Below are 113,879 nucleotides of genomic sequence, written 5' to 3'. Positions count from 1 at the left end.
TATTCGGCACGGAAGCGCCCGTCGCGCACCCACTGGTCGGCCCAGACCCACCCGTGGAAGCTGTACAGCCTGGCCAGCTCCTTGTAGGCGAGCAGCGGCGCGATCGCCGGATGCTCGAGCTGCTTGAGCTCCCACGACCGGGTGGTCTTGAGCGCGACGCCCGCCCCCTTGAACGCCTTGACCAGCTGCTGCACCGAGTCGGGATTGACCGGATGGCCGAACGCCGCCGACACCTCGTCGGCCAGCGCCTGGAGCTTGGCCGGCCGCATGCCGTGCACCGGGCGCGGGCCGAGCAGCTCGGTGAGCAGCGCGTCGTGTACGTCCCGGCGCCACGGCATGCCGTCGTGGCCCATCTCGGCGGCGATCAGCGCGCCCGCCGACTCGGCCGCCACCAGCAGCCGGAACCGGCCCGGCTCCGGCAGCGCCTCGATCCGGCGCAGCTGGTCGGCCAGCACCTCCGCCACCGCCTCCGCGCCGAGCGGCTCGGGCGCGAACAGCGTGTCGGGCACGCTGGGCCGATCGTCGGGCACCGGCAGGCCGTGCAGCCTGGCGTGGGCGGCCTTGGCCGAGCGCGGCTCACCGTATCGTCCCTCGTACGCGAGCAGCAGCCCCTCGGTGAGCGTCAGATCGTGGCAGCGCGAGACCCGCACACCCTTGGCCAGCAGGGACGGATAGACCTCGCGGGCGTCCGCCCAGACCCAGCGCGGCCGCTCGGCTTCGAGCTCGCGCACGGCCCGCGCCAGGTCATCGACCCGGCGAGCCGGACCACCGACCGGCAGGATCGTCCCGTCTGTCACCACTACGTGCACGCCGTCCAGAGTGCCAGGTGGCTACGACAAACTGATGTGCACCTCGTCCTCCATCGGCGGATCCACCTCCTGCGGCAGGCAGCCGGTGGCGGCGAAGCAGCGCACCGTGAGCAGGTCGGGTGTGACCGAAAGGTGCAGGAACTGCTTGAAGAACGGTGGTGTGTCCCAGTCGGACAGCTCGGAGAGGTAGCGGTGGAAGACCGTGCCCACGGGCAGCCGGAGCGGCATCGGCCAGGCCCCGAGCAGCCGGGCCGCCCACCTCATCCGCCGAGTGATCTTGACGGGGCTCTCGATGGGGCGGACCGGGGTGTTCTTGATCTGGTCCGCCATGATGCAGGCGGCCTCGGCCGGGGTGAGATAGATCCACTTCATCCGGAGTCGTTTCGCGTACAGCTGGCTGTAGAAGGACAGCGAGTCGCCGCGCAGGGGGTAGCACTTGAAGTCGTCCTCGTGCACGCCCGCCACGTCCACCCGGCGGGTGGTGTGGGTGGCGTGCATGAACGCGCCCCCGCCCCCGGAGACGATGTACTGGATCACCCGGTCGCCCACCCTGACGGGATAGCGCTGGTAGTTGTGCACGTCGCCGCCGATGGCGGCCACGTAACGGTGTTCGGGGGCGCGGATGATGTCGTCGATCGTGCCGCCGCCCTCCAGCGGGGACGGCTTGTAGTCGTTGCGCGTGTAGATCGGCTTGCCGGTGACCAGGATCTTCGGGCGCGGGTCCAGGGAGGTGCGCCGCAGCCATGCGGTCTGCTGGGCGTCGATCTCCCCCTGGATGCCGGTGTCGACGCCCACGATGAGCAGGCTGGGGGTCTCGATCGCCCAGTACGGTCCCGGCTGCGCGGCCCGCTGCGCCGGACGGTCCCTGAACGTGCGGGCCTCGGCCAGCAGCCGCTCGTCGATCGTCTCCGACCTGCGCCAGAGCAGGCCGCGTAACCCGGCGTCCCGCTTGGGCGGGAGCGCCGGGGCGTCGCAGAACACGCGCATGAAACCGCCGAGCCCGTCGTACCAGTCGTGGTTGCCGGGGATCGCGTAGATCGGCGCGTCATAGTCCTTGTACGGGCGGAAGAACTTGTTCTCGTACTCGTTGCCGGACCCGGCCGGATAGAGCACGTCGCTGGCGATGACCGCGAAGGAGGTGTCTTCGCCCACCTTGAGCAGGCCGGGCACGACCGCGTACTGGGAGGCGTCGCCCTCGCCCGTGTCGCCGAGCAGCAGGAAGCTGAAGCTCTCCCCCACCTCCGGCTTGACGCGGAAGTCCGGGTCGGCGCCACGGGCCTCCTGCTCGGCGACCCACCTGCGGCGCACCTTCCCGGACGGGTCGCCGAAGAGCCCGGCGACGATCTGGTTGCGCGAGTGCCACAGCGTGCGCGGGCTGAACCAGGTGAACCCCTTGTTGTCGGGTCTCAGGTCGTTGAACGTGCCGATCCGCTGACAGGCCCACCCCGCGCCTTCCTCCGACACCCGGGAGGAGAGCTGCTTTCCACGCTCAGCCGCGACTTCCACCATGACTCCATCTTTACGCGATCTTCCCGAAGCCGCATCCACTTCCCGAAGCGCGTCCGAACGCAGCGTGCCGTTGGGAACACAATCGGTTGGCGATGGTGTAGCCTCACGCCCCAAGCAAGCGGTTCGTCGCCGCGAAGGGGGCTGCCATGGCCCGGAACGGTTCGGACGACGCCACCCGGAGGGGCACCGCGGGGGTGGCCGCCGTAGAGGGGCTGCTGGCGTACGCCGGCAGACGGTCGCGCTGGGGTGGTGGGGCGCTCAACAGGGTCCACCAGGCGATCGGGCTCAGCCGGGAGCTGGCCGCCGTGGACCCCGGCGAGCACGGGGTGCTGCTCGCCCGCTGTTTGATGGCCGCCGCCAAGCTGCTGCTGAAGCGCGGCCGGGCCGCGGAGGCGCTGCCGCACGCCGAGGAGGCCGTCGAGCTCTGCCGTCCGGCGGGTGGCGCGCCGCTGGTCGTCGCGCTGGCCTGTCTGTCGGACGTGTACGAGGCCCAGCAGCGCTTTGGGGAAGCGGCGGCGGCCATGACGGAGGCCGCGTCGGTCGACCCACCGGACTGAGGTCGGTCAGGGGATCAGGATGCCCGGGTTCAGGATGCCCGAGGGGTCGAGCCGGGCCTTGACGGCGCGCAGGATGTCCACGCCCACGGGTCCCAGCTCGGCCGCGTACGCCTCGCGGTGGTCGCGGCCCACGCCGTGGTGGTGCGAGATCGTGCCGCCCGCCGCCACGATGGCCGCGCTGACCGCCTCCTTGGCCCGCTCCCACTGCGCCACCGGGTCCCCCTTCTGCGCGGTGACGACGGTGAAGTACAGCGAGGCCCCGGTCTCGTACACGTGCGAGATGTGGCACATGACCAGCGGCGACTCCAGCACCCCGAGCAGGGCCAGCCGCACCGCGTCGTACAGGCGCGGCAGCGCGGACCAGAATCCGGCCGTCTCGATGGTCTCCACCGTCGCGCCGGCGGCCAGCAGCGAGTCGCGCAGGTACGGCGCCGAGAACCGGCCGTGCTCCCACGCCTGTCCGGGATCGGTCCCGAGCGGCACCCCGCCCATCCGCGCCAGCACCGCCCCGGCCCCTGCCCCGCGCCCCTCGACCGACGTCGCCGGACTCTCAGTCTCTTCAGCCGGGCCCTCATAACCCGCGATCACCAGGCAGCCGCTGGAGCCGCCCCCGATGTCGTCCGGCCGGGCCAGCCCGATCATGGTCTCCGTCTCGTCCGAAAGCCGCAGCACCGTCGGCAGCGGCCCCTCCTGCGCCAGTACCCGCAGCGCGGCCGTCCCCTCCCGGAACGACCCGAACCGCCACCCTTCGTACACCCGCCGCCCAGGCACCCGCCGCACCCGCAGCCGCAGCGCCGTGATCACCCCGAACGCCCCCTCGGACCCCAGCAGGAGCTGCCGCAGATCGGGCCCCGCCGCCGATTTCGGCGCGCGGCCCAGGTCTAGGTCGCCGGAGGGAGTGGCGACGGTCAGACCCACCACCATGTCGTCGAAGCGCCCGTAACCGGCCGAGGCCTGCCCGCTGGACCGGGCCGCCGCGAATCCGCCGAGCGTGGCGTACTCATACGACTGCGGGAAATGCCCCAGCGTCAGCCCGTGCCGTTCGAGCAGCCGTTCGGCCTCGGGCGCCCGCAGTCCCGGCTCGGCGGTGACGATCATCGACTCGGTGTCGACCGAGACGAGCCGGTCGAGCCGGGCCAGGTCCAGCGCCACCACCCCGGCGAAGCCGGACCGGGACGCCGCCAGCCCGCCGACCACGGAGGTGCCGCCGCCGAAGGGCACCACCGCGATCCGCTCGGCGGCGCACAGCCGCAGCAGCGCGGCGACCTCCTCGTGCGAGCCGGGCAGCAGTACGGCGTCGGGCGCGGCCGAGCCGTCTCCCGCGCGTATCCGCAGCAGGTCGGGGGTTGATTTGCCGCGCGTGTGCCAGATCCGGGCCGTGCGCGAAGTGAGCACCTGTTCGTGACCCACGACATCGGCCAGAGCGGCCAGGCGCACGGGCGAGAGCGCGACGGGGGCCAGCCGTACGGACTCGAATGAGGCGGCGGGAGCGGCCGGCTCGCGCACGCCCAGCAGGTCGTGGAGCAGCTCGCGGATCTGCGGGGGCAGCTCGCGGGCCTTGGCGGGGTCGCCCCAGCCCGACCACAGCATCGGTTCGTTCAGCACGTCTACACTGTGACATATGACGTCGATTCGTCACAATGACGGCGTGCTGGACGCGGCCCGCGACTGCGTACTCGCCTACGGGGTGCGGCGCACCACGCTCACCGACGTGGCGCGGCGGGCGGGGGTGTCCCGGATGACGCTCTACCGCCGCTGGCCCGACGTGCGGAGCCTGGTCGCCGACGTGATGACGCGGGAGTGGGTGCTGGCCGTCACCGATCTCGACCTGTCGGACCCGGTCGCCGCCGTCGTCGAGGGGGTACGGCGACTGCGCGGCCATCCGCTCTGGCGCAAGATCGTGGCAGCGGACCCGGAGCTGCTGCTGCCGTACCTGCTGGATCGGCGCGGCGCCACCCACGAGGCGGTGCTCGGCGTGCTCGAAGCCGCCGTCGGCGACCGCCGCAAGGCCAGGGCGGTGCTGCTCGTGGCGCAGTCGTTCCTGCTGTCGGCGCCCACCATGCTCGACCCCGTGACGCTCGACGAACTCGACGCCGAACTCGCCACTCTGCTGGAGGCCTACCTTGGATAGCCCGCCGAACGCCGCGCGCCCCTCGGACAGCTCGCTGAACGCCGCGCGACGGGCTCGCGAGCTGGCCGTGGTCGCGGAGGAGACGGTCGATGTGCTGGTCGTGGGCCTGGGCGCGACAGGCGCGGGCGTGGCGCTCGACGCCGCTTCGCGCGGACTCAGCGTAGCGGCGATCGACGCGCACGACCTGGCCTTCGGCACGTCGAGGTTCAGTTCGAAGCTCATCCACGGCGGCCTCCGCTACCTCGCCAGGGGGCAGGTGGGCGTGGCCCGCGAGAGCGCGGTCGAGCGCGGCGTCCTGCTGCGGCGGACGGCTCCGCACCTGGTCAAGGCGCATCCGTACGTGCTGCCGCTGACGCCGGAGGTCTCCAGGTCCCGGGCGGAGCTGCTGATGACCGGCTACCGGCTCGGCGACGCGCTGCGCGCCTCGGCCGGAACGCCGCGCCGCCTGCTGCCCGGCCCGTCCCGGCTGACGGCCGCCCGGGCGCACACGCTCGCGCCCATGCTGAGCGAGCACGGCCTGCGGGGCGGCCTGCTGTCGTGGGACGGCCGCGTGTACGACGACGCCCGGCTGGTGCTGGCCATAGCCAGGACGGCGGCGGCGTACGGGGCCCGGATCCTGACCCGGTGCCGCGCCCTGGAGCTGACCGGCGCGGGCGCCAAGGTCCGTGACGAGCTGACCGGCGCGGAGTTCGGCATCCGGGCCAGGACGGTGATCAACGCAGCGGGCGTGTGGGCGGGCCTGCTGGACCCGCGGGTGAGCCTGCGCCCGTCACGCGGGACGCACCTCGTGCTCCGCCCCGGAACCCTGCCGGGCCTCCTGTCCGGACTGCACATTCCGATTCCCGGAGAGAGTAACCGATTCGCGCTCGTACTCCCCCAAGCCGACGGCCGCGTACACGTGGGCCTGACCGACGAGCCCCTCGACGGCCCCGTCCCCGACGTGCCCGAGGTCCCCGAGGAGGACATCAGGGCGCTCCTGAGCGTGCTCAACACGGTTCTGGCCGTACCGGTGGCCCGCGAGGCCGTCGCGGGCGCCTACGCGGGGCTCAGGCCGCTCCTGGCGGCGGACGGGCGGACGGCCGACGTCTCGCGCGGGCACGCCGTGTTCGTGGACGGAGCCGTAGCGAAAAGAGGGACCGCGAGCGGAGGGGTCATCACGGTCGTGGGCGGCAAGCTCACGACATACCGGCGGATGGCGGAGGACGCGGTGAATCGAGCGATCTCGGCGGGGAACCTCCCGGCGGGCCGGAGCCGTACCGGCTCGATCCCGCTCGTCGGAGCCGTCCGGGATCACGGCGCCTTGACCCCCCGAACCGGAGGGGGCGCGGGCCGGGGCCGCCCGCCCGAGCGGCTGGTCGCCCGCCACGGCGTCGAGGCGGCGGCCGTGCACGAGCTCGTCCGGGCGCACCCCGAGGAGGTCGGCCTCGGCATCACCATGGGCGAGCTGCTGTGGTCCGTCGCCCACGAGGGCGCGCTCGACGCGGACGACCTGCTCGACCGCCGGACCAGGATCGGCCTCGTCCCCGAGGACCGGGCGGCGGCGCTGCCGGCCGCCAGGGCGGCTTTCACTTGATAAGCCGTACATCCTTCTTACCGTTAGGTTAGTCTTACCTAATTCGCAAGAAGGGAGCAGGGCGTTGACCAGGGGTTGCGAGCATCCGGATGGCTGCCACACGGGCGGGGTGCCGAATTTGGCCAGCGCCACCGTGGGGGCCCGGCTGTGGCTACTCGTCGAGTACGACGGGCCGTGGCCGTCACATCTGGAAACCTTCGAGCTTCCTGAAAGAATCTCGAACCTCGTGCGCCGAGCCCAAGAACGTGGCATCAGACCCCAGCTCATCCGCCGTCCCGGCAAGCGGGTCCGCCCACAGGAGCAGGACTTGCGTGTGCTAGTGGGGTACGCCACGGGCCCCAACCCCTGGCTGGCCAGCGGAGTCATCGCAGGTACCGAGGATCTTGACCTGGACGCGCTGGTGGCCGGAGTGGTCCCGGAGTCCTGCATACTTGAAGACGAGCCGGTATTTCTGGTCTGCACGCACGCCAAGCGCAATGCGTGTTGCGCCCGCATTGGACTGCCCATCGCTCGAAGCCTGGCCGAAAACTGGCCGGACAGAGTATGGGAAACGTCACACGTTGGCGGCGATCGCTACGCCGCCAACCTCGTGTGCTTGCCACACGGAATTTTCTACGGCAGCATGTCTCAGGCTGCTGCGATCGCAGCGGCTAACGCGTACCGGTCGGGCGAGATCATTCTCGACCGTTACCGGGGACGCGCAGGCATCCCTGAGCCATTGCAAGCCGTCGAGCACTTCGCCCGAACCCATACGGGAGAGTGTTCTGTCGGCGCAGTGGCCGTGGAGTCCTCCAGGTCGGACGGCGACGTCACCGAAGCCATCGTGCGCTGCGGCGACGTCCGGTTCCAGGTTGTGGTTGAGCCATCGGTGTTCCAAACGCCGTGTGGTACGGCTTGCGCCGAGAAGATCACCACCTACCGGCTGGTTTCGCTGGACAGGCTCACGCCTGTGCGGTACGCCACGCCCGCCCTTACCTGATCACGGGAACACTACGGCCCACCTTTGCGTTGGAACAGTGACGCCGAAAACGTCCAATGCGGCTCAATTACTGAAATACCTCTCACGAAGGTGGTTTTCTCATGTCTCAGGTACGTCGGCAGCTCGCCCGCCCGCGCCCCAGCTGGGGTTGGCAGGATGATGCCGCGTGCCGGGGTGAGGACCTCGTGCTCTTCTTCGGCCCCGATGGGGAGCGGCAGCCCGAGCGTGACGTGCGCGAGCGGAAGGCCAAGGCGATCTGCGCCCAGTGCCCTGTCCGCAACGAGTGCCTGGACTACGCGCTGTCCCGTCCGGAGAAGTACGGCACGTGGGGTGGCCTGAACGAGGACGAGCGCGCTTCCGAGCGTCGCCGTCGCATGCGCCGCGCCGCCAGCGCCGGCATCTCCGCCGCCTGACTCCACCCGGCAGCGATCACCGCGTGATCATGCAGTTGCCCCGATGAACCGGAGCCTGGCCCGCCAAGTCCAGGCTCCGGCGAACCCGGTCGGGGCAACTGCTTGATCAGGCAAAGACCTCCGCCCCCAGCACGCGCTTCAGCCCGGCGTCATCCGTGACGCCGGGCTGAAGTGGTTTCCGGATGGATGCTTGCCGAGCTTCGGGGTTGGACCGCTCTGGGTCGGCGCTGCGCCTGGCTCCGGGTTCTTGGCTCAGACGATCAGATCGTCGAACTCGCCGTCCTTGGCGCCGAGCACGAACGCGGTGATCTCATCGCGCGTGTAGACCAGCGCGGGCCCCTCGGGGAAGCGCGAGTTACGCATCGCCACCTCCCCCGTGGGCAGGTCGGCCACCTCGACGCAGTTGCCGTTGGGGTTGCTCCGCCTGCTCTTGCGCCAGACGGCGGGAAGGCGACCGGCGGGCGTTCCGTTGCGGAACTCATGCATTGGGGAAGCTCCCTCGCGCGCTTACGGATGCACGTGCAGCCGTGGTTGCGAGATCACGTTACGGCATCGCCAAGATCACCATATACGGGACGACCAAAACCCCAATATGGGGTGGATCACACTGACAGAAGGCGCTCCAGGAAGCGTTTGGTCTGCTCAGGGGAGTCGGCCTGAACGCTCAATCGGTCCATGACCTGCATGTAATGCTCGGACTCAGCCGGCTTGTCCAGATAGAGGGCACTCGTGAGCTGCTCCAGGTACACGACGTCGGGCAGGTCACGCTCGGGGAAGCGCAGGATGCTGAACGGCCCGCCGGCGGCCGCGTGCCCGCCGCGCTCGAACGGTATGACCTGAACGGTGACGTTGGACCGTTTCATCATCTCCAGCAGGTGCTCGACCTGCCGGCGCATCACCTCACGGCCGCCGAGCGCGCGCCGCACCACGGCCTCGTCGATGACCGCCCACAGCTTGAGCGCCCGGCTCCCGGCCAGGCGCTCCTGCCGCCTGGTGCGCAGCGCCACGCGCCGGTCGAGCTCGGCCTCCGGCGTCGTCTCGTGCGCCAGCTTGATCACCGCCCTGGCGTACTCGGGCGTCTGGAGCAGGCCGGGGATGAACTGGTTCTCATATGTACGGATGACCGAGGCCGCGCCCTCCAGCCCGATGTAGACCTCGAACCAGCCGGGCAGCAGGTCACTGTACTTGTGCCACCAGCCGGGGGCGTTGGCCTGGCGGGCCAGCTCCAGCAACGGCGCCCGCTCGGCCTCGTCGGTGACGCCGTAGAGGGTGAGCAGATCGGCCACGTCGCGTTCCTTGAAGCTGACCTGCCCAAGCTCCAGGCGGCTGATCTTGGCGTGAGAAGCGCGAATCGCGTACCCCGCGTCCTCCCGCGAGATACGCTTCTCCGTGCGGAGCCTGCGCAGTTGCGTACCCAGCAGGATTCGCAGCACCGTCGGGCTTCCCGGCGAGTAGCCGACCACATTCCCTTCCGCACTCAGTGCGCTCACACTATCGCTCCCAGATCATCTGCACGTGCAGATGCTATTTGCATCTGTAAAACATGAAAAGTCTTGCATCGGTAAGCACACGCCGTAAAGATGGGCATTGGATCACCTAGACCGCGCTTCGGGGGCCAGGATGACGACTTTCGACGCTCGGCCGCAAGCCGCCACGTGTGCCCAGGCACCCGGATGGCTGCTGCCCATTCTGCTCGAAGGGCGGCGCGGTCCGTGTGACGAGGTCTTCCGCTTTCATGAGCTGAGCACGTTCGAGCCCGGCTGTGTGGCCTCTGCCAGGCGGTTCGTCGACCGGACGCTCACCTCGTGGGGTTCCGACGACATCGTCTTCGACGCCCAGCTGGTGGTCTCCGAGCTCGTCACCAACGCGATGCGGCACGGCGGCGGCGCCATCCAGCTCCGGCTGCTGAGCCGGCGGCCCGAGGTGGCGTGCGTGGTGAGCGACTACAGCCGGCACGCCCCGACCGCCCCGCCCACCACCGACGTCTTCGCCGAGTACGGCCGCGGCCTGCGCCTGGTCGAGGCCCTCACCACTGGCTGGGGCTGGCTCACCCCCGGCGCCCAGGGCAAACTCGTCTGGGCCGTACTCTCCAACTGACCCCGATCGCAACGGCCCGTCTCCTTCCTCACCCCCGCAGGGGTATCCCGCTCACGGGACCCCAGCCACGACGGACCGTCACAGGGATCGAGACGGTCGCGTGTCACTAGGCACCCGCCAGCAGTTCCAGCACGTCGGCGTCGCTGAGCTGGTCGAAGTGCTCGTACCACTGCCCCACCGCCCGGAAATCCGCCGGCACCCGCAGCACCACCACCTCGTCGGCCTCCTCGCGCATGGCCTCGACCGTGTCGCGGGCGCCCACCGGCACGGCCAGCGTCACCCGGCCCGGCTTGGCCGCGCCGACCGCCCGGAGCGCGACCCGCGCGGTGGCGCCGGTGGCCAGGCCGTCGTCGACCACGATCACCTCGCGTCCGGCGAGATCGGGCAGCGGGCGGTCACCCCGATAGACCTTGACCCGGCGGGCCAGCTCACGCCGCTCCTCGGCGACCACGTCCGCCACCGACTCGGGCCTCATCCCGAGCCTGCGCAGCAGCAGCAGGTCGAACACCGGCTCGCCGCCCTCGGCTATCGCGCCGACGCCCAGTTCGGGCGTCGGCGGATAGCCGATCTTCCGGGTCACCAGCACGTCCAGCCGGCCACCGACGCTGCGGTGGATCGGCACGGCCACCGCCACGCCACCACGCGGGAGCGCCAGCACCACCGGGTCCTGAGCGTCGAGCAGGCGCCCCGCCAGCATCGCCCCCGCTTGCGCGCGGTCCGCGAACAGCAGGTCCATGCAGTGGTGTTACCCGGTCACGGCCGGTTTCTGCCCGCGCGCCGCATTTCCTTGTGGATGACCTTCCACTTGTTCTGCTGCTCCTTGCGAAGCCGCGCGTCGGTGCGCGAGGCCATCCAGGCGGCCTCGCGCTGGAGCTTGCGCCAGCTGATCAGCCGCCGCTCGGGCAGATCGCCGCACTCCAGCGCGGCGAGCACCGCGCAACCGGGCTCGCTCTCGTGGCCGCAGTCGTCGAACCGGCAGGCGGTCGCCAACTCCTCTATGTCGGAGAAGACGAGGTCGACGCCCTCGCTCATCTCGTAGAGACCGACGCGGCGGATGCCCGGCGTGTCGATGACGAGGCCGCCGCCGGGCAGCGGGATCAGCTCCCGGTGCACGGTGGTGTGGCGGCCCCGGCCGTCGGCGGCGCGCACCTGCTGGGTGTCCATCGCCTCGCCCTCCGCCATGGCGTTGACGAGCGTGGACTTGCCGGCGCCCGACGGGCCGAGCACGACGGCCGTGCGCGAGCCTTCGAGGTAGCCGCGTACGAGCTCGACGCCGTCGCCGCGCACCGAGGAGACGGCGTGCACGTCGACGCCCGGCGCGGCGGTGCGCACGTCGGCGAGCAGGTCGTCGAGGCCGCGTTCGAACAGGTCGGACTTGGTGACGAGCACGACCGGCGTGCCGCCCGACTCCCAGGCCAGCGCGACGAGCCGTTCGATGCGGCCCAGGTCGGCGAAGTCCGTGGCGTGCATGGACGGCTCGGCGACGAAGACGACGTCGATGTTGGCCGCGAGCACCTGGCCCTGGCCATCGCCCGACAGGCCGCCGCGCGAGTCGCGGCTGACGCCGCCTCTGACGAAGGCGCTGCTTCTCGGCAGGACCGCGTCGAGCTCGTAGCGGCCCTCTGGGAGCTCCTTGAGCGCGACCCAGTCGCCGACACAGGGCAGCGCCACCGGGTCGTCAGCGGACGCCCTGCGGACGCGTGCGCCGTACTTGACGTGATGCTGCCCATCGGCGGCGATCACTTCGGCCGCGCCGCGATCGACCCGGGACACCCGGGCGGGCACGGTGTGCGGTGGTAGCTCGGCGACGCGGGATTCGGTCCAGCCGAGCGGGAAAAGCGTGGAGAACAACGGAGTGACACCTTTGTGGTCGAGAAGGACCCGGGTGACCTCTAAGCGGACACCCGGAGGATGACAGACGGCAAGGCGAACAGAACAGCCCGCATGGTCGTCACCTCCTCACTCGAGTTCTCGGTGCAGCTGAAGAGTGACTCTACGCATCCCTCCTGCGACTTCGCAACGACTTTCTTCCCGATCTATTGAACCGTGTCGGGGAATCTGTCCGTACTTCCTGCCGACTGCACTTTGAAAGGGGAATGATGCGAGTCAGCACGTGTCCCCCGCCCTCGGCCGAGGGAGCCGCCCCCATGGGCAAGCCACGCTCACGCCACCGGATGAGACGAGTACGTCCGGATGACGAAGTGGTCGTCTCCACGCTCTACCGGGAGTACCACCGGCCGCTGCTGGCCTTCGTGATCCGGCTGACGGCGGGCGATCGGCAATGGGCCGAGGACGTCGTGCAGGAGACCATGATCCGCGCCTGGCGTAGTTCCGAGCAGCTCGATCCGGACTCGGCTTCGCTCATGCCCTGGCTAGCCACCGTCGCACGCCGTATCGTGATCGATGACCGGCGGCGCAAGGAAGCCCGCCCGCCGGAATCAGGCGACGGCCCGCTGGAGAGCATGCCCGTGCCGGACGAGATGGAGGGACTGCTGCACCAGGTGGTCGTATCCGAGGCGCTGATGGCGTTATCCCCGGCCCACCGCGAGATCCTCAACGAGACGATCTTGCGAGACCGGTCGGTCAACGATGCTGCCATAGCGCTCGGCATTCCCGTTGGCACCGTTAAGTCCCGGGTTTACTACGCGGTCCGCGCGTTGCGCGTCGCACTGCAGGAGAGAGGGGTGACGGCGTGAACAGAGTCGAGCATACGGACGTGGGCGCCTACTCCCTCGGTCTGCTGGACGACGACGACAGATTAGCCTTCGAAGCGCACCTCTCTCTCTGCCCGTCGTGCCGGGCGGAGCTGTCAGAGCTGGCCGGAGTGGCCAGTGTGCTGACGGGGATCGGGCCGGTGCGAGAAGAGCCCCCTCCTCCCGATTACGGACAGGCCGATGTCATCGACCTGCTCCGGCGTAAGAAGGCGGAGGACCGGCGGTCGAGGCGGGGCACATTCGTGATCGGGCTGGCGGCCTCGGTCACACTGGTGGCCGGCGGGCTCGCGGTCGGCACCCAGCTCGGGGGCGGTGACGCGGCGCCGAGCGTGGCGGCGGGCCATCCCACGCAGCATCTGGGCCCGGCCGAGCAGTTCTACGCCGACGGCAAACCCATCGAGGGCGTCGGCGCCGACGGCGTGACCGGCGGGCTGGTGCTGGAGTCCAAGGGCTGGGGCACGCATGCCGCGCTCAAGCTCTCGGGCATCAAGGGCCCGCTCGAATGCGAGCTGATCTCGGTGTCCAAGACGGGCAAGCAGCGGATCATGACGGGCTGGTCGGTGCCGCCCGCCGGATACGGCGTGCCCGGGTCGCCCGATCCGCTCTACATGCACGGCGGCAGCCCGTGGAAGCTCGAGGACATCGATCATTTCGCGGTGGTCACCACGACTGGTAAGACTTTACTTACCGTCAGAGCCTGAATTCCTCGGGACGCACCTCCTAGAAGCCCTTCCACCGCAGGTGGGAGGGCTTTTTTGTGCTCGCCGCCGTATGTGTAATTTTACGGATTCAGCGGTTGAACCTCTTCGAGCCGGGTCGCGTACTGCTTGCCGTACCAACCCCAATGACAATCCTTGAAGAGGTTTCATCATGTCGATTCGTACGCTCGCCCTGTCCGGGGCGCTGCTCGCCACCGGCCTTCTCGCTCCGGTCACCGCTGCTCAGGCGACTGTCTCGGCCTCCGGTGACGACGTGTACCTCGCCGCCGGCCTGCGCGGCGCCAACGAGGTGGGCGTCAAGGGTGACGCCGATGGCCGCTCGACCGTCGTCATCAAGATCAGCGGTAACGAGGTCACTTTCGCGGCTCGCTGGAACAAGATCGACTCACCTACCGCCGGGCACATCCACCAGGCTGCCAAGGGCGCCAACGGCGACGTCAAGCTCGAGTTCTTCACCAAGCCGCTGCCCACGTCCGTACTCGGCGTGACCGGCACGGTCACCGCCGACCCGGCGCTGGTCAAGGCGCTGATCGACGACCCGGGCGGCTTCTACGCCAACCTGCACGACGCCGCCCACCCCAAGGGCGCGGTCCGCGGCCAGTTCCACCGGCTGAACAAGCCGATCGACCTCAACGGCGTCCTGCAGGGCAGCAACCAGGCCACGCTGTCCGCCCGCGCCGACGGCACCAAGGAAGTGCCGGCGAACGACGGCAAGAAGCGCGGCGACCAGGACGGCCAGGCCACCTGGTGGCTGCGCCCGAACGGCTCGGCCATCGGTTACACCGCCTTCTGGACCGGGCTTGCCCCGGTGACCAACGGCCACATCCACAAGGGCGCGAGCGGCAAGAACGGCGACGTGGTCGCCGACCTGTTCGCCGACGCCGCGGGCCTGCCGTCGAACCTGACGGGCGTCGCGGGCGAGGCCAAGGTCGCCGCGCCGATCGTCAAGCGCATCGCCGCCAACCCCGGCCGGTACTACACCAACCTGCACACCACGGAGTTCAACGGCGGCGCGGTGCGCGGCCAGCTGTCCGGCGACCCGTTCGACCACCCGCGCGCGGTCACCGCCGAGGTGCTGAAGGGCGCCCAGATCTACGCCTGCACCCAGCAGCCCGGCGCGGCCCCGGCCTTCACCCAGTTCGGCGTGGCGGCCAAGCTACGGCGCGGCATCGACCACTCCTTCGTGACCCCCGCCGCGGGACCGCCGCAGTGGATCGCTCCAGACGGCAGCGCGGTGCGCGGTGCGGTCGTCACCAAGACCCCCAACGGCGACGGCAACATCCCCGAGCTGGTCCTGGACGCCACCCAGTCCGGCAAGAACACCGGCCTGCTGGCCCACGCCGCCACGATCCTGCGCCTCAACACAGAGGGCGGCGTGGCCCCCGCGGGCACCTGCACGGTCGGCGCCCAGACCCGGGTCGACTACCAGGCCGACTACCTCTTCCTCGGCTGATCACCAACCGGAAGACCGTAAGTCCAACTGAAGAGCAGGTCCGCGCGGGCGATTCGGTCCCGCCCGCGAGGACCGCACCCGGCCGGTAGCGGCGCCACCCGCCACCGGCCACCGCCTCCGGGGACCTCCGGCCCGTCCCCGAAGGCACCCGACGCCCCGCCGTAACCCTCCGTACGGCGGGGCGTCCTCATGCCCGGCGCAGGGCCGAACGGCGGGGCGTCCTGATGCCCTGACCTCCCGATGCCCCGCCCTCAGCCCCGGTCGGCGGCGGCTTTGCCGCTTCAGGAGCTGGAGGCGGTACGCTCACGCGGCTACGCGATCGACGAGGAGGAGTATGAGGCGAACGTGCGCTGCGTCGGGTGCGGTGGTCCGCGATGCGAGTGGGACGGCAGTGGGCGCGGTGAGCGACGCGGGTCTCACGCTCAGCCTGAGTCAGGACGACATACCGCTGCTGGGACCGCTGGTGGCGGCCGCCACCGCCCGCGTGTCGGCGGCGATCGGGAGGAATGTATGACGGACGTGCTCGCGCGGGCCCGCGCCCTCGGGGAGTTCTCCGGCGCGGCCTGGGCCTACGGCAGGTCGAACGGCCCGCTCTCGCGTGGCCGGCTCGGCACGCTGGCGTGGAACGGCGACCCGGTCGGCGACGACACCCTGTGGGACCTGGCCTCGCTCACCAAACCGATCGTCGGGCTGGTCGTCATGGCGCTGGTCGAGTCGGGTGAGCTGACCCTGGACGATCCCATCGCGCTGCACCTGCCGGAGTACGCCTCGACCGACAAGTCCGGCATCACCGTTTTCGAGCTGCTGACACACACCTCGCGCATCCCCGGACGGCAGCCGCTCTACCGCGACCACCCGACCCGCGACGAGCTGCTCGCCGCGGCGGCCCGGCTGCCGCTGCGCCCCTCGCCCGGTGTCGAGTACAGCTCCCAGGGCTTCATGATCCTCGGCCTGATCGCCGAGCGGGCCGCCCGGACCCCGCTCGACCAGCTCGTACGGGAGCGGGTGACCGGGCCCGTCGGCATGGACGAGACCCGCTTCCTGCTGCCCGAGTCCGACCGAGGTCGCGCGGCCGCCACGGAGGACTGCCCGTGGCGCGGCCGGATCGTCCAGGGAACGGTGCACGACGAGAACGCCGAGGTACTGGGCGGGGTGGCCGGGCACGCTGGGTTGTTCGGCACGCTGGACGACCTGGCACGGCTGGGCCGGGCGCTGTGCCGGGGCGGCGGCTTTCTGGCTGCCCGGACGCTCGAGGTGATGACCCGGACGCGGACCGGCGGCCGGGCGCTGGCCTGGGAGGGGTGGGAGCGGCCCGGATGCAGCGGGGGCGATCTGCTGAGCCCGGCGGCTTTTGGGCACACCGGGTTCACAGGGACGAGCCTGTGGGTGGATCCGGAACTGGACGTGTTCGTGGTGCTGCTGACCAACCGGGTACACCCCAGCCGGGACTCGGACGCGATCAACCGAATCCGCCGCGCCTTCCACAACACGGCCGTGACGGAGGCGCTGGCATGACCGGCGGCGGGGGTGTGAGCGGCTCCGGGACCGGCGGTTTGGGGTTCGGCGACGCAGATGCGGGCGATGCCGGGATCGGCGACTCCGGGGTCGGCCGCGCGGGTGCGGACGGCTATGGGGTCGGCGGTGTGCTTCGGGTGGTCGGTTCGTCGGCGGCGGTGCGGCTGGTTCAGGGAGACAGCGGGCTGGTGCTGGAGCCGACACAGGAGCGGCCCGGGGATCTCTGGATCGGGCCTGGCTGGGTAGACCTGCACGCCCACGTCTACGACGGGATGACCGTGATCAGCGTGCCCGCCGACCGGGTCGGCCTGGACCAGGGCGTGCACGTGGTGGCCGACGCGGGCAGCGCGGGCGAGGCCACGATCGACGGGCTGGCGCGCTATGTCATCCCGGCCGCCGAGACCGAAGTACGCGCCTGGGTGAACATCGGCTCTCACGGCCTGGTTCACCTGCGCGAAACGGCCGACCCGAGTTTCATCAACGTGGACGCCACGCTGGCCGCCATCGACCGGCACCGGGACCTGGTGTGCGGCGTGAAGGTCCGCTCCAGCGGCGCGGTCGTGGGCGCGATGGGGCTGCAGCCGCTCCAGCTCGGCCGGCTCGTCGCCCGGCAGGCGGACCTGCCCCTGTTGGTGCACATCGGCGAGGTGCCGCCGCTGATCGAGGACGTGCTCGACCTGCTGGACGAGGGCGACGTGATCACCCACTGCTACCACGGCAAGACCGGCCATCCGTGGCGGCCCGACGGCACCCCTGTCCCGGCGCTGGCCCGCGCGCTCGACCGGGGCGTGCTGCTGGACGTGGGTCATGGCGCGGCCAGCTTCAGCTTCGAGGTCGCCGAACGCGCGATCGCCGCCGGTTACCCACCACACTCGATCAGCACCGACATCCACGTACGGAACATCGGCGGCCCCGTGCACGACCTGGCCACCACGATCACCAAGCTGATGGCCTGCGGCCTGCCGCTGGAGAACGCGATCACGGCGGTCACGGACGCACCCCGCCGCGTCCTCCGCATGGACTCACCAGACGCGAAATGGCTGGCGGACGACAGGACGATACGCCACGCCACGGTATTCCGGCTGGTCGGAGAGGCCACGGAGTTTCGGCTGGCTGGGGAGACGGAGCGGGTCTACGTGGATTCTCGCGGAACCCACCGCGAGCCCACTCACCACGTCCTCCCGGTGGCGACCATCCGGGAGGGACGCCTCCGGCCCACCGAACCGCGCCACCGGTCAAGAACGCGCACGTAACGGCGCCGAGCCCTGTGCGGGCTCAGCGGCCGTTTTCCTGGAGGCCCTCAGCCACGTATGGCGGGTGGCGGTGGGGGCGGCCGTGCCGTAACAGAAAACGTCTGTAAAGCAGCGCCGTCACAGAAAGGGGCCTGTAAAGCAGCGCCGCAACAGAAAGGGGTCTGTTAAGCAGCGCCGCAACAGAAAGGGGTCTGTCAGGAGAGGCCAGGCGCCGGGAACTGCGCGGTCAGCTCGCTCACCTCGTGATGCACCCGGCTGATGACGTGCTCGGCGTCGCCCTTGGCCAGGGCGGTGACGACCTCGTCCATCCACGCGCCGATCTGCCGCATCTCGCCCGGCCCCATCCCCCGGGAGGTGACCGAGGGGGTGCCGATGCGGATGCCGCTCGGGTCGAACGGCTTGCGGGTGTCGAACGGGACCGTGTTGTAGTTGGTCTCCAGGCCCGCGCGGTCGAGCGCCTGGGCGGCCGGCTTGCCGCCGATGCCCTTGGGCGTGAGGTCGAGCAGGATGAGGTGATTGTCGGTGCCGCCCGAGACCAGGTCGAAGCCGCGGCTCGACAGCTCCTCGGCCAGCGCCTTCGCGTTGGTCACCACCTGGTGCGCGTAGGCCTTGAAGTCGTCGGTGGACGCCTCGTGCAGGGCCACGGCGATGGCGGCGGTGGTGTGGTTGTGCGGGCCACCCTGCAGGCCGGGGAAGACGGCCTTGTTGAGCGCGGTCGCGTGCTCGTCGGTGGTGGCCATGAGCATGGCGCCGCGCGGGCCGCGCAGCGTCTTGTGCGTGGTCGTGGAGATCACGTCGGCGTGGCCCACCGGCGACGGGTGCGCGCCGCCCGCGACGAGGCCGGCGATGTGCGCGATGTCGGCGGCGAGTACGGCGCCCACCTCGCGGGCGATGGAGGCGAAGCCCTCGAAGTCGATCGTGCGCGGGATGGCGGTGCCACCGCAGAAGATCAGTTTCGGCCGGTGCTCCAGCGCCAGCGCCCTGACCTCGTCGAGGTCGATGCGGCCGGTGTCCTGGCGCACGCCGTAGCGGACCGGGTTGAACCACTTGCCGGTGGCCGAGACCGACCAGCCGTGCGTGAGGTGGCCGCCGAACGGCAGGCCCATGCCCATCACGGTGTCGCCCGGCTGCAGGAAGGCCATGTAGATGGCCAGGTTGGCGGGCGAGCCCGAGTAGGGCTGGACGTTGGCGTGGTTGACGCCGAACAGCGCCTTGGCCCGCTCGTTGGCGAGGGTCTCGACCTGGTCGATGACCTGCTGGCCCTCGTAGTAGCGCTTACCGGGGTAGCCCTCGGAGTATTTGTTGGTCAGGACGGTGCCCGTGGCCTCCAGAACGGCCTTGGACACGTAGTTCTCCGACGCGATGAGCTTGACGGTGTCGGCCTGACGGCGCTCCTCCGCCTTGATGAGCTCGGCGATCTGCGGGTCTACGCTTGTGAGAGAACTCATGACTCTCCTGTCATCGTTGACAATGTGCGAAGACCCAGGCGCACGGCCTTCTGCCCTTCCGCTCCCTGGTGGTTCGCCCCACCTAACGCGCCAGTCGCGACGTTCTAGACGATAGCGGATCGGGCAGGGGGGACCGGGCACGGATCAGGCGATCAGGCAGATGAGAGGGCTACGTTCTTGATCGTTCCGAGCGGTCCCAGGTTGACGTCGACGTGCTCCGCGTCCTGGGGCACGCCCTCGAAGACGGCCCAGAGCTGAAGCTGCATACCGCCCCCGAACGAGGCCGTGGGGACCTCGGCGCACTGACAGCAGGCGGGCCGTGGTGCCCTGGCGCACGAGGGAGTCGATCCGCACCTGGAAAGTGGTGTCCTCCGCGAGATAGACGAACCCCATGCCACCCTCGCCCGGCTTCCTGAGGAGCGTGTAGGGACCGACTCTCCGCTGTGCGTCCACTGGGGGGATCATTCCCTATTTGGGACGACTGGCGCCGGGCCAGAGCCGGTCGACCTCGGCGTTCAGGATGGCCCCGATCAGCACGGCGAGCGCGGTGATGTAGAGCCAGAGCAGCAGCGCGATGGGTGCGGCCAGCGAGCCGTAGACGGACACGGGCGAGAACCACGCCGCGAGCACGGCCCGCAGCACCGCGGCGCACACGATCCACAGGAACAGCGCCAGGATCGCCCCCGGCAGCTCCCGGTACCACTTCGTCCGGACCGGCACGCTCACGTGGTAGAGCACGGTCAGGAAGAGCACCGAGCCGATGACCACCACCGGCCAGTACAGCAGGTCGACCAGGACGCCGTACTCCCCCGGCAGCGCGTCCTTGAGCAGTGTCGGCCCGATGACCAGCACCGGCATCACGATGATCCCGATGACCAGCCCGATCACGTAGAGCCCGAACGACATCAGCCTGGTCCTGATGATGCCGCGTTCCTCGCCGAGCCCGTAGGAGACGGAGATGAGGTCCACGTAGACGTAAAGGGCCCGCGAACCCGACCAGAGCGACAGCAGGAAGCCCACCGAGATGATCGACACCTTGCTCGCGTCGTCGCTGAGGACGTCGGTGATGAGCGGGTTGACCACCTTGTGCACCGCGTCGTCGGTGAACAGCAGCCCGGCCTGGTCGATCACCCAGGTCTTCACCTGCACGACAACCTGGGGCCCCAGCCAGGTGCCGAGCTTGGCCAGTACCCCGATCAGTCCCAGCACGAACGGCGGGAGGGACAGCAGCGCGAAGAAGGCCGCCTCGCCCGCGAGGCCCGTGACGCGGTAAGTGACTCCCGCGTTCGTGGTCGCGCGGACGGTCGCCCACGAATTCGTGTCGAGCACCCAGTTCAGCCTGGCACGGGCGTTGGAGACGAGCCGCCTCCTCATCGACCGGCTAGGCGCATCGGTGGACGTCATGGCACCCAACGGTTATTAGCAGTGACTCTTCGGGACAGCTTACGTCCCCCGGGCACTGCCCTAGTCGACGTCGACGATGCGCGCACCCAGCGGGAGCAGCGAAACGGGGATGAGCTTCAGGTTCGCGATGCCCAGCGGAATGCCGATGACCGAGATGAACAACGGGATCGAGGTGAGCACGTGCCCGATCGCCAGCCAGATGCCCGCGAAGACGAGCCAGATGACGTTGCCGATCGTGGAGAGCGCCCCCGCGTCGGGGTCGCGCACGACGGTCCGGCCGAACGGCCAGAGCGCGTAGGCCGCGATCCTGAACGAGGCGATGCCGAACGGGATCGTCACGATCAGGATGCAGCAGATGACGCCGGCGATCGCGTAGCCGATGGCGAGCCAGACGCCCGCGAAGATCAGCCAGATGACGTTCAGGATGGTCCGCATGCTTACAGCATGTCACCGGGGCCGCCTCTCACATCATCGGGAATGCCCCTGGCCTTTCCCTGATCGACCCTTACCGGGTGGTCCGGCGAACGCCTGCGCGATCTCCGTCCAGGCGCGGGCGGTCTCGCCGGTGATCTCCAGGTCGGTGTCGTCCCGGTGGACGCGCTGGGTGACGAGCAGGCAGAAGTCCAGCATCGGCCCGCGGACCGTGTCGGCGGCCTCCTCGGGGCCCGCCGTCCACGGCGTCCCGTCGGGCATGGTCAGCTCCACGCGCACCGGCCGCGTCGGAAGGGGCAGATTCCGTACGGCGAAACCGAAGGGCATGGCCCTGAACCCGATCATCGCCACGTGCCGCAGCCGGGAGGTGGGCTCCCTGGTGACGCCGAGCGCGTCCGCCACGTCCTGGCCGTGCGCCCAGGTCTCCATCAGCCGGGCGGTGACGAAGGACGCGGCCGACATGTCGGGCCCGTACCAGGGCAGCCGGTCCCGGGCCGACAGCCCGCTGAACGCCTTGATGCTGCGGGCGCGCGCCGTACGGAACCATTCCAGCAGTTCGTCGGGGGCGAGCCCGCGGAACTCCGCGGCCAGGTCGTCGGTGGAGGTGAAGTGCGCCGCCGCCGCCCGGAAGACGTCGGGATCGGTCACGGCGGTGCGCGCGGCCTCGTCGAACCAGGCCAGGTGGCTCACCTGGTCACGCACCGCCCATCCCTCGGCGGGTGTGCCGAGCTCCCAGTCTCCGGCCTCCAGGGGCCGTAACAGCTCGTCGAGTGACGCGGTCTCCGCACGCAGGTCGCTCAGCAACTCGCCCATGAGGTCCACGGGCGTCAGCCTAACCGAACAAGGTTCTACGAGGAATAATGCGAGGGTGATCTGCGAGAAGTGCAAGGAAAAGCGCCACGAGGAGTGTCGCGGCGGTTCCTGGTGCGATTGCCAGCACCAGCAGGCGGAGGAGCCGGCCGAGTCGGACCTGGACTGGCCCCGTCAGGGGTGAAGAGCGTCCACAGTCTGGACCCAGTCTTGGACATACCGGATACCTAGCGTATCTTCGAACTATGCCAGCGGACCCCATGCTTGTCGGTCGACGACACGTCGATCTTCAGCGTGTCCGCAGTGCCATCTGTTGCGACGCCCGTTAACCCACCCGTTTTCTCCGTTGCGCGCGTCGCAAATCTCCTCCTTCACCCCTGCCCTCAATGATGAGGCGGGAGGAAGCCTGCGCGCGCCCATGAACCGAAGGACGCGCAATGAGCACCCCTGCCAGCCGGCATCACAAACGCCCGCGCGGCGAAGGCCAGTGGGCTCTCGGTTACCGGGAGCCGCTGAACAAGAATGAAGAGAACAAGAAGAACGACGACGGCCTCAACGTCCGCCAGCGCATCATCGACATCTACTCCAAGCGCGGTTTCGACTCGATCGACCCCGCTGACCTGCGGGGCCGGATGCGTTGGTACGGCCTCTACACCCAGCGCAAGCCCGGGATCGACGGCGGCAAGACCGCGATCCTGGAGCCGGAGGAGCTGGACGACCGCTACTTCATGCTGCGGGTGCGCATCGACGGCGGCCAGCTGAGCATCCCGCAGTTGCGGGTCATCGCCGAGATCTCCAACGAGTACGGCCGGGGCACCGCCGACCTGACGGACCGGCAGAACGTCCAGCTCCACTGGATCGAGATCGAGTCGGTGCCCGACATCTGGGCGCGGCTCGAAGCGGTCGGGCTGTCGACCACCGAGGCGTGTGGCGACACCCCGCGCGTCATCCTGGGCTGCCCGCTGGCCGGGATCGACACCGACGAGGTGCTGGACGCGACCGACGAGATCCAGCTGCTGAACGAGCGGTTCATCGGCGACCCGGCCTACTCCAACCTGCCGCGCAAGTTCAAGTCGGCGCTGAGCGGGTGCCCGTCACACTGCACCGTGCACGAGATCAACGACGTGGCGTTCGTGGGTGTCGAGCTGCCCGGCGGTGAGAAGGGCTACGACCTGTGGGTCGGCGGGGGGCTGTCCACCAATCCGATGTTCGCCAAGCGGCTCGGGGTGTTCGTCCGGCCGGAGCAGGTGGCGGACGTCTGGGCCGGTGTGATCGGGATATTTCGTGATTACGGGTATCGGCGGCTGCGGCACCGCGCCCGGATCAAGTTCCTGGTCAACGACTGGGGCGTGGAGAAGTTCCGGGAAGTCCTGGAGACCGAATACCTCAAGGAGGCGCTGCCCGACGGGCCCGCGCCCCAGGCGCCCCGTGGCTCCCGCCGCGACCACGTCGGGGTCTACCCGCAGAAGGACGGCAACTTCTACGTGGGCTTCGCGCCCAAGGTCGGCCGCCTCGACGGCGACAAGCTCCACGTGATCGCCGACGTCGCCGAGCGGCACGGCTCCGGCCGCGTCCGCACCACGGTCGAGCAGAAGATGGTCATCCTCGACGTCGCGCCCGACCGGGTCGACTCCCTGGTCGCCGAGCTGGAGGCCAACGACCTCCAGGTCAACCCGTCGACGTTCCGCCGCCAGACGATGGCCTGCACCGGCATCGAGTACTGCAAGCTGGCCATCGTCGAGACCAAGGCCACCGCCGCCAACCTCATCGACGAGCTGGAGCGGCGCCTGCCCGACTTCGCCGAGCCGCTCACCATCAACGTCAACGGCTGCCCCAACTCCTGCGCGCGCATCCAGGTCGCCGACATCGGCCTCAAGGGCCAGCTCGTCGTGGACGAGCACGGGGAGCAGGTCGAGGGCTACCAGATCCACCTGGGCGGCTCGATGGGCGTCAACCCCGGCTTCGGCAGGAAGGTACGCGGCCTCAAGACCACCGCCGAGGCGCTGCCCGACTACGTCGAGCGGGTCGTGACGCACTACGACGCCCAGAAGAAGGAAGGCGAGGCCTTCGCCGACTGGGTGCAGCGAGCGGACGAGGCGGACCTGCGATGACCACGCGAGCCGTCCCCTTCCACTGCCCCTACTGCGGCGACGAGGACCTCGAGCCCTACGAGGGCGATCCCGAAGCGCCCGACCCCGCGGCACACGGCGGCTGGTACTGCCGGTCCTGCGCCCGCGCCTTCAAGCTGAAGTTTCTTGGAATCGGAGTGAAGATATGACACTCGTCGACATCGAGGTCGGTTTAAGAGAGCAACGCGGCGCGCTCGACCTTCAGGACATCGTCGAGTCCGCCGCGGTCTTCCTGGAGGACGCGTCCGCCCGCGAGATCATCCGGTGGGCGGCGGCCACGTTCGGCGACCGGCTGTGCCTGACCTCCTCGATGAGCGACGCTCTGCTCATCGACCTGGTCAGCCGGGTCAAGCCCGGGGTGGACGTGTTGTTCATCGACACCGGGTTCCATTTCGCCGAGACGATCGGCACCCGTGACGCGGTCCAGCAGGTCTATGACGTCAATGTGATCAACGTGCAGCCGTCGCGCACGGTGGAGGAGCAGGAACGCGAGCTCGGGCCGCGCCTGTTCGGCCGCAATCCCGACCTGTGCTGCTACCTGCGCAAGGTGGAGCCGCTCAACCGGGCGCTCGAACCGTACCTGGCGTGGATCTCGGGCATCCGCCGCGACGAGGCGAGCACCCGCGCCGACACCAAGGTCGTGGAGTGGGACGCCAAGCGGCAGATGGTCAAGGTCAACCCGATCGCCAGGTGGACCCAGGACGAGGTCGACAACTACATGGCCGACAACGGGGTGCTGATCAACCCGTTGCACTATGACAACTACCCCTCGATCGGCTGCGCCCCCTGCACCCGCCAGGTCGCGGAGGGCGAGGACCCGCGCAGCGGCCGCTGGGCGGGGCTGGGGAAGGTCGAATGCGGCATTCACCTGTAACCCCCGGCATGTGGCCCGTCCCGTTGGCAGACGGGACGGGCCAGGACATCCCACTGGTCGCGGTGGCGCACGGGTCTCGCGATCCGCGCGCCGCCGCGACCGTGGAAGCCCTGCTCGACGAGGTACGGCTGGCCCGGCCCGGACTGCCGGTACGCACGGCGTACCTCGACCACGCGACCCCGTCCCTGGGGCAGGCGCTGAGCGGGCTGGACGCGGCCGTGGTGCTGCCGCTGCTGCTCACCGAGGCCTACCACAGCCGGGTGGACCTTCCCGCGGCGCTCAACGAGGCCCGGGCACGCGACCCTCGGCTGCGTGTGCGCTACGGCGCGACGCTGGGGCCGCACCCGCTGCTCCTGGCGACGCTCGAACGGCGGCTGGCGGAGGCCGGGGTGGCGCCGGGCGATCCGGACACGGCGGTCGTGCTCGTGGCGGCGGGTTCGAGTGATCCGCGGGCCAACGCGGTGATCGCCGGGATGGCGCGCTCCTGGTCACGGGCGACGGGCTTTCCGCGTGGGCTGCCCGCGGCCCCGCGTACCACCGGCGGGTGGTGGGCGGTGACGGCGGCGTACGCGTCGGCGGCCGAACCGACGCCCGCGCGGGCGGTGACGCTCCTCCGCGAGGCGGGCGCGCCCCGGGTGGCCGTGGCGCCGTACCTGCTGGCGCCCGGTTATTTCGCCGACAAGGTGCGGCGGAGCACCCTTGAGGCAGGCGCCGACGTGGTCGCCGACGTGCTCGGCCCGGCTCCCGAACTGGCCGAGGTCCTCCTGGAACGCTACGCCACCGCCGCCCGCGCCCCGGCCGGTGCGGCGGCCTCGTAGACGTCAGCGCGTCTCGCCCGCCAAGCTCTCGAAGCACGGCCGCAGGAGATCAATGATGTCGTCGGCGGGGGCGTCCGCCAGGGAGCTCAGCTTGAGCAGGTAACGATCGATCACCACCCCGTTGATGATCGCGCTGATCAGCGCCGCCCGCAGCTCGGCGTCGGCGGCCGGGATGGCCGCGCCCATCCGGTCGAGCCAGGTCGCCGCCGCCGCTCGGAACTCCCCCGACGCCTCCGCGTGCGTGAGCACGGAACGCAGCACGACGAGTGACGCGACCGGCTCGTCGTCGAGCCGCCGGCGCAGCGAGGTGAGCAGGGCCTCCGCCGGATGCCCCACCGGCAGTTCCTCGTCCGGCAGCTTGGCCGCGCGCGAGAACAGCTCCTCCTTGCTGCCGAAGTAGTGCATCACCAGCCCCGCGTTGACCCCTGCGGCGGACGCCACGTTCCGGATCGTCGTGCGCTCGTATCCGAGCTCGGCGAAGGTGGCACGGGCGGCGGCGAGAATGCGGGCCTCGGTCTCGCGGCGCTGCTCGGCCCGGGTGCGGCGCGGCTTCTCGGCGGACACCGATTCATTGTACGGGCGTTGACTGAATCACCGGCTTCGTTCTACGGTTGTTCAATGAACGCACGTTCAACGAATGAGGGGTGGCCGTGAACGCACGCGAGGTGGCCGAGCGGGTGCTGGAGACGAGCCTGTCGGCGGACATGGAGGGGTTGGTCGAGTTGATGGCTCCCGACGGGGTCATCGAGTGGCCCTACCGTCCCGAGGGCGTCCCGGAGACCCTCAACGGGCGGGACGAGATCCGGGCGTTCATGGCCACGGGTGGGCGGCTGATCGAGTTCGAGAGGCACGTCGACGTGGTGATCCACGAGACGGCCGACCCCGAGGTGGTCATCGTCGAGTACACCGTCCACGGCCACGTCGCCGCCACCGGCGCGCCGTTCACCCAGCGGGTCATCGCTGTGATCCGGGTGCGTGACGGATTTATCGTGCACTATCGCGACTACATCAACCCACTGCCGTTGATGGCGGCCATGGGGTCATGAGCGCGTCAGTAGCCCCGGCGCAGATCGCGGAGCATGTTGCGGTGGTCCTCACGGAGCTGCCTGTGCATGCTGCGCCACTCATCGCCGTGCAGCTTGCGCCACTGCTCACGCCACCCCGCCAGGCGGCGCTGCAGCGGCTGCGCCTTGGAGTCGCCGATCACCTTCACGTCGCCCATGATCGCGTACGCGTGCACCCGGATGACCGGTGCGTTGGTGCCCGGCGCCGCTTCCAGGACGTCTACCCGCTTGTCACCCATGATGGCCATGCCGTCGAGGTCCACGTTGACGCCGTCGGGGACGATGATCTTCACGTCGCCCATCACCGAGACGGCCATGATGTCGACCATGTTCGTGCGGACCTCGGCCTCACGCAGGTCGAGCACCACATCGCCCATCACGGCGACCGCGCCCAGCTCCTGGTCGATCCGCCAGGTGCCGCGCCGCTTGGAGTCGCCCATGACGCCGACGAACCAGCGCCGCTTGCGCGTGGGCCCTTCCTGGTGGACCGGCGGCAGGGGCGCGGCGCCCGAGGCGGGCAGGTCCTGGACGAGCATGGCCAGCTCGGCGTGCGTGGAGGCGGTGTAGGCGGCCTCTGTGCGGTCGGTCAGCTCGACGAGCGTCAGCCGCCCGTCGACCGAGGCCACGCGGAGCTGCTCCACGACGGCTTCACGTTCGGCGTCCGAGGCCCTAACCTCGCCAGGGTCAGTCATACTCGCAACATATCGCGTTTCGGGGTGATCGGGATCCTCCCGAAGAAGGAACAGTCATACTCCGAACCGCCTATCGCGCTCCCGAGGGGCTGACACGGCCGGAGCCCGATCCAAGCTAGGGTCCAGTCATGCATGAGGAACAGCTCTACCGGGCCGCGTTGAACGGCGAGTCGGAGAAGGTGAGCGAGCTGCTCGCCGGTGGCACCGACCCCAACCAGGTCAGCGCGGGCGAGGAAGACGGGTTGCCGCTCTGCGCGGCGGCCGCCTGGGACCGGGCCGAGGTCGCGGGCCTGCTGCTGGCCGCCGGGGCCGATGTGAACGGCCGGGAGAGCGGCGGCTGGACCGCGCTGCTCTGGGCCGCGGCCAAGGGGCACGCCGAGACGGCCGAGTTGCTCGTCGAGGCGGGAGCCGAGATCGACGCCGCCAACGACCTCGGCGACACCCCGCTCTCGCTGGCGGCCAGGCGCGGCGCCCTGGGCGTCGTACGGCTGCTGCTGGACAGCGGAGCCGACGCCGCCAAGTACGACGGAGACGGCGACACCCCGCTCGAGATCGCCGTCGACTGGGTGGGCGTGCATCTGGAGAGCGCGCTGCTCGACCAGATCGGCCAGGACGACTGGGAGTACGTCGTGGCGCGCCAGTTCGCCAAGGACGGCACCGAGCTCGTCACCGTGGCCGGGCGCTCCCCCGACGGCGAGCAGACCGAGCAGGTGCAGGCGCAGCGCGGCCACGCCGCCATCGCGACGCTGCTGGAGGACGTCACCGGCGTCTACACGCCGGCCGACCAGCTCGTGGCGCGGGCCCTGGCGCACCGCGACACCGACGAGGACGCCGAGACGTGGTGGATCGTCGCCGACTCGCTGGGCAAGCGGGCCGACGACGAGACGTACGAGGTGCTGGCCGGGCTGTGCGTGAGCGAGGACGCCAGGGAGCGGGAGTTCGGGGTCGACGCGATCGCCCAGTTCGGGTTCGCCGACGACGACAAGCCCTACCTTGAGCAGACGCTGCCGCTGCTGCAGAAGATGGCCACCACCGAGGGCAACGCGCAGGTCCTCCGCTCGGTGCTGGCGGCGCTCGGTCATCAGGGCGACCCCCGGGCGCTGCCGCAGGTGCTCGACATCATCGGCCGGCCGGATCACCGGCGCACCATGACCGACGCGATCGCGCTGGCCGACGTGCTGCCGCCGGACCACGAGGAGGGGCTGGAGCTGCTGATCGGCATGACGCGGGACGACGAGGCGGAGGTCCGCGACTGGGCCACGGCCGGGCTGGCCTCGCTCAAGGCCGACACGCCGCAGATCCGCGAGGCACTCGCCGACCGTCTCGACGACGCCGACTTCCGTACGGTGGCGGAGGCCACGCGCGGACTCGCCGAGCGGGGCGACCCGCGGGCCGAGCAGGGCGCCAAGCGGGTGCTGGCGGAGAGCGACGACGAGTACGCCAGGGACCTGGTCACCCAGGCTCAGCCGCGGTAGGGGCGTGACACGGACCCGGCCCTGACCGCCTGCGGAGAAGCGGGCGTCAGGGGCCCGAAAGGGCCGGGGCGGTGTTGAGGACGTCGTGGGCCAGGGCGAGGTCGCCTTGGAGCTCGGCGGGGAACGACCCCGGGTCACCCCGCCCGCCCAGCAGGAAGCAGAACTCCACCACGTCCGCCGTGATGTGCGCGTCCGGGGCGCCGCCGCCGTCGGCGGCGTCCGTCACGCCCAGCGGAACGTGCCACTCCCCGCCTCCCGGCCCCGTCAGCGTGAGCAGGAGCGTGCGCCCGCTGCCGTCCAGGCCGGACAGGAGCATCGTCCACGGCAGCAGCCGCGCGCACAGGTCGGCTGTCGGGTGGATGTGCTCGGGGACCGGGTCGGGGAGCCGCAGGCCGCCGGTGCGGGCGGCGTCGTCGGTGTGCACCCACGTCTCCAGGCACCGGGCCAGTACGTGGTCGGACACCGGCGCGTCGAGGCCGTCGAGGTTCGCGGCGGTGCCGGGGTCGAGGTCGGCCAGGTGACGGCAGAGGGCGTCGGCCTGGGCGCGCCAGTCGCGCCTGGTCTGTTCGGGGCTGCGGGCCCGCTCGTAGTTCTGGACGTCGGCGGTACGGCCGAGCGAGTCGTTCGCGCCGATGGCCGGGCCCAGTACGGGGGCGCCGACCGAGGCCGCCAGCAGGCCGTCCTTGGCGGCGAGGTGGGCGACGAGTTCCTGGAGCGTCCAGCCCTCGACGATGACCCGTGACCAGTCGTCCTCCACGGCGGAGGCGAGCAGCGCGTCCATGGCGGCGACGCGCCCGGCGTACGGCTGCGCCCAGGGGGCGGTGGGCGCGGCGGGCCGGCGCCGGGCCCTGGCTCCGGCCAGGAGCTGGGGCCGCAGGGAGCGTTCCGGTACGGCCGGGTCCTCCATCAGCGCGTCCAGGTAGAGACGCTCGACGGGCTCCATCACACCTCTTCCTCTGCCAGCGCGTCTGCCAGGCGGCGTAGCGCCAGCCGGATCCGCGACTTGGCCGTGCCCTCGGGCACGCCCAGCTCCTCGCCCACCTGGCGGTATGTCCGCCCACCGTAGTAGGCCAGTTCGACCGCTTCCCGCAGGCCGTCGGGTAACGCCATCACCGCCTGCCGTACCCGCTTGGCCTCGTCGGCCGCGAGCACGTTGTCCTCCAGCCTGGCGGGCTCGGGCTCGTACAGGCGGGGGCCCAGCGCGGAGACGCGCCTGCGCTCCTCGGCCCGTACGTGGTCGACCGCGCGGCGGTGGGCGATCGTGGCGAGCCACGCGCGCAGGGTGCCACGATCTGGGTCGTAGGCCAGCGGCCGTTCCCAGAAGACCAGGAACACCTCCTGCGTGATGTCCTCTGCGATCACCCGGTCCCTGGTGACACGCAGGGCGAGACCGAAGATCAGCGAGGAGAGCCGATCGTAGACCTCCCCGAGCGCGGCCTCGTCGCCGCCGACCACCCGCTGATGCAGCAGGCGGTCGTCGTACGGTGCCTCCACTGGCACCACACTCCCGTGATCCGGACCAAGGCGGCGGGTGCGCCGCGACCCGAGCATGTCATTAATTCGCCGGAAAAGTGCACACGGATGACCGAGCCGCAGAACTTTGTCGGGCGCGCGATAGGGTCGGAATTCCTACGATCAGAGGGAGCAACCACTATGGCCACCACTCGCACCGCCACCACTCAGTGGAAGGGCGCGCTGATGAACGGGTCGGGCACGGTGTCGCTGGACACCTCGGGCGTCGGCACGTTCGAGGTCACCTGGGCGTCCAGGTCCCAGGACGCCGGCGGCAAGACCTCGCCCGAGGAGCTCATCGCGGCCGCCCACTCCTCCTGCTTCTCGATGGCGCTCTCGCACGGCCTGGCCGGTGCCGGCACGCCCCCGGAGTCGCTGGAGACCAGCGCGGACGTGACGTTCCAGCCTGGTGAGGGCATCACCGGGATCGTTCTCACCGTGAAGGGGCAGGTGCCCGGGATCACGGCCGAGCAGTTCCAGGAGGCGGCGGAAACCGCGAAGGCCAATTGCCCGGTGAGTAAGGCGTTGACGGGCACGACGATCAGCCTCAACGCCGAACTCCTCTAGCGGGACCGCGATCGCGTGCGACAATTGGGTCACATGCGCGAGGTCTGGCCGGGCGAGCCCTATCCACTTGGCGGCACCTGGGACGGCGTGGGCACCAGCTTCTCGCTGTTCTCCGAGGTGGCCGAGCGAGTCGAGCTATGCCTCTTTCACGATGACGGCTCCGAAGAACGCGTGGATCTGCCGGAAGTCGATGGATTCGTCTGGCACGGTTACCTGCCGGGCATCGCGCCGGGACAGCGCTATGGATACCGCGTGCACGGCCCGTACGAGCCGTCGCACGGGCACCGGTGCAACCCGGCGAAGCTCCTCCTCGATCCCTACGCCAAGGCGATCGACGGTGATCTGACGTGGAACGAAGCGCTGTTCCCCTATCACTTCACCGATCCGACGCGGCTCAACTCGGCCGACAGCGCGCCCTTCATGCCGAAAAATGTGGTCATCAACCCGTTCTTCGAATGGGGAAACGACCGGTCACCGCACACTCCGTACCACGAGACCGTGATCTACGAGGCGCACGTGCGGGGGCTCACCATGCGCCACCCGGCGGTGCCCGAGGAGCAGCGCGGGACGTACGCGGGCGTAGGGCATCCGGCGATCATCGACCATCTGCTCTCGCTCGGGGTCACGGCGATCGAGCTGATGCCGGTGCACCAGTACATGCCCGAGCACTTCTTGGTGGCGCGGGGGCTGACCAACTACTGGGGCTACAACACGATGGCCTACCTGGCCCCCCACGGCCGTTACAGCAGCGCGGGCACGCGGGGCGAGCAGGTGCTGGAGTTCAAGGCCATGGTGCGGGCGCTGCACGAGGCGGGCATCGAGGTCATCCTCGACGTGGTCTACAACCACACGGCCGAGGGCGACCACATGGGGCCCACGCTCGGGTTCAGGGGGATCGACAACTCGGCCTACTACCGGCTGCACGACGGTGACCGGCGCTACTACCTCGACTACACCGGGTGCGGCAACTCGCTGAACGTCCGGTCGCCGCACGCGCTCCAGCTCATCATGGACTCCCTGCGTTACTGGGTGCTGGAGATGCACGTCGACGGGTTCCGGTTCGACCTGGCGTCGGCGCTGGCGCGGGAACTGCACGACGTCGACCGGCTGAGCGCCTTCTTCGATCTGATCCAGCAGGATCCGATCATCTCCCAGGTGAAGCTGATCGCGGAGCCGTGGGACGTCGGCCCCGGCGGCTACCAGGTCGGAAATTTCCCGCCATTGTGGACGGAGTGGAACGGGAAATACCGCGACATAGTGCGAGATTTCTGGCGCGGCACCCACTCGGCGCTGCCCGAGTTCGCCTCGCGCCTGACCGGCTCCGCCGACCTCTACGCCTCCTCGGGCCGCCGGCCCGTCGCCTCCATCAACTTCGTGACCTGCCATGACGGCTTCACCCTCACGGACCTGGTGTCGTACGACCGCAAGCACAACGAGGCCAACAGCGAGGACAACCGCGACGGCACCGACGACAACCGCTCCTGGAACAGCGGCGCGGAAGGCCCCGTCGAGGACCCCGAGATCGTCCGCCTCCGCCACCGCCAGCGCCGCAACCTCCTGACGACGCTGTTCCTGTCGCAGGGGGTGCCGATGCTCTCCCACGGCGACGAGCTCGGCCGCACGCAGCGAGGCAACAACAACGCCTACTGCCAGGACAACGAGCTCGCCTGGATCGACTGGTCGCAGATCCACACCGAGTCCGACCTGCTGGACTTCGTCCGGAAACTGTCGCGGCTGCGGCGCGAGCACCCGGTCTTCCAGCGCCGCCGCTTCTTCCACGGCCGCCACCCGGACGACGGCAAGCGCGACCTGGTGTGGCTCACGCCGGGCGGCACGGAGATGACGGCCGGAGACTGGCACATCGGCTACGCCAAGTCGATGATGGTCTACCTCAACGGCGAGGCGATCACGGAGCCGGGGACGCGCGGTGAGCGGATCGTGGATGATTCGTTCCTGTTGCTGATCAACGCTCATCATGAGGACATGACGTTCACGCTGCCGGGCGCGGAATTCGGCGACCACTGGCTGCCGATCCTGGACACCGACGACAAGGGGGTTTGTGATGGCGAATACGCCCCCTCCTCCCAGGCGACAGTGACCTCCCGCAGCATGCAGGTGCTCCAGCGTCCGCTTTCATAGGATTTCTTTTTACGGCAGGCACGGTGAGCCCCACCCGCCGTACGGGGTCGGCGTCTGTCCAGGGGGACGCTCCTCCGGTGGAGGTGGCGGGGCGCCGTGACGAGACGGTGAGACCAGGGCCTTCCCAACGTGCCTCACGCCGCCCGTAGAAGGCCCTTCGCGGCCGTTAGAGCGACCCTGGAAGCCCCGGCGGCGGCCCTGAAGCCCTATCGCGGCCCTGGAAAAAGCGCCAAGGCAGCGGCCTCAGCTTAGGCCCGCGACGCTCGCCCTCAGAGTAGGCCCGCGACACTCGCCGTGAGGATGACCAGGACGAATGTGGCCACGCCCGCCAAACCGTGTAGCAGCACCGCGAGGAGGGGGAAGCGTCGCTCCGCTCCCCGTGCGTGGCGGCCGGCGCCCAGCCAGCGGGTGAACATCACGAAGCCCAGCAGGGCCGCCGCCGCCAGGACCACGAACGCCGTCCACGCCAGCGTGCGGTTGCCCGTGAGCAGGAAGGCCACCCAGCAAACCAGCGCGGACACCCCCAGCACCGGATGGGAGAAGATCAGCGTCACCGGGAAGCGCGTGACCTTCGCCGCCTGTTGCCGCAGCCCACCCCCCGACAACCACAGGTAGAGCAGATAGATCCCCACGAGCGCGGTGAACAGCCATGTCACAGCGGTGACCAACCCCACTGGGCCCTCCCTCAAGTGCCCGATTCCCCTGCTGCCACGGTATGCGCGTCACGCTGCGTACGTCCCTAGATACGCCAAAGTGCTATCTGTGGCGGTGCATAACTGGTGATCGCGACGAGCCACTTTTGAACGCGTTCAGCCAGCCAGTTAGCCTTGTGCTAGGTGGGTAAGGGGAAGCCGGATGAAGATCGTGATACCCGGGGGAACCGGGCAGATAGGCACCATCCTCAGTCGCGCGCTGACCGCAGCGGGCCATGACGTTGTGGTTCTGACCAGGCACCCGATGCGTGATCACGACGTCCGCTGGGATGCCGAGGCGCTGGGCCCGTGGGCGAAGGAACTCGACGGCAGCGACGTAGTGATCAACCTGGCCGGGCGCAGCGTCAACTGTCGCTACACGCCTGACAATCTGCGGGCGATGATGGATTCGCGGGTGCATTCCACCCGGGTGGTGGGTGAGGCGGTCGCGGCCGCCGTACGGCCTCCCCGGGTCTGGTTGCAGATGAGCACCGCCACCGTCTACTCCCACCGCTTCGACGCCCCCAACGACGAGGTGACCGGCGCGCTCGGCGGCACCGAACCAGGCGTGCCAGGCTACTGGCGCTACAGCGTGGAGATCGCGAAAGCGTGGGAGCGGGCCCAGGAGCAAGCCGAAACCCCGCACACGCGCAAGGTCAGCATGCGCGCCGCCATGGTGATGAGCCCCGACCGCGGCGGCGTCTTCGATGTCATGCTGCGGCTCGCGCGCCTCGGCCTTGGCGGCCCGGTCGCCGGCGGCACGCAGTACATGTCGTGGATCCACGACCGCGACTTCGTCCGCGCCGTCGAGTTCCTGGCGGACCGGGAAGACCTCACCGGGCCGGTGAACCTTGCCGCTCCCGTCCCTTTACCGCAGCGCTCGTTCATGCGCGTGTTGCGCACCGCGTGGGGCGTTCCGGTGGGACTGCCCGCAACGAAGTGGATGGCCGAGTTCGGCGCGTTCGCGCTGCGCTCGGACACCGAACTCCTGTTGAAAAGCCGCCGCGTCGTCCCCGGCCGCCTGCTCGAAGCGGGCTTCGCCTTCGACTACCCGCAGTGGCCGGGGGCCGCCGACGACCTCGTGCGACGTCTGCGCGGCAGTCCTGGCTCATACCGGCTTCCGAGGAAACGCTGAGGAAACGCTCTCCTGCCTAGAACTGGAGCTCCGCATCGGAACTTCGATCTTCCAGAAGGAGCGCTTCATGGTTTCGCGTCAATCGGCAGCCGCCCACGTCATCTTGGCGGCATGCACGGCGTTGGCTCTGAGCGTGTCCACGCCCGCCGTCGCAACGGCGGACAACGCCGTCAAGGTAGGGGACGTGCAGAAGGCGATGGCTGCCTTGGTGAAGACAGGCCACGTGGTGGGCGCCATCGGCGAGGTGTACGTGAACGGCGAGCGGGCCAGGACGGGATCGGCCGGATCCCGGCTGCTCGACGGCAGGGGTGGCGCCATCCCCTCCACCGCCCGCTACCGGATCGGCTCACAGACCAAGAACATGACCGCCACCGTGGCCCTGCAACTCGTACAGAGCGGCAAGCTGAAGCTGGACGACACTCTCAGCGAGGTGCTCCCCGAGATGGCGGAGAAGGATCTGGTGGAACGGGCCGAAGAGATCACGGTACGCGACCTGATCCAGCTCACCTCGGGCATCCCCGACTTCCTCGGTCCCGACATCCGCGCGCTCGACCCCACGCTCACGTATCGCCCCGTCGACCTGGTGGCCGCCTCCCGCAAGCGGCAACGGCCGTCGCAGATCGGGACCTTCAACTACTCCAACACCAACTACATCCTGCTCGGCATGATCATCGAGAAGCTGACCGGGCGTTCGCTGGCGACCGAGCTCAACCGGAAGATCTTCACCCCGCTGGGCATGCGGGACACCTACCTTCCGGTCAAGGCCGGCGCGGGGATCAAAGGGCCGCATGGGCACGGCTATATGCCGGATGAGACGGGCAAGCTGCTCGATGTCGACATGCTCAACGCCACCACCATGCTGGGCGCCGGCGGCGTGATCTCCACCGCGCGAGACGTCAGCGCCTTCCAACGCGCCTTCGTTCAGGGCAAGCTGCTGCCGGACTCCCTGCGCAAGGTGATCACCGATCCGGTGCCCGGCCAGCAGCCGCCGCCGCAGGGCGGTCCGTGCGCGGGCAACCCCGACTTCCAGCCACGCGGCGGCAGCGCCCCCGGCTTCGTCGCCGCGACCTACACCTCCCCGGACGGGCGGCTGCAGTTCGCGGTCTCCGTGACGGTGGCCATGGATGACGGCGAGCGCGCCGCTGTGGCGAGACGCATCGACCAAGCCCTCACGTCGGTGTTCTGCCCCGCATCTGCCCCCAGCGGGAACCGCCGTCTATAGCCGGGGGCCGCACGCGAGGCCGACTACCGCTCCCAGATTGGCCATCTATCGTGCACAGCCTCACTATGCCCACTGTCGAGGGTCCTTCGTCGGCTGGTTGTCGGAGGCGTGTGCCAAGGTAGAGGAGTGCGTCGCATCCATCCCGACATTCAGGACGATCCAGATATTCAGCAGGCCTACGCCTACCCGGCGGATCGGCCGTGGCTGCGCCTCAACATGGTCGCCAGCGCCGACGGGGCCGCCTGGCTGAAGGGCCTGTCAGGCGGGCTGTCCAGCCAGGGTGACCGGCGGATCTTCCGGATCCTGCGCGGGCTGGCCGACGTGGTCATGGCGGGCGCGGCGACCGTACGCACCGAGGGATACGGCGCGGTCAAGCCACGCGACGCCTGGAAGGAGTTGCGAGGGGACCGGCCGCCGGCTCCGCCCCTCGCGGTGGTCACCCGACGGCTCGACCTCGATCTGGGCAGTCCGCTGTTCACCGAGGCCGTGAGCAAGACGATCGTCATCACCTGCGAGGCCGCGCCCGCCGAGCTCCGCGCCGAGGCCGCCCGGGTGGCCGACGTCGTCGTGGCGGGCGGCGACCGGGTCGACATGTCGGTGGCCGTGCGCGCGCTGCACGAGCGCGGCCTGACACGGATCCTGTGCGAGGGCGGCCCCCGGCTCAACGGGCAGCTCGCGACGGCCGACCTGATCGACGAGCTCTGCCTGTCGATCAGCCCGCTGCTGGTCGGGGGCGGGGCGGCGCGCATTCTCAACGGCGAGGCGGCACAGGTCGAGCTGCGGCTCAGCCAGGTGCTGGAGGAGGAGGGGGTCCTCTTCTGCAAGTACACGAGGGAGTCGACGACATGACCGAACCCACCCAGCCGCCCGCGCCCGCCAAGGCACCGACCGAGGCGACAGTCGGGAAGTCGGGCGAAGCGCCGGTTGACCCGCCCGTCGAGGCACCGGTAGACCCGCCGGGCGAGGCGCCAGCCCGCCGGCCGGTCAAGGCGCCGGTCGCCGAAGAGCCGGAGCCGGTGCCCAATCTGCCGGTGCGGCCGCCTGTGGCGCCGATGCTGGCCAAGCCGGTCAAGAAGATGCCCGCGCAGGACGGCACGCTGTTCTACGAGCCGAAGTGGGACGGGTTCCGGTGCATCGTGTTCCGCGACGGTGACGAGGTCTATCTGGGCAGCCGCAACGAGCGGCCGTTCACCCGCTACTTTCCGGAGCTGGTCGAGGCGGTCAGGGCGGAGTTGCCGGACAGGTGCGTGGTCGACGGCGAGATCGTGCTGCCGCAGGGGTCGCAGCTCGACTTCGACGCGCTGCAGCAGCGCATCCATCCGGCGAAGTCGCGGGTCACGATGCTGTCGGAGCGGACGCCCGCGTCGTTCGTGGCGTTCGACCTGCTGGCGCTGGGCGACGAGTCGCTGATGGAGGCGCCGTTCAGTGAGCGGCGGGCGCGGCTGGAGCAGATCTTCCCGGAGAAGGGCAGCTCCATCCGGCTGACCCCGGTCACGACCAACACCGAGCAGGCCGGCGAGTGGTTCGAGATGTTCGAGGGGGCGGGGCTCGACGGCATCATCGTCAAGCCCGGCGACCAGCCGTACATCCCCGACAAGCGCACGATGTTCAAGGTCAAGCACGAGCGCACCGCCGACGTGGTGGTGGCCGGTTACCGCGAGCACAAGACCGGGCCGATCGTGGGCTCGATCCTGCTCGGCCTCTACGGCGACGACGGCAGGCTGCATCACGTGGGCGTGGCGGCGTCGTTCCCGATGGCGCGCCGGGCCGAGCTGGTCGAGGAGCTCAAGCCGTACATCGCCGAGCTGGGCGAGCATCCCTGGGGTCACTGGGCCGAGCAGGCGGCGGCCACCGTCGGACAGCCGACGGCCGGACCCGCCACCGGCGGGCAACGGGTGCCCGGCGCGGTGTCGCGCTGGAACGCCAAGAAGGACCTGTCGTTCATCCCGCTCCGGCCGGAGCTGGTGATCGAGGTGGCCTATGACCAGATGGAAGGCGACAGGTTCCGGCACACCGCGCAGTGGCGGCGGTGGCGGCCGGACCGCACGCCGGAATCGTGTACGTACGAGCAATTGGAGAGGCCGGTCTCGTACAACCTTGACGATATCCTTGCCCGATAGCCCTTTATCCCGTTATATCTCGACATATGAGTACCGGTGATGAGCTGCGGGCGGCGGTGGGCGCCCGACGGGACCTCGGTCCCGATTTCGAGGATGCGATAGTCGAGTCGTTCCTCGACAAGATGGGGCAGGAGGTCGACCGACGGGTCGACGAGCGGCTCGCCGCCGCGGACCCCAAGGGTAAGAAGGCGGCCAAGCAGCAACAGCAGCGGCCGGCCGACGGTCAACGGCTGGCGCTGGCGATCGTCTCGATGGCTCTTGGCACGCTCCTGACATTGGCTGTGATCATGGGCCAGAAGGAGATGTGGGTGATCGCGCCGATCTGGTTCGCGATCATCGTGGTCAACGGCATCTTCTCCGGCAACGGCAAGGGCTGACCCAACCGTCCGGCCCATCTCAGGCGTAGGTCCCGCCCGGCCCTTCCCGGGGGTAGGTCTCGCCCGGCCCCGATCCCGAGCCGCCAGTCCGGGGGCGTAGGCCCCCGGGCGGGAGTGCAGGTCCTAGGGAGCGCGGGTTCCCGGGGGCGCAGGTTCCAGGGGGCGCAGGTTCCAGAGCGGGGTGCAGGTTCCAGGGAGTGCAGGGTTTGGTGGGCGCCGGTGGTCAGGCGAGCCAGATGAGGCCGGCGAAGCGGCCGCCTGGCTGCTCGCGCCGGTGGGAGTAGAGCTCCTGCGACTCGATCGTGCACCGGGCGTCGTGTCGTACGTCGGCGACGCCCGCCGTACGGAGCTGAGCCTCGATGCCCGCCCGCAGGTCCAGCGCGGGCGTGTCCCACGAGGTGGTCGACCAGGTTTCCGGCACTTGGGATGCGACCCGTTCGCGCAGGTCGGCGGGCACTTCGTAGCAGCGGCCGCATGCGCCGGGACCGATCAGCGCCACCATCCGCGCGGGTGCCGCGCCCTTGGCCGTCATCGCCTCGACCAGGGCGGTCGCGATGCCTGCCTCGGTGCCCGGACGGCCGGAGTGGGCGGCGGCCACCATGCCCGCGACCGGGTCGGCGACGAGCACGGCCGGGCAGTCGGCGCCCAGCGAGGCGAGCGCCAGCCGCGGCTCGGTGGTGAAGACGCCGTCTAGCGGCGGCGCGTCGTCGCCGAACGGCTCGCTGACGTAGGCGACGTCGGCGCTGTGGACCTGCCGCATGAACACGACGGCCCGCACACCCAGCTCGGCCGCGACACCCGCCCGGTTGGCTCGCACCGCCTCGGGGTCGTCACCGACCAGCCCGCCGAGATTGCGCGACGCGTATGGCGCGGCGCTCACGCCCCCGTGGCGATCGGTGATGGCGACGTGCACTCCGGGGGCCAGCTCCATAGTCCGATCTTAGGCCCCGGCCGCCGACGACCGGCCTCCTGACGGGCCCGCCCGCCGAGCCGATGGCACGGCCCGCCGAGGCTCCACCGCTGGTGTCCCGTCAGTGTCCCTGCCAGTAGGGTTTGTGTTTGGCCATTTCATGACGAATATCCCACCCCTGACGGAGACCACCACGCTGCACAGGCTCGTGGAGTACGCTGGCGCCTCGGGCGACTTCTACCAGAATGTGGGCCAGTGCTCCGGTGTTCACGCCGGGGGTGAAGGCTCATATGGGAGTGCCCGCCAGGGCGCGAGGGTGCCCTGATCTTTCAGGTTTGTCGGCAGTTTCACTCAGACAGGTTGTTTCTGCTGCTCGATGTATTCCGTGAGTATGGTGAGCGGCGCCCCGCCGACCGACCCGGCGAAATAGGCGCCAGACCAGAAATGTCCGAGCACGCTGTATTCCTTGCGAAGTATCCGGGCCGAGACCCCTTTCAGCGAATTGGCGAGTTTGGACAGGGCGACCTTGGTTGGGTGGTGGACCAGCAGGTGGACGCGGTCGTGCTCGCCGTTGAACTCGCGCAGTTCGACCTCGAAGTCGGCGCATACCTGGCGCATGAGTTGGTCGCCGCGGATCGGCATCTCGTCGGTGAACACCCCACGCCGGTACTTTGTCACGAGCACCACATGAGCATGGAGGTTATAGACGACATGTCGTCCCCTTCTCACCTCGGGGTTTGAATTTCATCGCGGTGACATAAACCAAACGATATGATCAGCACGTGGAGAAGGTGAAGCGGACTCGTGCGCACGTGGCGCGCTTGGCGTTGGACAAGCGGCAATCAGCCGTCTTGGACGGTCAAGCCCACACCGCGCGTGCCGTGTGGAACCTGCTGCATGAGTTCGCGACCTTCCGTCAGGGCCGGTTGGCGTCCTTGAAGGAGTGCGACGCGGCGATCCGGCAGGCCCGCCATGAGATCGGGTGGATGGGGCTGCTGCCCGCTCAGGCCGCGCAGGCCGTGCTGAAGATCTACCGGCAGGCGTGGGCGAACTTCTTCAACCCCGACCACCCGGCCGAACGCCCGACGTTCAAGGACCGCTTGCGGTCTCGGATGGCCGTGGACGTCCCCCAATCCCGCGACCTGCAGATCGCCAGGATCAACCGCAGGTGGGGCGCGGTGAACCTGCCCAAACTCGGGCGGGTGAAGTTCCGGTGGACCAAAGACCTGCCCGGCCTCACCAAGAGCGGCCCTCACGGCAGGATCACCGGGGCTCGCCTGGTGAAACAAGCCCACGGGTGGACCATCGCCTTCCGTACCGAACTGCTCGTCGCCGCCCCCGTGCCGCACACCGGGCCGAAGGCCGGCATGGACCGAGGCATCGCGGTCCCCCTGGCCCTGTCCACCGGAGAACACCTTCGGCACGGCCCGTGGCTGTCCAGTGGGCAGCGCGAGCGGCTGTTGCGTCTGGAGCGCAAAAGCGCCCGTCAGCGTGCCAGCCGCGGCAAAGGCGCCCCGGTCTCCAACCGGGAACGCCGCACCTACGACCAGATCGCCCGGCTCCGCGCGACAGCCAAGCGCCGAGCCGTCGACTGGCAGCATCAGAGCACGACCGACCTCGCGCGGCGGTTCAGCGCGATCGTGGTCGAAGACCTGAACATCACCACCATGATGGCCTCGGCGTCCGGGACCGTGCGGGAGCCGGGGGTCAACGTCGCCCAGAAGCGGGGCCTGAACCGCTCGATCGCGGGCCAGGCGTGGGGCCGGACGGTGGAGTTGCTGACCTACAAGGCCGCCGACCGCGGCGGCCTGGTCGCCAAGGTCGACCCGCGCGGCACCAGCCAGGAGTGCCACCGCTGCCACACCACCACGAAAGGATCACGCGAAACGCAGTCGCGGTTCGCGTGCAAGAACCCGGCGTGCGGATGGATCGGCAACGCTGATACCAACGCCGCCAGAAACCAGCTTCATTGGTACAACTCTGCCGCCGGACGGGCGGTCACAGGACGTGGAGACTCCGCGATGGCGGGGCCTGTGAAGCGTCAAGCATCCTGTCCCACAGTCTCGCCCGCACCCGCGCTGCGAGCTGCTGCGTAAGCAGCACAGGAACCCTCCATAATTTATGTGGAGGAGCACGTCAAGGCATGCACTACGACCTCGACTTCGCCCACGCGCTCGGCCACCCGGACCTGGCGGTCCACGGCCTGCTCAAGGCCGCCTACCTGGGCCGGCTGGTCACCCGATGGCTGGACGGGCGCGGACGCCTGACCGTACTGGAGGTCAGCTACCGGGGCATGGACTTCCGCGACCGCCCGCACACGTGCCACGGCCGGGTGGTCTCGACCGACGGCGAGCGGGCGGAGCTCGAACTGTGGGGCGAAGACGACCAGGGCCGCCGCACCACTCTCGGTCACGCCGAGATCATCCTTAAGGAGAGCCGATGACCACCCTTGCCGACCTGCACGCCCTGATGGCTCGCCTGGGGCATCCGGTGGTGACCGCCCCCGCCCCCTCCGTGGCCCGGTTCGCGGACGGCGCCCCGTACCGGTTCGAGATTCCCAGCGTGGAGGGGCCGGAGGTCCTGGAGGCCGTCGTCGCGGAGGGGGACCTCCTGAACGTACCCGTGCACCGGACCTCGCAGGGCAGCGGCGTGATGATGCTGTCGGACGCGGAGATCACCCGCATGGCGCGCATCGGCGCCGAGCGCGGCATCGAGATCAACCTGTTCCTCGGCCCGCGCGCCGCCTGGGACACCGGCGGCCAGGCCAAGGTGACCCAGGCGGTCGGCGCCGCGGCCAGGGGCAACGCGATGGTCGCCGCCTGCGTGGCCGACGCGCTGCGGGCCTGCGAGCTGGGCATCCGCAGCCTGCTCGTCGGCGATCTCGGCACGCTGGAGGTGCTCACCACGATGAAGGCCGACGGCGCGCTCCCGTCCTCCCTGGTGCTGAAGACCTCCGTACTCCTGCCGCTCACCAACGGCCCCACCGCCACGATCCTGGAACGGCTCGGGGCGAGCACGCTCAACGTCGGCACCGACCTGACCGTCCCGCACCTGGCCGAGATCCGCGCCGCCACCGGCCTGCCGATCGACCTGTATCTGGAGGTACCCGATGACCAGGGCGGGTTCGTCCGCTTCTACGAAGCGGTGGAGATCGTCCGGGCGACGGCACCGGTCTACCTGAAGATGGGCCTGCGGAACGCGCCGAACATCTACCCGTCCGGCGCCCACCTCGGCGCGGTGCCCCGCGAGCTGGGCCGGGAGCGCGTACGCCGGGCGGCCCTGGTCCAGCGACTGCTGGAACAACTCGACCCCGACCTCGCCAAGCACTCCACCTCAGCCCAGCACCCCTCGGACCTCGGCATCCCACAGCCGTAGCGAGCCGAACCTAGGAGCGGCGCTGGCCACCCTCATCGCCGTTCACCTGTGGAAACGCTCTTGGGTGCGGCCCGTTCCGATCCTGGGTAGCTACTTTCTGAGCATGTGTGAATACACAAAGTAGCTAGCGAGGGATCTATGGGACTTCCACAAGGACGGTTCTCCATCTACCGGGGCACGGAGCTGCACCCCCAGAGTCGGCTGGACTTCGCGTACGGCACACAGTCCGCCGTCGGCCACCCTTCGCACCTGGTGGACACCAAGTGGCTGTGCTGGGGCGCCGTCGAGTCCGCCCAGGCGCGCTTCCGCGCGGTAGACGGCCAGGAAGAGGACGACGGCTGGAGCTGCCGCATGCAAATCGACGACGGCCCCTACGCCGGCTACTGGCTGGACTCCAGCGACGGCTACGTCTGCGCCGTAGGCTCCTCCAGCCAGCGGTGGAGGTTCCTGGGCGGCGGCGACCAATGCGAATGGTGGCAAGACGGACGGCCGGTAGTGATCAGCGACCACAAGCCCGCCTCCAACGTGGGCAGCGGCCGGCAACTGCGCGCCCAGCTCGGCGCCACCCCGCAGATGTACACCATCAGCCGGATCGACGGCTGAGCGCCGGCCGCCATCGTGATCGCCGCGGCTTCTGCGATCACGATGGCGACCGGCCCACCGCGGTGCCCGCTAGCCGGTGCGAGACAAGCAAGCATATGCTTGGCCCCGTGGCTGACTATCGCAACTTGATCGGCGGCAAGCTCGTCCCGGCCGCCGACAGTAAGACCATGGACTCCGTCAACCCGGCGACCGGCGAGGTGTGGACCAGGATCCCGGCGAGCGGCGCCAGGGACGCCGAGGCGGCCGTGGCGGCGGCCCAGGAGGCGTTCCCCCGCTGGTCGGCCATGCCGGCGCTGGGCAGGGCGCACTTCCTGCGCAAGGTGTCCGAGCTCTTCGCCCAGCACGCCGAGGAGCTGGCCAGGCTGGAGACGCGCGACAACGGCAGGATCCTGCGCGACACGCTGAAGAAGGACCTGCCGGGCATGGCACACCTGTGGCAGCTCGCCGCGGGCCAGTGCCTGGACGCGGTCAAGGGCGACACCGTCATCCTGGGGCCCGACGCCCTGGGGCTGACGCGGCGCGAGCCGTACGGTGTGGCCGTCTGCATCATCCCGTGGAACTCCCCCATCTCGACGTTCTCCGCGAAGGCCGCTTTCGCCCTCGCGGCCGGCAACACGGTCATCGTCAAGCCCGCCGAGCAGGCGAGCGTGTCGGTGCTGCGGCTGGGCGAGCTGCTCGCGGAGGTGTTCCCGCCCGGGGTGCTGAACATCGTCAGCGGCTTGGGCGAGGAGGTGGGCGATGCCCTCGTACGGCACCGGGGCGTCGGCAAGATCAGCCTCACCGGTTCGACGGCCACCGGCCAGGCCATCACCCGGGCCTCCGCCGACTCGCTCAAGCCGATGACCTTCGAGCTAGGCGGTAAATCGCCAAATATCGTCTTTCCTGATGCTGATCTGGAGGCGGCCGCCCAGGGCATCACCGTGAACTCCATCTTCACCGGCAACGCCGGGCAGGTCTGCGTGGCCGGCTCGCGGATCCTGGTCCACCGGTCGGTCTGGGACGAGGTGCTGGAGCGCACCCGGCGGATCGCGGAGAGCCTCATCCTGGACGACCCGCTCGACCTGGCGACCACGATGGGCCCGATCGTGTCGGCCGGCCAGTACGAGCGCGTCGTCTCCTACCTGGAGGTGGCCGAGAAGGAGGGCGCGGAGCTGGTGTTCGGGGGCCGGGCGGGCGCCGAGGTGGTGCCGCATCTGCCCGGCGGCTACTGGGTGGCGCCCACCCTCTACACGACCGGTGACAACGCGCTGCGCATCTGCCAGGAGGAGATCTTCGGACCTGTGGCGGTGGCGATCCCGTTCGAGACGGACGAGGAGGCGCTGACGATCGCCAACGACTCGCCGTACGGGCTGGCGGCCGGTCTGTGGACGCGTGACCTGCGCCGCGCCCACCGGTTCATCCGCGATCTGCGGAGCGGGACGGTGTGGGTGAACACCTTCCGGCAGATGCCGCCGGGGCTGCCGTTCGGCGGCGTGAAGGACAGCGGCTACGGGCACGACTCGGTCCTCGAATACACCCGGGAAAAGGCGGCCATCATCCAGATTTAGTTAGATAGATTCCCATCATGAGCGAGGGGATCAACGAAAAGCCGGAGCTTTCCGAGGCTGCCGCACAGTCTCGGGCCTCGGTGCTGCGCAGCCGGGCCGAGTCGTACATCGCGCTGTCGAGACACGACGCCGCCATCGCCGATCTTACGGAGTCGATCGCGCTCGTGCCGGACAATGCCCGAGCCTGGCGGCTGCGGGGTGAGAGCCACCGGATCATCGAGCGCTACGAGGCCGCGCTGTCCGACTTCGACGAGGCACTGCGGCTGGAGCCGGACAGCGGGTACGCCCTGGGCTCGCGCGGCCAGGCGTACGCCTCGCTCGGCCGCTTCGAGGAGGCCATGGCCGACTTCGAGCACGCGCTCACCCTCTCGCCCGAATCGTTGTGGATCCTGGAGGCGAAGGCGGACACCCTCGCCGATCTCGGCCGCCTGGACGAGGCGCTGGAGGACCACGCGAAGATCATCGCCCTGAACGAAGAACTGGCGTACTCGTGGCTGGCCAGGGGCGAGCTCTACCAGCGCATGCACCTGTACACCGAGGCCATCGACGACTACACGCGGGCGCTGGAGGTGGAGCCCGAGTACGTACGGGCCTTCAGCAGGCGCGGCGAGGCGCTGCGCATGGTCGACCGCTACGACGAGGCCCTGTCCGACCTGAACCGGGCCATCGACCTCGACCCGGACAACGACCGGGCGCTGGGCAGCCGCGGGGCGGTGCTCAGCGAGATGGGCGACAACGAGGGCGCGGTGAAGGACCTGGACCGGGCGATCGAGCTGGACGAGGACTACATCTGGGCGTACCGGGTGCGGGGGGAGGTCCTGCAGGAGATGGAGCGGCACGAGGAGGCGGTCGCCGACTTCACCCGGGCGCTGGACCTGGAGTTCGGTGACTCCTGAAAGGCCCCTTATGACCTGGCCAGGTGCAGGGCGAGTTGGGTGCGGTCGCGTAGGCCCAGTTTGCGCAGCATGCTCGACACGTGATTCTTCACCGTCCCCTCGGTGATGAACAGCCGGGCGGCGATCTCCCGGTTGGCCGCGCCTACCGCGATCATCCTGGCCACCTCGAGTTCCCGGCTCGACAGGAGCTCCTGGCCGCGAAAGCGGCTCGGCTCGCGCGGCTGCCCGCGCAGCTCGGCCACGAGCCGGGCGGCCACGGGTCCGTCGAGCACGGTCTCGCCCTCGTACGCCTTGCGGATGCCGTCGATCAGCTCCTCGGGCGAGCAGTCCTTCAGCAGGTAACCGCAGGCTCCGGCGCGCAGCGCGCCGAAGATGTACGCGTCCTCCTCGAAGGTGCTGAGCACCAGCGCGGCGACGCTCGGATGCTCGGCGGCGAGCCGGGCGGTCAGCTCGACCCCGTCCATCCTCGGCATCCTGGCGTCGACGAGCACCACGTCGGGCGCGCAGCCCGGTATGGCGTCCAGCGCCTCCCGGCCGTCGGCGGCCTCGCCCACCACCTCGATCCCGTCCTCGATCTCCAGCAGTCTGCGCAGTCCGCGGCGCATGAGCTCCTGGTCGTCCACGAGCAGTACGCGGATCATGGCCGGGCCACCGGCACCTCGGCCCGCAGCTCGAACCCGCCGTCGCGGGCGTTGGCCGCCAGGAAGCTGCCGCCGACGGCCCGCACCCGCTCGGCCAGCGAGGACAGACCGAACCCGGCCGCGCGCGTCGCGCCCTTACCGTCATCGTCGATCGTCAGCACCACTCGATCCTCGCCGAAGTTCAGGCGGGCACGCACCCGGCGGGCTTCGGCGTGCCGCAGCGCGTTGGTGAGCCCTTCCTGGAGTACGCGGTAGAGGACCAGCTCGGAGTCGGGGTCGATGCGGCGTTCGAGCCCGTCGACCGTGAAGCCGACCTCGATGCCGGTGCCCTCGAAGGACCGGGCCAGCTGGCCGAGCGCGGCGCTGCCGAGCTGGCCGTCCAGCGCGAGGGGGCGCAGCGCGCGCACCCAGCGCCGCGCCTCGGCCAGCGCCCGCACGGTCATCTCCTTGGCCTGGCGTACCTCCTCCCAGATCAGTTCCGGACGCCGTTCCCGGTAGCGTTCGGCGTTCTCCAGGTTGATCTTGATCACGGTGAGCTGGTGCCCGATCGAGTCGTGCATGTCCCTGGCCATGCGGGCGCGTTCCTCGGCCACGGCCAGCTCCCTGATCCGCTCGATCAGGCGCTGCGCCGCCGCGCGCTGCCGCCCGGCCTCGAGCAGGGCGGAGGTCATGGCCAGGGAGAAGACGGCGAGCAGCGTCATCGGCATGACCTGGTCGAGCGCTTCGCGCCAGGTGGCGCCGAACAGCACCAGGATGGACGCGCCCACGGCGAGCAGGTAGATCGCCGTGATCACGATGGCGCGGCGCATGTCGTACACGAAGGCGAGGTTCACCATCGCGACGAACACCAGCGCGATGTGCCACCCGCTCAGGAACTGACCGACGAACAAGATCACCACCAGGAGCCCCGGGGCGGACAGCTTCCGCACGGTGCTCGCGTCGGGGCTCCACGGCATGATCAGCCAGAGCACCGCCACCAGCGCCATCAGCCCGGCGAAGAGCCCGAGGCGCGGCCATCCGGCCTCTGATCCAGCGACGGATCCAGCGGCGGATCCAGCGGCGGATTCGAGGGCGGATTCGAGGGCGGATTCGACGCCGCCGACCAGGACCGTCGCGAAGACCGACCAGAACACCACCGACAGCAAGGCAGGCCGACCTGGGTCGCGAAACATCACATCTGGGGACCCTACGCGGCTGCCTACCCCCGGACATCCCCCCAACGACACTGTTACTTCGGTCATGGCCGGATCTACCCCATGCTCGATGTGCTCACTGACGAGCGGGTTTTAGCGTGCCGCCATGCGAATCCTCGGTGCTGTCCTCTGGGCTGTCCTTGTCACGATCGCGATGCTGTTCGCGGCCACGTTCGGAGTCGTCGCGATCGGCAACGTCCTGTTCGACGGCTCCCGGGCCCTGGCGCCGTTGATCACGGTGCTGGTGCTCCTCCTCCTGTACGTCTATCGGCGCTTCGTGAGCCACCGCCCGTGGTCCGGCCTCGGGATGACCTTGACCTGGCGGGCCCTGCCCCAGGCGCTGCTCGGCATGGCGATGGGCCTGGCCGCCCTGCTCGCGGCCGACGCCGTCTCCGTCTGGGCGGGTGCGGCGACGTGGCAACCGCCGGCGATCGACTCGCCCCTCATGTTCCCTGTCGCCATCGCCCTGATCATGCTGAGAGCCTCCTTCCCGGAGGAGCTGCTGTTCCGCGGCCATCTGTACGACACGCTGTCCGACCGGCTCAGCCTCCGCGCCGTCCTGGCGATCACCACGCTGTCCTTCGGCGCGATCCACATCCTGTCGAGCAGCCCCGCCTCGGGGATCGCGGAGAAGATCCTCTATGTCGTGCAGGCCACCGCGCTCGGGCTGCTGTGCGGGGCGGCCCGGGCGCGAACGGGAGCGGTGTGGATGGCTGTGGGCGTACATACCTCGATCTACCTGAGCAGCGGCGCGTTCCCCACCCAAGAGATCAACTATGGGGTGCAGCTCGCCCTCCAGACCGCCGCTCTCGTCCTGACCGCCGTATTGGTGCTCACATTCCCGGCTGGCCGCGGCCGGGTGTCCGGTCCCGCGCGCGGTTCCGGACGCTTGCTCGACCCATCGGGCTGATCAAGCAACGGATGTCGCCTAGCCGCACCTGTACCCGCGGTCGTCCCAGCAGGAGTCAGCCGCGGCCACGCTGACCGACAAGCCCTCTCGTTGGCCTTCTGGAGAAGTGTCAGCGATCTCTTCGAAGGCGATCCCGATGAGCCGCCGGCCCACCTGGTCGACAAGCTGAAATTCCGTACAGCTTGGAGCGCAGGCCTGCGAGGCGGGCGACCACCCCGCCTCGACGAACGCCTTCCACAGCGCATCACGTCGAAGTTCCGGGCTCACCAGAACGGACAGGGCGGCACCGTTGTTGGCGGAGTCGCATCCGTTCCATTCGTCAACACTCACACGCTTGCCCGATGGCAGAACGGCCCCGATCGCCTTCAGATACAGAGCGTTCTCCCGGTTCGCCCGGTCTACGCATACCTGGCCGCCACCGTACATGCCCTCATAACCGGGGCTGCAGCCGATCAGGCCGCATGCCAAGACCATCAAGGCGCTCGCCGCGCAGAGCCTCCTGGATGGCCGAATCGAGCGACGCAACCCCATGGGGCAAAGTAGATCATCTGTCGAGGAGGCTGGCAAAGCGCTGCGCCCCGCGCCGATTCGCCGCACCAGGAAGAACTCGAAGAACGCTCGGGCGTCAGCGTGTCCACGATCCGCACGCCGCCGCGCACGCGGGCAGGCCGGAGAGGCGGGCATGATCACGGGTGACCGTGATCGTTGAGGTGGTCGTGGCCTGGGTGGCGTCGGGCCAGGGTACGTGCGCGGGCGGTGATCTCCTCGGCGGACACGGTGCCTAGGCCGACGAGCACATCCTGCAGTGCATCCAGCCAGTGCTGGTAGTAGTTCCAGTGCTCGTCCTTCTCCCAGGCTGAGATGCGGGCGATCAGAGCGGCCCGGAACTGCGGCCAGGTGAACACGCCCGCCTCGTACAGGGTGACGGCCATGCCGTATATCCCTACATAACGGGACATATACCCAAGCGGTCAGTGGGAGATGTGAAAGGTGAGCCGCCTTTCGGTCTCTCCGGCGGGAACGGTGTGAACGTAGCCGTGGGCTGTGCGGTAAGCGCCCGCGCCGCCGGTGATGGGGATGTCGATCGCGGGAGCGGGGGGCAGGTGGAGCAGGGCTTGTCCGGCGATCTGCCCGCGGGGCAGCGCGAAGGTGCCCACGCACTGGAGCTGGCTGGGGTCGATGTGGACATAGACGCACACGACGCTGTGGTCACCGATCTTCTTGCCGCCCTGGTACAGGTCTTCGGCGATGATGCGCTCGTCACCCAGACCGAGTCCCTTCTCGCCCAGGTCGAGGGATTGGGACTGGGTCTGCTTGGCGACCAACTGGATGATCTCCTGAGCGTCTCGCACGTTGTCGCCAAGGGCCGATGCCGATGCCAGCGGGGCGGTGGCCAGGCCGGCGGCCGCGATCAGGCAGCGTATGTAGATCTTGCGCATGGTGCGTCTCCTGACGCTGTTTCTGAGTGGATTTCCTTTTGCGCGGCGGCCGGTGATCGTTTGGTCGGCGCCCGGTTGAGCCCCTCGAACCACAGCCGTACCCGCGCACGGCTGTTGTTCACCGATGCGGCGGCCGGCGTAGCACGACGCCGACTGTGCGTGATCCGTTGCCTCTGACCTCTGGAGATCGACACACGGGGCTTCTAGATTCGGTCGCATGGGGATCGGGCTGACCGAGGAACACCGGGCGCTGGCCGCCTCCGTACGCGGGCAGGCCGAGCGGGACACCAGCCACCGGGCGCTGGCCGAGCAGGGAGTGCTCGGGCTGCACCTGCCCGAGGAGTACGGCGGTCAGGGCTACGGGCTACTGGAGCTGGCCGTGGCGCTGGAGGTGCTCGGTGAGCGGCGCGTGCCCGGCGCCTACCTGCCGACCGTGCTCGCCTCGGCGGTGCTGGCGCGGTCCCGGGGGCCGAAGGACCTGCTCGGCGGCCTCGCCGACGGGTCGCTCAGCGCGGCGGTGGCCCTGCACGGTACGGCCGACGGCGACGCGCTGCTCGCCCTGGGCTCCCCCGAGGCCGACGTCTTCCTGCTGCCGGTCGGGGACGGGGAGTGGTCGCTGTTCGAGTGGCAGGACGTCACCGCCGAGCCGTTCGAGAGCGTGGACCTCGATCGGGCCGTGTGCTCGATCGTGGGGTTCACCGGGACGCGGAAGCGGCCGCTCGGTGTCGTACCGGTGCGCGAGGTGGCCGCCGTGCTGCTGGGCGCGGACTCGTGCGGGGTGGCGGCGTGGGCCGTGGCGACGGCCGCCGAGTACGCCAAGGTGCGCGAGCAGTTCGGGCGGCCGATCGGGCAGTTCCAGGGGGTCAAGCACCGGGTGGCGGCGGCGCTGGTGGCGCTGGAGCAGGCACGCGCCGCCGTCTGGGACGCGGCCAGGGCCCTGGACGAGACGATCCCCGCCGCACCGGTCCTTGGTCGTAAGCGGGCCGCGAGCCGTACCGGACCGTGGATGGTCGACGATGAGGCGCGGCTGACGGTCGGGGTGGCGGCGGTCCTGGGGCCCGATGCGGCCGTACGGTGCGCCGCCGACGCGATCCAGATCCTCGGCGGCATCGGCTACACCTACGAGCACGACGCGCATCGCTACTACCGCCGGGCCCTGTCCGACAGGATGCTGGCCAACGATCCGGGCGTGTGGGCCGAGAAGGTGGCCGAGCTCGCCGCCGCGGGGGTGCGGCGGCGCATGGAGCCCGATCTGCCCGAGGAGGCGGCGAAGGTACGCGACACGATTTGGGCGGAGGCGGCGTCCCTGCGGGCGTTGGAGCGGGAAGCCAGGCTGGGGAGGTTCGCCCGGGAAGGGTGGATCATGCCCTACCTCCCGAAGCCGTGGGGCCGGGCGGCGTCACCGTTGGAGCAGGTGATCATCCACCAGGAGTTCCGCGACCTCGGCCGCCCGAACCTCGGCATAGCGGCGTGGGCCGTGCCGTCCATCGTCAAGTACGGCACCCCCGAGCAGGCCGAACGCTTCCTGCCCAGGACGCTCGCCGGCGAGATCGTGTGGTGCCAGCTCTTCAGCGAGCCGGGCGCGGGTTCCGACCTGGCCGGCCTGTCGACGAAGGCGACCCGGGTGGAGGGCGGCTGGTCCCTGACAGGCCAGAAGATCTGGACATCCATCGCCCAGTACGCACATTTCGGGATTTGTCTGGCTAGGACATCGCCCTCAAAACCCAAGCATGAGGGCATCACCTACTTCCTCGTGGACATGGCCACGCCGGGCATCACCATCCGGCCGCTCAAGGAGATCAACGGCGAGGAGATCTTCAACGAGGTGTTCCTGGAGGACGTGTTCGTACCCGATGACCTGGTGGTCGGCGACGTCGACGGCGGCTGGCGCGTGGCCCGCGACACGCTCTCCCACGAACGGGTGGCGCTCGGCGACTCCTGGGGCCCCGGCTCCCAGCACACCGACATGATCGAACTCGTCGGCAAGCTGCCCGACCTCCGGCAGTCCCAGCGCGAACAGGCGGGCCGCCTCTGGGCGGAGGGCCAGGCCATCTCGGCGCTCGGCCTGCGCGTGACACTCTCCCAGCTCTCGGGCACAGACGCGGGTACGGCCTCCAGCGTGCGCAAACTCCTCGGCATGCGCCACGCCCAAGCCGTCTCCGAGTACTGCTGGTCGCTCGACCCGTCGAACGCCCGCTGGTCACGGACGATCCTGACCACCAGGGCGTTCACCATCGGCGGCGGCACCGCCGAGGTCCAGCTGAACATCATCGCCGAACGCGCCCTGGGTCTACCCCGCGATCCCTAGCTTTTCGGATAGTACGGCGCCGCCAGGTGGGCGAACACGATGGTGTTGTCGCGATAGCTGTGGGCCTGCCGGTCAAAGGTCCCCCCGCAGGTCACCAGCCGCAGCCCGGGATAGTCGATCTTCCCGTACACCTTCTTGGCAGGGAAGCTCTTCTTCGGCGTGTGCTCGACCCGGTCCACCACGAACACGGCCACGGACCGGTCGGCCCGCAGCACCTGCACCTGCTCGCCGCGCTTGACGTCCTTGAGTCTCGCGAACACGGCCGGGCCGCTCTTGGTGTCGAGATGACCGGTGATCACGGCGGCGCCGCGCCCGCCGGGGACGGCGCCGTAGCGGTACCAGCCGGCCAGGTTCGGCGGGTCGAAGGGCGGGTTCTGGATCGCCCCGCCGGCGTCGAGGCCGAGCTCCATCAGCGGCGCCGACACGCCGATCGAGGGGATGTAGACGGCCGTGGGCCGCGCGGCCTTCATCGGTTTGGCGACCTTGTCGAGCGGCACGTCCAGGGACGGCAGGCTCGTGGCCTTGAGCGAATGGGGCACCTGGGGTCCGGCGGCCGCCACGGATTCGGGCACGCCGTCGCCGAGCATGCCGTTGATCCCGAACCCGATCAGCAGCACCCCGGCCAGCGACACCACACCCGCCCCGGCCCAGATCAGCTTCGAGCCAGCCACCGTCTCACCGCCCCGCTTCCCATGCCATCGGCCGCTTCAGCGTTGGGCGGCCCGCGCCATCCCCTCCACGCCCGTGTCACCGATGGGCGGCCTGCGCGATCCCTTCCGCGTCCGTGTCGCCCTTGCCGCGCCGCACGGCGAACCCGGTCAGCCCGGCCCCGGCCAGCAGTGCGACGCCACCCGCCGCGAACGGCCACACCGGCGGCTCAGGAACCAGCCCGCCGGCACCCGTCTCGGGATGGCCCTGCGGCATCCGGTGCTCTTCTTCGTCGGCCGGCTTCCACGGCCGGTCGGGCTTTTTCGAGGGCTCCGGCTCACCGGGCGGCGGCGACCACGAGTCGTCCGCCGTGGGCGCACTGGACCAGCTGTCGAGCGGGTTGGGAATGGGCAGGTCGGGCACTGCGAGCGACGGCTGGACCTCGCACGGCAGGATGGGCAGCAGGCACGTGGCACCCGCGTTCGGCTCGTCCTGCGTGGTGGCCGAAGCGGTTCCGATGCCCGCCGCCATGCTCACGCCCCCGACCACGAAGGCCACCAAGGCTCCGGCGGCTGCGAGACGTCGCGCTCTTGTCATTACAAGGCTCCCGAATCGGTTGTCACGCCCCGAGATTGAAAGAGAGCCTTGCGAATTATTAGACCAAGAGTCAAGTAATGTGACCGAAGTGAAATCAGTCACTTACTCTGTGTTGTCACGCGCCCAGAAAACCGCAGGAGCGACGTACAGGCAGTGACCGCAGCCCGAACGGGACCACGACCGCGCCCATCGCGCACATACCCGACCTCCGGCGGACAGGCGCCACTCATATCCGCCGGGTCAGTGAGCGGAAGCGGCTTCGCGATTGGTACTTGACGCACGATAGCAAGTACTTGCTATCGTGCGTCAAGTGAGTACGGGCGAGCACGTCGCGTTGGCCGGTGAGCTGGTCGGACTGATCGAGCGGAGGATCGTCGATCCGTTGGAGATCCTGTTCGGCTCGGACGAACAGGTGGGTCCGGTCAGGGGTCGATTGCGGATCGAGGCCGAAGTGTGGGCCGCGCAGTTGCTGGGACCCGACGACCGGCTCGCGGTTCATATGGCAGCGCGGCTGATCGCGGCGGTCTTTCCCGGAGACGGTCCGTTCGATCCACCCGACGACTGGTGGCGCACGGCCTTCGGCCGGACGGTGGCCAGACGTGTGGGCCACCCGGGCAAGACCGCGGTGCCGTTCGCCACGGCGGGGGCGATGCTGGGCATCACCCGACAGGGCGTTCACGACCTCGTCAAACGCGCGAAGCTCGACCGGCATCCCGACGGCGGGGTGACCACAGAATCCATCCACGAACGGCTGAACCAACCTCAGGAGCGTTATGCCGCACGACGTGACCATCACTGAACACGAAATACCCCTCGCCGCGCGGGACTTAGGCGGGGACGGCGCACCCGTGCTTCTTCTCCACGGGCTCGGCGGCACCCTGGAGGCCTGGGACGCGCTGGAACTTGGAGACCACCGGGCCGTCGCCATGGATCTGCGGGGCCACGGCCTGTCCGGCGATGGGCCATGGGAGTGGGAAAGAGTTCTGGACGACATCGAGGTCGTGGTGCGGCGTTTCGACCTCGGCAACCCGGCAATAGTCGGGCACTCGCTGGGCGGAATGCTCGCCGTACTTTGGGCCCGGCGCCATCCCGGATGCCCGGGCATCGTCAACCTGGACGGACTGCGATCCGCCGAGAACGACCCGGACAACTATCCGGGGATGGATCCGGCCGCGAGGGACCAGGAACTGGCGAAGCTCAAGGCCATGTTCGACGCGCAGGCCGCGAACATGGGCCAACCGCTGTCCGCCGAGTTCCAGGCGATGTTCCCCGCGAGGGCTCTCACCGAGAAGGACGGGCAAACCTACGCCCGGCCCAGCGCGGCACTCCTCGAAGCGGTGCGATACACGCCGGAGTTCCGCGACACGATTCCGCTGCTGCGTCAGGTCACCTGTGCCGCGCTGGTGGTGATCCCGACCCAGGACCCGCCGGGGCTGTCGGGCGGGGAATTGATGGAAGCCTTCCGAAGAGGGGTGCGCCGGGACCTCGCTGACGTGCCGTCCAATATTCAGGTCAAAGAGCTGGATGCCAGCCACAATATGCTCGCCGAGCAGCCGAAGGCGGTCGCCGCGCTCGTGACCGATTTCCTCACGGCCGATAGTCCGGGCAGCGCGTCGCGAGCGTGAATCCGCGGGCCTCCGGGAAGGCCGCCGTCTCGGGGGTGTCGACAGATCAGTCTTGCTCGCTGTCCCTGGCCTTGCTCGGCTGCACGCGCTTGGGCTCACCGGGCATCTTCGGGTAGTTGGGGGGATAGGGCATGTCGCCGCGTTCGTCGCTTTCGTAGCGGTCGAGCAGGGCTTCGAGCGAGTACGCCTGGTCGTCGATGGCGGCGTGGACGTCGCCCAGTTTGGCGAAGCGGGCCGGGACGGTGCGGATGTCGAAGTCGCGCGGGTCGGCGTCCGCCAGCTCGTCCCAGGTGAGCGGGGTGGAGACGGTGGCGTCCGGCCTGGCTCTGACGGAGTAGGCGCTGGCTATGGTGCGGTCGCGGGCGTTCTGGTTGAAGTCGATGAAGACCCGTTCGCCGCGCTCCTCCTTCCACCAGGCGGTCGTGACCAGGCCGGGGTCCCGCGCCTCGACGGCCCTGGCCAGGGCGATGCCCGCGTACCGTACCTGGACGAAGTCCCAGCGCGGCTCGATCCGCACGGCGATGTGTATGCCGCGATTGCCGGAGGTCTTCACGAACCCGGTCATCCCCAGCTCGTCCAGCACCTCGCGGGTCAGGAACGCGGCCTTCCGCGCGGCGTCGAACTCCAGGCCGGGCTGCGGATCGAGGTCGATGCGCAGCTCGTCGGGGTGCTCGGTGTCGGCGGCGCGCACCTGCCAGGGGTGGAAGTCGATGGTGCCGAGGTTGGCGCAGTAGGCGATGGCGGCCACCTCGGTGACGCGCAGGGAATCGGCCTTGCGCCCGCTGGGGAACGTGACGCTCACGGTCTCGAGCCAGTCGGGATGCTTGGGCGGCATCCGCTTCTGGTAGATCGCCGGGCTGTGCACCCCGTCGGGGTGACGTTTCAGGTTGGTCGGCCGATCCTTGAGCGCCCGCAAGGCGCCGTCGCCGACGCTCACGTAGTACTCGACCAGCTCGCGCTTGGTCGCCCCGATCTCCGGGAAGTACACCTTGTCGGGATTTGTGACCTTAACGGTCCGCTCCCCCACCTCAATCTCAACAAACGGTGACGCCATGCCCCCAACCTAACGCGCCTCCGCTGGAGATCGCCTGCGCGCCGTACCTCATTCTCTAGACGATCTTGTACGGCAAGCACGGTGAGCCCCACCCACCGCACGGGGCCGGCGCCTGTCCAGGGAAACGCTCCTCCGGTGGAAGTGGCCGACCGCCGTGACGTGACGGCACGACCACCCGCGTGGAATCCCCCTCAGCCCGCCATGGACGACGGAAGCAGACCTTCCGGGCTGCTCGACTTGATGGCGTCCAGCATGGTGTTCCACTCATCAGTTGAGAAGACGAGCACAGGGCTGGACGGATCCTTCGAGTCACGAACGCCTATGCGCCCATCGGCGAAATCAGCAACCTCTACGCAATTGCCGTTGAAGTTGCTGTACGTGCTCTTGACCCAGTGCGGGGCGCTCACTTTGGACGTCATTTCTTTCCTTATATGTATTTCGGAGGGCCGGTGGCCCGTCTGGCTAGTCGGCGAGCTTGGCCGCGGCTTCGCGGATCAGCCGGATCGACTCCTCTGGCCCGAGAGATGCTTGAATCAGATGTTGCATCATGCGGTTGTGCTGATGAGTCTCATCTTCCGCATAGATGAATGACCCACCAAGGAGCGACTCCGCGTACGTGACCTCCGGATGTACGAGACCACCTAATGATTCGTCGGGGCCGAAGCGGAGCTGTGTCAGAGATGCGGCCCCCAGGAGTGGATAGGGTTTGCTGAGCTCCAAAACTTGGATCGTGACATTGGGCAGTTTGGCCATTTTCACCAGATGGTCCAACTGAGACCGCATAAGAGCAGGTCCCCCCACGGGCCGAAGCAGGACCGCTTCATCGAAAATGGCGATGAGCTCTAATGGGTCGGGGCCGGTCAGTAGCTCCTGGCGTTGCGATCGAACCTGGCGCCGCAATCTTAATGCGCCCGGCGGGAGCGCGAAATGCTCTAGGCCGACGCTGTTAACGGCATCCATATAGGCATCAACTTGCAGCAATCCCGGCATGACCCCCATCTCCCAGTTCACCACGCTCTTGGCTTCGTGTTCGAGGCCGATGTACTGGATATAGGAATCGGGCAGCGCTTTGACGTGCTGATCCCACCAGTTGCGCTGCGTCGCTTGCCTGGCGAGCTGGATGAACGTGCCCTGCTCAGAACTTGGCACGCCGTAGTAATCGATCAGGGCCTGCACATCAGATGGGGACGGCCTGATCAGGGCCGATTCCATCCGAGAGAACTTCGCCGTGGACCACCCCAGGTCCTTCGCGACCGTGGGGCCGGTCAGTGCGGCGTCGGCCCGCAGGCGGCGAAGCTCTCCTGCCAGCAGTCGATGTCGCACTACGTTACTGATCCGATTCACAAAGCGGCCCTTCCCCGCCGATGGGCTTGGCAATCCTCTCCGAATGACTCGAGTTAACTTCCCCTGAACATGCCGGATGTACTTCCTGTGGAAATTGCACAGAGCTCCTCTGCGGAGCATCCTCAGAGTATCTCAGGGACCAGCCGGCACGCGGGAGGCAGCCAAGACAAAGCTCCGGAGTTTGTGCAGGCGCCCCCGCGCCGCAGTGACCAGCGGTTACACGATCAAGGCCGAGTCGGCGGATGCCCCCGCCAACCCGGCCTCACGGCAGATCCCACCCGGTACGAGACAGGACGTGCTCTGTGAGCGAGCCTAACAAACGCCCCTCCAAGAAGCTCAGCGCTTTACTCGACCGCCTGCTCTGGCGAAACGCCGACGCGTCCGCCAGTTCCGCAGGCCTGCGAATCGCGGAGGCGAGATGGTACAGACGGGTGTACCGCGACCCCCGCTTCGATCGGCTCCCCAGCCAACGCGCCATGGACCCACCTGACATCCCCGTTCCCGGCGGGCGCGTCCCGGCCCAACTGCCCTTTCGGCTCGGGTGAGGGCGGGCATCCCCGTAACCATCCGCATATTCCGGCGGCGACGGGATGGCGGGCGGTAGCGGGGCGGATCTGGCGCTGGCGGATGGAACTCGCCGCATCCGGGACCGCTGCCGTGGCCATCGACCTGCTCTCCGTAGCTCTGGGCTGGGGAACGACCATATGGGTGGTCACTGGAGCGGTCGCCGCGTGCCTGGGCACGCCGCCCATCCGCCTCGATCTCCTGCGCCGTGCCAGGTCACTTCTGGTCCGGCACCGCTTTCAAGGGCTCTGTCTGAGAACCTCGCTGCGCACGACCCACGGCCGGCTTCCGCTCGTCCTTCACACCACGCGTGCCGGAGCCGACGTGCTCATGCTCATCTGGTGCCGATCGGGGATGACCCTGGAGCTGTTCGAGAGCTACCGCGAAGAGATCAAGGTCGCCTGCTACGCCAAGGACGTCGGCATCACGGCCCATGCGCGATGGAGCCATGTCCTGGTTCTGGAGATCTTGTTCTGAGGGTCGGCATGCGGGCTTCCACGCGGGTGGCTGTGCCGTCACGTCACGGTGGCCGGCCACCTCCACCGGAGGAGCGTTCCCCTGGACAGGGCCCAGCCCCGTGCGGCGACTGGGGCCCACCGGGCTTGCCGTAAAGAAAAAATAGTCATGGGGTGAGGTGGTCCGGCCCGGAGCGGGCGCGGTGGCGGGACCGGCGCTCGACGGGACGGACCGAAAGATCACTCGCCACCGTTCCGGGCGCTGGCGCGCCACCCGGCCGGTCTTCGGATCGCCGGCGGCGCCAGCACGGGCGTGGGCTGTGCCGCGCAGGCGATCCGGCGAGTGACCTCACCTCTGGGCAGGAGGTGATGACACCCCCTTGTCGTCAAAGACGCAAATTGGCCCCAGAAGGGATGCTTCACCCGACGGAGATCTCTTTTTGCCGGATCTCGTACGCTGGAAGCATGGAAAAGGTGGTCAAGAGCGATGCCGAGTGGCGGATCCAGCTCTCTCCCGATGAGTTCCACGTGCTCAGGGAGGCGGGCACCGAGCGCCCGTTTACCGGCGAGTACGTCGACACCAAGACCGAGGGCGTCTACTCCTGCCGGGCGTGCGGGGCCGAGTTGTTCCGGTCGGACACGAAGTTCGAGTCGCACTGCGGGTGGCCGAGCTTCTTCCAGCCGTCGGAATCGGACGCGGTGCGGCTGATCGAGGACGCCAGCCACGGCATGGTGCGGACCGAGGTGCGTTGCGCGCGGTGCGACTCTCATCTGGGGCACGTCTTCCACGGCGAGGGGTACGCCACGCCCACGGACGACCGTTATTGCATCAATTCTGTGTCCTTGCGGCTCGAACCCAGCGCGTGAACGACCGGCGACACCGCGTATCGAGCGCGTGGAGCGGGTAAGTACTCCGCTGTGAATCTTGTTCATCTTCGTCACCGCTGGCACACGATCGAGGCCATCGGCCGCGTCGTGACCCAGCGGTGCGAAGTGTGCTTCAAGACCCGCACGCGCGTGCGCTAGCTCTCCCGGCGGCCAGGGACGAGCACGAGTTCGGTCACGTCCACGACTCGGGCGATCATGTCTATGACACGGCGAGGCGAGCGGTCATGTTCACGACGCTTCGAGGCGGGCGGTCATATCCACGACGTGGCGACGCGGGCGGTCAGGTCCAAAGCGCGGCGACGCGAGCGACGAGGGCGGCGCCCTGGGCGTAGCCGGCCTCGGCGCTGGCGCCCCGCACATCGGGGTCGAGAGGGTCGGCGCCGACCGCCGCCACGGACGCCTCGTCGGGCTCGATCACCTCGACCTTTCCGCCCGTCACCGCGGACTCGGAGCCGAGCTCGGGCATCGGGGCGAGGATGAGGATCCGGTCGTAACCGGAGGCGAGGTCGGCGTTGGTGATCGAGCGCATGCCGCCGTCGATGTACCGCACGCCGTCGATCGTCACCGGCGGCCAGACGCCCGGGATCGCGCAGCTCGCCGCGACAGCGTCGACCAGCGCCACGCCCGAACCGGGCCCGAACAGGGCGGGCTCGCCCGTGACCGCGTCCACGGCCACGATGACGAGGTCGCGCTCCGGCCAGGTGTGGACGGGCAGGCGCGCCTCGATCACCCGGCGGCGTTCGGGCTCACCGACGGTGTCCGCGGCCAGGGCCAGCGCGCCGAACCTGCGCCGCTGCTCGGCCGGGTCCTCCGTGCTCTCGTAGACCCCCTGCATGGTCGCCCACAGCTGGTCCATGGGGACGCCGCTCTGGAGCTCGGGAGCCTGGAGAGCGGGGTTGGTCTGGCGTTCGAGGAGGTCAGGCAGCGGCAGGCCGCTGGTGACCTGCGCGGCGACGGCGGATCCCGCCGAGGTGCCGATGACCTTGTCGGCGGAGGCGGCCACGTCCACTCCCCCGGCGGCCAGGCCGGCCAGCACGCCGGTGGTCCACGCGATCCCGGCGACCCCGCCGCCGCCCATCACCAGTGCCCGCTTGATCTCGCTCATATGAAGGCCTCTCGCTCGCTACCGAAGATGACGTAAGCCCCAACGAGCCGCGAGCCGATCGTCTTCCTGGTGGAGGTAGCCGGGCTACCCCAGGGGCTTCGTCACGCGACCGTCTCAATCCCTGCGGCGGTCTGTGGTGGCTGGGGCCCCACTTGAATCGGGTGCGGAGCCAGATGATCAGGGCGGCCAGGGTGACGGTGCCGAGGAAGATGTAGGCGCGTTTGATGCCCCTATGGATGTCAAGCGGCTGAAGCGGCGGCTTTGGTGCGTTGTGGGTTGCGGATCATCCGGTAGATGTCGCGGGCGATGTAGCGTTTGAGGCAGCGGATCGCTTCGCGGCGAGCCGGCCGGCCTTCTCGGCGAGCGTCCGTTCCTCGCGCGGCAGCTCGGTGACCGGCAGATGGGGAGCGCGGTGGTCCTCCGCCGATGTGGTCAATGCTGGTCCTTCCGTCGAGGAGAACTTGTGCGGTGCGAGGGGCGCGGGCGGCGTGCGGAAAGACATAGGACGCGCAGAGGCGACCGACAACCTGCCTCGCGCGTGTGCAACGTTCTACTCCGCACTTTAGGAAGCGCACCAAATCGGTGTCAACCGGGCTCCGCCAGTCGCGCGGACAACGCGTTGGGGGCGTCTCTGTAGCATGTGCCGCGTGGAGAACCATTCCGAGATCCGCAGGGTGACGATCCAGGATGTCGCCAGGGAGACAGGGGTCTCGGTCTCGGCCGTCTCCAAGGTGGTGCGTGACGCCTACGGTGTGAGCCCGCAGATGCGCGAGAAGGTCTCCGAGGCGATCGAGAGGCTGGGCTATCGGCCGCACACAGGGGCGCGCGCCATGCGGGGCCGCTCCTACACGATCGGGGTCATGGTCGCGGAGCTGTCGGCGCCCTTCCAGCCGGAGATCGTCGAGGGTATCAGCGAAGAACTGGAGAGCACCCCATACCAGGAGGTCCTCGTCACCGGCCTGGCCCCCGACCGTCAGCTTCGCAGGATCGAGGCGCTCATCGACCGGCAGGTCGATGGGCTCATCCTCATCACGCCCTGGATGAGCACGCCCTGGCTGGAGGCACTCGGGGCCAAGCTGCCCACCGTGGTGATCGCCCGCCACGGCGGCGCGGACAACTTCGACACCATCGTGGACGACGACCATCTGGGCGCGCGTCTGATGGTCGATCACCTGGTCGGCCTGGGTCATCGGCGGATCGTGCACGTCAGCCACCCATCGGGCGGTCTGACCCGGCCGCACGTGCTCTCGCACACCGCACGCTGCGACGGCTACGCCGAGGCCATGAAGCGCCATGGGCTGGAGCCCGACATCATCGAGACCGCCTACTCCGAACCGGGCGGATACGACGCGGCGGTGCAGGCCCTCACCAGGCCCGAGCCGCCGACCGCGATCTTCGCGGGCGCGGATATCGCGGCGCTGGGCGTCCTGCGCGCTGCCGAGGAGCGGAATCTCCAGGTCCCGCAGGATCTCACGGTCACCGGGTACGACAACATCTACGTCTCCACCATCGGCCGGGTCTCGCTCACGACGGTCGACCAGTCGGGCCGGCTCACCGGGGCGAAAAGCGCGAGGATGCTGCTCGAAAGACTGGAAGGCCGCACCAGGCCCGTGCACTACGTCATCGTGCCGCGCCTCGTTCCGCGCGGCACCAGCGCGCCCCCGCCTGTCAGGCCTTGAGCCAAGGATTTGACACGTCTTGGTGGACGATTCTACGCTCCGGCGTAGAACGTTACACATCGGTACCAGACCGGTCCTGGGCGGGCCCCGGATGATTCGGCATCGGGCCGCGCCATCCACTTGAGGAAGACCAGGAATGTCCGCCTTCCGGGACCTGTTTCGCGTGCCGTCGTTCGCATGGCTGTTCGGCACCTCCATCATCGGCCGTTTCCCTCAGGGCATGGTCGGGCTCGCGCTGATGATGCTCATCACCCAGACGTCGAGCTATGCGGTCTTCAGCGCGGTTTCGGCGGCCACGACAGCCGGGGCGTTCATCGCGGGTCCCGCGCTGAGCCGGCTGGCCGACGCCAGAGGGCATCGCCGGGTGCTGCAGATCAGCGCGGTTCTCCACGCCGGCGGGACGTGCGCCCTTGCGCTGGTGCCGCACGACCCGCCGCTGCTCATCGCGGTCGCCTTCCTGGTCGGAGTGTCGGCACCGCCCTTGACCGCCTCGCTCCGAGCCGTGCTGCCCGTCCTGGTCGGCCCGGACAGGCGACGGAGCGCCTACGCGATGGAGGCGACGGCGCAGGAGATCACGTTCGTCCTCGGCCCTCCCGTCGCGGCGCTCGCCTCCTCCCTGGGAGGCCCCCGCCTGGCCATCTTCGTGGCAGCGGCGTTCGTCCTCGCCGGAACCGTCGGCTATGCCCGGGATCGCAACGCCGAGCTGTCCCGGCCGCCCGCCGACAGGCCGCGAGAGGAACGGGCCGGGTTGGGCGCGGTCCTGCGAATACCGGGTCTGGCCAGGCTGCTGGGCGGCACCGCGCTGCTGACCTGCGCGCTGGCCGCACAGGTCCTGGGGGTCGCCGCGCTGGTCAGCGGGGCGAGCGTCTCAGCCGACGCGGGCCTCGTCATGGCCGTCGGCAGTCTCGGATCGCTGGTGGGTGGACTGCTCTACGGGTCGGTTCGCCGCCGCGCGATCCAACCGCGACACCTGCTGCTGCTCGTGTCGACGGGCCTCTTCGTCCTGGCCTTGGCGCCTGACACGGGCGTGCTCAGCGTGGTGCTGTTTCTCTGGGGCGGCACCGTCGCGCCGACCATGTCCAGACTGTTCGAACGGCTGTCGGAGCTCGTTCCCGCCGGATCCGCCACGGAGGCGTTCGGCTGGATGGGCAGCGCACTGGCGATCGGAAACGCCGTGGGGACCTTGTTCGCGGGGCTGCTGGTCGACGGCTTCGGTTCGCATGCCGCCCTGCCGGCCGCCGCCGTCATCGCACTCCTGGGCGCGCTCGTCGTGCCTCCTGGCGGAGAACGGCCGGCGTGACGGCAACGTCCAACCCTGCCGGAGAGAACGTTCTACGCTCGGGTAGGCTCCCTTCGTGACCCAACCCGAGACCCGGCGTGTGACGATCCAGGATGTCGCGAAAGCGGCCGGGGTCTCCATGTCCGCCGTCTCGAAGGTACTCCGCCAGGCCTACGGGGTCAGTCCACAGATGCGGCAGAAGGTCACCGAGGCCATCGAGAGGCTCGGCTACCGCCCGCACGCGGGGGCGCGGGCGATGCGGGGGCGCTCTTTCACGATCGGCGTGCTGATCGCGGACCTGGGCTCCCCTTTTCAGCTGGAGATCTCCGCGGGGATCGGGGCGGAGTTGGAGCCCAGCCCCTATCAGGAGATCCTCATCGGAGCGAGCCCATCCGAGGCACGACAGCGCGGCAGCGTGGAGGCGCTCATCGACCGGCAGGTCGATGGCCTCATCCTGGTCGCCCCTTGGGTGGAGACCTCCTGGCTGGAGGCCTTAGGTGCGAAGATCCCCACGGTCGTCATCGCCCGGCACGGCGGCGGGGACAACTTCGACACCATCGTGGACGACGACTACGAGGGCGCGCGGCTGATGGTCAACCATCTCGTGGGGCTCGGTCACCGCCGGATCGTCCATACCGGTCACTCCGCTCTCGGCCTGACGCCGCCGCACGTGCTGGCGCACACTGCACGACGCGAAGGCTATGTCGCCGCGATGAGGAGACACGGGCTCGTCCCGGACGTGATCGAGACCTCCTATTCCGAGGAGGGCGGCCACGAGGCGGCACTGCTGGCGCTGGCCGGGCCGGAACCGCCCACGGCGGTGTTCGCCGGCGCGGACATCGCAGCGCTCGGCGTCCTGCGTGCCGCCGAGGAGCGAGGTCTGACCGTGCCGGACCGACTTTCGGTGACCGGATATGACAACACCTTCATCTCCACGATCGGTCGTGTCGCTCTGACGACCATCGATCAGTCGGGGCGCCATACCGGTTCGATCAGCGCCCGTCTTCTGCTGGAGCGCATCGACGGCCGCCCTAGGCCGGTGCACTACATCATCGCGCCGAGGCTCATCCCCCGCGCCACCAGCGGTCCCGCTCCCGCCGAGCGCTGATCGTCCACGCTCGTCTGGCAAGAGAATTTGAGGCAACGTTCTACGAGAAGTCGCCTCTGTCTTTTCTTAATAGTTACTACCAGGTTTCATGCGCACTCTTGACGGGCTGCAAGGCGGCTCCCTACAGTCCTCGGCGTAGAACGTTGCACATGCCGAAGCATTCAAGTCCTCTTGATCGCCTCCTGCTCCCGCAGACCGAGTGCCCACTTCGGCGGCAGCCTGAAGGAGTCCCCCTATGCGACGTAACAAGCCAGCACTCATCGCCTCGGCATCGGCACTCGCCGTCCTGCTGGCCGGGTGCACCGGAGAGTCGGCGACAAGCACCGGCCCTGCCGGCGGCGGCACCACCAAGACGGCCAAGGACACGCTCACGCTGGGCATGTCGGCCGACATCCAGGGCTGGGACCCGTCGAACCAGCCGAGTTACCAGGGCTGGGCGGGGGAGGCCGCGTGGGACACCCTCGTCAAGTGTGACGCCTTCGGCAAGCCCGAGGCCGACATCGCCGACAAGTGGTCGATCACTGAGGACAACAAGTCGTTCACGGCGCACATCCGGGAGGGCATGAAGTTCTCCGACGGGACGCCGGTCGACTCCGCCGCCGTCGAGGCCACATTCAAGTACATAAGCGCTCACGGCGGAGCCCAGGCCGACTATGAGGGCATCAAGTTCGACACCCCCGATCCGCAGAACATCACGATCACCTGGCCGGAGCCGCAGCCGATGATCGTCACCCGGGTCTGCAACCCGAAGGTCACGACCAAGGCGATCCTGGACTCCGGGAAGGTGAATGACACCCCGGTCGGCTCGGGCCCCTACGTCCTCGACACGGCCGGCACCACGCGCGGCTCGGTGTACGCGTTCACCAAGAACGACCAGCACTGGAACGCGGCCAATTACCCGTACAAGAAGCTCGTCGTCAAGGTCATCGAGAGCGAGACCGCCACCGTCAGCGCGCTCAAGACCAAGCAGATCGACGGGGCTCTGATCACCCCGCAGAGCTACAACGAGATCACGGCATCGGGCCTGAAGGTGCAGATGATGCAGGGTCAGACGACCCGCCTGCTGCTCACCGACCATCTGGGCAAGAAGATCCCGGCTCTCGGCGACGTGCGGGTGCGCCGGGCGATCAACATGGTGTTCGACCGCGAGGCCATGGTGAAGAACCTCTACCAAGGCCACGGCAAGCCGTCGTACCAGATCTTCCGCCCGGGCAGCGACGCCTACATCGAGGGCTTGCAGGACCCCTACCCGTTCGACGTCGCCAAGGCCAAAGCGCTCATGGCCGAGGCCGGCTACGAGAAGGGCTTCGCGCTGGAGCTGCCGACGATGGCGGGCCAGAACCACGAGAAGCTGATGCCGTACGTGACGCAGCAGCTCGCCCAGCTCAACATCACCGTCAAGCAGGTTCCGCTGTCCGGCGCGAACGCGATCGGCGACCTGCTCAGCGGCACCTACCCGGTGGTGTTCTGGCAGCTCGGCAACCTCGGCCAGTCGCTGCAGGACATCGACGTCGTGGTCCGCTCGTCCGGCTACTGGAACCTCATGCACCAGCCCGACGCCACCGTGGACAAGCACTGGAAGCAGATCGTCACCGGCGACGCGGCCCAGAAGAAGGCCGCCCAGCAGGAGATCAACCGGTACATCATCGACCAGGCCTGGTTCGCCCCGATGGTCAACCCGGACGGCTTCTACGCGCACAGCCCCGACGTCACCGTCGACAAGGTCTCCGACGTCGAGGCGCTGACCCCGAAGCTGCGCGACTTCAAGTAGCCGGGAGAACACACAGATGGCACTCACGCTGCTCAAGAACCTCGTACGCTCGCTCGCCGTACTGCTGGTGGTCACCTTCGCCACCTTCTCTCTCACGTTCGGCAACGGACCGGGTATCGCGCGGGCGGTGCTCGGGATGAACGCCAGACCCGAGGACGTCCAGCGTGAGGTCATCGCCCTGGGACTCGACCAGCCGCTCCTCGTTCAGTACGGGAACTGGCTGAAGGGGGCACTCTCCGGTGACCTCGGCGCGTCGTTCTACACGGGGCAGACCGTGACGAACGCCCTCTCGTCCAGGGTGCCGGTGACGCTCGCCATCGTGGTCATCACCCTCGTCCTGACGGCCGCGCTCAGCGTGCTCCTCGGTGTCACCGCGGCCGTCAAGGGCGGATGGGTGGACCGGGTGCTGCAGTTCCTGTCGGTGCTGGGCACCGCCGTGCCGGCGTTCATCGTGGCCATCGTCCTGGTCTTCGCCTTCGCCATCGCCTGGCGGGTGCTGCCGGCCACCGGATATGTCTCGCCCGAGATCAGCCTCTCCGGCTGGCTGGCGTCCGTGACGCTGCCGGTCGTCGCGCTGCTGATCGGGTCGATGGCCAGCGCCGCCGCGCAGTTCCGCACGGCGGTGCTGGACACGCTGAGCCGCGACTACGTCCGCACGCTGCGGGCGCGCGGCATCAGCGAGCGGCACGTCATCTTCCGGCACGTGCTGCGCAACTCGGCCGCTCCCGGTCTGACGGTGCTCAGCCTGACGACCTTCAGCCTGCTGGGCGGCGCGGTCTTCATCGAGCAGGTGTTCGCCCTGCCGGGCATGGGCCAGCTCGCCAACCAGTCGGCCCAGATCAACGACGTGCCCATGGTCATGGGCACCGTACTCGTCACCATCGTGATCGTCCTGGTCGTCAATTTTCTCGGCGATCTGGCTACGACGGTCCTGAACCCGAAGGCGAGGACCCGATGACCGAGAACCCCCGGCGCGGAGTGCTCGTCCGCCTTCTGCGCAACCCGCAGGGCGCCATCTGCCTGGTCTACCTGCTGCTCGTCGTCCTGGTCGCCGTCACGAGCCCGTGGCTGGCCCCGACGGGCCCGTCGGTCACCGAGCTCGACGCCACCAGCGCCCCGCCGTTCACCGCCGGACACCTGCTCGGCGGCGACGGCGCGGGCCGCGACATCCTGTCCCGGCTGATGTGGGGCTCACGCCAGACCGTGCTCGCCTGCCTCATCATCCTGGCGGTGTCGGTGGTGACCGGTGTCCTCTCCGGCCTGGCGGCGGGCTTCTACCGGGGGCGCTTCGAGGCGGGCGCGAGTTTCGTGGCCGACGTGATCATGTCGCTGCCGGGCGTCGTCCTGCTGATCGCCCTCTACGCCCTCACCGGCCCGAACATCCCGGTCGCCATGGCCGCGTTCGGGCTGATCCTCGCGCCCACGTACTACCGCCTCGTCCGCAGCGTCGTGCTGGGGGTTCGCAACGAGCTGTACGTGGACGCGGCGCGCGTGGTCGGCTTGCCCGACCTGCGCATCGTCGGCCGGCACGTGCTGTGGGCGGTGCGCGCGCCGGTGATCATCCAGAGCTCGTTCGTGCTCGCGTCCGGCATCGGGATCGAGGCCGGGATCTCGTTCCTCGGGCTCGGCGACCCCGCCGCGGCGTCGTGGGGCATCGTGCTGCAGGAGTCGTTCAACGGCATCTACAACAATCCCACGGCCGTCGTGTGGCCCGCGCTCGTCATCAGCCTCACCATCCTGGCGCTGGTCCTGCTCGGCAACGCGCTCAGCGACGTCCTGCAGGCCTCGGCCCGCAGCAAGCCGCTGTCTCCGCGGGCCCGGCGCGCGGTGCTGAAGGCGGCGCGGCGCGAGGAGGTGGAGGAGGACTCCATCCTGGTGGGCAGCTCCGACGACGTCGTGCTGTCCATCCGCGCCCTGCGGGTCGCCTACCCGGTGGGCGGCGAGATCCGCGAGGTCGTCCACGGTGTCGATCTGGACGTGCGGCGCGGGGAGATCCACGGCCTGGTCGGCGAGTCGGGGTCGGGCAAGTCCCAGGTCGCCTTCTCCACGCTCGGCATCCTGCCGCGCGAGGCGCTCATCCTTGGCGGCAGCGTGCTGCTCGGCGGCGACGACCTGCTGGAGGACGGGGTGAAGATGCGCGCGGCCCGCGGGCGGCGCATCGCGTACGTCCCGCAGGAGCCCATGTCGAATCTGGACCCGTCATTCACCATCGGCAAGCAGCTCGCCTACGGCCTGCGGGCGGTGACCTCGCTGAGTGCGCAGCAGGCGCGGGAGCGGCTCGTGGAGCTGCTCACCCGCGTCGGCATCAACGATCCGGGGCGCGTCATGGGTCTGTACCCGCACGAGATCTCGGGCGGCATGGCGCAGCGAGTGCTCATCTGCGGTGCCGTCGCCGCCGACCCGGACGTCATCGTCGCCGACGAGCCCACCACCGCCCTCGACGTCACGGTTCAGGCGGAGGTCCTGGAGCTGCTGCGCGAGCTCAGCCGCGAGCGTGGCCTGGCCATGATCCTGGTGACGCACAATCTCGGGGTCGTGGCCGACCTGTGTGACGTCGTGAGCGTGATGAAGGAAGGCCGCATCGTCGAGCGGGCCGATGTCGAGACGCTCTTCGAGTCGCCGCGGGAGGCGTACACGAAGGAGCTGCTGTCCTCCTCGCGCAGTGTCGAGCTGATGGAGATCCAACCATGACGCAACCCCTGCTGCAGGTCCGTGACCTGGTGGTCCGATTCGGCGGGCGCGGCAAGAGCGCGACCACCGTCATCGACGGTGTCTCCTTCGACCTGGCGTCCGGGGAGACGCTCAGCCTCGTTGGCGAGTCCGGGTCCGGCAAGACCACGATCGGCCGCGCCATTCTGGGCCTCGCCCCGGTCACCTCGGGGAGCATCGGCTTTCGCGGGCAGACCATCAGCGGTGTGTCCCGGGCGCGCCGCCGCGAGCTGGCCCGCGACCTTCAGGTGGTCTTCCAGGACCCCTACTCCTCGCTCAACCCGTCCATGACGGTCGGGGACATCCTGGTCGAGCCGCTCGCCGCCGCCGGCGTCGCGGGCGGTCGTGCCCGGGTCCGGGAGTTGCTGGACGCGGTCGGTCTGCCCACGGATGCCGCCGCCAGGTATCCGCGAGAGTTCTCCGGCGGGCAACGACAGCGGGTGGCCATTGCCCGCGCGCTCGCCCTCGACCCGGCGGTGATCGTCTGCGACGAGCCGACGAGCGCGCTGGACGTCACCACCCAGGCTCGTGTCCTGCGGCTGTTCAAGGACATCCAGCAGGCGACCGGTGTGGCCTACCTGTTCATCAGTCATGACCTGGGCGTGGTCAACCAGATCAGCGACCGGATCGCGGTCCTGCACCACGGGAAGATCGTGGAAATCGGTGACGCGCGCCAGGTGGCCACCGCACCGCGGCACGAGTACACGCGCCGGTTGCACATGGCCGCGCCGGTCGCCGACCCGGCCAAGCAGCGCGAACGGCGCGAGCTGCGCCAAGCCCTGCCGGCTGAGGGCCGGTCCTGACGCTTCACGTACATTATGGAGTTTTGCATGACTTTGTCCGCTGCACCCAGCGCGCCGCGCTTCGAGCACCGCACCGAGCCCGGGCCGGCGCTCGGGATGGGCACGCCGGTCCCTCGATTGTCCTGGACCGTCCCGCACGCCGGCGAGGGCTGGGAGCAGACGGCGTATGAGGTGGAGATCACCCGAGGAAGAACTCGCGAGCCCCATCTGGTGCAGAGCCGGGAGCAGGTACTGGTCCCGTGGCCGGCGCCGCCGCTCGCCTCCCGTGAGGCCGCCGAGGCCAGGGTGCGGGTGGCGCACGGGGAGGACTGGAGCCCTTGGAGCGAGCCTGCCACCGTCGAAGCGGGCCTGCTGCACCCGTCCGATTGGACGGCCCGCTTCATCAGCCCCGCCGAGATCGGCGCCATGGACGGCAGGGCTCCCCTCCTGTACGGCCTGGTGGACGTGCCGGGCCCGGTGCGCAGTGCCCGGCTGTACGCCACCGCCCACGGCATCTACTCGCCGTCGATCAACGGGCGCCGCGTGGACGACACGGTCCTCGCCCCGGGCTGGACGTCGTACCGGCACCGGCTGCGCTACCACGTCTACGACGTCACCGACCTGGTCCGGCCCGGCGAGAACGTGCTGGAGGTGCTGCTCGGCAACGGCTGGTATCGCGGCCGGCTCGGCTACCTCAACGATCGCGCCGTCTACGGCGACCGGCTCGCCCTGCTCGCCCAGCTCGAGATCACCACCACCGACGGTGCCGTGCACGTCCTGGCGACGGATGGCGCCTGGCGCGCCCGCGAGAGCGAGGTCCTGGCCGACGACCTGTACGACGGGCAGTCCACCGACCTGCGCCTGCGCGGCGCGCCCGGCCCGGTGAGCGGCGTGGAGGTGATCGAGGCGGACCTGTCGACGCTCGTCGCCCCCGACGGCCCGCCCATCCGGCCGACCGGTGTACTGCCGGCACAGCGGGTGTGGACCTCACCGTCCGGCATGACGCTCGTCGACTTCGGGCAGAACGCGGTCGGCTGGGTCCGGCTCCGCACGCGCGGCCTGACGGAGGGCACCACGGTCGTGATCCGGCACGCCGAGGTGCTGGAGGACGACGAGTTGGGCACGCGCCCGCTGCGCACGGCCCGCGCCACCGACATGTGGGTGCTGTCCGGCCGCGACGAGGTGCTCGAACCGTCGCTGACGCTGCACGGCTTCCGCTACGCCGAGGTCACCGGCGTGCCGGACCTGCGCGCCGAAGACCTCGAACTGGTCGTCGTCGGCTCGGATCTGCGTCGCACCGGATGGTTCTCCTCCTCACACGAGGAACTCGACCAGTTGCACGAGAACGTGGTGTGGAGCACCCGCGGCAACTTCGTCGATCTGCCCACGGACTGCCCGCAACGCGACGAGCGCCTCGGCTGGACCGGCGACATCCAGGTGTTCGGCCCTACCGCGACCTTTCTCTACAACGCCACCGGCCTGCTGCGCTCGTGGCTGGCCGACCTCGCCGCCGAGCAGCGCCCGGACGGTTCGGTGCCGCACGTCGTCCCAGGTTTCAGGGACGACGCGGCGTCAGCGGTGCCGGCGGCCGCCTGGGGTGACGCCGCCACGATCCTGCCCTGGACGCTCTACCAGCGCACCGGAGACCTCGAACTCCTGGAACGTCAACTGCCGAGCATGCGCGCCTGGGTCGACAAGGTCACGGCACTGGCCGGCCCGGGCCGGATCTGGCGGGGCGGCTTCCAGTTCGGCGACTGGCTCGACCCCACCGCGCCCCCAGAGGAGCCGGGCCGCGCCAAGGCTGACCCCGACGTGGTGGCGACCGCCCATTTCGCCCGCTCCTCATGGATCGTCGCCGAAACGGCGCGGCTGCTCGGACGCGCGGACGAAGCGGACAAGTATCAGGCTCTCACCCAGGAGGTGCGCGACGCCTTCGCCCGGACGTTCGTGACACCGGCGGGGCGGGTGCTGTCCGATGCCCAGACCGTGTACGCGCTGGCCATCGAGTGGGACCTGCTGCCCACGCAGGCCCAGCGCGAGGAGGCCGGTCGCCGGCTGGCCGACCTCGTGCGGGCCGGCGGTTTCCGGATCGCCACAGGCTTCGTCGGCACTCCGCTGGTATGCGACGCGCTCACCAGCACCGGCCATCTCGACCTCGCCTACCGGCTGCTCCTTCAGACGCAGTGCCCGTCCTGGCTGTACCCCGTCACCATGGGCGCGACCACGATCTGGGAGCGCTGGGACAGCATGCGGCCCGACGGCGGCATCAACCCGGGCGAGATGACCTCCTTCAACCACTACGCCCTGGGCGCCGTGGCCGACTGGCTGCACCGCACCGTCGCCGGTCTCGCGCCCGCGTCCCCGGGCTACCGGCGGCTGCTCATCCGGCCCCGGCCGACCGCGGCGCTCACCCGCGCCGCCGCCCGCCACGCCACCCCTTACGGGGAGGCGTCGGTGTCGTGGGAACGCTCCGGCGGCAGCATTCGCCTCACGGTCGCCGTCCCCGCCGGAGCATCCGCCGAGGTCCACGTCCCAGGGGCGGACGCTCCCGTGCACGTCGGCCACGGCGAGCACCACTGGACGGTCGCCGATCCCATCACGGACGAGGATCGCCACTGGACCGGCGCGACGGTCAGGGACCTGCTCGACGACCCGCGGACCTGGGCCGCGGTGGCCCAAGCCGCCGTCACCGCGGGCATCACCCCCAGGGGCGACGCCCAGGCCGCCGAAAAGCTGGCCGCCTACCTCGACTCCCCCGCGACGCGGGTGGCCCACGCCCTGGCACCTGAAGATCACCTGCCGCGGGCGCGGGAGCTGCACCTCCGCATCGCGGACATTCTCGGCGACACGAAAGACCGACGATGACCTCTCAGGGACACCTCGACCCGACGCTGCCGGCCGACGACCGGTGGCTGGAAGGCTCCTTCGACGTCGGAGGCGAGGCACGCACGCTGAAGAGCGCCGAGCGGTCGTTCCTGTCCGAGGTGACCCTCGGGTGAAGGGCTCCACCACGCCGATCGTTGCGGGCTTCTACCCCGACCCGACCGTGTGCCGCGTCGGCGACGACTATTACCTGGCGCATTCGAGCTTCGAGTACTTCCCCGGCGTGCCGATCTGGCACAGCCGCGATCTGCTGCGCTGGACGCAGCTCGGCCACGTCCTGACCCGCCGCAGCCAGTTCGCCCGCGGTGACGGGCGCTCGTCCGGCGGGATCTACGCGGGCACGCTGCGCCATCACGGCGGGCGCTTCTGGTACGTCACCACGAACGTCGGCGACCACGACGGCGGCCAGCTCATCATTCAGGCCGACGACCCCGCCGGGCCGTGGAGCGACCCGGTGCGCGTCCCCCAGGCCATCGGCATCGACCCGGACCTGGCCTGGGACGACGCCGGGCAGTGCTACCTGACGTGGAAGGCGCTGAGCTTCAGCGAGGGCGAGGGCGGCATCATGCAGGCCCGCCTCGACCTCGCCACCGGCCGGCTCCACGAACCGGCCTACCCGGTGTGGCAGGGCAGCGGGCTGAGCGCCGCCGAAGGCCCGCACCTGTACGAGGTGGACGGCCTCTGGTACCTGCTCCTCGCAGAGGGCGGCACCGAGCGGGGGCACGCCGTCACGGTCGCCCGCGGCCCGCACCCCTCCGGCCCCTTCGAGGGCTGCCCGGCCAACCCGATCCTCAGCCACCGCAGCACGATCCACCCGACGCAGAACACCGGCCACGCCGATCTGGTGCGCGCGCCGGACGGCGGCTGGGCGGCCGTCTACCTGGGCGCCCGGCCGCGCGGCTCGACGCCCGGCTTCCACGTGCTGGGTCGAGAGACGTTCCTCGCGGGCGTGAACTGGGTGGGCGGCTGGCCGGTGTTCGACGAGGACCGCTACGACGTCCCTTCGGCGAACACCGCGTTCACCGACCGCTTCGACCGTCCCGCGCTCGACCCGCGCTGGGTGGTGCCGGGCGGCGAACCAGCCGTGACCGTCACCGCCGACGGCCTGCGCATCGCCGAGGGATTGTTGTGCACCCGGGTCCGGGACCTGCGCTGGTCGGCCGAGGCGACGCTGGAGGGCTCGGGCCGATTCCTGCTGCGCCTGGATCACCGGCACCGCTATGGGCTGGCCCGCTACGGTGATCGCGTCGAGGCCAGTGCCCGCGTGGGCGACCTCGACGTCGTGCTCGCGACAGCCTTCGTCCCGGACGGCCCCGTCGTGCTACGCATCGAGGCGGCGCCGCCGGCATCGCCCACCGTACCCCTCGGTGACGCGGGCCCGGACGAGATCGTGCTCTCCGTCGGCCGGCCGGACGGCGTGCGGGATCTCGCCTGGTTGGACGGGCGCTACCTGTCCACCGAGGTCGCCTCCGGGTTCACCGGACGCATGCTCGCTCTGGGCTCCACCACCGTCCCGGCGCACGTGCGCTCGGTGACCTACCGCCCGCAGGCGTAGGAGCCCGCCAGCCCACCCCCCAAGGAGTTCGCATGACCCTGCGTTTCGTGGCCACCGGCCTCGTCCTCGCCTTGAGCCCGGTCCTCGTCCCCGCACAGCCCGCCATCGCAGCGGCGGACTGCGCCGCTTCCCAGCCAGGAGGGCCGATCCAAGTGACGCCGGACTGCGTGGACCCGCTCTACGCCAAGCCCATGATCGACGCCGAGCGGGACCTCACCACCCCCGTGGCACACCGCCGGGTGTCGGGGCACTTCGAGGGCACGGACGTGAAGTTCACGATCTACCTGCCGCCGGCCGCCCAGTGGCAGGGCCGCTTCTTCCAGTACACCTATCCCCTGTCGGACGAGAACGCCCTGGACCGCGTCATCTCCTTCGGCGCCGCCAGCGGCGGGTACACCGTCGCGACCAGCGGGACCCAGGGGTACCGACATGCCGCCGCCGCGGCGAAATTCGCCGAGACCGTGGCCGCCGCCTACTACCGCTCCGGCTCCCGGCGCATCTACGGCTACCTCTATGGCCCGTCCGGCGGTTCCTTCCAGACCGTCGGCGCGATCGAGAACACCACGGGCGTCTGGGACGGCGCAGTCCCGATCGTCCTGGGCGTCCCCATGTCCATCCCGGCCAACTTCTTCATCCGCGCGCAGGCCCGCATGGTGCTGCGGGATGTGGCCGACCGAATCGCGGACGCGGTCCACCCCGGCGGCTCCGGCGACCCGTACGCCGGGCTGACGGCGGTTCAGGCGGCGATGCTGCGCGAGGTGACAAGCCTCGGCGTCCCGCTGCAGGCGTGGGAGGACCCGGACTACGTGCTGGGGCTGTCCACCGCGGACGGGCTGCTCGGCTTCGGTGCCGTGATCCGCCGGTTCGACCCGTCCTACGTCACCGACTTCTGGTCCAAGCCCGGCTATCTGGGCACCGAGCAGTCGCCGCTCGGCGACCTCGTCCGCGCCGAACTGATCGACGCCACACCGGCCATCACCCAAGTGCGAGCCACCGCCGACGGGACACCCACCGCCGTCACGCTGTCCGGCCTGCCCACCCTGACCGGCACCCTCGGGCTGGACTTCACCGTCCCGGGAATCGGCGGCTTGATCGGCACCCTCGATCCCTCCACCGGCGTCCTGACTCTGAGCAGCGGGAACTCCGCCGCGGTGCTCGCGGCGCTCAAGACCGACGTGCAGATCCGCGTCGACAACCGCTGGTTCGTCGCGCTGCCGTCGTACTACCGCCACCAGGTCCCGCCCGCCGGCCAGGGCTACACCATCTACGACGTGCTTCGTGGCCCTGACGGGCAGCCGCTCTACCCGCAGCGGCCCATGCTCATCGGCCCGATGATCGCGCAGAGCACCGCCGGCGGCGGCACCTTCACCGGCAAGATCAACACCAAGGTCATCGTGGTGGACAACCTCGTCGACACCGACGCCTACCCGTGGCACGCGGACTGGTACGCCAAGCAGGTGCGCACGGCGCTCGGTGACCAGGCGTTCGACGGCGCCTTCCGGCTCTACTACAACGACAACGCCGACCACCTCGAAGGCCCGGTCACCGGCACCAAGGCGAACCGGATCGTCTCCTACGACCCGATCGTCGAGCAGGCGCTGCGCGACGTGGCCGCATGGGCCGAGCGCGGTGTGACCCCACCTCGTTCCACCCGGCACGACATCACCGGCGGGCAGGTCACCATCCCGGCGCGGGCGTCGGACAGGCGCGGCATTCAGCCCGTCGTCGACCTGACCGTCCGCCTGGCCGGTCGCAAGGCGACCTTCTCCGCAAAAGCACAGACTCCCCCGGACGCCGGGACGATCGTCTCGGCCGCGTGGGACTTCACCGGCTCCGGCACCTACACGCCCATCACCATCGGCAAGCCCGGCTCCACACTGACCCTCACCGGCAGCCATCGGTACACCAAGCCCGGCACGTACTACGTCTCGCTCAAGGTCGCCTCCTCCCGGCCGGGCCAGGCAGGCCCGTTCGCCCAGGTCGAGAACCTCGGCCGGGTCCGCGTGGTCGTGAAGCCCTGATTCACGAGACGTAAGGAGAACGAACCCATGCTCACACCCCTCGTCACGCTCGGCCAGGTCCTCGACGCGCCGGGCGGCCACGCCCTGCTGGAGCGGCATCTGCCAAAAGCCGTGCTCGACCAGCCGGGCCTGCGTGTGCTCCTCATCGGCGCGTTCCTACGGGTGGCGCCCGGCCTGCGCGACGACGAGGCGGCGAGAGAGCTTTTCTGGAACGAGATCGACAAGGTGATGGCCCCGATCCTGCTCCACGAGCACGCGCCCGCCGTCACGCCCCTTCGTGGACGTCGAGCTGTCCGCGGAGTTCCGCTGCGGGGAGCGCACCTGGACGGTGGGCGGCTTCTACGACGGCGACGGCGTCCACCGGCTGCGTGCCCTCGCGGAGGAGGAGGGCACCTGGCGGTTCGTCACCACCTCCAACTCGCCCGCGCTCGACGGGATCAAAGGTGAGGTCGTCGTCGATCCCGCCGCGCCCGGCGCTCACGGACCCGTGCGGGTGGACGGCTTCCACTTCGCCTACGCGGACGGCACCCGCTACCGCCCCTGGGGCACCACCGCCTACGCCTGGAACCACCAGGACGAGCAGACGCGGACCACCACCCTGGAGACGCTGGCCGGGTCCCCCTTCACCAAGCTGTGCATGTGCCTGTTCCCCAAGCACTTCATCTACAACTCCGGCGAGCCCGAGCGGTTCCCGTTCGTGCGGAAAGACGACGGCTCCTTCGACCACACCCGCTTCGACACCGGATTCTTCGCCCGGCTCGACGAGCAGGTGCGGCGCCTCGGCGCGCTGGGCGTGCAGGCGGACCTCATCCTCTTCCACCCCTACGACCGCTGGGACTTCGCCGACCTTGGCCCGGCCGTGGACGACCGCGTGGTCCGCTATGTGGTCCGCCGCCTGTCGGGCTACGCGAACGTCTGGTTCTCGCTGGCCAACGAGCACGACCTGATGCCCGGCAAGTCGACCGCCGACTGGGACCGCATCGGCGAGCTCGTCACCGCCGAGGACCCGCACGGGCATCCGTTGTCGATCCACAACTTCTCCCAGCACTTCGACCACACCCGGCCCTGGATCACCCACGCCAGCGTCCAGCGCGACGAGCCCTACCGGACGGCCGAGAACACCAGCGCCTGGCGGGAACGCTGGGGCAAGCCGGTGGTCGTCGACGAGTGCGGTTACGAAGGCGACCTCGAGTACGACTGGGGCAACATCAGCGGCCAGGAGATGATCCGCCGCTTCTGGGAGGGCGCGGTACGGCCCGGCCGGTGGCACGTAGACGTGCTCGACACCTGGGAGTGCACCATCGACCGGCTGCCCGGCACGTACGAGACGTTCGTGCTGGTGCCCCTACCGTCCAAGCCGCATCAGGCCGTGCGGCTGGTGGCGGCCTGACCAGTTTCAGTTCGCCTGTCCCCATAGAAAGAGGTCACTGTGGCACGCATCTCGTTCAACGCCGACTGGACGGTGAAACCGAAGGTCAGCAGCTTCTCCGATCTCGTCGCCGCAGATGCCGCCGGCCAGGCTGTCGTGCTCCCCCACGACGCCATGCAGTCGCTCAAGCGTTCGGCCACGGACAGCGAAGGACCTTCCACCGGTTACTACCCCGGTGGTGTGGTCGAGTACAACAAGACGCTGTTCGTGCCCGAGGAGTGGCGTCACAAGCGTGTCGCGATCGAGTTCGAGGCCGTCTACCGGGACGCCATGGTCTTCGTGAACGGCTCTTTCGCCGGGCAGCGCCGCAACGGTTACACCGGATTCCGGGTACCCCTGGACGCCTACCTGCACTACGGGCAGACAAACACCATCCGGGTCGAGGCACGGGCGCACCAGGACTCCCGCTGGTACTCGGGCCTGGGCATTCACCGCGACACGTATCTGCACGTGCTGGACCTCGTCCACCTCGCCCCCGACGGCGTATTGGTCACCACGCCGGACGTGGACGACGAGCGAGCGGTGGTCGAGGTCGCCGCGACCATCCAGAACGAGGGCCTGACCACGCGCACCGTGGCCGTGCAGGTGGAGCTGCGCGACCAGCAAGGCGCACTCGTCGCGACCGAGGCCACGCCCGTCACCATCACCCCTGGCACGACCACGGTGTCGCGCAACCGGCTCTACGTGGCCGGCCACCGCCGATGGAGCGTCGACGACCCCTACCTGTACCAGGCGACGATCAGGCTGCAGGACGGGGACGTCGAGTCCGACTCGGCCTCGCTGAACATCGGCATCCGCACACTCCAACTGGATCCGATGCACGGCCTGCGGATCAACGGCCAGGCGGTGAAGCTGCGCGGGGCGTGCATCCATCACGACAACGGTCCGCTCGGAGCGGCGGCGATCGCGCGGGCGGAGGAGCGCCGCATCGAGATCCTCAAGGCCGCCGGGTTCAACGCCATCCGCAGCTCCCACAACCCGGCGAGCCCCGCCTTGCTGGAAGCGTGCGACCGGCTCGGGATGCTCGTCTTGGACGAGGCGTTCGACATGTGGTTGGAGGCCATGAAGCCCTTCGACTACTCCCTGGACTTTCCCGAGTGGTGGGAGCGCGACATCGAGGCCATGGTGGCCAAGAGCCGCAACCACCCGAGCGTCATCATGTACTCGATCGGCAACGAGGTCCCCGAGGCCGGTTCCGGGCACGGCGGCGCATGGGGACGCCGGCTGGCCGAGAAGGTCCGCAGCCTGGACGGCACCCGCTTCGTGACCAACGCGATCAGCAGTTTCTGGGCCGTCAGCGCCGAGATCCTCGACGACTTCAAGCAGGAGGTCTCGGCCCTGCATGCCCGCGGCGTCAACGACGTCATGACCGCGATGTCGGACATCTTCGACCGCATCACCACCTCCGACCTCGTCACCGAGCGCACAGCGGAGTCACACGCGGCCGTCGACGTGGCGGGCCTGAACTACGCCGAGCAGCGCTACGTCTCCGACAGGCAGCGGTTCCCCAACCGGGTCGTCCTGGGCACGGAGACCAATCCGCGCAACATCGCGCGGATCTGGCCACTGATGGAGGAACTACCGCACGTGATCGGCGACTTCACCTGGACCGGGTGGGACTACCTGGGCGAGGTGGGGCTCGGACGCACCGACTACGCCGACGATCCGGCAGGGAGTGGCGGCGGTGACCCGGATTACCCCTGGCTGCTCGCCTGGTGCGGAGACATCGACATCACCGGCCATCGCCGCCCGGCCTCCTATTACCGGGAGATCGTGTTCGGGCTGCGGCACGAGCCGTATATCGCCGTGTTCCGTCCTCAGCACCATGGCAGGCGACGCCTGGAGATGCAGTGGGCGTGGACCGACACGGTCGCCGGGTGGTCCTGGAACGTGGCACCGGGATCACCTGTCGAGGTCGAGGTGTACAGCGACGCCGACGAAGTCGAACTGCTCCTGAACGGCACAGCGGTGGGCCGGGCCCCGGCCGGCCGCCACCATGAGTACCGGGCGCGCTTCGACCTGCGGTACCACCCCGGCGAGCTCACGGCGGTCGCGTACAGCGCCGGCCGCGAACAGTCACGAGTGCGCCTTCGGACGGCTGCGGAGCCCCGCCTCAGCGTCGAGACCGATCGTCACCTGCTGCGCGCCGACCATCGCGATCTGGCCTACGTCACCATCGAGCTCCGTGACGCCGACGGCAACCTGGCACACGACGACGATCGCCAAGTGGCGGTCCAGGTGAGCGGTGCAGGAGTCCTTCAGGCGCTGGGCAGCGCGCGGCCCATGACCGAGGAAAGCTTCGACGCGACACGGCGCACCACGTTCGACGGCCGGGCCCTCGCCGTTATCCGCCCGACCGGCCCGGGCCCCATCCACGTGCGGGTCACCAGTGACGGACTTGCCCCGGTCACCGTGGAGCTCAAGGTCGCCGCCGACGGCTGAAGAACTTCCGAGCCATCGCGACCCACTACGGCAAACGCGCCTACATCTTCCTCGGCACCGTCACCCTGGCCGCCCTGATCATCTGGCTCCGCACCTGATTCGAGAAACAGCTCTTAGTCGGGTTCGGGGTAGGTGACGCGGCAGGTCTTGTCGGTCGGGCCGAGGATGTTGGCCAGGACCGGGTTGCCGTTCTCGCCGAACTTGGCCTGGACGAAGATGATCGGGTTCGTCTCGCCGCTTTCCCTCAGGTATTGCAGGCCGCGTTCGCACAGGGTGATGGCTTGGCTGGAGTTGCCGGCCGACTCCGGGAGGTCGGTGTATAGGCGGAGATATCCGCCTACGCTGCGGATGTCCTTGAGGCGTTTGGACGTCTTGTCGTCCGAGGGCCAGTGCGTGCGGAAGTATTCGGCCGCCTGCTGGTCGGTGTGCATCGAGGGACCGTCCGCCTTGTAGTCGGACCCGTCATCCCCGGTCGACAACTCTCCGGTCAACGCGTCGACGGTCGACGGATCCACGGTGCCGCTGTCCGCGGGCGCTTCGGCCTGGGGGTCGCTCCCTGTCACGGAGCCCGGTGTGGCGCCGGCCGGAGGGCCCTTCGAGGCCGGGGTGTCGTGCGTCGAACCGCCCGAGCGCTGGGCGCCCCCGCCCAGTGGGGTGGGGGTGATGCTCATCGGGATGCGGGTCGCGCTGCCCTCCGCGAGGGCCTGGCCATGCTTTCCCGCACCGCTGTGGACGCCCGAGCTCGTACCCTCGCGCAGGCTCGGGTCCGCGGCCGCGCGGGTGTCCGCGCCACCGCTCGCATCCGATCGGGCCGTCAGCCCGCCGGCCAGCGGCCCGACGAGCGGGCCGTCCGTGCCCAGCAGCCCCAACGTCGCGCCCGCCAGCACCAGCGCCCCCGCCGTCAACCCCAAGGCCCACGGCCGCCGATCCTTCGTACGACGCCGCCGCCCCGCCCGCCGCGCCCCCCGCGACGACCCACGACCGAGCGCCTGCCGGGTCCCCCCACGACACTCCGGGCGGCCCGGCGAAAACGGGTCGGACCGCTCCTGTCCGGGCGGAAGCACGTCGGACCGCCCCTGTCCCGGCGCAGGCACGTCAAACCACTCTCGTCCCGGCGGAAGCGCATCGGACCGCCCCCCTCCCGGCGCAGGCGCCTCGAACGGCTCCCGCCACAGCGGAGGCGCGTCGGACCTCTCCCGGCCCAGCCCGCCCCGGAGATCAGCGTGGTCCGCCGCGTGTCGCCCAGAGGTATGCCCTTCCGACCGCCGCACCGGCCCGCCCCCTTGGAACGTGACACCCTCGCACCGCACAGGCAAGGGATTCCCACGATTGTGACAAGGAGCGGTAGATCAATTCAGTTGGATCCCCTAACTTGGGGCGCCAGTGAACAGGGTTACGGAAGCGCCGCGATGAGCTCCTGAACGGGTTTGCGAACACCTGTGTAGAAGGGCACCTCGATGCGCGTGTGCTCGCGGGCCTTGGCGCCCCGCAGGTGACGCATCAGGTCGACGATCCGGTGCAGCTCGTCGGCCTCGAAGGCGAGCATCCACTCGTAGTCGTTCAGGGCGAAGCAGGACACCGTGTTGGCCCGGACGTCCGGGTAGTCACGCGCCATGTGACCGTGCTCGGCCAGCATCGAGCGCCGCTCGGCGTCGTCGAGGAGGTACCACTCCAGCGAGCGGACGAACGGGTAGACGCTGACGTAGGCGCGCGGCTCCTCCTCGGCCAGGAAGGCCGGGATGTGGGACTTGTTGAACTCGGCCGGCCGGTGCAACGCCATCGCCGACCAGACCGGTGCGCTGTGGCGGCCGAGCGCGGTGCGGCGGAAACGGGAGTAGACGTCCTGGAGGTCCTCGGCCGTCGGCGCGTGCCACCAGAACATGTAGTCGGCGTCGGCCCGGAACCCCGCCACGTCATAGAGGCCGCGGGTCACGACGTCTTTCAGCGCCGCCTGTTCGAGCAGCTCGGCGACCTCGCCGGTCATGCTCTCGCGGTTGGCGGGGCAGGGGTCGGTGGCCTTGAAGACCGACCACATCGTGTAGCGGATCACCTGGTTCAGATCGCGGGCCTTCGGCCGCGGTGCGCCCTCAGTCATGGGTCTATTGTCCTTCCGGCGAGAGGTGGTCCAGAATCCGGGCCGCCGCCGTACGGGCGGTGGAGACGCACGCGGGGATGCCGAGCCCGTCGTAGGCCGCCCCGCACACCGCCAGGCCGGGCTGCACGGCGACCGCCGCGCGGATGCGGGCCACCCGGTCGAGATGGCCGACGTCGTACTGCGGCAGCGCACCGCCCCAGCGCGAGACCCGGGTGTCGACCGGCAGCCCGCGTACGCTCATGACGTCGCCCATCTCGGCCGTGGCCAGGGAGACGAGTTCGGAGTCGTCGCGCTGGAGCAGGTGTTCCTCGCCGATCCGGCCGATGGAGCAGCGCACCACCACCAGGTCGCCGACCAGGTGCGGCCACTTGACCGAGCTGAACGTCACCGCCTTGACCGGCCGTCCCTCGACCGGCGGGACGAGGTAGCCGCTGCCCGTGGGCGGTGTGGGGAAGGCGTCGACGGCGTAGGCGAGGGTGACGATGGCCATGCTGGCGTAGTCGATCCGGTCCAGCTCGGTGGCCGCCTTGGGCGCCTCGGCCCGCAGCAGCCTGGCGGCGGCGGGTCCCGGCGTGGCGACGATCACCGCGTCGGCCTCGATGACCTCGGGGCGCGGCACGGGGCCGGTCACGAGCCGCCAGCCGTGCTCGGTCCGGTGCAGCTCGCGTACGGTGACGCCGGTCCTGATGTCGGCGCCCGACGCCTTGGCCACCGCTTCCGGCAGGCTGCCGAGCCCGGTCCTGAGCGAGGTGAAGACGGGTCCCGCGTCGCGGGGCGCCTCCTCCACGATCTTCCTGGCCGCCGCGAGCAGCGAACGCTCGGAGCGCGCGACCGCGGCGATCGCCGGCATCGTGGCCTCCAGCGACAGCCGGTCGGCCCGGCCCGCGTAGACGCCGCCGAGCAGCGGTTCGACCAGCCGCTCGAGCACCTCGCCGCCCATCCTGGCCCTGACGTAGGAGGCGACGGAGACGTCGGTGCGTACCAGGGTGGGGGGCAGGATCTGGTCCAGCGGTACGCGCGCCAGCCCGCCGGGCGACACGATGCCGGACTTGACCAGCTCCATCAGGTCGGCGGGCACCCCCATGACCTGCCCCTTGGGCATCGGCCGCAGCGCGCCCCTGCTGTAGACGGCGGCGCGGGTGGTGCCGGGGTCCACCAGATCGTCGCCGAGCCCGACGGCCTTGGCCAGCTCCTTGCCCTCGGGCCGCCTGGCCAGCATGGCCTCCGCGCCGGCGTCGACGTCGATGCCCGCGACCTCGGAGACGAGCAGCTTGCCGCCGATGCGCGGACTGCCCTCCAGCACGGTCACCTTCACGCGCTCGCCCGCGCCCTGTCTGAGGTGCCACGCCGCGGCCAGACCGGAGATCCCGCCCCCGATGACGACCACGTGCGCTTGTTTCCCTGCCACGCCTCCCGACGCTACCGTCTTGGGAGCGCGGCCAGCCGCTCGGGGCCGCACACTTGGGGATCATGCTGGAGGCATGTGACCTGACCGTGACGCCTGTGATCAAACCCGCCGGAGCCACCACCCGTCTTAGGTACATGGAGAGATTCCGGTACGGCGTCGCGTTATCAGCCGCCTGCGCGATCCTGGTCCTGTCCGGCTGCGGCGGTAGCCAGTCGAACATCATGTCCGACCAGTCCGTGGCCCCGGCGGCGGCGCCCGAAGCGGCGTCCGGACAGACAGAGTCGAAGGCCGCCCAGGACAGCGCTTCCACCCCGCAACGAAAAGCCCCCCAGTCCGCCGAGAACATCGCCTCGAAGGTCAAGGTCACCCAGCAGGACCGCCAGGTCATCTACACGGCGAGCATGACCGTACGGGCCAAGGAGGTCACGGGGGCCGCGCTCCAGGCCAAGCAGATCGTCACCACGGCCGGCGGCTACCTGTCGAAGGAGGAGTCGAACTCGGCCGAGGGCAGCGAGGCCAGCGCCCTGCTGGAGTTCAAGATCCCGCCCGCCCGCTACGGCGAGGTGCTCGCCGCGCTCGGCAAGAACCTGGGCAAGCAGCTGTCGGTCCAGCAAGGAACTCAGGACGTCACGCTGCAGGTGGCCGACGTCAACAGCCGGTTGAAGTCGGCGCAGCAGGCGCTCGACTCGCTGCGTACGCTGCTGAAGAAGGCCGACACGATCGGCCAGGTCCTGCAGGTCGAGCGGGAGGTCTCCGACCGCGAGGCCGACCTGGAGTCGCTGCAGTCCCAGCAGAAGGAGCTGGCCACCCAGGTCGGCATGGCCACGCTCACGCTCCGGCTGATCGGCCCCGTCGCGGTCGTGAACGAGCCGTCAGAGGAGCCCGCCGGCTTCCTCGGCGGCCTGAAGTCGGGCTGGAGGGGGCTGGTCGGGGTCGTGAAGGTCGCGCTGACGGTCCTCGGGGTGCTGGTGCCCTGGCTGATCGTGGCCGTGCCGGTGATCGTTCTGACGGTCGTCCTGGTACGGCGGCGCCGCCCGGCCCGCCCGGCGACGACCACGGTGGAGACTCAGGCCTCGTGAACCAGGTCGGTCAGGCGCATGAGCTGGTCGGGGTCGGTCGAGGGAAGTACGCCGTGGCCGAGGTTGAACACGTGGCCCTCGGCCGCCTCGCCCCGGCGCAGCACCTCGCGCGCCTTGCGCTCGACGACCTCCCACGGAGCCAGCAGGAGGGCGGGATCGAGGTTGCCCTGCAACGCCTTGCCCGGCCCCACGCGACGGGCGGCCTCGTCCAGCGGCACCCGCCAGTCGACGCCCACCACGTCGGCCCCGGCCTCGCCGAGCAGGCTCAGCAGCTCGCCGGTGCCCACGCCGAAGTGGATGCGCGGCACGTCGAGGTCGGCCAGGCCGTCGAAGATGCGGCGGGTGTAGGGCAGGACGAACTCGCGGTAGTCCTCGGGGGCCACCGCGCCCACCCACGAGTCGAACAGCTGGACGGCCGACGCCCCGGCCCGGACCTGGACGCGCAGGTGCGCAAGGACGATGGCGCTGAGCCGGTCCATCAACGCGTGCCACAGGACGGGCTCGCCGTACATCATGGCCTTGGTGCGGTCGTGGTTCTTGGACGGCCCGCCCTCGATGAGGTAGGCGCCGAGCGTGAACGGCGCGCCCGCGAAGCCGATCAGCGGCGTGGCGCCCAGCTCGCCGGTCAGCGCCTCGATCGCCTCGCTCACGTAGGGGACGTCGCCGGGCTCCAGCGGGCGCAGCGCCTCGAGCCCGGCGGCGTCGCGGATCGGGTCGGCCACGACCGGGCCGACTCCCGGCTTGATGTCGAGGTCGATGCCGATGGCCTTGAGCGGCACGACGATGTCGCTGAAGAAGATGGCCGCGTCGACGCCGTAGCGGCGGACGGGTTGCAGGGTGAGCTCGACGATGAGGTCGGGTGTCGCGCACGCGGTCAGCATGGGCACGCCCTCGCGAACCTTCAGGTATTCGGGCAGTGATCGCCCGGCCATCCGCATGTACCAGACCGGGGTGTGGGGAACGGGCTGACGGCGGCAGGCGCGAAGGAACGCTGAGTCGGCGAGATTCACCCCTCAAGGGTCCCATGACCTCGTGCCGGTCCGTTCACCGGCGCGACGTGTCGGAAAAGTATGCATTGAATGACCAAAATCATGATCAGATAGCCAGATGGATGTTTACCGGTCAGCTCGGCATCGGCGCCCCACACGGGTCGAACACACCCCATGGGCGACCAGAAAGCCGGTCTCGTCTGGACCAAAAGTTGGCCAAGCCACCGCGCGGCATCGATTCAGCATCCACTTTCGGGACACGCCGAGCGCGTTGCGGCGAATTGTCAGCGTGCCGTGCCAACGTCGGAGCGACGACCCGAAGAAAGGCTCCGGTGCGATGACCGCGTTGTGGGGTTCCCCAGAACACCGCAGTGAGCAATGCGCTCCCTGCGCCGGCGAACGGCTGTTCCAGCAGCCTCCGTGTCTCGACGGACACGAGCCGGGAGAGTGTCCGGAGTGGGCCTGTGTCGACTGCGGCCACGCGATCATCCTCGGCGGGATCACCCTGCCGGTCCGTCAGCTGGCTATGGCATCGGTTTGATCGCGAACTATGAGCACCCCCGTGGTCCCCTTCCGCCCGTCTTCGACCTACGCTTCGGCTATGACCCTCGGTGAGCAGCCACCGGCCCCCGCCTCCTTCAGGCGTGCGGTCGAGAGCCTGCGCCAGGCCGAGGTCAGGCCGGAGATCGAGCTCGAAGACCTGCCCGCCCCCCAGCGGCTGGCCCCCTTCTCGGCCGCGATCGGCGCCTCGGTCTACCGCGAGGACGACGAACTCGCGGTCGGCAGGCTGATCCTGCTCTTCGACCCCGACGGCCAGCGCGGCTGGGAGGGTCCCTTCCGGCTGGTCGCCTATGTCAGGGCCGACATGGAGCCGGAGATCACCTCCGACCCCCTGCTCGGCCCCGTCGCGTGGAGCTGGCTCACCGAAGCGCTCGAGGCTCATCAGGCCGACTACTCCGCCGCTGGCGGTACCGTGACTAGAGCCGTGTCCGAGGGCTTCGGCAACAAGGCCGAAGACCCGGTCACCACCGAGCTAGAGCTGAGGGCGTCCTGGTCGCCCGCGCATGAGGATCTCTCCGGCCATGTCGCAGCCTGGTGCGATCTCATGTGTCTGGCGGCCGGGATCCCGCCGCTCCCTCCCGACGTGGCCGCCATGCCACGCCGACGTGAAGATCCGAGAGAGTGACCGTACGAAGTGAGGGCACCAGTCAATACCGCACAAGCGTCATGAGAACGGTGATCTCATGACAGAAGAACGAACCGTCGTCCCACTGCTGGAGCCACGCGAGGGCATCCCGGCGGTCGTCGAAGACGGCGCCTCTTTGGCGCGCGTCGTCGCGGCCTTCCGGGCGGGCACCGGTCCCGTGGCCGTCGACGCCGAGCGGGCCTCCGGCTACCGCTATGGCAACCGCGCGTACCTGGTGCAGTTGCGCCGGGCGGGCGCGGGCAGCGCGCTGATCGACCCGATCGCCTGCCCCGACCTGTCGGAGCTGGACGAGGCCGTCTCGGGCGCGGAGATCGTGCTGCACGCCGCGTCGCAGGACCTGGCGTGCCTGCTGGAGGTCGGGTTCAGGCCGCGTGACATGTTCGACACCGAGCTGGCTGGCCGGTTGCTCGGCTACGAGCGGGTGGGGCTCGGCACGATGGTCGAGACCGTGCTGGGTCTGCGGCTGGAGAAGGGCCACTCGGCGGCCGACTGGTCGACCAGGCCGCTGCCCGAAGACTGGCTGCGCTACGCCGCGCTCGACGTCGAGGTGCTGGTCGAGCTCCGCGACGTGCTCCACGGCGAGCTGGTGGAGAGCGGCAAGCTGGAGTGGGCGCGCGAGGAGTTCGCCGCCGTGCTCAACACGCCGCCGCCGGTCCCCCGCTCCGATCCGTGGCGCCGTACGTCGGGCATCCACAAGGTGCGCAACATGCGGGCGCTGGCGATCGTGCGGGAGCTGTGGACCATGCGCGACCGCATCGCCCAGGAGAGCGACCTGGCGCCCGGCCGGGTGCTGCCCGACTCGGCGATCGTCATGGCCGCGCTGGAGGTGCCGCGCACCAAGAAGGCGCTCACCGAGATCTCGGCGTTCACCGGGCGCAGCGCGCGCCGGCACATGACCGACTGGCTGGCCGCGGTGAGCAGGGCGCGCGGGTTGCCCGAGTCCCAGCTGCCGCAGCCGAGCACGCCAGGCGACGGGCCGCCCCCGGCCAACCGCTGGGCCGACCGCGATCCGGCGGCGGCCAAGCGGCTCGCCGCGGCGCGCGCCGTCGTGGCCGCGCTCGCCGACGAGCATCGGATGCCGACGGAGAACCTTCTGCAGCCCGACGCGGTCCGCCGGCTCACCTGGGAGCCGCCGGTGGAGATCACCGACGACACCGTGACCGACCGGCTGCGCGGGCTCGGCGCCCGCGAATGGCAGCTCTCCCTCACCGCCCATCCGCTCGCCAAGGCGCTGGCCCGGCTGGAAAGCAAGGGCGAGCTCTAGGTACGGCCCACTTGACGCCCCCACGGGGGCGGCCTTACCGTTCGGGAAAGCGCTTTCCGCGAAAGGATCCTCATGAGCGTGCGCACCATCGGCGTCGTGATGAACGGCGTCACCGGCCGGATGGGTTACCGCCAGCATCTGGTCCGATCGGTCCTGGCCATCAACGAGCAGGGCGGAGTCGTCCTCTCCGACGGCAGCCGGGTCAAGCTCAGGCCGGTCCTGGTGGGCAGGAGCGCGGACAAGCTTTCCCGGATCGCCGCCGAGCACCACATCTCCCGCTACACCACGGACCTCGACGCGGCTCTGTCCGACGACGACAACCTCATCTACTTCGACGCCCAGGTCACCAGCGCCAGGGTGAAGGCGGTCCTCAAGGCCATCGAAGCGGGCAAGCACATCTACGCCGAGAAGCCCACGGCCGAGTCCGTCCAGGAGGCGGTCGCGCTGGCGGAGGCGGCCAAGGCCAAGGGCATCAAGAACGGCGTGGTGCAGGACAAGCTGTTCCTGCCGGGCCTGCTCAAGCTGAAGCGGCTCATCGACAGCGGCTTCTTCGGCCAGATCCTCTCGGTGCGGGGCGAGTTCGGCTACTGGGTGTTCGAGGGCGACTGGCAGGAGGCCCAGCGGCCGTCGTGGAACTACCGGGCCGAGGACGGCGGCGGCATCGTGCTCGACATGTTCCCGCACTGGCACTACGTGATGGAGAACCTGTTCGGCCGCGTCGAGTCCGTCTACGCCAAGGCCGTGACGCACGTTCCCCAGCGGGTCGACGAGCAGGGCAAGGCCTACGCGGCCACCGCCGACGACGCCGCGTACGGCATCTTCGAGCTGGCCGGCGGCGTGATCGCCCAGATCAACTCCTCCTGGACCGTCCGCGTCAACCGCGACGAACTGGTGGAGTTCCAGGTGGACGGCACGCACGGCAGCGCGGTCGCGGGCCTGCGCAACTGCCGCTTCCAGCACCGCGCCGCCACCCCCAAGCCGGTCTGGAACCCCGACCTGCCCGCCACGGCCCGCTTCCGCGAGGGCTGGCAGGACGTGCCGGACAACGCCGACTTCGACAACGGCTTCAAGATCCAGTGGGAGGGGTTCGTCCGCCACGTGTGCGAGGACGCGCCGTTCCCGAACGACTTCGCCTCGGGCGCGCGCGGCGTGCAGCTGGCCGAGCTGGGCCTGCGCTCCTCGGCCGAGGGCCGCCGGATCGAGGTGCCGCACCTGTGATCATCGACATGCCCGGCGGCGCGTACACGCTGCGTGAGCCCGTGACCTGGCCCGTCGTCGACGCTCCGGCGTCGAGCCGGGTCGTGTACGCGGCCGCGCACGTGGTGGCCGACCCGCTCGGCGACAACACGCCCGGCTCCCCCGCCGCCGTCGACTGGGACGCCACGCTCCGGTTCCGCAGGCACCTGTGGTCGTACGGACTGCGCGTCGCCGACGCCATGGACACCGCCCAGCGCAACATGGGCCTGGACTGGGCCGCCACCAAGGAGCTCATCCGGCGCAGCGCCGCCGAGGCCCGCTCGTTCGGCGACCCCGCCGCGCTGGTGGCCTGCGGCGCCGGCACCGACCACGCCCCTGACGCCGCCGACCTGCGCGCGATCACCGCCGCCTATACCGAGCAGCTGGAGACCGTGCAGGCCGCCGGCGCCGGGGTGATCATCATGGCCTCGCGGCAGCTCGCGCGGGTGGCGAGCGGGCCCAAGGACTACCACCAGGTGTACGGGGAGTTGCTCGGGCTGGCCGAGCGGCCGGTGATCCTGCACTGGCTGGGCGAGATGTTCGATCCGCAGCTGGCCGGTTACTGGGGCTCGGCGGATGTGGCGGCGGCCACGGAGTCGTTCCTGGAGCTGATCCACGCGCACCCCTCGAAGGTGGACGGGGTGAAGGTGTCGCTGCTCGACGAGGAGCACGAGGTGGGGCTGCGGGCCGCCTTGCCCGCCGGAGTCAGGCTCTACACCGGCGACGACTTCAACTACCCGTCGTTGATCAAATCGGGGTCGCACGCGCTGCTGGGCATCTTCGACGCGATCGCTCCGGCGGCCGCCGCGGCCCTGCGGGCGTTGGACGCCGCCGAACAGGGCACGGATCCCGCCCGAAATTTCGCACTTTACGATGAGATCCTGGCGCCGACCGTGCCGCTGTCCCGGAAGATCTTCGAGACGCCGACGTACAACTACAAGACCGGCATCGTCTTCCTGGCCTGGCTGAACGGCCACCAGGACGCGTTCGCCATGGTGAACGGCGCCCAGTCCGCCCGCTCGCTGGTCCATCTGTCAGAAGTCTTCCGCCTGGCCGACCAGGCCGGGCTGCTGGCCGACCAGGAGCTGGCCGTACGGAAGATGAAGGCGCTGCTGGAGGTGAACGGGCTGTGAGCCTCTCCCTGAACCAGCGGACGACCAAACGGTGGTCGGTGGCGGAGGCCGTCGAGGGCTGCGTACGGCATGGCCTGGAGGCCGTGGGGCTGTGGCGTGAGGAGGTCGCGGAGCAGGGGCTGGCCGAGAGCGTCAAGCTGGTCCGCGACGCCGGGCTGCGCGTGTCGTCGCTCTGCCGTGGCGGCTTCCTGACGACCCCCGCCGAACCGGCTCCCGGCACGAGCGGGACCAGCGGGACGGCTCGTCGGGAGGCGCTCGACGACAACCGGCGGGCCATCGACGAGGCCGCCGAGCTGGGGGCGGCCTGCCTGGTCATGGTCGTCGGCGGCCTGCCGGGCGTGCGGCCGGGCGAACCGCTGCCTGGCGCACCGCTGCCGGTCGTGCGGCCGGGTGAACCACTGCCGCCCGGCCCCGACGGTGCGGGGCGGCCGTTCTCGCGTGATCTGGCCGGGGCCCGTGAGCAGGTGGCCGAGGCGCTGGAGGTGCTGGCTCCGTACGCCGGTGAGCGGGGCGTCAAGCTGGCGCTGGAGCCGCTGCATCCGGTCTACTGCGCCGACCGGGCCGTCCTGTCGACGCTGGCCCAGGCGGTCGACCTGTGCCTGCCGTATCCGGAGGAGCAGGTGGGGGTGGTGGTCGACACCTTCCACGTGTGGTGGGACCCGCGGCTGTTCGAGGAGATCGCCAGGGCCGGCAGCCGGATCGCGTCATACCAGGTGTGCGACTTCCTGCAGCCGCTTCCGGCGGACGTACTGCTGGGGCGGGGGATGATGGGCGACGGGGTGATCGACTTCCCGCCGATCACCCGCGCCGTGGCCGCGGCCGGTTACACCGGGGACGTCGAGGTGGAGATCTTCAACGCCGACGTCTGGGCCGCCGACCCGGACGAGATCGTGGCCACCATGAAGCACCGCTACGCCCAGGTGGTATCCCCATAACCGGAGGGGGTCGCCCCCTAACCCCGGCCGGGTCGTCTCGCGCCGCCTCTCCTGACCCCGGCCGGGTCGTCTCGCGCCGCCTCTCCTGACCCCGACCGGGTCAGGCCGGGCTCGCGGCTGGTTCGTCCCGTGCCGTGTCTTCGTCCTCCGAGTCCGGCGCATCGGCTTCGATGATCGTCACCGTGCCGGCGGCCCCGTTCACGGTGATCTCCTGGCCGGTGACGATGCGGTGGGTGGCGTCCGGGACGCCGGCCACCGCCGGGATGCCGTACTCGCGGGCCACCACCGCGCCGTGCGACATGGCGCCGCCCATCTCCATCACCAGCCCGCCCGCCGTGAGGAACAGCGGCGTCCAGCCGGGGTCGGTCGACGGGCAGACCAGGATCTCGCCCGGCTCCAGGTGCGCCCCTACCGGGTCGAGCACCACCCTGGCGCGGCCGGTGACCGTGCCGGCGGAGGCGGCGCTGCCGATCAGCGCGCCCTCCGTGGCGGGGGCCGCCAGAGCCTCGGGCTCGGTGCCGTCCGACAGCACGATCCTCGGTACGTGCCTGCGGCGTGACTCCCGCTCGTAGGCCGCCCGCCGCTCGATCACCGTCGCACGCAGATCGCCCCCGTCCAGGGCCGACCGCGCCTCCTCGATCCGCAGGTAGAACACGTCGTCCGCCGCGTCCAGGACGCCGGTGGTCACCAGGTGCTCGCCGACGACCAGAAGGCTCCGCCGGACCGCGGCCAGGGTCTTCACCAGGTAGAACTTCGGCATCTCGCGTACGCCGGCGAACATCCGGGTCCGCCGCAGCCCGAACCGGGCGACGGCCCCACGGAGCGCGCCCTTGCGGCGGGCCGCCGCCACGATCCGGGCGACGGCCGCCTCGGCCTCGGCCGCTCCCCTGGCGAACAGCGCGTCGGGCGCGAGATCGGCGCCGCCCTCCATCCGCAGGTAGTTGGCCAGGACGCCCAGGATGTGCGTCGGGTCCTCCGACCAGCGCGCGACGCCCAGGTCGATCTCGGCGATGCCGCGATGCCCGTACTTATCAAGAAAAGCAGTGATCCCCCGCTGGGCCTTCGGGGGCAGTTCGCCGGCCTTGAAGCGGCGTACGAGCTCGCTCACCGGCTCGTTCCTGAACGGCTCCGGCTCGATGCGCGTCGCCAGCGCCCAGAGTTCGAGGTCCATCTCGGTGGTCGGGTTGTTGGGGACGCTGCGCAGCACGTCCTGCATGTCGCTCATGGACAGGCCGGAGAGCTTCGAGGCCAGCGCGAACAGCCCATAGCCGGCGATCGCGATCGGCATGAGCGAGACGATCACCGGGAACGCCCCGCTGAGCACCCGCTCCGCGTGGTCGAGCCGCTGGACGGGCGTGGCGGAGCCGGGCACCCGCAGCCGCCGGTCCAGCTCGTCGCCCATCCGCTTGGTGTAGCCGATCGCCCGATCGGGCCGGGTCAGCGCCTGGAACAACCGCTTCGGGGCGTGTACGCGGCGGGCGAAGTGCGCCACCGCGCGGAAGAACGGGCGGCGCGAGGTGTGGATCACCGAGAACCGGGGCTCCTCGAACAGGTCCGTCAGCACCGCCCCGGCCCTGGCCTCACCCATCAGCAGGGCGCGCGGCATGATCGCCCGGCCCATCCGGCTGCGCATGGCCGTGGTGACGTCCAGCCAGACGCGCTCCCCCGCCTCGAACATGAACGCCGCCCCATCACGCGCCCTGGCCGGGCCATAGCCGAACACTCCGGCGGCACCCGAGCTGAGCAGCCGGAACGCGGACAGCCCCATCGGGGTCAGCGGGCCCATGACGCCCTGGGCGACGTTGATGGAGAAGTAGACCCGCAGGCCCTGCCTGGTGGTCTCGGGCAGCGGGTAGAGCGTGGTGATCGGCCTGGCCTGGGTGAGCCAGAGCTTTCCGTCGGCGTCGATGGCCCACTCGGTGTCCTGCGGCGCGCCGTAGTGGTCCTCGACGCGGGTGCCGAGCGCGGCCAGGTCGCGTACCTGCTCGTCGGTCAGGCAGAAGCCGTCGTGGGCGGACTCGACGCGTTCCGTACCGCCGCCGGGCAGGGCGCGGATGGTCAGCCGCTTGTCGCCCGCGTGCCGGTCGAGGATCTCACCGCTCGCCGCGTCGACGACGAACCGGTCGGGGTTGACGGCGCCGGAGACCACGGCCTCGCCCAGGCCGGGGTTCGCGTCGATGACGGCCTCGTGCCTGCGTCCGGTGAGCGGGTTCGCGGTGAACAGTACGCCGGCCGTCCGCGCGTCGACCATGACCTGGACGACCACCGCCAGTCGTACGGAGGCGTGGTCGATGCCGTTGGAGTCGCGGTAGGCGACGGCGCGGTCGGTCCACAGCGAGGCCCAGCAGCGGCGTACGGCGTCGAGCACGTCGTCGGCGCCGACGACGTTGAGGTAGGTGTCCTGCTGACCGGCGAAACTGGCGAACGGCAGGTCCTCCGCCGTGGCCGAGGACCGCACCGCGACCGGCGCCGCGTCCTGGTGCGCGGTCTTGCTCAGGGTGGTGTACGCCTCGCGGATCGACCGCGCGACGGCCTCGGGGATCGGGGCCGCCAGCAGCCGGGTCCTGGCGGCCTCCGCGAGCCCCGGTCCGCCGGTCGCGATGACGTCGTCCAGGCCCGCCGCCCGCGCCACCTCGTGGTAGGCCTCGGTGGTGAGCGCCCAGCCGGGCGGGACGGGGAGCCCGGCCCGGGTCAGCTCACCGAGGTTGGCCGCCTTGCCACCGACTTCGGCCAGCATGCCGCCGTCGATGTCGGAAAAGTCCAGTGCCGTCTTCATGGGGCGTACTCCCGCCGTTCAGCGTCTCGTTACGAGTTTCACGCTTTACGGCAAAGAATTCAACACTTGATGAACAGTGGCGTCGCTCACACCTCCAACGGCACGCCATCGAGGCCCCAGGCGGGGTCGCACTCGATACCGAGCAGAGCCAGGGCGGTCGGGCCAACGTCCACCAGCCTGGGGCCACCAAGGTCGGCACCACCGAGGTTGGAGGCACGCAAGCCCGCGCCACCCAGGTCCGCTCCACCCAGGTCCGCGCCACCCGGGTCCGCGCCTAGGCGGGCGGCGATGACGAAGACCGTTCGCTCCTCGTTGGAGGTGCCGCCGTGGCCGCCCTCGTCGACGTGGCCGTGGTCGGTGGTGACGAGCACGGTCCAGCGCTCGTCGGCGAACGTCGGTCTGCCCCGGATCGCGTCGAGGAAGCGGCCGAGGTAGGCGTCCTGGGTGTGCAGCGCCGCGGTGTAGTCGGGGCAGTGGGGGCCGAGGTCATGGGCCACCTCGTCGGTCTCGCCCAGGTAGACGAAGGTGAGGTCGGCGCCGGTGCTCGCGAGGTGATTCTCGGCGGCGGCGGCGACCTGCTTGTCGGCGGTCGGCCAGGTGATCGCGTAGCCGTCCAGAGCCAAGCGGGTGCCGATGGCCGGGCCGAACGCGCCGTACTCCGCCAGCGCCGCCCAGGAGAAGAACGCCGCGGTGGTCAGGTCGGGACGGGCCGCGTTGGCGCGAGTCAAGAAGTCCGGATATTTCGCGAATTGTGGGGCGGTGAACGCGTTGTCCACAACGCCGTGCTTGTCGGGCCACACCCCGGTGGCGATGGACGACCATCCCGGCCCAGAATCGGTGCGGGACCTGATGACCCGGCCGGAGGAGCTTCCGCTCGAGACGGCGGTGCCCTCACCCGAAACGCCGGCGCCCTCACCCGAGGCGGCGCCCTCGCCTGAAGCGGCGGTGCCCTCGGGGACGATCTCGCCGGGGGACTCGGTGCGGGGGGCGGCGGCCTCGCCGTACGGGAGCAGGCTCGTCCCGTACGCGCCCGCCGACATCAGCCCGCTCAGCACCGGCGGTTCCAGCGCGGCCAACCGGTCGAAGCGCAGGCCGTCCATGCCGACCACCAGCACCTTGTTCCTCACTGGGCCCCAAGCTGGGTCGTTCGCCGGCTCCCTCACCGAGTCGCTCGTCACGCGCTACTCCCTCCTGAAACGCCGCACCCACTCCGCGGCCCCAGGCAGTATCTCCTCCACCGGTGCGACCTGGGGATACCAGGTCCGCTCCCACTCGAGCGAAACCCACCCGGAGTAGCCCCACGAGCGCAGCAGCTCACCGGACTCGTCCAGCGGCACCGTGCCGGTCCACATCGGCACGGGCGTGGTGTCCTGGGCGGAGATCGCGTCCTTGACCTGGACGTAGGCGAGGCGCGGGCCGAGAAGAGCCAGGGTGTCGGCCGGGGACTCGCCGTGCCGCCATGGGTGGAGCAGGTCCCAGAGCGCGCCGGTGGTGTCGGGGCAGGCCGCCTCGTCGAGCAGTCGCGCGACCGCCGCGCCGGTGGCCATCTGGTCGTGCGTCTCGACGAGCACCCGCAGGCCGAGTCCGGCGGCCGTGGCGGAGACCGCCTTGAGCCTGCGCGCTCCGATCGAAGGGTCGTCGCCGCGCGGGAACACCCGGACGCCCGGAGCGCCGAGGTCGGCCGCGAGCGTCAGGTCCGCGACGAGCGCCTCGACGACGGGCTCGTCGGGGCCCGGCTCGCATACGCCGACATATCCGGCGAGCGCCGATATTTCCAGACCTGCGGCTTCGACCCGCTGCCGCACCGACGACCGCTCGTCCGCCGACAGACCCCGGTGTACGCCGGTATCGGGGTGCAACCGCAGCTCCAGGCCCTGGCAACCCTGCGCGGTCGCCACCTCGATCGCCCTGTCGAGCCCGTCGCCCGGCATCCCTAGCGTGCTGACCGCCAGTTTCATCGTGCGCCCTCCCGAGCGACCGTCCCGCCTGTGCGACGCGTCCCCTTCGGATGCGCCACCTGTCCACGCCCTGTACGGCGCCTCCCTTTCGGAAGCGCCCCCCGGGCCCCGCGCTGTGCGGCGCCTCCCTTTCGGAAGCGCCCCCCGGGCCACGCGCTCTGCGGCGCCCCTTCGGATGCGCCACCCGTCCGCGCCTTGTGCGGCGCCTCCCTTCGGAAGCGCCCCCGTACGGCGAGCTCAGCGCAGCGCCCGTACGCTCTCGCGCAGGACCACCTCGCCCGCCACCTGCTCCACCATCGGCTCCTCCCCCGCCGTCAGCGCCAGCTCAAGGGCGCGGGCGCCCATGTCCTGCAGCGGCAGCCGTACCGTGGTCAGCGCGGGCACCTGGTCGCGCAGCGTCGCGATGTCGTCGAAGCCGGCCACCGACACGTCGTCCGGCACCCGGATCCCCCGCTCACGGTAGGCGGCGAGCGCCCCCACGGCCATCACGTCGTTGACGGCGAACACGCACGTCGCGTCCCCGGTCTCCTGAGCCGCCTGATAGCCGCCGTCGCGGTCGAAGCGTCCCTCGATGACGCGTGGCTCCGGCAGGCCGAGCTCGGCCAGCGCCGACACGAACCCGGCGCACCGGTCGCGGGCGGTCATCAGGCGCGGCGGCCCGGCCAGTACGGCGAAGCGGGTGTGGCCCAGCCCGGCCAGCGAGCGGGCCAGGGCGGCGGCGCCCTCGTGGTTGGCGGGCGCGACCGTGTCGACGCCGAGCAGGTCCTGGCCCACGCACGCGGCCCGCCCGCCGCTGGCCCGGTAGCGGTCCAGCTCCCCGCGGAGCCGCTCGGTGACCTCAGGGTCGGCGACGCGGGAGCCGACCAGCAGCACGGCGCGTACGCGCTGGGCGTTGAGCGTCGCCACGTAGGCGATCTCCTGCTCGGGGTCGCGGTGCGTGGTGCCCACCATGACCAGCAGGCCCTCGCCGGCCGCGGCCCGCATCGCGCCGTCGGCCAGCGCCGCGAAGTAGGGGTCGGTCAGGTCGTGGACCACGATGCCGATGACGTTGCTCGCCCCGCGGGCCAGTGTCTGCGCCGCGATGTTGGCGCGGTAGCCCAGCTCGTACGCGGCGCGCTCGACGCGGGCCCGCAGGTCGGCGCCCACCTGGCGGGTGCTGCCGTTGAGCACCCGCGAGGCGGTGGCGAGCGAGACGCCCGCCTGCTTGGCGACGTCTTCCAGCGTGACCACGAGACCTCCCGGAAAGCGGTTTCCCAGTGTGCCAGACCGGCACCTGGGTCCGCATCCTTACACGTCTCGGGGCCGGCCCGACACGAAGTCGCCGCCGAAGGACATCATCCCCACGGGAACAGGATGTCGAACAGGCCCTTCTTGGTCTCCGTCGGGACCGGTGGAGCCACCGTCTGGACTGCCTGCGTAGGCTGGCTGGTCTCCGGGTCCTGCGTCGCCTGCTTCTGGGTCGTGCCGGTGTCCGTGTCCTTGATCGTGCCCTGCGTCGTCCTGGTGGCCCGGGTGCTCGGCTTGGCGGTCGGCTCGCCGATACGCGTGCGGGTGGCCCGCGGCGAGGGGGTACGGCTGGGGCGTACCCGGGCGGCGGTCGGCGACGGGGCGGCGGTGGCCGAGGCGGTCGGCTCCGGGGAGTCCGACTCCGTGGGGTCGGTGGCCTCCTCCGTGTCGCTCGGCTCCGCCTCCGTGGGCGAGGCGGCCGGCGCGCTCACCTGCTCGGCACTGGCGCACTTCCCGCTCTGACATGGGTCGTCGGACGACGTACCGGTCAGCATCCAGCCGGCCCCCGCGCCGAGCACGACGACCGCGACGGCCGCCATGAGCAGCACCTTGGTACGGCGGCGCACCTCCTTGTCGCCCTCGGCCTGGTGACCGCCCCCCTGGGAGCCGTCGGTCCAGCCGGAGCCGAGGAAGCCGCGCTTGGGCTCCGCGGGCTCGTCATCGTCGTAGGAGGACCCGTAGCTCTTGTCGATCGGGAGGTAGGCGTCACTCGGCTGGTCACCGGTGTAAAGCGGCCCGCTCGGCGCGTCACCCGTGTAAAGCGGTCCACTCTGCGCGTCACCCGTGTAGAGCGGCACGCCGGTGTCACCGGTGTAGAGCGGCTCACCCTGCGTGTCACCCGAGTACAGCGGGCCGCTGGGCTGGTCACCGGTGTAGAGCGGCCCGCTGGGCGCGTCGCCGGTGTAGAGCTGGTCGCCGCCCGAGTAGAGCGAGTCCCCGTAGAAGGGCCCGCTGGCCGGGTCACCGGTGTACAGCTCACCCTCGGCGCCCGTCGCGCGGTGCTGGCCCTCGGCCGGCGGGATGTACAGCTCGGGCGCGCCCTTGTCCGGCGGGAGGATGTAGGTCTCGTTGCCCGAGACCACGATGGCCGGCTGCTCGTCGGTGTCGTCCGTGCTCCAGCGCGGGGACAGAACGTCGCCGGTCAGCTCCGGGTTCGCCGACCTGCCCTGCCCATCCTCATATGGCCTGTCGTTCTCGTCGCGCGCCACGATGGAACCTCTCTAATACGAATCTGGACCGCGACCTTTCCTAACAGACTTCTCCACCAGTTGTCCGGAAATTTCACAAGATGCTCATAAATAAGCTGGAGTCACAACTGTCATCTTCCGTTTCAGTGGACCCCCCGTAGGGGTATGTCTGAGGGTTGCCTGCACATGACCACGCACCTGCTCCAGACCTATACGCACGGTAACGGGACGCGGTCCACCTAAAGTCGGAAAAGGCCGCGCATGACGGCGCTGATCTCGGTCAGGACTTGAATTTCGGTCCAATCGAGGGCTCCATCCAAAAGACCGGAATTCAGGGCGCAATCACACGCGGTGACGACATCATGACCCGCATGACCGAGGCTGAACCCCCTCCCGGCGCCCTGGCGCTGACCGGATTGCGCGCGCGGGCGCGCGCCGCGCGCCGGACCGCGATCGTCACGCTCTCCGGCTCGCTCGCGCTGATCGCCTTCTCCCAATCGCTCGCCGAACGGACCCCGGCGAGCCTGCCGCCGGCCGTACTCGCGCTCACGCTCTTCCTCGCCGCGCTGCCCGCGCTGGCGCTCACGCAGACCATCTGGGGCGCGCGCGTGCGGGCCGTGCGCACTCGCGAGCGCGAGTTGTACGCGAGCCCGCCCAGGACACCGCTGCGGACGCTCAGCAGGCTCTCCGTCGGCTGCGGGTGGGCGGTGACGCTGCTGCTCGGCTGTACGCTGCCGCGCCCGTTCCGCGAGTCGGGCCTGTACGGCTTCGCCGACGCGATGAGCCAGGTCACCGAGGCGCTGGCGCTGGCGGGTTCGGCGGCGGGGGTGTGCTTCCTGATCTGGTGGGCACGGGGGGCAGGGGGCAAGCCGGCGTGTGCCGGCCGGCCGGGCGGATCACCTGGCGATCCGTGGGATCCCGACCGGCGCACGCGCCGGCGACGGGGGCCGGTGCTCCACGCCGGCGCGGCCGTGGCGGTCGCGGCCCTGGTCGGGGCCCGCGCCCATCTGTGGGAGCCGTCGACCGTGACCCTCTGCGCGTTGCTGGCGGCCGTCCTCGTCTGCGGCGTGGTTACTGACGAGTAGCATAGGCGCGGTAACTGCCGAGCAACGAGGAGCGAATCCGTGCCTTCCTCTCGTGACGTCGTGTTCGTCGACGGCGTACGCACACCTTTCGGCCGGTCGGGGCCCAAGGGCATGTACGCGGAGACCCGCGCGGACGACCTGGTCGTCCGCGTCATCCGCGAGCTGATCCGGCGCAACCCGGGGCTGCCGCCGGAGCGCGTGGACGAGGTCGCGATCGCCGCGACCACCCAGATCGGCGACCAGGGCCTGACCATCGGCCGCTCGGCGGCGGTGCTGGCCGGGCTGCCCAAGACCGTGCCGGGCTACGCGATCGACCGCATGTGCGCGGGCGCGATGACCGCGGTGACCACGGTCGCGGGCGGCATCGCCTTCGGCGCGTACGACGTGGCGATCGCGGGCGGCGTCGAGCACATGGGCCGCCACCCGATGGGCGAGGGCGTCGACCCGAACCCGAGGTTCCTGTCCGAGCGCCTGGTCGACCCGAGCGCCCTGGTCATGGGCATGACGGCCGAGAACCTGCACGACCGCTTCCCGACGATCACCAAGGACCGCGCCGACGCCTACGCGGTGCTGTCGCAGGAGAAGGTGGCCAAGGCGTACGCCGACGGCCGCATCCAGCCCGATCTGGTCCCCACGGCGATCAGGACGGCCGAGCGGGGCTGGGGCCTGGCGGTCGAGGACGAGGCGCCGCGCCCCGGCACCACGCTGGACGGGCTGGGCGCGCTCAAGACGCCCTTCCGCGCCCACGGCAACGTCACGGCGGGCAACTCCTCGGGCATCAACGACGGCGCCACCGGCTGCGTCGTGGCCGCCGCCGAGACGGCCGCCGAGCTGGGCCTGGCGCCGAAGATGCGGCTGGTCTCCTACGCCTTCGCCGGGGTGGACCCCGAGGTGATGGGCGTGGGCCCGATCCCGTCCACCGAGCGGGCACTCCGCCTGGCAAATCTCGATATTTCCGATATCGGGCTGTTCGAGATCAACGAGGCTTTCGCCGTACAGGTGCTGGCCTTCCTGGAGCACTTCGGCATCGCCGACGACGACCCGCGGGTCAACCCCTACGGCGGCGCGATCGCCTTCGGCCACCCGCTGGCCTCCTCGGGCGTGCGGCTGATGACGCAGCTCGCGCGGCAGTTCGGCGAGCGCCCCGACGTGCGCTACGGCATCACCACCATGTGCGTCGGCATGGGCATGGGCGGCACCGTGATCTGGGAGAACCTGGCATGAGCAACCTCGACACCTGGCGCTCGCTGCTGACCGAGCGCGACACCGGCGAAGTCGTCACCAAGGCCCTGGTTCGCGACGTCGAGCTGCCCGGCGGGGCCGGCACGATGGCGCTCATCACCCTCGACAACGGCTTCGACCACACCAAGCCCAACACCTTCGGCCCGCGCGGGCTGTTCGCGCTGAACGGCGCGCTGTCCGAGATCGCCGCCCGCACCGACCTGGCCGCCGTGGGCGTGACGGGCAAGCCGTTCATCTTCGCGGTCGGCGCCGACCTCAAGGGCGCGGCGACCATGGCCGCGCGCGAGGAGGCGCGGGCCATCGGCGCGCTGGGGCACCACGTGTTCCGCCGTTTGGGCGAGCTGCCGATCCCGTCGTTCGCGTTCGTCAACGGCGCGGCGATGGGCGGCGGCCTGGAGGTGGCCCTCCACTGCACCTACCGGACGATCTCCTCGGGCGTCCCGGCCATCGCGCTGCCCGAGTGCTTCCTCGGGCTGGTGCCGGGCTGGGGCGGTACGCAGCTGCTGCCGCACCTGATCGGCCCGGCCCGCGCGATCAAGCTGATCATCGAGAACCCGCTGTCGCAGAACCGGATGCTCAAGGGCGCCCAGGCGTTCGAGCTGGGCGTCGCCGACGCGATGTTCGAGCCGGCCGACTTCCTGGAGGAGTCGCTGCGCTGGGCCGCCCGGGTGCTCACCGGCGACACCGTCGTGCCGCGCGACTCGCACGCCGACGATGACTGGGACAAGGCGGTCGCCGACGCGCGTTTCCTGGTCGACATGAAGCTGCGCGGCGCCTCCCCCGCGCCCTACCGGGCGCTCGACCTGGTCTCCCTGGCCCGTACGGCCTCGCGCGACGAGGGCTTCGCCGCCGAGGACGAGGCGCTGACCGACCTGCTGATGGGTGACGAGCTGCGCGCCGGGCTCTACGCCTTCGACCTGGTGCAGCGGCGGGCCAAGCGCCCGGCGGGCGCCCCCGACCCCGCGCTGGCCCGCAAGGTGACCAAGGTCGGCGTGGTCGGCGCGGGACTGATGGCCTCGCAGATGGCACTGCTGTTCGCCCGCCGCCTGGAGGTGCCGGTCGTGCTGACCGACCTCGACGAGAGCCGGCTCGGCAAGGGCGTGGGCCACGTGCACGCCGAGGTCGACAAGCTGCTCGCCAAGGGCCGCGTCTCGGCCGACCAGGCCAACCGGCTCAAGGGGCTGGTGACCGGCTCCCTGACCAAGGACGCCTTCGCCGACGCCGACTTCGTCATCGAGGCGGTCTTCGAGGAGATGTCGGTCAAGCGGCAGGTGTTCGCGGAGGTGGAGGCGGTGGTCTCGGCCGACTGCGTGCTCGCGACCAACACCTCCTCGCTGTCGCTGGCCGAGATGGGCGCCGCGCTGGAGCGTCCGGAGCGGCTGGTCGGCTTCCACTTCTTCAACCCGGTCGCGGTGATGCCGCTGCTGGAGATCGTCAAGGCGCCCGCGACCGACGACGCGACGCTGGCCACCGCCTTCGCCGTGGGCCGGACGCTGAAGAAGTCGTCGGTGCTGGTGAAGGACGCTCCGGCGTTCGTGGTGAACCGGCTGCTCACCCGCTTCATGGGCGAGGTGATCGCCGCGGTCGACGAGGGCACGCCGCTGGAGGTCGCCGAGCACTCGCTCGACGACCTCGGGCTGCCGATGACGCCGTTCGCGCTGCTCCAGCTCGTGGGGCCGGCCGTCGGCCTGCACGTGGCCGAGACGCTGCACGCGGCCTTCTCCGAGCGTTTCGGCGTCTCGGCGAACATGGCCAAGCTGGTCGCCTCCGGTAAGCCGGGCGTCTATCTGCCCGACTTCTCGCTCGACCCCGAGGCGGTGGCGCTGTTCGCGGGCGGCTCGGCGCCGTCCACCGCCGCCGAGGTACGGCTGCGCGTGCTGCGGGCCCTGGCCGAGGAGATCCGGATCATGCTGGACGAAGGCGTGGTCGCGGCGGCGCAGGACATCGACCTGTGCATGATCCTCGGCGCGGGCTGGCCGTTCCATCTTGGCGGGATCACCCCGTACCTGGACAGGTCGGGTCTGGCCCAGCCGCGATTCCTCCCGCCCGGCACCGCCTCCGTGCCCGCCTGAGACGGGCCCGCTTGACCGGATCTTGGGAGGCCCGTCCGGCGGGCCTCCCAAGATTTGGCGATCCGTCACGTAGCGTGTTCGCCGCGCTACGAACGGAGAAGATCCATGATGAGAGCAGTCGGCACGATCGCGTTGTGCGCAGCCGCGCTGGCGACGGCGACCCCCGCACTCGCCGAAGCGACTCGCAAGTCGACCCTGAAGATCGTGATCGTGGTGGACGACCTGCCGAAGGGGGCCACCCTCACCTGTGACCCCGACGGCGGCAGCCACCCCACCCCCGCCGCGGCCTGCGACCTGCTGCGGAAGGTCAAGGGCGACCCGAGCAAGCTGAACGTGGTGCCCAATCCGGTGTGTACCGACGAGTACCAGCCGCACACCGTCGTGGTGGTGGGCAAGTGGCGCGGGACGTCGCTGCGATGGACTTACGTCTTCTCCAACTCCTGCCGGATGAAGGCGGCGGGCGGGGCGGTCTTCACCATCAGACCGCCGGCCGCCTGACCGCCGAGGGGTGGGCGCCCCGGGCGCCTACCCCTTCGGGCCGGGCACCTGGACCCGGCTGTGGCGGTAGCCGTAGGCGAAGTAGAGCACGGCACCGATGATCAGCCACACCACGAACCGCAGCCACGTCTCGACCGGCAGGTTGAGCATCAGGTAGAGACAGGCCAGCACCGACAGGATCGGCAGCAGCGGCACCATCGGCGTACGGAAGGCCCGGGGCAGGTCCGGCTGCGTACGACGCAGCACGATCACCCCGGCCGAGACCACCACGAACGCGAAGAGCGTGCCGATGTTCACCAGCTCGGCCAGGGCGCCGAGCGAGATGAACCCGGACAGCACCGTGGTGACCAGCCCGATGATGATCGTCAGCCGGGCCGGCGTACCGAACCTGGGGTGCACCTTCGCCAGCGCGCGCGGCAGCAGCCCGTCGCGGCACATGGCGAACAGCACCCGGCTCTGCCCGAGCATGAGGATCATCACCACGGTGGTCAGGCCGGCGATCGCGCCGATGCTGATCAGCGTGGCCGCCCAGGACTGCCCGACCGCGGTGAAGGCGTCGGCGAGCGGCGCCTTCTCGCTCAGCTTGTCGTAACGCTGCATGCCGACCACGACCAGCGACACCGCCACGTACAGGACGGTGCAGATGGCCAGGGAGCCGATGATGCCGCGCGGCAGGTCGCGCTGCGGCTTGATGGTCTCCTCGGCGGCGGTGGCGACGATGTCGAAGCCGATGAAGGCGAAGAACACGACCGCGGCGGCCGAGAAGATGCCGATCACGCCGAAGGCGACGGGCGTGATGCCGAACAGCACCTGGATCAGCGGCGCCTTCAGCCCCTCGACCCCCGGCGTGGACACCGGCGGCGGGATGAACGGCGAGTAGTTGGCCGCGTTGATGAAGAACAGCCCGGCCACGATGACGAGCAGGATCACCGCCACCTTGATGGTGACGATGACCAGGTTGACCCGCGACGACAGCTTGATCCCGGCGGTCAGGACGCCGGTGAGGATCAGCACGATGACCATCGCGGGCAGGTTGACCACGGGGCTCTCCCCCGCCATCCACGCGGGCAGCTCGAGGCCCAGCGAGGACATCAGCGAGGCGAAGTAGCCCGACCAGCCGACCGCCACCACCGCCCCGGCCAGCGCCATCTCCAGCATCAGGTCCCAGCCGATGACCCAGGCCGGGAACTCGCCCAGCGTGGCCAGCGAGAAGGTGTAGGCGGACCCGGCCACGGGGATCGACGAGGCGAACTCCGCGTAGCACAGCGCCGCCAGACCGCAGACGACGGCGGCCACGACGAAGGAGAGCGCCACCGCCGGACCGGCCGTCTCCTTGGCCACGCGGCCGGTGAGGACGAAGATGCCGGTGCCGACGATGACGCCGATGCCGAAGACGGTGAGGTCGACGGCGGTCAGTCGCTTTCGCAGCCGATGCTCGGGGGCTTCGGTGTCGAGGATCGACTGCTCGACGCTCTTGGTGCGAAAGATGTCCACACCCAGCGTCTTCCCACACCTCTGGGTGATCATGCCTGTCCGGGCGGTGACCAGGGCGATCGGCGCGGTACGGACCGGCACTCGGTCAGCGCGGTACGGACCGGCTCTCGGTCAGCGCGGCGGACCGGCTCTCGGTCAGTGTGGCGCGGACTGGCTCTCGATGGGGCTGCTCCGCTTGGCGATCGCCTCGGTGATCTCGCGAGCCAGATCCTGGCCGGTCAGCCCGATCTGGCCGAGGATCGCGGCCCGCTTGGCATGGTCGAGGAAGCGCTGCGGAATGCCGTAGCCGCGTACGGGCACATCCACGTCGGCGTCGCGCAGCAGGCGCGACACCGCGTCGCCGACGCCGCCCACGCGGCCGTTGTCCTCGACCACCGCGACCAGCTTGTGGGCGCTCGCGGCGGCCACCAGCGCCTCGTCGAGCGGCTTGACCCAGCGCGGGTCGACCACGGTCGCCGAGATGCCCTGCGCGTCGAGCAGGAGGGCGGCGTCCATGCAGATCCGCGTCATCGGGCCGACGCCCACCAGCAGCACGTCGGGCTCGCCCGCGCGCAGCACGTCCATCGTGCCCAGCTTGCCGACGGCCTCGATCGGCTCGGCGACCGGACCCTTGGGGAAGCGCAGCACGGTCGGGCCGTCGGAGACCTCCACGGCCTCGCCGAGCAGCTCGGTCAGCCGCTCGCCGTCACGTGGCACGGCGATCTTCAGGCCGGGGACGACCTGAAGGATCGACAGGTCCCACATGCCGTTGTGGCTGGCGCCGTCGTCGCCGGTGACGCCGGCCCGGTCGAGCACCACGGTGACGGGCAGCCGGTGCAGGGCCACGTCCATGAGCAGCTGGTCGAAGGCCCGGTTGAGGAAGGTCGCGTAGACGGCGACGACCGGGTGCATGCCGCCGAGCGCCAGCCCGGCCGCGCTGGTCAGGGCGTGCTGCTCGGCGATGCCGACGTCGTAGATGCGCTCGGGGTAGGCCTCGGCGAAGGCGGCCAGGCCGGTCGGGTGGAGCATCGCGGCGGTGATGGCGACCAGGTCCTCGCGGTCCTTGCCGAGCCTGACCAGCTCCTCGCTGAACACGTTGGTCCAGATGCGGCCCTTGGGCTTCTCCGCGCCGGTGGCCCGGTCGAAGGCGCCGGGCGAGTGGAACTGGTCCTCGTCGTGGTTTTCCGCCGGTGAGTAGCCGCGGCCCTTCTGGGTGAGGGCGTGCACGATGACCGGGCCGCGGAAGTCGCGGGCCTTGCGCAGCGCCGCCTCCATGGCCTGCTCGTCGTGGCCGTCGATGGGCCCGACGTATTTCAGGCCGAGGTCCTCGAACATGACCTGCGGGGCCAGGACGTCCTTGACGCCCTTCTTGATGCCGTGGAGCGCGTCGTAGAGGACGGGAACGTTCCCGATCTTGTCTTTGACGTATTCGAGCATGTCCTCATAGCGGCGGTTGACCCGCAGCGAGGACAGGTGGGAGGCCAGGCCGCCGATCGTCGGCGAGTAGGAGCGGCCGTTGTCGTTGACGACGATGACCAGCCGCAGGTCCTTGCCCGCCGCGATGTTGTTGAGCGCCTCCCAGGCCATGCCGCCGGTCAGCGCGCCGTCGCCGATCACCGCGATGGCCGTGCGGTCGTGCTCGCCGCGCAGCTTGAACGCCTTGGCCAGGCCGTCGGCGTAGGACAGCGCGGTGGAGGCGTGGGAGTTCTCGACGAAATCGTGCTCGGACTCGGCCTGGCTCGGGTAGCCGGACAGGCCGCCCTCCTGCTTCAGCGCGCCGAAGCCCGCGGCCCGGCCCGTCAACAATTTATGAACATACGCCTGATGGCCGGTGTCCCAGACGATCGGGTCGCCCGGCGAGTCGAAGACGCGGTGCAGCGCGATGGTGAGCTCCACCACACCGAGGTTGGGGCCGAGATGGCCGCCGAACCGGGCGCAGCAGTCGACGAGCAGGTCACGGATCTCCGCCGCTAGCTGCGGCAGCTCCTCTGCATCCAGGCGTTTGACGTCGTGTGGTCCCTTTACCGAGCCCAGCAACCCGCTCACGGATGCGATCCCCTCTGCTCCTGTGCGCCAACCCGATCGAGTCTAGTTCGTGCCTGCCTTGCTGACTCCATCGCGCTCCATAGAGTCAAATCCACCCACATATGTCCGATCTTGACCTAGTCTTTCCCTCACTATGAACACTCTCCCCATGAAGAAGCTGTCGTCCCTTGTGGCCACAGGCGCGGTTATCGCGCTGGCCGGCGCGGGAACGGCGACAGCCGATGTCAAGCCCGTCTCCGCAGGTCAGCAGGTCGTCCAGCAAGCCGCCCAGCAGGCGGCGCCCCCTCGTGGCAAGGCTGCCGCGACGGCCAGCCCGCTGTACCGGACGGGACGGCTCGCCAGCTCCAACTGTTCGCCCGGCAACTTGCCCAAGGGCAGCACGACGGCTTACAAGCGCTTCCTCTCGACCGTGACGAACTGCCTGAACCGCTCCTGGGCCTCCCAGTTCCGCAAGGCCGGCCTCTCCTTCAGCAAGCCGCGGCTGCGCATCATCACCAAGAAGGTCCGCACGCCTTGCGGCCCGTGGAGCGCGGGTGCCGACGGCATCTACTGCTCGACCGACCGCACGATGTACATGCTGATCACCAAGACTCAGCTGCGCCAGCCGTTCGCGCTGGGCATCACCCGGCTGATGGCCCACGAGTACGGCCACCACGTGCAGAACATGTCGGGCATCTGGAACTACTACTGGGCCGCCAGGAACGCCACTGGCAGGTCCGGCCAGCTCGCGCTCTCGCGCCGCTCGGAGCTGCAGGCGGAGTGCTTCTCCTCGGCCTTCATGCGCACGGTCGAGAACACGCTGCCCGTCGACTCGGGTGAGTGGGACTACACCGTCAACTGGTTCCGCAAGAACGGCGCCAAGGGCTGGCCGCAGAACGACCACGGCCGTGGCCCGTCGCAGGCGTACTGGATGAACCGCGGCTACGGCTCGGCGTCCCCCGGCTCCTGCAACACCTGGGCCGCGCCGGCGCGTACCGTCGCCTAGTCCTCCCCGCTCTGATGCGGCCGCGCCCTACGGCGCGGCCGCATTGCGCTTTCCGGACAAAGCACAGGACTCGCGAACAGGGCCCTACCTAGTGGTCTAGTATCCGCGATCGTGCGTATACCCCTTATCGCCGCATCTGTCGGCATGGTCGTGGGTTTGGCCATATCTGGCACGGCCAACGCGGAGACCACGGCCCCGCAGGTCACGCAGACCGCGCCGCCCGCCGTACTGGCCAAGAACAAGATCTATCGGTCCGGCACCCCGTCGCCGCAGTCATGCGCGATCCCCGCGATCCGCAAGGGCAGCGCCGCCTCACTCACGACCTTCCACCGCGCGATGGCCAGGTGCGCCAACACCTTCTGGGCCACCAGGTTCAAGGCCGCCGGGCTGCGTTACAGCCCGCCGAAGATCGCCATCACGACCGGCAGCGGCTCGGTCTGCGGCAAGATCACCAGCAACGGCGCCCAGTACTGCCCGGCGCAGCGGACGATCGCCATCCGGATCATGAAGCGGGACCTGCAGGATCCCTTCCGGATGAACATCGCGCACTCCGTCGCCCACGAGTGGGGCCACCACGTGCAGCAGCTCAGCGGCATGCTGGACGAGCAGAACCGGCTCTACTGGCGAGCCGGAGGCGGCGCGCGCACGATACTCAGCCACCGACTGGAGATGCAGGCCGAATGCTTCGCCGGCGTCTTCTACAGCTCCACGCTCGACTCCATCGACCCGGGCATCACCTGGGACGAGTGGACCGACGCCGTGAGCAGGGCCGGGGAGAGCAAGGTCCACGGCAAGCCGGCCAACCTCGCCTACTGGCAGGACCGCGGCTACAGCGGCGGATCGGCCCGGTACTGCAACACCTGGACCGCGCCGAAGAGCCGGGTCTCCTAGGCGTTGGCCCTGGCCAGCACTTCCAGCGGGTCCGCGAGCACGTGGGCGAAGGCCAGTTCGGCCGCGCCCACGAGCGTCGCGTCGTCGGCCAGGGCCGAGGTGCGCAGCCGCAGCTTCTCCCGCTGCGGCGCCATCGCGTGCAGCGTCAGCCTGGTACGCACCTGAGCGGCCGAGCCGAGATAGATCTCCCGCAGCATCCCGCCGAAGATGACCATCTCCGGGTTGAAGATGTTGACCAGGTTGGCGACGCCCAGGCCGAGCCAGTCGCCGACCTTCTTGAGCGCCTCCTGGGCCACGATGTCGCCCCGGTCGGCGGCGTCGACCACGGCGCGCACCGCGTCCCTGCCGTGCTGCTCGCCGGCCAGCCGGCCGGCGGTCTCCAGCAGGGCCCGCTCCCCCACCTCGGCCTCCAGGCAGCCGTGCGAGCCGCAGCCGCAGGCCCGCCCGCCGGGGTTGACGACCATGTGGCCGACCTCGCCGCCGTAGCCGTCGTGCCCGCCCAGCAGGTGACCGCCCGCGATGATCCCGCCGCCGATGCCGACGTCTCCGTGCAGGTAGATCAGGTCCCTGACGGCGGCGCCGACCCCGCGGCTGTGCTCGGCCAGCGCGGCCAGGTTGGCGTCGTTGCCCACGCTGACCGGCAGGCCCAGGCCCAGCCGGCGGCCCAGCTCCTCGCCGAACGGCACCTCCTCCGTGCCGAGGTTGGGGCCGAACCTGATCATGCCGTCGCCCTTGCGCACCCCGCCGGCGACCGCCGCGGCCGCGCCGACGCAGACCGTGTCGGCCCTGGTCTTACGCCGCATCTGCCGGGCGAAGCCGGCCAGGATCCCGGTCAGCTCCTCCAGCTCGAACGGGCCGCGCAGGCGTACGGCCTCCCTGCGGTCGAGGATCACCCCGCCCAGCCCGACGCGCGCGACGGCCAGCCGGTCCGGGCCCACGTCGAAGGCGAACACGTAGACCCGCGCCGACTCGGGACGCACCACGAGCGAGGGACGGCCCGCGCGGCCGGTCTCGCGCGGCAGCTCCTCGCGCACCAGCCCGGCCGCGGTGAGATCGGAGGTGAGCGCCATGATCGTGCTGCGGTTGAGGCCCATCTTCGACGTCAGCTCGGCGCGTGAGGTCGGCCCGCCCAGATGGACGTGCCGCAACAGGGCGCCGAGGTTGTGACGCCTGATGTCCTCCTGGGAGGGACCGGCACGCATCGTCTGGGCTTCCTTAAAGGGGTGAGAGTCGCTGATCACCTTAGACCAGCGGCTGCCGCCCGCTTGCGCGCCAGAGCGTCGACACCCGCGGCCAGGAGCAGAACGAACCCCGTGACCAGGTATTTCACACTCGCACCGTACCCCATCAGGCCCATGCCGTTCTCGATCACCGCGACCACGGCGCCGCCGAGGATCGCGTCGAGGACGCGCCCCTTCCCGCCGAACAGGCTGGTGCCGCCGATGACCGCGGCGCCGACCGCGTACAGCAGCACGGAGCTGCCGCCGGTGTTCGGGTCGACCGAGCTGGCCCGGGAGGCGGCGACGATGCCGCCGACGGCGGCCATCGCCGAGCAGATCACGAACGCGCTGATCCTGATCCGGTCGACGCCGATGCCGGCTCTGCGGGACGCCTCCGCGTTCCCGCCGACCGCGTAGATGTGCCGGCCGAACGCGGTACGGCGGAGCACGAACGTCCACACGACCAGCAGCACGAGGATCACCGGCACCACGATCGGCACGCCCATGAGCGAGCTGATGGCCGGGTTGCGGGAGCGCTCGAGGTTGAGCACGTAGACGACCACGCCCCCGATGATCGCCAGCGCGCCCACGCGGGCGGCGATCAGCGAGAACGGGTCGGCCACCAGCCCGCGCTTCGCGCGCCGGCCGGCCCTGATGAGCTGGAGGGCGGCGTAGCCCGCCACGCAGGCCACGAAGAGCGCCCAGCCGAGCCAGACCGGCAGGTTCTTGTTGGCGACGGCGACGATGACGGGATCCCGGATCGAGATGTTCGTCCCCTCGTCGACCAGCACCAGGACCAGGCCCTGGAAGGCGAGGAAGGCGGCCAGCGTGACCACGAACGACGGTATGCCCACCTTGGCGACCAGCGTGCCGAGCACGGTGCCGATGACCATGCCGGTGAGGATGGCCGCTCCCACGCAGACGTACCAGGGCAGGCCCATGTTGGTGAGCGTGACCGCGAGCACCGCCGCGCACACGCCGCTGGCGAACCCGGCCGACAGGTCGATCTCGCCGAGCAGCAGCACGAACACCAGGCCCATCGCGATCACCGTGACCGCGGCGCCCTGGGTGAACAGGTTCGCGACGTTGATCGCCGTGAGGAAGGCGGGACGTGCGATGGCGAAGACGGTGCAGAGCACGAGCAGGCCGAGTACGGCCGGCAGCGCGCCCATGTCGCCGCCGCGTACCCGCTCGATGTAGGCGGTGACGCTGTGCCCGATCGACGGCGACTGCTTCGCGGTGACGATCGCCTCGCCGGGGAGTTCCTTGACCTTGTTCATTGCGCGATCCCCAGGTCTCCGCTCCGGCCGGATGTGATCAGTTCGACGACCTGCGCGTGCGTCACGTCGGCGGTCCTGACCTGCGCGGCCATCCTGCCGAGGTAGAGCGCCGCGATCTGGTCGGAGACGGCGAAGACGTCGTTCAGGTTGTGCGAGATGAGGACGACGGCCAGGCCGGTGTCGGCGAGCCGGCGGACCAGCTCCAGCACCTGCGCGGTCTGGGCGACGCCGAGGGCCGCCGTCGGCTCGTCGAGGATGACGACCTTGCTGTTCCACAGGACGGCCTTGGCGATGGCCACCGTCTGGCGCTGACCGCCGGACAGGCTGGACACCTGCTGCCTGATGGACTTCACCGTACGGACGGACAGCCCGTCGAGCGTCTGCGTGGCCAGTTCCTCCATCGACGCCTCGTCGAGCACGAGCCCGCTGCGGCGTTCCCTGCCGAGGAACATGTTCTGGACGATGTCGAGGTTGTCGCAGAGCGCGAGATCCTGGTACACGATCTCGATGCCCAGCTCACCGGCGTCACGCGGGCCGTGCACCTGGACGGGGCGGCCGTCGAAGACGATGTCGCCCCCGTCGATCGGGTAGATGCCGCCGATGCACTTGACCAGCGTCGACTTGCCCGCGCCGTTGTCGCCGACCAGGGCCGTCACCTCGCCGGGGTTGGCGGCGAAGGTGACGTCATGCAGGACCTGGACCGGGCCGAAGCTCTTGTCTATCCCGCGCACTTCGAGCAGGGGGGTCATGAGGCTCCCTTGGGGAGGGGTACGGCCGCCCTCTGTAGGTCGCGGCCGTACCCGGTTCTGCTTTCTTACTTTCCTACTGGATGCCGGCCGAGGTGCACTTGGCGGCGAAGTCGCCGGTGCACAGCTCCTCCTTGGTCACGTAGCCGTCCGCCACGACGTCCTTGACGTTGTCGAGGTAGATCGGCTGCGGGTCGAGCAGCTCGGACGGCACGTCCTGGTTGCTCTGCGGGTCCTTGACGCTGCCGCTCGCCGCGGGCTTCTCACCCTTGGCCAGCGCGACCGCGAGCTTGGCCGCCGCGTCGGCCTCCTTCTTGACGGCCTTGTAGACGGTCATGCACTGGTCGCCGACCAGGATGTTCTGCAGACCCTGGACCGTGGCGTCCTGGCCGGTCACCGGGACCTTGCCGTTGAGGTTGTTCTTCTTCAGCACCGTGATGGCGGCGTTTCCGAGACCGTCGTTGGCGGCCAGCACACCGGCGATCTTCGGCGCGCTGGTCAGCATCTGCTCGAAGATGGTGCCGGCCTGGGCGTTGTCCCAGTCGGGCACGGACTGGTCGGGGCCCTTGACGTAGTCGCCCGAGTCGTACTTGGGCTTGAGGACGCCGTCGTACCCGGCCTTGAAGAGGGTGGCGTTGTTGTCGGTCGGCGAGCCGTTGAGCTCGGCGATGATCGGCTTGCTGGCCTTCTTGTCGGTCAGGCACTTGACCAGGCCCTCGCCCTGCAGGGTGCCGACCTTGGTGTTGTCGAAGCTCACGTAGTAGGCGGCGCCGCCACCCAGCGTCAGCCGGTCGTAGTCGATGGTCGCCACGCCCTGGGACTTGGCCTTGTCGATGACCGTCTTGCCAGTGCCGCTGTCGAGGTTGACGATCATCAGCACGGTGGCGCCGTTGGTGATCATCTGGTCGGCGATGGTCTGGAAGGCCGTCTTGTCGTTCTGGGCGTTCTGGATGTCGTAGGCCACTCCGGCGGCCTTGAACGCCTCTTCCAGGTACTTGCGATCCGCCGTCTCCCAGCGGGCCGAGGACTTGCTGTCGGGCAGGATGACGCCGATCTTGCCGGCCTTCTGCGAGCTCTGCGTGCTCTGCGCGGAAGACGTGGACGAGGTCGGACCGCTGTTGCCCCCGCAGGCGGTGAGACCGAGGGCTAGAACGGCGGCCGCGGCGGTCAGGCTGAGGATCCCCTTGCGCATAGTGCAGGGTCCTTTCTTCCGGAGGGCCCGGATGAATGTTGTTTGCGGCAACGTATTCCGGGACGGCCTGCTTTGGAAGACCTATGAAGGGGGGAGTTTGTTGTTGCGGATAACAATCTAGAAACGCGGCTGACATCGGAGGTTCACCGTACGCGTGCCGCCGGACACCCGAAACGCCGCACCGGCCGGATCCCCCCGGCCGG

Annotated in this window: 106 protein-coding genes, 1 pseudogene and 1 riboswitch (1 of these 108 running past the window's edge); of the genes and pseudogenes, 63 read left to right on the top strand and 44 right to left on the bottom strand. The window is 69.8% G+C overall.

Going from position 1 to position 113,879, the window contains the following annotated elements; translation table 11 throughout:
* Positions 1-809: the 5' portion of a bifunctional 3'-5' exonuclease/DNA polymerase gene (locus AB0B61_RS43210; protein ID WP_358445283.1), read on the bottom strand. Its footprint begins 757 nt before the window's first position; 809 of the gene's 1,566 nt are visible here — the first part of the coding sequence; the start codon lies at positions 807-809; its stop codon lies off the left edge, out of view.
* Between the two features lie 21 nt (positions 810-830).
* A complete protein-coding gene (locus AB0B61_RS43205; RefSeq protein WP_358445281.1) occupies positions 831-2,318 on the bottom strand; it encodes a metallophosphoesterase in 1,488 nt (495 codons plus the stop codon).
* Positions 2,319-2,464: 146 nt separating this feature from the next.
* On the opposite strand from AB0B61_RS43205, the gene AB0B61_RS43200 reads away from it, so the two are divergent.
* Positions 2,465-2,875 (top strand): hypothetical protein, encoded by a 411-nt coding sequence (locus AB0B61_RS43200; protein WP_358445278.1) that lies wholly within the window; start codon positions 2,465-2,467, stop codon positions 2,873-2,875.
* A 6-nt stretch (positions 2,876-2,881) separates the two neighbouring features.
* Here the strand turns inward: AB0B61_RS43200 and AB0B61_RS43195 are convergent, their stop codons facing one another.
* On the bottom strand, positions 2,882-4,465 hold the full coding sequence (locus AB0B61_RS43195) for an FAD-binding oxidoreductase (protein ID WP_358445367.1): 1,584 nt from the start codon (positions 4,463-4,465) through the stop codon (positions 2,882-2,884).
* A 31-nt stretch (positions 4,466-4,496) separates the two neighbouring features.
* Here AB0B61_RS43195 and AB0B61_RS43190 point away from each other — a divergent pair, with 31 nt between their 5' ends.
* The 4 genes from AB0B61_RS43190 (at position 4,497) to AB0B61_RS43175 (ending at position 7,971) form a co-directional block, all read left to right on the top strand.
* Complete coding sequence (locus AB0B61_RS43190) at positions 4,497-5,006, top strand: helix-turn-helix domain-containing protein (RefSeq protein ID WP_358445275.1); 510 nt, start codon at positions 4,497-4,499, stop codon at positions 5,004-5,006.
* Positions 4,999-6,579 carry a glycerol-3-phosphate dehydrogenase/oxidase gene (locus AB0B61_RS43185; RefSeq protein WP_358445273.1) on the top strand — a complete coding sequence of 527 codons (1,581 nt, stop codon included), beginning with the start codon at positions 4,999-5,001 and terminating at the stop codon, positions 6,577-6,579. Before AB0B61_RS43190 ends, AB0B61_RS43185 begins: the two co-directional genes overlap by 8 nt.
* A 109-nt stretch (positions 6,580-6,688) precedes the next feature.
* Complete coding sequence (locus AB0B61_RS43180; protein ID WP_358445271.1) at positions 6,689-7,558, top strand: sucrase ferredoxin; 870 nt, start codon at positions 6,689-6,691, stop codon at positions 7,556-7,558.
* 101 nt (positions 7,559-7,659) lie between these two features.
* Positions 7,660-7,971, top strand: a complete 312-nt coding sequence (locus AB0B61_RS43175; RefSeq protein WP_080036407.1) for a WhiB family transcriptional regulator — start codon at positions 7,660-7,662, stop codon at positions 7,969-7,971.
* A gap of 252 nt (positions 7,972-8,223) precedes the next feature.
* Here the strand turns inward: AB0B61_RS43175 and AB0B61_RS43170 are convergent, their stop codons facing one another.
* Positions 8,224-8,457, bottom strand: coding sequence for a DUF397 domain-containing protein (locus AB0B61_RS43170; RefSeq protein ID WP_225289364.1), 234 nt, complete (start codon positions 8,455-8,457; stop codon positions 8,224-8,226).
* Between the two features lie 116 nt (positions 8,458-8,573).
* A complete protein-coding gene (locus AB0B61_RS43165) occupies positions 8,574-9,461 on the bottom strand; it encodes a helix-turn-helix transcriptional regulator (RefSeq protein WP_358445268.1) in 888 nt (295 codons plus the stop codon).
* 130 nt (positions 9,462-9,591) lie between these two features.
* On the opposite strand from AB0B61_RS43165, the gene AB0B61_RS43160 reads away from it, so the two are divergent.
* The gene (locus AB0B61_RS43160) at positions 9,592-10,068 is read left to right on the top strand and encodes an ATP-binding protein (protein WP_358445265.1); all 477 of its coding nucleotides are present in this window, start codon (positions 9,592-9,594) and stop codon (positions 10,066-10,068) included.
* Between the two features lie 106 nt (positions 10,069-10,174).
* Here AB0B61_RS43160 and AB0B61_RS43155 read toward each other — a convergent pair whose 3' ends face one another.
* Positions 10,175-10,804, bottom strand: coding sequence for a phosphoribosyltransferase family protein (locus tag AB0B61_RS43155; RefSeq protein WP_358445262.1), 630 nt, complete (start codon positions 10,802-10,804; stop codon positions 10,175-10,177).
* A 17-nt stretch (positions 10,805-10,821) separates the two neighbouring features.
* Positions 10,822-11,919, bottom strand: coding sequence for a ribosome small subunit-dependent GTPase A (rsgA, locus tag AB0B61_RS43150; protein WP_358445259.1), 1,098 nt, complete (start codon positions 11,917-11,919; stop codon positions 10,822-10,824).
* 296 nt (positions 11,920-12,215) lie between these two features.
* Here rsgA and AB0B61_RS43145 point away from each other — a divergent pair, with 296 nt between their 5' ends.
* From AB0B61_RS43145 to AB0B61_RS43125, 5 genes are all read left to right on the top strand, one after another.
* The gene (locus AB0B61_RS43145; RefSeq protein ID WP_357941099.1) at positions 12,216-12,764 is read left to right on the top strand and encodes a sigma-70 family RNA polymerase sigma factor; all 549 of its coding nucleotides are present in this window, start codon (positions 12,216-12,218) and stop codon (positions 12,762-12,764) included.
* Positions 12,761-13,483 (top strand): zf-HC2 domain-containing protein, encoded by a 723-nt coding sequence (locus AB0B61_RS43140; protein WP_358445256.1) that lies wholly within the window; start codon positions 12,761-12,763, stop codon positions 13,481-13,483. The genes AB0B61_RS43145 and AB0B61_RS43140 overlap by 4 nt, the downstream gene beginning before the upstream one ends.
* Positions 13,484-13,652: 169 nt before the next feature.
* Positions 13,653-14,954, top strand: a complete 1,302-nt coding sequence (locus AB0B61_RS43135) for a CHRD domain-containing protein (protein ID WP_358445254.1) — start codon at positions 13,653-13,655, stop codon at positions 14,952-14,954.
* A gap of 510 nt (positions 14,955-15,464) precedes the next feature.
* Positions 15,465-16,469 carry a serine hydrolase domain-containing protein gene (locus tag AB0B61_RS43130; RefSeq protein ID WP_358445251.1) on the top strand — a complete coding sequence of 335 codons (1,005 nt, stop codon included), beginning with the start codon at positions 15,465-15,467 and terminating at the stop codon, positions 16,467-16,469.
* Complete coding sequence (locus AB0B61_RS43125; RefSeq protein ID WP_358445248.1) at positions 16,466-17,722, top strand: hypothetical protein; 1,257 nt, start codon at positions 16,466-16,468, stop codon at positions 17,720-17,722. Before AB0B61_RS43130 ends, AB0B61_RS43125 begins: the two co-directional genes overlap by 4 nt.
* Positions 17,723-17,916: 194 nt before the next feature.
* On the opposite strand, the gene glyA is transcribed toward AB0B61_RS43125, so the two are convergent.
* The 4 genes from glyA to AB0B61_RS43105 all read right to left on the bottom strand — a co-directional run bounded on the left by glyA (position 17,917) and on the right by AB0B61_RS43105 (position 21,819).
* Positions 17,917-19,170: a serine hydroxymethyltransferase gene (gene glyA, locus AB0B61_RS43120; RefSeq protein WP_225289353.1), complete on the bottom strand. Its 1,254-nt coding sequence runs from the start codon at positions 19,168-19,170 to the stop codon at positions 17,917-17,919.
* Positions 19,171-19,195: 25 nt separating this feature from the next.
* Positions 19,196-19,277, bottom strand: a riboswitch (ZMP/ZTP riboswitch).
* Positions 19,278-19,638: 361 nt separating this feature from the next.
* Positions 19,639-20,574, bottom strand: a complete 936-nt coding sequence (locus tag AB0B61_RS43115) for a YihY/virulence factor BrkB family protein (protein ID WP_358445245.1) — start codon at positions 20,572-20,574, stop codon at positions 19,639-19,641.
* Positions 20,575-20,634: 60 nt separating this feature from the next.
* Complete coding sequence (locus AB0B61_RS43110) at positions 20,635-21,009, bottom strand: YccF domain-containing protein (protein ID WP_358445242.1); 375 nt, start codon at positions 21,007-21,009, stop codon at positions 20,635-20,637.
* Between the two features lie 33 nt (positions 21,010-21,042).
* Positions 21,043-21,819 carry a TIGR03084 family metal-binding protein gene (locus AB0B61_RS43105; RefSeq protein WP_358445364.1) on the bottom strand — a complete coding sequence of 259 codons (777 nt, stop codon included), beginning with the start codon at positions 21,817-21,819 and terminating at the stop codon, positions 21,043-21,045.
* A gap of 242 nt (positions 21,820-22,061) precedes the next feature.
* Between AB0B61_RS43105 and AB0B61_RS43100 the strand changes: the two genes are divergently transcribed.
* The 5 genes from AB0B61_RS43100 (at position 22,062) to AB0B61_RS43080 (ending at position 25,637) form a co-directional block, all read left to right on the top strand.
* Positions 22,062-22,145, top strand: a complete 84-nt coding sequence (locus AB0B61_RS43100) for a putative leader peptide (RefSeq protein WP_311132608.1) — start codon at positions 22,062-22,064, stop codon at positions 22,143-22,145.
* A gap of 108 nt (positions 22,146-22,253) precedes the next feature.
* Complete coding sequence (locus AB0B61_RS43095) at positions 22,254-23,927, top strand: nitrite/sulfite reductase (RefSeq protein ID WP_358445239.1); 1,674 nt, start codon at positions 22,254-22,256, stop codon at positions 23,925-23,927.
* A complete protein-coding gene (locus tag AB0B61_RS43090) occupies positions 23,924-24,094 on the top strand; it encodes an Insertion element protein (RefSeq protein ID WP_358445236.1) in 171 nt (56 codons plus the stop codon). Before AB0B61_RS43095 ends, AB0B61_RS43090 begins: the two co-directional genes overlap by 4 nt.
* On the top strand, positions 24,091-24,819 hold the full coding sequence (locus AB0B61_RS43085; RefSeq protein WP_225289346.1) for a phosphoadenylyl-sulfate reductase: 729 nt from the start codon (positions 24,091-24,093) through the stop codon (positions 24,817-24,819). The genes AB0B61_RS43090 and AB0B61_RS43085 overlap by 4 nt, the downstream gene beginning before the upstream one ends.
* Positions 24,820-24,842: 23 nt before the next feature.
* On the top strand, positions 24,843-25,637 hold the full coding sequence (locus AB0B61_RS43080; protein ID WP_358445233.1) for a sirohydrochlorin chelatase: 795 nt from the start codon (positions 24,843-24,845) through the stop codon (positions 25,635-25,637).
* Positions 25,638-25,640: 3 nt separating this feature from the next.
* On the opposite strand, the gene AB0B61_RS43075 is transcribed toward AB0B61_RS43080, so the two are convergent.
* The gene (locus AB0B61_RS43075; RefSeq protein ID WP_358445230.1) at positions 25,641-26,201 is read right to left on the bottom strand and encodes a TetR family transcriptional regulator; all 561 of its coding nucleotides are present in this window, start codon (positions 26,199-26,201) and stop codon (positions 25,641-25,643) included.
* A gap of 86 nt (positions 26,202-26,287) precedes the next feature.
* On the opposite strand from AB0B61_RS43075, the gene AB0B61_RS43070 reads away from it, so the two are divergent.
* Positions 26,288-26,683, top strand: a complete 396-nt coding sequence (locus AB0B61_RS43070; RefSeq protein WP_358445227.1) for a nuclear transport factor 2 family protein — start codon at positions 26,288-26,290, stop codon at positions 26,681-26,683.
* Between the two features lie 5 nt (positions 26,684-26,688).
* Here AB0B61_RS43070 and AB0B61_RS43065 read toward each other — a convergent pair whose 3' ends face one another.
* Complete coding sequence (locus AB0B61_RS43065; protein ID WP_358445225.1) at positions 26,689-27,393, bottom strand: DUF1707 domain-containing protein; 705 nt, start codon at positions 27,391-27,393, stop codon at positions 26,689-26,691.
* Positions 27,394-27,521: 128 nt separating this feature from the next.
* On the opposite strand from AB0B61_RS43065, the gene AB0B61_RS43060 reads away from it, so the two are divergent.
* The gene (locus AB0B61_RS43060; protein ID WP_358445222.1) at positions 27,522-28,868 is read left to right on the top strand and encodes an ankyrin repeat domain-containing protein; all 1,347 of its coding nucleotides are present in this window, start codon (positions 27,522-27,524) and stop codon (positions 28,866-28,868) included.
* 46 nt (positions 28,869-28,914) lie between these two features.
* Here AB0B61_RS43060 and AB0B61_RS43055 read toward each other — a convergent pair whose 3' ends face one another.
* Positions 28,915-29,811, bottom strand: coding sequence for a maleylpyruvate isomerase family mycothiol-dependent enzyme (locus AB0B61_RS43055; protein ID WP_358445361.1), 897 nt, complete (start codon positions 29,809-29,811; stop codon positions 28,915-28,917).
* Positions 29,811-30,368, bottom strand: a complete 558-nt coding sequence (locus AB0B61_RS43050) for a sigma-70 family RNA polymerase sigma factor (RefSeq protein WP_225289339.1) — start codon at positions 30,366-30,368, stop codon at positions 29,811-29,813. The genes AB0B61_RS43055 and AB0B61_RS43050 overlap by 1 nt, the downstream gene beginning before the upstream one ends.
* Before the next feature lie 153 nt (positions 30,369-30,521).
* Between AB0B61_RS43050 and AB0B61_RS43045 the strand changes: the two genes are divergently transcribed.
* Positions 30,522-30,947: an OsmC family protein gene (locus AB0B61_RS43045; protein WP_225289338.1), complete on the top strand. Its 426-nt coding sequence runs from the start codon at positions 30,522-30,524 to the stop codon at positions 30,945-30,947.
* Between the two features lie 33 nt (positions 30,948-30,980).
* Positions 30,981-33,086: a glycogen debranching protein GlgX gene (gene glgX, locus AB0B61_RS43040; RefSeq protein ID WP_358445219.1), complete on the top strand. Its 2,106-nt coding sequence runs from the start codon at positions 30,981-30,983 to the stop codon at positions 33,084-33,086.
* 269 nt (positions 33,087-33,355) lie between these two features.
* On the opposite strand, the gene AB0B61_RS43035 is transcribed toward glgX, so the two are convergent.
* Positions 33,356-33,760, bottom strand: a complete 405-nt coding sequence (locus AB0B61_RS43035) for a hypothetical protein (RefSeq protein ID WP_358445216.1) — start codon at positions 33,758-33,760, stop codon at positions 33,356-33,358.
* Positions 33,761-33,941: 181 nt separating this feature from the next.
* Here AB0B61_RS43035 and AB0B61_RS43030 point away from each other — a divergent pair, with 181 nt between their 5' ends.
* The 5 genes from AB0B61_RS43030 (at position 33,942) to AB0B61_RS43010 (ending at position 38,632) form a co-directional block, all read left to right on the top strand.
* Entirely contained in the window at positions 33,942-34,913 is a 972-nt protein-coding gene (locus AB0B61_RS43030; RefSeq protein ID WP_358445213.1) for a TIGR01777 family oxidoreductase, read from the top strand.
* A gap of 67 nt (positions 34,914-34,980) precedes the next feature.
* On the top strand, positions 34,981-36,135 hold the full coding sequence (locus AB0B61_RS43025; protein WP_358445210.1) for a serine hydrolase domain-containing protein: 1,155 nt from the start codon (positions 34,981-34,983) through the stop codon (positions 36,133-36,135).
* A 126-nt stretch (positions 36,136-36,261) separates the two neighbouring features.
* The gene (locus AB0B61_RS43020; protein WP_358445207.1) at positions 36,262-36,984 is read left to right on the top strand and encodes a pyrimidine reductase family protein; all 723 of its coding nucleotides are present in this window, start codon (positions 36,262-36,264) and stop codon (positions 36,982-36,984) included.
* A complete protein-coding gene (locus tag AB0B61_RS43015) occupies positions 36,981-38,255 on the top strand; it encodes an ATP-dependent DNA ligase (RefSeq protein WP_358445204.1) in 1,275 nt (424 codons plus the stop codon). The genes AB0B61_RS43020 and AB0B61_RS43015 overlap by 4 nt, the downstream gene beginning before the upstream one ends.
* Before the next feature lie 26 nt (positions 38,256-38,281).
* Positions 38,282-38,632, top strand: coding sequence for a hypothetical protein (locus AB0B61_RS43010; RefSeq protein ID WP_358445201.1), 351 nt, complete (start codon positions 38,282-38,284; stop codon positions 38,630-38,632).
* A 223-nt stretch (positions 38,633-38,855) separates the two neighbouring features.
* Here the strand turns inward: AB0B61_RS43010 and pgeF are convergent, their stop codons facing one another.
* Together pgeF and tnpA are read right to left on the bottom strand one after the other, a co-directional pair.
* A complete protein-coding gene (gene pgeF / locus AB0B61_RS43005; RefSeq protein WP_358445198.1) occupies positions 38,856-39,563 on the bottom strand; it encodes a peptidoglycan editing factor PgeF in 708 nt (235 codons plus the stop codon).
* A 330-nt stretch (positions 39,564-39,893) separates the two neighbouring features.
* Complete coding sequence (gene tnpA / locus AB0B61_RS43000) at positions 39,894-40,271, bottom strand: IS200/IS605 family transposase (protein ID WP_358445195.1); 378 nt, start codon at positions 40,269-40,271, stop codon at positions 39,894-39,896.
* Between the two features lie 53 nt (positions 40,272-40,324).
* On the opposite strand from tnpA, the gene AB0B61_RS42995 reads away from it, so the two are divergent.
* The 6 genes from AB0B61_RS42995 (at position 40,325) to AB0B61_RS42970 (ending at position 45,963) form a co-directional block, all read left to right on the top strand.
* A complete protein-coding gene (locus AB0B61_RS42995) occupies positions 40,325-41,638 on the top strand; it encodes a transposase (protein ID WP_358445193.1) in 1,314 nt (437 codons plus the stop codon).
* Between the two features lie 47 nt (positions 41,639-41,685).
* The gene (locus AB0B61_RS42990) at positions 41,686-41,985 is read left to right on the top strand and encodes a hypothetical protein (protein ID WP_358445190.1); all 300 of its coding nucleotides are present in this window, start codon (positions 41,686-41,688) and stop codon (positions 41,983-41,985) included.
* Entirely contained in the window at positions 41,982-42,917 is a 936-nt protein-coding gene (locus AB0B61_RS42985) for a hypothetical protein (protein WP_358445187.1), read from the top strand. Before AB0B61_RS42990 ends, AB0B61_RS42985 begins: the two co-directional genes overlap by 4 nt.
* A 138-nt stretch (positions 42,918-43,055) precedes the next feature.
* The gene (locus AB0B61_RS42980; protein ID WP_358445184.1) at positions 43,056-43,520 is read left to right on the top strand and encodes a hypothetical protein; all 465 of its coding nucleotides are present in this window, start codon (positions 43,056-43,058) and stop codon (positions 43,518-43,520) included.
* Positions 43,521-43,627: 107 nt separating this feature from the next.
* Positions 43,628-45,067, top strand: a complete 1,440-nt coding sequence (locus tag AB0B61_RS42975) for an aldehyde dehydrogenase family protein (protein WP_358445181.1) — start codon at positions 43,628-43,630, stop codon at positions 45,065-45,067.
* A 17-nt stretch (positions 45,068-45,084) separates the two neighbouring features.
* Entirely contained in the window at positions 45,085-45,963 is an 879-nt protein-coding gene (locus tag AB0B61_RS42970; RefSeq protein ID WP_358445178.1) for a tetratricopeptide repeat protein, read from the top strand.
* An 8-nt stretch (positions 45,964-45,971) separates the two neighbouring features.
* Here the strand turns inward: AB0B61_RS42970 and AB0B61_RS42965 are convergent, their stop codons facing one another.
* Together AB0B61_RS42965 and AB0B61_RS42960 are read right to left on the bottom strand one after the other, a co-directional pair.
* Positions 45,972-46,604 (bottom strand): response regulator transcription factor, encoded by a 633-nt coding sequence (locus AB0B61_RS42965; RefSeq protein ID WP_358445175.1) that lies wholly within the window; start codon positions 46,602-46,604, stop codon positions 45,972-45,974.
* Positions 46,601-47,776 carry a sensor histidine kinase gene (locus AB0B61_RS42960; RefSeq protein ID WP_358445358.1) on the bottom strand — a complete coding sequence of 392 codons (1,176 nt, stop codon included), beginning with the start codon at positions 47,774-47,776 and terminating at the stop codon, positions 46,601-46,603. The genes AB0B61_RS42965 and AB0B61_RS42960 overlap by 4 nt, the downstream gene beginning before the upstream one ends.
* A gap of 127 nt (positions 47,777-47,903) precedes the next feature.
* Between AB0B61_RS42960 and AB0B61_RS42955 the strand changes: the two genes are divergently transcribed.
* Positions 47,904-48,707, top strand: a complete 804-nt coding sequence (locus AB0B61_RS42955) for a CPBP family intramembrane glutamic endopeptidase (RefSeq protein ID WP_358445172.1) — start codon at positions 47,904-47,906, stop codon at positions 48,705-48,707.
* A gap of 18 nt (positions 48,708-48,725) precedes the next feature.
* On the opposite strand, the gene AB0B61_RS42950 is transcribed toward AB0B61_RS42955, so the two are convergent.
* The 3 genes from AB0B61_RS42950 to AB0B61_RS42940 all read right to left on the bottom strand — a co-directional run bounded on the left by AB0B61_RS42950 (position 48,726) and on the right by AB0B61_RS42940 (position 50,146).
* Positions 48,726-49,238: a hypothetical protein gene (locus AB0B61_RS42950; RefSeq protein ID WP_358445169.1), complete on the bottom strand. Its 513-nt coding sequence runs from the start codon at positions 49,236-49,238 to the stop codon at positions 48,726-48,728.
* A 155-nt stretch (positions 49,239-49,393) separates the two neighbouring features.
* Positions 49,394-49,639 carry a nitrile hydratase accessory protein gene (locus tag AB0B61_RS42945; protein WP_358445166.1) on the bottom strand — a complete coding sequence of 82 codons (246 nt, stop codon included), beginning with the start codon at positions 49,637-49,639 and terminating at the stop codon, positions 49,394-49,396.
* A 39-nt stretch (positions 49,640-49,678) separates the two neighbouring features.
* Entirely contained in the window at positions 49,679-50,146 is a 468-nt protein-coding gene (locus AB0B61_RS42940) for a hypothetical protein (protein WP_358445163.1), read from the bottom strand.
* 217 nt (positions 50,147-50,363) lie between these two features.
* Here AB0B61_RS42940 and AB0B61_RS42935 point away from each other — a divergent pair, with 217 nt between their 5' ends.
* Positions 50,364-52,454, top strand: coding sequence for an acyl-CoA dehydrogenase (locus AB0B61_RS42935; RefSeq protein ID WP_358445160.1), 2,091 nt, complete (start codon positions 50,364-50,366; stop codon positions 52,452-52,454).
* Here the strand turns inward: AB0B61_RS42935 and AB0B61_RS42930 are convergent.
* Positions 52,451-53,125: a class F sortase gene (locus AB0B61_RS42930; protein ID WP_358445157.1), complete on the bottom strand. Its 675-nt coding sequence runs from the start codon at positions 53,123-53,125 to the stop codon at positions 52,451-52,453. The two genes, AB0B61_RS42935 and AB0B61_RS42930, sit on opposite strands and share 4 nt — an antisense overlap.
* 76 nt (positions 53,126-53,201) lie before the next feature.
* Entirely contained in the window at positions 53,202-53,699 is a 498-nt protein-coding gene (locus AB0B61_RS42925) for a hypothetical protein (RefSeq protein WP_358445154.1), read from the bottom strand.
* A gap of 310 nt (positions 53,700-54,009) precedes the next feature.
* On the opposite strand from AB0B61_RS42925, the gene AB0B61_RS42920 reads away from it, so the two are divergent.
* Together AB0B61_RS42920 and AB0B61_RS42915 are read left to right on the top strand one after the other, a co-directional pair.
* The gene (locus AB0B61_RS42920; RefSeq protein WP_358445151.1) at positions 54,010-54,498 is read left to right on the top strand and encodes a hypothetical protein; all 489 of its coding nucleotides are present in this window, start codon (positions 54,010-54,012) and stop codon (positions 54,496-54,498) included.
* Positions 54,473-55,324 (top strand): alpha/beta hydrolase, encoded by an 852-nt coding sequence (locus AB0B61_RS42915; protein ID WP_358445148.1) that lies wholly within the window; start codon positions 54,473-54,475, stop codon positions 55,322-55,324. Before AB0B61_RS42920 ends, AB0B61_RS42915 begins: the two co-directional genes overlap by 26 nt.
* A gap of 46 nt (positions 55,325-55,370) precedes the next feature.
* Here AB0B61_RS42915 and ligD read toward each other — a convergent pair whose 3' ends face one another.
* The 3 genes from ligD to AB0B61_RS42900 form a co-directional block, all read right to left on the bottom strand.
* Positions 55,371-56,378, bottom strand: a complete 1,008-nt coding sequence (ligD, locus tag AB0B61_RS42910) for a non-homologous end-joining DNA ligase (RefSeq protein ID WP_358445145.1) — start codon at positions 56,376-56,378, stop codon at positions 55,371-55,373.
* Between the two features lie 191 nt (positions 56,379-56,569).
* The gene (locus AB0B61_RS42905; RefSeq protein ID WP_358445142.1) at positions 56,570-56,797 is read right to left on the bottom strand and encodes a DUF397 domain-containing protein; all 228 of its coding nucleotides are present in this window, start codon (positions 56,795-56,797) and stop codon (positions 56,570-56,572) included.
* A 43-nt stretch (positions 56,798-56,840) separates the two neighbouring features.
* A complete protein-coding gene (locus tag AB0B61_RS42900; protein ID WP_358445139.1) occupies positions 56,841-57,701 on the bottom strand; it encodes a helix-turn-helix transcriptional regulator in 861 nt (286 codons plus the stop codon).
* A 648-nt stretch (positions 57,702-58,349) separates the two neighbouring features.
* On the opposite strand from AB0B61_RS42900, the gene AB0B61_RS42895 reads away from it, so the two are divergent.
* Complete coding sequence (locus tag AB0B61_RS42895; protein WP_358445136.1) at positions 58,350-58,763, top strand: hypothetical protein; 414 nt, start codon at positions 58,350-58,352, stop codon at positions 58,761-58,763.
* Positions 58,764-59,206: 443 nt separating this feature from the next.
* The gene (msrB, locus tag AB0B61_RS42890; protein ID WP_358445133.1) at positions 59,207-59,608 is read left to right on the top strand and encodes a peptide-methionine (R)-S-oxide reductase MsrB; all 402 of its coding nucleotides are present in this window, start codon (positions 59,207-59,209) and stop codon (positions 59,606-59,608) included.
* A gap of 301 nt (positions 59,609-59,909) precedes the next feature.
* On the opposite strand, the gene AB0B61_RS42885 is transcribed toward msrB, so the two are convergent.
* Positions 59,910-60,734, bottom strand: a complete 825-nt coding sequence (locus AB0B61_RS42885; RefSeq protein ID WP_358445130.1) for a patatin-like phospholipase family protein — start codon at positions 60,732-60,734, stop codon at positions 59,910-59,912.
* Positions 60,735-61,381: 647 nt separating this feature from the next.
* On the opposite strand from AB0B61_RS42885, the gene AB0B61_RS42880 reads away from it, so the two are divergent.
* From AB0B61_RS42880 to AB0B61_RS42815, 14 genes and pseudogenes are all read left to right on the top strand, one after another.
* Complete coding sequence (locus tag AB0B61_RS42880; protein ID WP_358445127.1) at positions 61,382-62,413, top strand: LacI family DNA-binding transcriptional regulator; 1,032 nt, start codon at positions 61,382-61,384, stop codon at positions 62,411-62,413.
* A 136-nt stretch (positions 62,414-62,549) separates the two neighbouring features.
* On the top strand, positions 62,550-63,713 hold the full coding sequence (locus AB0B61_RS42875; protein ID WP_358445124.1) for an MFS transporter: 1,164 nt from the start codon (positions 62,550-62,552) through the stop codon (positions 63,711-63,713).
* A 55-nt stretch (positions 63,714-63,768) separates the two neighbouring features.
* On the top strand, positions 63,769-64,800 hold the full coding sequence (locus AB0B61_RS42870) for a LacI family DNA-binding transcriptional regulator (protein WP_358445122.1): 1,032 nt from the start codon (positions 63,769-63,771) through the stop codon (positions 64,798-64,800).
* Positions 64,801-65,035: 235 nt separating this feature from the next.
* A complete protein-coding gene (locus AB0B61_RS42865) occupies positions 65,036-66,571 on the top strand; it encodes an ABC transporter substrate-binding protein (RefSeq protein ID WP_358445119.1) in 1,536 nt (511 codons plus the stop codon).
* 16 nt (positions 66,572-66,587) lie between these two features.
* Positions 66,588-67,529, top strand: a complete 942-nt coding sequence (locus AB0B61_RS42860) for an ABC transporter permease (protein WP_358445116.1) — start codon at positions 66,588-66,590, stop codon at positions 67,527-67,529.
* Complete coding sequence (locus tag AB0B61_RS42855) at positions 67,526-69,262, top strand: dipeptide/oligopeptide/nickel ABC transporter permease/ATP-binding protein (RefSeq protein ID WP_358445113.1); 1,737 nt, start codon at positions 67,526-67,528, stop codon at positions 69,260-69,262. The genes AB0B61_RS42860 and AB0B61_RS42855 overlap by 4 nt, the downstream gene beginning before the upstream one ends.
* Positions 69,259-70,083: an ATP-binding cassette domain-containing protein gene (locus AB0B61_RS42850; protein WP_358445111.1), complete on the top strand. Its 825-nt coding sequence runs from the start codon at positions 69,259-69,261 to the stop codon at positions 70,081-70,083. The genes AB0B61_RS42855 and AB0B61_RS42850 overlap by 4 nt, the downstream gene beginning before the upstream one ends.
* 27 nt (positions 70,084-70,110) lie before the next feature.
* Positions 70,111-72,927, top strand: a complete 2,817-nt coding sequence (locus AB0B61_RS42845; protein ID WP_358445108.1) for a family 78 glycoside hydrolase catalytic domain — start codon at positions 70,111-70,113, stop codon at positions 72,925-72,927.
* The gene (locus AB0B61_RS42840; protein ID WP_357940998.1) at positions 72,924-73,061 is read left to right on the top strand and encodes a hypothetical protein; all 138 of its coding nucleotides are present in this window, start codon (positions 72,924-72,926) and stop codon (positions 73,059-73,061) included. The genes AB0B61_RS42845 and AB0B61_RS42840 overlap by 4 nt, the downstream gene beginning before the upstream one ends.
* Positions 73,058-74,500 carry a family 43 glycosylhydrolase gene (locus tag AB0B61_RS42835; protein WP_358445105.1) on the top strand — a complete coding sequence of 481 codons (1,443 nt, stop codon included), beginning with the start codon at positions 73,058-73,060 and terminating at the stop codon, positions 74,498-74,500. Before AB0B61_RS42840 ends, AB0B61_RS42835 begins: the two co-directional genes overlap by 4 nt.
* A gap of 32 nt (positions 74,501-74,532) precedes the next feature.
* The gene (locus AB0B61_RS42830; protein ID WP_358445103.1) at positions 74,533-76,521 is read left to right on the top strand and encodes a PKD domain-containing protein; all 1,989 of its coding nucleotides are present in this window, start codon (positions 74,533-74,535) and stop codon (positions 76,519-76,521) included.
* A gap of 277 nt (positions 76,522-76,798) precedes the next feature.
* Positions 76,799-77,911 (top strand): DUF5605 domain-containing protein, encoded by a 1,113-nt coding sequence (locus AB0B61_RS42825; protein ID WP_358445101.1) that lies wholly within the window; start codon positions 76,799-76,801, stop codon positions 77,909-77,911.
* Positions 77,912-77,950: 39 nt separating this feature from the next.
* On the top strand, positions 77,951-80,392 hold the full coding sequence (locus AB0B61_RS42820) for a glycoside hydrolase family 2 TIM barrel-domain containing protein (protein WP_358445099.1): 2,442 nt from the start codon (positions 77,951-77,953) through the stop codon (positions 80,390-80,392).
* A pseudogene (locus tag AB0B61_RS42815) lies at positions 80,386-80,490 on the top strand (IS5/IS1182 family transposase); the annotation flags it as partial. The gene AB0B61_RS42820 and the pseudogene AB0B61_RS42815, both read left to right, overlap by 7 nt.
* A 15-nt stretch (positions 80,491-80,505) precedes the next feature.
* Here the strand turns inward: AB0B61_RS42815 and AB0B61_RS42810 are convergent.
* The 3 genes from AB0B61_RS42810 to hemG form a co-directional block, all read right to left on the bottom strand.
* Positions 80,506-81,303 (bottom strand): hypothetical protein, encoded by a 798-nt coding sequence (locus AB0B61_RS42810; RefSeq protein ID WP_358445097.1) that lies wholly within the window; start codon positions 81,301-81,303, stop codon positions 80,506-80,508.
* 482 nt (positions 81,304-81,785) lie between these two features.
* On the bottom strand, positions 81,786-82,487 hold the full coding sequence (gene hemQ, locus AB0B61_RS42805) for a hydrogen peroxide-dependent heme synthase (RefSeq protein ID WP_358445095.1): 702 nt from the start codon (positions 82,485-82,487) through the stop codon (positions 81,786-81,788).
* 4 nt (positions 82,488-82,491) lie between these two features.
* On the bottom strand, positions 82,492-83,895 hold the full coding sequence (hemG, locus tag AB0B61_RS42800) for a protoporphyrinogen oxidase (RefSeq protein ID WP_358445093.1): 1,404 nt from the start codon (positions 83,893-83,895) through the stop codon (positions 82,492-82,494).
* A gap of 134 nt (positions 83,896-84,029) precedes the next feature.
* Here hemG and AB0B61_RS42795 point away from each other — a divergent pair, with 134 nt between their 5' ends.
* Complete coding sequence (locus AB0B61_RS42795) at positions 84,030-84,974, top strand: DUF4349 domain-containing protein (protein ID WP_358445090.1); 945 nt, start codon at positions 84,030-84,032, stop codon at positions 84,972-84,974.
* Here the strand turns inward: AB0B61_RS42795 and hemE are convergent.
* Positions 84,962-85,984 (bottom strand): uroporphyrinogen decarboxylase, encoded by a 1,023-nt coding sequence (gene hemE, locus AB0B61_RS42790; RefSeq protein ID WP_358445087.1) that lies wholly within the window; start codon positions 85,982-85,984, stop codon positions 84,962-84,964. The two genes, AB0B61_RS42795 and hemE, sit on opposite strands and share 13 nt — an antisense overlap.
* 580 nt (positions 85,985-86,564) lie before the next feature.
* Between hemE and AB0B61_RS42785 the strand changes: the two genes are divergently transcribed.
* The 5 genes from AB0B61_RS42785 (at position 86,565) to AB0B61_RS42765 (ending at position 91,738) form a co-directional block, all read left to right on the top strand.
* Complete coding sequence (locus tag AB0B61_RS42785) at positions 86,565-87,149, top strand: DUF3000 domain-containing protein (protein WP_358445084.1); 585 nt, start codon at positions 86,565-86,567, stop codon at positions 87,147-87,149.
* A 58-nt stretch (positions 87,150-87,207) separates the two neighbouring features.
* Positions 87,208-88,434 carry a ribonuclease D gene (locus AB0B61_RS42780; RefSeq protein ID WP_358445081.1) on the top strand — a complete coding sequence of 409 codons (1,227 nt, stop codon included), beginning with the start codon at positions 87,208-87,210 and terminating at the stop codon, positions 88,432-88,434.
* Positions 88,435-88,506: 72 nt separating this feature from the next.
* Positions 88,507-89,652: a Gfo/Idh/MocA family oxidoreductase gene (locus AB0B61_RS42775; RefSeq protein WP_358445079.1), complete on the top strand. Its 1,146-nt coding sequence runs from the start codon at positions 88,507-88,509 to the stop codon at positions 89,650-89,652.
* On the top strand, positions 89,649-90,803 hold the full coding sequence (locus AB0B61_RS42770) for a dihydrodipicolinate synthase family protein (protein WP_358445077.1): 1,155 nt from the start codon (positions 89,649-89,651) through the stop codon (positions 90,801-90,803). The genes AB0B61_RS42775 and AB0B61_RS42770 overlap by 4 nt, the downstream gene beginning before the upstream one ends.
* Positions 90,800-91,738 carry a sugar phosphate isomerase/epimerase gene (locus AB0B61_RS42765; RefSeq protein WP_358445074.1) on the top strand — a complete coding sequence of 313 codons (939 nt, stop codon included), beginning with the start codon at positions 90,800-90,802 and terminating at the stop codon, positions 91,736-91,738. Before AB0B61_RS42770 ends, AB0B61_RS42765 begins: the two co-directional genes overlap by 4 nt.
* A gap of 100 nt (positions 91,739-91,838) precedes the next feature.
* On the opposite strand, the gene AB0B61_RS42760 is transcribed toward AB0B61_RS42765, so the two are convergent.
* The 5 genes from AB0B61_RS42760 to AB0B61_RS42740 all read right to left on the bottom strand — a co-directional run bounded on the left by AB0B61_RS42760 (position 91,839) and on the right by AB0B61_RS42740 (position 98,967).
* Positions 91,839-94,514, bottom strand: coding sequence for a PEP/pyruvate-binding domain-containing protein (locus tag AB0B61_RS42760; RefSeq protein ID WP_358445071.1), 2,676 nt, complete (start codon positions 94,512-94,514; stop codon positions 91,839-91,841).
* Between the two features lie 86 nt (positions 94,515-94,600).
* Positions 94,601-95,641: an alkaline phosphatase family protein gene (locus AB0B61_RS42755; protein ID WP_358445069.1), complete on the bottom strand. Its 1,041-nt coding sequence runs from the start codon at positions 95,639-95,641 to the stop codon at positions 94,601-94,603.
* A 54-nt stretch (positions 95,642-95,695) separates the two neighbouring features.
* Complete coding sequence (locus AB0B61_RS42750) at positions 95,696-96,472, bottom strand: sugar phosphate isomerase/epimerase family protein (protein WP_358445066.1); 777 nt, start codon at positions 96,470-96,472, stop codon at positions 95,696-95,698.
* Positions 96,473-96,709: 237 nt separating this feature from the next.
* A complete protein-coding gene (locus AB0B61_RS42745) occupies positions 96,710-97,702 on the bottom strand; it encodes a LacI family DNA-binding transcriptional regulator (RefSeq protein WP_358445064.1) in 993 nt (330 codons plus the stop codon).
* 104 nt (positions 97,703-97,806) lie between these two features.
* Positions 97,807-98,967, bottom strand: a complete 1,161-nt coding sequence (locus AB0B61_RS42740; RefSeq protein ID WP_358445061.1) for a hypothetical protein — start codon at positions 98,965-98,967, stop codon at positions 97,807-97,809.
* 350 nt (positions 98,968-99,317) lie between these two features.
* On the opposite strand from AB0B61_RS42740, the gene AB0B61_RS42735 reads away from it, so the two are divergent.
* The 4 genes from AB0B61_RS42735 to AB0B61_RS42720 all read left to right on the top strand — a co-directional run bounded on the left by AB0B61_RS42735 (position 99,318) and on the right by AB0B61_RS42720 (position 103,843).
* Complete coding sequence (locus AB0B61_RS42735) at positions 99,318-100,031, top strand: hypothetical protein (protein WP_358445058.1); 714 nt, start codon at positions 99,318-99,320, stop codon at positions 100,029-100,031.
* A gap of 39 nt (positions 100,032-100,070) precedes the next feature.
* A complete protein-coding gene (locus tag AB0B61_RS42730; RefSeq protein ID WP_357940958.1) occupies positions 100,071-101,255 on the top strand; it encodes a thiolase family protein in 1,185 nt (394 codons plus the stop codon).
* Positions 101,252-103,345, top strand: coding sequence for a 3-hydroxyacyl-CoA dehydrogenase NAD-binding domain-containing protein (locus tag AB0B61_RS42725; RefSeq protein WP_358445055.1), 2,094 nt, complete (start codon positions 101,252-101,254; stop codon positions 103,343-103,345). The genes AB0B61_RS42730 and AB0B61_RS42725 overlap by 4 nt, the downstream gene beginning before the upstream one ends.
* 105 nt (positions 103,346-103,450) lie before the next feature.
* Positions 103,451-103,843: an SSI family serine proteinase inhibitor gene (locus tag AB0B61_RS42720; protein WP_358445053.1), complete on the top strand. Its 393-nt coding sequence runs from the start codon at positions 103,451-103,453 to the stop codon at positions 103,841-103,843.
* Between the two features lie 27 nt (positions 103,844-103,870).
* On the opposite strand, the gene AB0B61_RS42715 is transcribed toward AB0B61_RS42720, so the two are convergent.
* Both AB0B61_RS42715 and dxs read right to left on the bottom strand, forming a co-directional pair.
* Entirely contained in the window at positions 103,871-105,337 is a 1,467-nt protein-coding gene (locus AB0B61_RS42715) for an amino acid permease (RefSeq protein ID WP_358445355.1), read from the bottom strand.
* Between the two features lie 135 nt (positions 105,338-105,472).
* Positions 105,473-107,353, bottom strand: a complete 1,881-nt coding sequence (gene dxs, locus AB0B61_RS42710) for a 1-deoxy-D-xylulose-5-phosphate synthase (protein WP_358445352.1) — start codon at positions 107,351-107,353, stop codon at positions 105,473-105,475.
* Between the two features lie 157 nt (positions 107,354-107,510).
* On the opposite strand from dxs, the gene AB0B61_RS42705 reads away from it, so the two are divergent.
* A complete protein-coding gene (locus AB0B61_RS42705) occupies positions 107,511-108,347 on the top strand; it encodes a neutral zinc metallopeptidase (RefSeq protein ID WP_358445050.1) in 837 nt (278 codons plus the stop codon).
* 111 nt (positions 108,348-108,458) lie between these two features.
* Positions 108,459-109,238 (top strand): neutral zinc metallopeptidase, encoded by a 780-nt coding sequence (locus AB0B61_RS42700; protein WP_358445047.1) that lies wholly within the window; start codon positions 108,459-108,461, stop codon positions 109,236-109,238.
* Here the strand turns inward: AB0B61_RS42700 and AB0B61_RS42695 are convergent.
* From AB0B61_RS42695 to AB0B61_RS42680, 4 genes are all read right to left on the bottom strand, one after another.
* Positions 109,235-110,440, bottom strand: a complete 1,206-nt coding sequence (locus AB0B61_RS42695) for an ROK family transcriptional regulator (protein ID WP_358445045.1) — start codon at positions 110,438-110,440, stop codon at positions 109,235-109,237. The two genes, AB0B61_RS42700 and AB0B61_RS42695, sit on opposite strands and share 4 nt — an antisense overlap.
* A gap of 35 nt (positions 110,441-110,475) precedes the next feature.
* Entirely contained in the window at positions 110,476-111,738 is a 1,263-nt protein-coding gene (locus AB0B61_RS42690) for an ABC transporter permease (RefSeq protein WP_358445042.1), read from the bottom strand.
* On the bottom strand, positions 111,735-112,487 hold the full coding sequence (locus AB0B61_RS42685; RefSeq protein ID WP_358445040.1) for an ATP-binding cassette domain-containing protein: 753 nt from the start codon (positions 112,485-112,487) through the stop codon (positions 111,735-111,737). Before AB0B61_RS42685 ends, AB0B61_RS42690 begins: the two co-directional genes overlap by 4 nt.
* A 73-nt stretch (positions 112,488-112,560) precedes the next feature.
* Positions 112,561-113,676 carry a substrate-binding domain-containing protein gene (locus tag AB0B61_RS42680; RefSeq protein ID WP_358445038.1) on the bottom strand — a complete coding sequence of 372 codons (1,116 nt, stop codon included), beginning with the start codon at positions 113,674-113,676 and terminating at the stop codon, positions 112,561-112,563.
* Positions 113,677-113,879 lie beyond the last annotated feature (203 nt).

This window comes from Nonomuraea sp. NPDC049158 (assembly GCF_040648335.1).
Lineage (GTDB): Bacteria > Actinomycetota > Actinomycetes > Streptosporangiales > Streptosporangiaceae > Nonomuraea.
Note: the sequence above shows the minus strand (reverse complement) of the source record. Positions and strands in the feature narration are given on the sequence as shown.

Bases quoted from the DNA above. Each gene is read 5' to 3' on its own strand.
- AB0B61_RS43025 (WP_358445210.1), top strand. From the start codon at position 34,981: ATGGTTTCGCGTCAATCGGCAGCCGCCCACGTCATCTTGGCGGCATGC.
- AB0B61_RS43190 (WP_358445275.1), top strand. From the start codon at position 4,497: ATGACGTCGATTCGTCACAATGACGGCGTGCTGGACGCGGCCCGCGAC.
- AB0B61_RS42905 (WP_358445142.1), bottom strand. From the start codon at position 56,797: ATGACGTCCAAAGTGAGCGCCCCGCACTGGGTCAAGAGCACGTACAGC.
- AB0B61_RS42685 (WP_358445040.1), bottom strand. From the start codon at position 112,487: ATGACCCCCCTGCTCGAAGTGCGCGGGATAGACAAGAGCTTCGGCCCG.
- AB0B61_RS43160 (WP_358445265.1), top strand. From the start codon at position 9,592: ATGACGACTTTCGACGCTCGGCCGCAAGCCGCCACGTGTGCCCAGGCA.
- AB0B61_RS42915 (WP_358445148.1), top strand. From the start codon at position 54,473: ATGCCGCACGACGTGACCATCACTGAACACGAAATACCCCTCGCCGCG.
- AB0B61_RS43015 (WP_358445204.1), top strand. From the start codon at position 36,981: ATGACCGAACCCACCCAGCCGCCCGCGCCCGCCAAGGCACCGACCGAG.
- AB0B61_RS42735 (WP_358445058.1), top strand. From the start codon at position 99,318: ATGACCGAGGCTGAACCCCCTCCCGGCGCCCTGGCGCTGACCGGATTG.
- AB0B61_RS42840 (WP_357940998.1), top strand. From the start codon at position 72,924: ATGACCTCTCAGGGACACCTCGACCCGACGCTGCCGGCCGACGACCGG.
- AB0B61_RS43060 (WP_358445222.1), top strand. From the start codon at position 27,522: ATGCATGAGGAACAGCTCTACCGGGCCGCGTTGAACGGCGAGTCGGAG.
- msrB (WP_358445133.1), top strand. From the start codon at position 59,207: ATGGAAAAGGTGGTCAAGAGCGATGCCGAGTGGCGGATCCAGCTCTCT.
- AB0B61_RS42695 (WP_358445045.1), bottom strand. From the start codon at position 110,440: ATGCGTGCCGGTCCCTCCCAGGAGGACATCAGGCGTCACAACCTCGGC.
- AB0B61_RS43155 (WP_358445262.1), bottom strand. From the start codon at position 10,804: ATGGACCTGCTGTTCGCGGACCGCGCGCAAGCGGGGGCGATGCTGGCG.
- AB0B61_RS42980 (WP_358445184.1), top strand. From the start codon at position 43,056: ATGGGACTTCCACAAGGACGGTTCTCCATCTACCGGGGCACGGAGCTG.
- glgX (WP_358445219.1), top strand. From the start codon at position 30,981: ATGCGCGAGGTCTGGCCGGGCGAGCCCTATCCACTTGGCGGCACCTGG.
- AB0B61_RS43130 (WP_358445251.1), top strand. From the start codon at position 15,465: ATGACGGACGTGCTCGCGCGGGCCCGCGCCCTCGGGGAGTTCTCCGGC.
- AB0B61_RS43195 (WP_358445367.1), bottom strand. From the start codon at position 4,465: ATGCTGTGGTCGGGCTGGGGCGACCCCGCCAAGGCCCGCGAGCTGCCC.
- AB0B61_RS42935 (WP_358445160.1), top strand. From the start codon at position 50,364: ATGGGGATCGGGCTGACCGAGGAACACCGGGCGCTGGCCGCCTCCGTA.
- AB0B61_RS42875 (WP_358445124.1), top strand. From the start codon at position 62,550: ATGTCCGCCTTCCGGGACCTGTTTCGCGTGCCGTCGTTCGCATGGCTG.
- AB0B61_RS42760 (WP_358445071.1), bottom strand. From the start codon at position 94,514: ATGAAGACGGCACTGGACTTTTCCGACATCGACGGCGGCATGCTGGCC.
- AB0B61_RS42990 (WP_358445190.1), top strand. From the start codon at position 41,686: ATGCACTACGACCTCGACTTCGCCCACGCGCTCGGCCACCCGGACCTG.
- AB0B61_RS42845 (WP_358445108.1), top strand. From the start codon at position 70,111: ATGACTTTGTCCGCTGCACCCAGCGCGCCGCGCTTCGAGCACCGCACC.
- AB0B61_RS43090 (WP_358445236.1), top strand. From the start codon at position 23,924: ATGACCACGCGAGCCGTCCCCTTCCACTGCCCCTACTGCGGCGACGAG.
- AB0B61_RS42985 (WP_358445187.1), top strand. From the start codon at position 41,982: ATGACCACCCTTGCCGACCTGCACGCCCTGATGGCTCGCCTGGGGCAT.
- AB0B61_RS42795 (WP_358445090.1), top strand. From the start codon at position 84,030: ATGGAGAGATTCCGGTACGGCGTCGCGTTATCAGCCGCCTGCGCGATC.
- AB0B61_RS43175 (WP_080036407.1), top strand. From the start codon at position 7,660: ATGTCTCAGGTACGTCGGCAGCTCGCCCGCCCGCGCCCCAGCTGGGGT.
- AB0B61_RS43085 (WP_225289346.1), top strand. From the start codon at position 24,091: ATGACACTCGTCGACATCGAGGTCGGTTTAAGAGAGCAACGCGGCGCG.
- AB0B61_RS43100 (WP_311132608.1), top strand. From the start codon at position 22,062: ATGCCAGCGGACCCCATGCTTGTCGGTCGACGACACGTCGATCTTCAG.
- AB0B61_RS42785 (WP_358445084.1), top strand. From the start codon at position 86,565: ATGACCCTCGGTGAGCAGCCACCGGCCCCCGCCTCCTTCAGGCGTGCG.
- hemQ (WP_358445095.1), bottom strand. From the start codon at position 82,487: ATGACTGAGGGCGCACCGCGGCCGAAGGCCCGCGATCTGAACCAGGTG.
- pgeF (WP_358445198.1), bottom strand. From the start codon at position 39,563: ATGGAGCTGGCCCCCGGAGTGCACGTCGCCATCACCGATCGCCACGGG.
- AB0B61_RS43115 (WP_358445245.1), bottom strand. From the start codon at position 20,574: ATGACGTCCACCGATGCGCCTAGCCGGTCGATGAGGAGGCGGCTCGTC.
- AB0B61_RS43200 (WP_358445278.1), top strand. From the start codon at position 2,465: ATGGCCCGGAACGGTTCGGACGACGCCACCCGGAGGGGCACCGCGGGG.
- AB0B61_RS42780 (WP_358445081.1), top strand. From the start codon at position 87,208: ATGACAGAAGAACGAACCGTCGTCCCACTGCTGGAGCCACGCGAGGGC.
- AB0B61_RS43110 (WP_358445242.1), bottom strand. From the start codon at position 21,009: ATGCGGACCATCCTGAACGTCATCTGGCTGATCTTCGCGGGCGTCTGG.
- AB0B61_RS42970 (WP_358445178.1), top strand. From the start codon at position 45,085: ATGAGCGAGGGGATCAACGAAAAGCCGGAGCTTTCCGAGGCTGCCGCA.
- AB0B61_RS43055 (WP_358445361.1), bottom strand. From the start codon at position 29,811: ATGGAGCCCGTCGAGCGTCTCTACCTGGACGCGCTGATGGAGGACCCG.
- AB0B61_RS42885 (WP_358445130.1), bottom strand. From the start codon at position 60,734: ATGAGCGAGATCAAGCGGGCACTGGTGATGGGCGGCGGCGGGGTCGCC.
- AB0B61_RS43135 (WP_358445254.1), top strand. From the start codon at position 13,653: ATGTCGATTCGTACGCTCGCCCTGTCCGGGGCGCTGCTCGCCACCGGC.
- AB0B61_RS42720 (WP_358445053.1), top strand. From the start codon at position 103,451: ATGATGAGAGCAGTCGGCACGATCGCGTTGTGCGCAGCCGCGCTGGCG.
- AB0B61_RS42940 (WP_358445163.1), bottom strand. From the start codon at position 50,146: ATGCGCAAGATCTACATACGCTGCCTGATCGCGGCCGCCGGCCTGGCC.
- AB0B61_RS42750 (WP_358445066.1), bottom strand. From the start codon at position 96,472: ATGAAACTGGCGGTCAGCACGCTAGGGATGCCGGGCGACGGGCTCGAC.
- AB0B61_RS42865 (WP_358445119.1), top strand. From the start codon at position 65,036: ATGCGACGTAACAAGCCAGCACTCATCGCCTCGGCATCGGCACTCGCC.
- AB0B61_RS42690 (WP_358445042.1), bottom strand. From the start codon at position 111,738: ATGAACAAGGTCAAGGAACTCCCCGGCGAGGCGATCGTCACCGCGAAG.
- AB0B61_RS42950 (WP_358445169.1), bottom strand. From the start codon at position 49,238: ATGGGGTTGCGTCGCTCGATTCGGCCATCCAGGAGGCTCTGCGCGGCG.
- AB0B61_RS42965 (WP_358445175.1), bottom strand. From the start codon at position 46,604: ATGATCCGCGTACTGCTCGTGGACGACCAGGAGCTCATGCGCCGCGGA.
- glyA (WP_225289353.1), bottom strand. From the start codon at position 19,170: ATGAGTTCTCTCACAAGCGTAGACCCGCAGATCGCCGAGCTCATCAAG.
- AB0B61_RS43170 (WP_225289364.1), bottom strand. From the start codon at position 8,457: ATGCATGAGTTCCGCAACGGAACGCCCGCCGGTCGCCTTCCCGCCGTC.
- AB0B61_RS42925 (WP_358445154.1), bottom strand. From the start codon at position 53,699: ATGACAAGAGCGCGACGTCTCGCAGCCGCCGGAGCCTTGGTGGCCTTC.
- AB0B61_RS42705 (WP_358445050.1), top strand. From the start codon at position 107,511: ATGAAGAAGCTGTCGTCCCTTGTGGCCACAGGCGCGGTTATCGCGCTG.
- AB0B61_RS43030 (WP_358445213.1), top strand. From the start codon at position 33,942: ATGAAGATCGTGATACCCGGGGGAACCGGGCAGATAGGCACCATCCTC.
- AB0B61_RS43145 (WP_357941099.1), top strand. From the start codon at position 12,216: ATGGGCAAGCCACGCTCACGCCACCGGATGAGACGAGTACGTCCGGAT.
- AB0B61_RS42945 (WP_358445166.1), bottom strand. From the start codon at position 49,639: ATGGCCGTCACCCTGTACGAGGCGGGCGTGTTCACCTGGCCGCAGTTC.
- AB0B61_RS42775 (WP_358445079.1), top strand. From the start codon at position 88,507: ATGAGCGTGCGCACCATCGGCGTCGTGATGAACGGCGTCACCGGCCGG.
- AB0B61_RS43105 (WP_358445364.1), bottom strand. From the start codon at position 21,819: ATGGGCGAGTTGCTGAGCGACCTGCGTGCGGAGACCGCGTCACTCGAC.
- AB0B61_RS42895 (WP_358445136.1), top strand. From the start codon at position 58,350: ATGGAACTCGCCGCATCCGGGACCGCTGCCGTGGCCATCGACCTGCTC.
- ligD (WP_358445145.1), bottom strand. From the start codon at position 56,378: ATGGCGTCACCGTTTGTTGAGATTGAGGTGGGGGAGCGGACCGTTAAG.
- AB0B61_RS43205 (WP_358445281.1), bottom strand. From the start codon at position 2,318: ATGGTGGAAGTCGCGGCTGAGCGTGGAAAGCAGCTCTCCTCCCGGGTG.
- AB0B61_RS42960 (WP_358445358.1), bottom strand. From the start codon at position 47,776: ATGTTTCGCGACCCAGGTCGGCCTGCCTTGCTGTCGGTGGTGTTCTGG.
- AB0B61_RS43095 (WP_358445239.1), top strand. From the start codon at position 22,254: ATGAGCACCCCTGCCAGCCGGCATCACAAACGCCCGCGCGGCGAAGGC.
- AB0B61_RS43045 (WP_225289338.1), top strand. From the start codon at position 30,522: ATGGCCACCACTCGCACCGCCACCACTCAGTGGAAGGGCGCGCTGATG.
- AB0B61_RS43125 (WP_358445248.1), top strand. From the start codon at position 16,466: ATGACCGGCGGCGGGGGTGTGAGCGGCTCCGGGACCGGCGGTTTGGGG.
- AB0B61_RS43010 (WP_358445201.1), top strand. From the start codon at position 38,282: ATGAGTACCGGTGATGAGCTGCGGGCGGCGGTGGGCGCCCGACGGGAC.
- AB0B61_RS42855 (WP_358445113.1), top strand. From the start codon at position 67,526: ATGACCGAGAACCCCCGGCGCGGAGTGCTCGTCCGCCTTCTGCGCAAC.
- AB0B61_RS42680 (WP_358445038.1), bottom strand. From the start codon at position 113,676: ATGCGCAAGGGGATCCTCAGCCTGACCGCCGCGGCCGCCGTTCTAGCC.
- AB0B61_RS42725 (WP_358445055.1), top strand. From the start codon at position 101,252: ATGAGCAACCTCGACACCTGGCGCTCGCTGCTGACCGAGCGCGACACC.
- AB0B61_RS42850 (WP_358445111.1), top strand. From the start codon at position 69,259: ATGACGCAACCCCTGCTGCAGGTCCGTGACCTGGTGGTCCGATTCGGC.
- AB0B61_RS42830 (WP_358445103.1), top strand. From the start codon at position 74,533: ATGACCCTGCGTTTCGTGGCCACCGGCCTCGTCCTCGCCTTGAGCCCG.
- AB0B61_RS42860 (WP_358445116.1), top strand. From the start codon at position 66,588: ATGGCACTCACGCTGCTCAAGAACCTCGTACGCTCGCTCGCCGTACTG.
- AB0B61_RS43065 (WP_358445225.1), bottom strand. From the start codon at position 27,393: ATGACTGACCCTGGCGAGGTTAGGGCCTCGGACGCCGAACGTGAAGCC.
- AB0B61_RS42955 (WP_358445172.1), top strand. From the start codon at position 47,904: ATGCGAATCCTCGGTGCTGTCCTCTGGGCTGTCCTTGTCACGATCGCG.